General features: G+C 73.8%; 71 protein-coding genes, 1 tRNA gene and 3 pseudogenes. 29 read left to right on the forward strand and 46 right to left on the reverse strand.

Annotated elements, in window-relative coordinates; genetic code table 11:
* Positions 1–1147 (forward strand): PLL family lectin (locus ACZ4UX_RS19740; protein ID WP_465707573.1); only part of this gene is annotated, 1147 nt, incomplete at its 5' end.
* Positions 1148–1240: 93 nt separating this feature from the next.
* Here the strand turns inward: ACZ4UX_RS19740 and ACZ4UX_RS19745 are convergent.
* The 6 genes from ACZ4UX_RS19745 to ACZ4UX_RS19770 all read right to left on the reverse strand — a co-directional run bounded on the left by ACZ4UX_RS19745 (position 1241) and on the right by ACZ4UX_RS19770 (position 9585).
* Positions 1241–2086: a DeoR/GlpR family DNA-binding transcription regulator gene (locus tag ACZ4UX_RS19745; RefSeq protein ID WP_465707574.1), complete on the reverse strand. Its 846-nt coding sequence runs from the start codon at positions 2084–2086 to the stop codon at positions 1241–1243.
* Positions 2087–2212: 126 nt separating this feature from the next.
* The gene (locus ACZ4UX_RS19750) at positions 2213–4438 is read right to left on the reverse strand and encodes an RICIN domain-containing protein (protein WP_465707575.1); all 2226 of its coding nucleotides are present in this window, start codon (positions 4436–4438) and stop codon (positions 2213–2215) included.
* A gap of 127 nt (positions 4439–4565) precedes the next feature.
* Positions 4566–6455 carry a DUF5107 domain-containing protein gene (locus tag ACZ4UX_RS19755; RefSeq protein ID WP_465707576.1) on the reverse strand — a complete coding sequence of 630 codons (1890 nt, stop codon included), beginning with the start codon at positions 6453–6455 and terminating at the stop codon, positions 4566–4568.
* Positions 6452–7264, reverse strand: coding sequence for a carbohydrate ABC transporter permease (locus ACZ4UX_RS19760; protein ID WP_465707577.1), 813 nt, complete (start codon positions 7262–7264; stop codon positions 6452–6454). The genes ACZ4UX_RS19755 and ACZ4UX_RS19760 overlap by 4 nt, the downstream gene beginning before the upstream one ends.
* Before the next feature lie 55 nt (positions 7265–7319).
* Positions 7320–8279, reverse strand: coding sequence for a carbohydrate ABC transporter permease (locus ACZ4UX_RS19765; RefSeq protein WP_465707578.1), 960 nt, complete (start codon positions 8277–8279; stop codon positions 7320–7322).
* Positions 8280–8286: 7 nt separating this feature from the next.
* Entirely contained in the window at positions 8287–9585 is a 1299-nt protein-coding gene (locus tag ACZ4UX_RS19770) for an ABC transporter substrate-binding protein (RefSeq protein WP_465707579.1), read from the reverse strand.
* A gap of 190 nt (positions 9586–9775) precedes the next feature.
* Between ACZ4UX_RS19770 and ACZ4UX_RS19775 the strand changes: the two genes are divergently transcribed.
* Positions 9776–11050 (forward strand): ROK family protein, encoded by a 1275-nt coding sequence (locus ACZ4UX_RS19775; protein ID WP_465707580.1) that lies wholly within the window; start codon positions 9776–9778, stop codon positions 11048–11050.
* A gap of 147 nt (positions 11051–11197) precedes the next feature.
* Here ACZ4UX_RS19775 and ACZ4UX_RS19780 read toward each other — a convergent pair whose 3' ends face one another.
* The 7 genes from ACZ4UX_RS19780 to ACZ4UX_RS19810 all read right to left on the reverse strand — a co-directional run bounded on the left by ACZ4UX_RS19780 (position 11198) and on the right by ACZ4UX_RS19810 (position 18722).
* A complete protein-coding gene (locus ACZ4UX_RS19780) occupies positions 11198–12082 on the reverse strand; it encodes a class II fructose-bisphosphate aldolase (RefSeq protein ID WP_465707581.1) in 885 nt (294 codons plus the stop codon).
* A gap of 31 nt (positions 12083–12113) precedes the next feature.
* Positions 12114–13031, reverse strand: coding sequence for a 1-phosphofructokinase family hexose kinase (locus ACZ4UX_RS19785; RefSeq protein ID WP_465707582.1), 918 nt, complete (start codon positions 13029–13031; stop codon positions 12114–12116).
* Positions 13032–13089: 58 nt separating this feature from the next.
* Positions 13090–13974, reverse strand: a complete 885-nt coding sequence (locus ACZ4UX_RS19790; protein WP_465707583.1) for an SIS domain-containing protein — start codon at positions 13972–13974, stop codon at positions 13090–13092.
* A 415-nt stretch (positions 13975–14389) separates the two neighbouring features.
* Positions 14390–15355, reverse strand: a complete 966-nt coding sequence (locus tag ACZ4UX_RS19795; RefSeq protein ID WP_465707584.1) for an ROK family protein — start codon at positions 15353–15355, stop codon at positions 14390–14392.
* Positions 15356–15491: 136 nt separating this feature from the next.
* The gene (locus ACZ4UX_RS19800; RefSeq protein ID WP_396489374.1) at positions 15492–16391 is read right to left on the reverse strand and encodes a carbohydrate ABC transporter permease; all 900 of its coding nucleotides are present in this window, start codon (positions 16389–16391) and stop codon (positions 15492–15494) included.
* On the reverse strand, positions 16388–17326 hold the full coding sequence (locus ACZ4UX_RS19805) for a carbohydrate ABC transporter permease (RefSeq protein ID WP_465707585.1): 939 nt from the start codon (positions 17324–17326) through the stop codon (positions 16388–16390). The genes ACZ4UX_RS19800 and ACZ4UX_RS19805 overlap by 4 nt, the downstream gene beginning before the upstream one ends.
* 121 nt (positions 17327–17447) lie before the next feature.
* The gene (locus ACZ4UX_RS19810) at positions 17448–18722 is read right to left on the reverse strand and encodes an extracellular solute-binding protein (RefSeq protein WP_465707586.1); all 1275 of its coding nucleotides are present in this window, start codon (positions 18720–18722) and stop codon (positions 17448–17450) included.
* Positions 18723–19254: 532 nt separating this feature from the next.
* Here ACZ4UX_RS19810 and ACZ4UX_RS19815 point away from each other — a divergent pair.
* The 3 genes from ACZ4UX_RS19815 (at position 19255) to ACZ4UX_RS19825 (ending at position 20962) form a co-directional block, all read left to right on the forward strand.
* Positions 19255–20142, forward strand: a complete 888-nt coding sequence (locus ACZ4UX_RS19815) for a LysR family transcriptional regulator (RefSeq protein ID WP_465707587.1) — start codon at positions 19255–19257, stop codon at positions 20140–20142.
* A 206-nt stretch (positions 20143–20348) separates the two neighbouring features.
* Positions 20349–20765 (forward strand): VOC family protein, encoded by a 417-nt coding sequence (locus ACZ4UX_RS19820; protein WP_329485508.1) that lies wholly within the window; start codon positions 20349–20351, stop codon positions 20763–20765.
* On the forward strand, positions 20762–20962 hold the full coding sequence (locus ACZ4UX_RS19825) for a hypothetical protein (protein WP_359808834.1): 201 nt from the start codon (positions 20762–20764) through the stop codon (positions 20960–20962). Before ACZ4UX_RS19820 ends, ACZ4UX_RS19825 begins: the two co-directional genes overlap by 4 nt.
* Before the next feature lie 111 nt (positions 20963–21073).
* Here ACZ4UX_RS19825 and ACZ4UX_RS19830 read toward each other — a convergent pair whose 3' ends face one another.
* Positions 21074–23581 carry a SpoIIE family protein phosphatase gene (locus ACZ4UX_RS19830; RefSeq protein ID WP_465707728.1) on the reverse strand — a complete coding sequence of 836 codons (2508 nt, stop codon included), beginning with the start codon at positions 23579–23581 and terminating at the stop codon, positions 21074–21076.
* A gap of 503 nt (positions 23582–24084) precedes the next feature.
* Between ACZ4UX_RS19830 and nagA the strand changes: the two genes are divergently transcribed.
* Positions 24085–25257 (forward strand): N-acetylglucosamine-6-phosphate deacetylase, encoded by a 1173-nt coding sequence (nagA, locus tag ACZ4UX_RS19835; protein ID WP_465707588.1) that lies wholly within the window; start codon positions 24085–24087, stop codon positions 25255–25257.
* A 66-nt stretch (positions 25258–25323) separates the two neighbouring features.
* On the opposite strand, the gene ACZ4UX_RS19840 is transcribed toward nagA, so the two are convergent.
* A complete protein-coding gene (locus ACZ4UX_RS19840) occupies positions 25324–26109 on the reverse strand; it encodes a DeoR/GlpR family DNA-binding transcription regulator (RefSeq protein ID WP_352286541.1) in 786 nt (261 codons plus the stop codon).
* Between the two features lie 128 nt (positions 26110–26237).
* On the opposite strand from ACZ4UX_RS19840, the gene ACZ4UX_RS19845 reads away from it, so the two are divergent.
* Positions 26238–27218 (forward strand): ROK family protein, encoded by a 981-nt coding sequence (locus ACZ4UX_RS19845; protein WP_465707589.1) that lies wholly within the window; start codon positions 26238–26240, stop codon positions 27216–27218.
* A 410-nt stretch (positions 27219–27628) separates the two neighbouring features.
* Here ACZ4UX_RS19845 and ACZ4UX_RS19850 read toward each other — a convergent pair.
* A pseudogene (locus tag ACZ4UX_RS19850) lies at positions 27629–28971 on the reverse strand (tetratricopeptide repeat protein).
* A 204-nt stretch (positions 28972–29175) separates the two neighbouring features.
* Here ACZ4UX_RS19850 and ACZ4UX_RS19855 point away from each other — a divergent pair.
* The 4 genes from ACZ4UX_RS19855 (at position 29176) to ACZ4UX_RS19870 (ending at position 32202) form a co-directional block, all read left to right on the forward strand.
* Positions 29176–30306 carry a radical SAM protein gene (locus tag ACZ4UX_RS19855; RefSeq protein ID WP_465707590.1) on the forward strand — a complete coding sequence of 377 codons (1131 nt, stop codon included), beginning with the start codon at positions 29176–29178 and terminating at the stop codon, positions 30304–30306.
* Positions 30303–30437, forward strand: coding sequence for a hypothetical protein (locus ACZ4UX_RS19860; protein WP_465707591.1), 135 nt, complete (start codon positions 30303–30305; stop codon positions 30435–30437). The genes ACZ4UX_RS19855 and ACZ4UX_RS19860 overlap by 4 nt, the downstream gene beginning before the upstream one ends.
* Positions 30438–30521: 84 nt before the next feature.
* Entirely contained in the window at positions 30522–31394 is an 873-nt protein-coding gene (locus tag ACZ4UX_RS19865; RefSeq protein ID WP_465707592.1) for a GNAT family N-acetyltransferase, read from the forward strand.
* A 133-nt stretch (positions 31395–31527) separates the two neighbouring features.
* Positions 31528–32202 (forward strand): RDD family protein, encoded by a 675-nt coding sequence (locus tag ACZ4UX_RS19870; RefSeq protein ID WP_465707593.1) that lies wholly within the window; start codon positions 31528–31530, stop codon positions 32200–32202.
* Between the two features lie 120 nt (positions 32203–32322).
* Here the strand turns inward: ACZ4UX_RS19870 and glsA are convergent, their stop codons facing one another.
* On the reverse strand, positions 32323–33687 hold the full coding sequence (glsA, locus tag ACZ4UX_RS19875; protein ID WP_352286547.1) for a glutaminase A: 1365 nt from the start codon (positions 33685–33687) through the stop codon (positions 32323–32325).
* 424 nt (positions 33688–34111) lie between these two features.
* On the opposite strand from glsA, the gene ACZ4UX_RS19880 reads away from it, so the two are divergent.
* Positions 34112–35419, forward strand: coding sequence for a hypothetical protein (locus ACZ4UX_RS19880; protein ID WP_465707594.1), 1308 nt, complete (start codon positions 34112–34114; stop codon positions 35417–35419).
* An 88-nt stretch (positions 35420–35507) separates the two neighbouring features.
* Here ACZ4UX_RS19880 and ACZ4UX_RS19885 read toward each other — a convergent pair whose 3' ends face one another.
* Together ACZ4UX_RS19885 and ACZ4UX_RS19890 are read right to left on the reverse strand one after the other, a co-directional pair.
* The gene (locus ACZ4UX_RS19885; protein ID WP_465707595.1) at positions 35508–36404 is read right to left on the reverse strand and encodes a class I SAM-dependent methyltransferase; all 897 of its coding nucleotides are present in this window, start codon (positions 36402–36404) and stop codon (positions 35508–35510) included.
* A gap of 23 nt (positions 36405–36427) precedes the next feature.
* Positions 36428–37891, reverse strand: coding sequence for an FAD-dependent oxidoreductase (locus ACZ4UX_RS19890; protein ID WP_465707596.1), 1464 nt, complete (start codon positions 37889–37891; stop codon positions 36428–36430).
* A 426-nt stretch (positions 37892–38317) separates the two neighbouring features.
* Here ACZ4UX_RS19890 and ACZ4UX_RS19895 point away from each other — a divergent pair, with 426 nt between their 5' ends.
* The 3 genes from ACZ4UX_RS19895 (at position 38318) to ACZ4UX_RS19905 (ending at position 41269) form a co-directional block, all read left to right on the forward strand.
* The gene (locus tag ACZ4UX_RS19895) at positions 38318–39562 is read left to right on the forward strand and encodes a 2-isopropylmalate synthase (protein WP_465707597.1); all 1245 of its coding nucleotides are present in this window, start codon (positions 38318–38320) and stop codon (positions 39560–39562) included.
* Positions 39559–40323, forward strand: a complete 765-nt coding sequence (locus tag ACZ4UX_RS19900; RefSeq protein WP_465707598.1) for a hypothetical protein — start codon at positions 39559–39561, stop codon at positions 40321–40323. Before ACZ4UX_RS19895 ends, ACZ4UX_RS19900 begins: the two co-directional genes overlap by 4 nt.
* A 202-nt stretch (positions 40324–40525) precedes the next feature.
* Positions 40526–41269, forward strand: a complete 744-nt coding sequence (locus tag ACZ4UX_RS19905) for a class I SAM-dependent methyltransferase (protein WP_465707599.1) — start codon at positions 40526–40528, stop codon at positions 41267–41269.
* A gap of 86 nt (positions 41270–41355) precedes the next feature.
* Here ACZ4UX_RS19905 and ACZ4UX_RS19910 read toward each other — a convergent pair whose 3' ends face one another.
* Together ACZ4UX_RS19910 and ACZ4UX_RS19915 are read right to left on the reverse strand one after the other, a co-directional pair.
* Positions 41356–42153, reverse strand: coding sequence for a hypothetical protein (locus tag ACZ4UX_RS19910; RefSeq protein WP_465707600.1), 798 nt, complete (start codon positions 42151–42153; stop codon positions 41356–41358).
* 78 nt (positions 42154–42231) lie between these two features.
* Complete coding sequence (locus tag ACZ4UX_RS19915; RefSeq protein ID WP_465707601.1) at positions 42232–42792, reverse strand: TetR/AcrR family transcriptional regulator; 561 nt, start codon at positions 42790–42792, stop codon at positions 42232–42234.
* A gap of 85 nt (positions 42793–42877) precedes the next feature.
* Here ACZ4UX_RS19915 and ACZ4UX_RS19920 point away from each other — a divergent pair, with 85 nt between their 5' ends.
* Entirely contained in the window at positions 42878–43726 is an 849-nt protein-coding gene (locus tag ACZ4UX_RS19920) for a patatin-like phospholipase family protein (protein ID WP_465707602.1), read from the forward strand.
* A 145-nt stretch (positions 43727–43871) separates the two neighbouring features.
* Positions 43872–44327 carry an ATP-binding protein gene (locus ACZ4UX_RS19925; RefSeq protein ID WP_352286558.1) on the forward strand — a complete coding sequence of 152 codons (456 nt, stop codon included), beginning with the start codon at positions 43872–43874 and terminating at the stop codon, positions 44325–44327.
* Positions 44328–44394: 67 nt separating this feature from the next.
* On the opposite strand, the gene ACZ4UX_RS19930 is transcribed toward ACZ4UX_RS19925, so the two are convergent.
* The 3 genes from ACZ4UX_RS19930 to ACZ4UX_RS19940 form a co-directional block, all read right to left on the reverse strand.
* Complete coding sequence (locus ACZ4UX_RS19930; RefSeq protein WP_465707603.1) at positions 44395–46929, reverse strand: SpoIIE family protein phosphatase; 2535 nt, start codon at positions 46927–46929, stop codon at positions 44395–44397.
* Positions 46930–46978: 49 nt separating this feature from the next.
* Positions 46979–51574, reverse strand: coding sequence for a HAMP domain-containing protein (locus tag ACZ4UX_RS19935; RefSeq protein WP_465707604.1), 4596 nt, complete (start codon positions 51572–51574; stop codon positions 46979–46981).
* A 360-nt stretch (positions 51575–51934) separates the two neighbouring features.
* Positions 51935–52090 carry a DUF6131 family protein gene (locus tag ACZ4UX_RS19940; protein WP_329485492.1) on the reverse strand — a complete coding sequence of 52 codons (156 nt, stop codon included), beginning with the start codon at positions 52088–52090 and terminating at the stop codon, positions 51935–51937.
* A gap of 210 nt (positions 52091–52300) precedes the next feature.
* Here ACZ4UX_RS19940 and ACZ4UX_RS19945 point away from each other — a divergent pair.
* Positions 52301–52874, forward strand: a pseudogene (locus ACZ4UX_RS19945) (DoxX family protein).
* Here the strand turns inward: ACZ4UX_RS19945 and tkt are convergent.
* The gene (tkt, locus tag ACZ4UX_RS19950) at positions 52802–54946 is read right to left on the reverse strand and encodes a transketolase (RefSeq protein ID WP_465707605.1); all 2145 of its coding nucleotides are present in this window, start codon (positions 54944–54946) and stop codon (positions 52802–52804) included. The pseudogene ACZ4UX_RS19945 and the gene tkt overlap by 73 nt on opposite strands.
* A 225-nt stretch (positions 54947–55171) precedes the next feature.
* Here tkt and ACZ4UX_RS19955 point away from each other — a divergent pair, with 225 nt between their 5' ends.
* The 4 genes from ACZ4UX_RS19955 (at position 55172) to ACZ4UX_RS19970 (ending at position 60220) form a co-directional block, all read left to right on the forward strand.
* A complete protein-coding gene (locus tag ACZ4UX_RS19955) occupies positions 55172–56539 on the forward strand; it encodes a mycothione reductase (protein WP_465707606.1) in 1368 nt (455 codons plus the stop codon).
* 143 nt (positions 56540–56682) lie between these two features.
* On the forward strand, positions 56683–58371 hold the full coding sequence (locus ACZ4UX_RS19960; protein WP_465707607.1) for a bifunctional phosphatase PAP2/diacylglycerol kinase family protein: 1689 nt from the start codon (positions 56683–56685) through the stop codon (positions 58369–58371).
* A complete protein-coding gene (locus ACZ4UX_RS19965; RefSeq protein ID WP_465707608.1) occupies positions 58372–59343 on the forward strand; it encodes a YihY/virulence factor BrkB family protein in 972 nt (323 codons plus the stop codon).
* A gap of 10 nt (positions 59344–59353) precedes the next feature.
* Entirely contained in the window at positions 59354–60220 is an 867-nt protein-coding gene (locus ACZ4UX_RS19970; protein WP_465707609.1) for a phosphatase PAP2 family protein, read from the forward strand.
* Between the two features lie 123 nt (positions 60221–60343).
* Here the strand turns inward: ACZ4UX_RS19970 and ACZ4UX_RS19975 are convergent.
* The 4 genes from ACZ4UX_RS19975 to ACZ4UX_RS19990 form a co-directional block, all read right to left on the reverse strand.
* Positions 60344–60417, reverse strand: a tRNA-Met gene (locus ACZ4UX_RS19975).
* Positions 60418–60562: 145 nt separating this feature from the next.
* On the reverse strand, positions 60563–62197 hold the full coding sequence (locus ACZ4UX_RS19980; RefSeq protein WP_465707610.1) for an ABC-F family ATP-binding cassette domain-containing protein: 1635 nt from the start codon (positions 62195–62197) through the stop codon (positions 60563–60565).
* A 273-nt stretch (positions 62198–62470) separates the two neighbouring features.
* A complete protein-coding gene (locus tag ACZ4UX_RS19985; RefSeq protein WP_329491987.1) occupies positions 62471–62959 on the reverse strand; it encodes a TetR/AcrR family transcriptional regulator in 489 nt (162 codons plus the stop codon).
* Positions 62960–63125: 166 nt separating this feature from the next.
* Positions 63126–64187: an alpha/beta fold hydrolase gene (locus ACZ4UX_RS19990; RefSeq protein WP_465707611.1), complete on the reverse strand. Its 1062-nt coding sequence runs from the start codon at positions 64185–64187 to the stop codon at positions 63126–63128.
* A gap of 352 nt (positions 64188–64539) precedes the next feature.
* Here ACZ4UX_RS19990 and ACZ4UX_RS19995 point away from each other — a divergent pair, with 352 nt between their 5' ends.
* A complete protein-coding gene (locus ACZ4UX_RS19995; protein WP_465707612.1) occupies positions 64540–65982 on the forward strand; it encodes an aldehyde dehydrogenase in 1443 nt (480 codons plus the stop codon).
* An 84-nt stretch (positions 65983–66066) separates the two neighbouring features.
* Positions 66067–66498 (forward strand): GNAT family N-acetyltransferase, encoded by a 432-nt coding sequence (locus ACZ4UX_RS20000; protein ID WP_465707613.1) that lies wholly within the window; start codon positions 66067–66069, stop codon positions 66496–66498.
* A gap of 72 nt (positions 66499–66570) precedes the next feature.
* On the opposite strand, the gene ACZ4UX_RS20005 is transcribed toward ACZ4UX_RS20000, so the two are convergent.
* The 3 genes from ACZ4UX_RS20005 to ACZ4UX_RS20015 all read right to left on the reverse strand — a co-directional run bounded on the left by ACZ4UX_RS20005 (position 66571) and on the right by ACZ4UX_RS20015 (position 70690).
* Positions 66571–68184 (reverse strand): alpha/beta fold hydrolase, encoded by a 1614-nt coding sequence (locus ACZ4UX_RS20005; RefSeq protein ID WP_465707614.1) that lies wholly within the window; start codon positions 68182–68184, stop codon positions 66571–66573.
* Positions 68185–68356: 172 nt separating this feature from the next.
* Positions 68357–69280: a GNAT family N-acetyltransferase gene (locus ACZ4UX_RS20010; protein ID WP_465707615.1), complete on the reverse strand. Its 924-nt coding sequence runs from the start codon at positions 69278–69280 to the stop codon at positions 68357–68359.
* A gap of 426 nt (positions 69281–69706) precedes the next feature.
* Complete coding sequence (locus tag ACZ4UX_RS20015; RefSeq protein WP_465707616.1) at positions 69707–70690, reverse strand: hypothetical protein; 984 nt, start codon at positions 70688–70690, stop codon at positions 69707–69709.
* A gap of 589 nt (positions 70691–71279) precedes the next feature.
* Between ACZ4UX_RS20015 and ACZ4UX_RS20020 the strand changes: the two genes are divergently transcribed.
* Together ACZ4UX_RS20020 and ACZ4UX_RS20025 are read left to right on the forward strand one after the other, a co-directional pair.
* Positions 71280–71414: an SMP-30/gluconolactonase/LRE family protein gene (locus ACZ4UX_RS20020; RefSeq protein WP_465707729.1), complete on the forward strand. Its 135-nt coding sequence runs from the start codon at positions 71280–71282 to the stop codon at positions 71412–71414.
* Positions 71408–71944: pseudogene (locus ACZ4UX_RS20025) on the forward strand (transposase); the annotation flags it as partial. The gene ACZ4UX_RS20020 and the pseudogene ACZ4UX_RS20025, both read left to right, overlap by 7 nt.
* Positions 71945–71950: 6 nt before the next feature.
* Here the strand turns inward: ACZ4UX_RS20025 and ACZ4UX_RS20030 are convergent.
* Together ACZ4UX_RS20030 and ACZ4UX_RS20035 are read right to left on the reverse strand one after the other, a co-directional pair.
* Entirely contained in the window at positions 71951–72241 is a 291-nt protein-coding gene (locus ACZ4UX_RS20030; protein WP_465707617.1) for a DUF2695 domain-containing protein, read from the reverse strand.
* A gap of 207 nt (positions 72242–72448) precedes the next feature.
* On the reverse strand, positions 72449–72898 hold the full coding sequence (locus ACZ4UX_RS20035; protein WP_359811730.1) for a MarR family winged helix-turn-helix transcriptional regulator: 450 nt from the start codon (positions 72896–72898) through the stop codon (positions 72449–72451).
* Positions 72899–73002: 104 nt separating this feature from the next.
* Between ACZ4UX_RS20035 and ACZ4UX_RS20040 the strand changes: the two genes are divergently transcribed.
* Positions 73003–73404, forward strand: a complete 402-nt coding sequence (locus ACZ4UX_RS20040) for a nuclear transport factor 2 family protein (protein ID WP_329485470.1) — start codon at positions 73003–73005, stop codon at positions 73402–73404.
* A gap of 82 nt (positions 73405–73486) precedes the next feature.
* On the opposite strand, the gene ACZ4UX_RS20045 is transcribed toward ACZ4UX_RS20040, so the two are convergent.
* The 10 genes from ACZ4UX_RS20045 to ACZ4UX_RS20090 form a co-directional block, all read right to left on the reverse strand.
* Positions 73487–74161 (reverse strand): GntR family transcriptional regulator, encoded by a 675-nt coding sequence (locus tag ACZ4UX_RS20045; protein ID WP_465707618.1) that lies wholly within the window; start codon positions 74159–74161, stop codon positions 73487–73489.
* 226 nt (positions 74162–74387) lie between these two features.
* The gene (locus tag ACZ4UX_RS20050; RefSeq protein WP_465707619.1) at positions 74388–74810 is read right to left on the reverse strand and encodes a hypothetical protein; all 423 of its coding nucleotides are present in this window, start codon (positions 74808–74810) and stop codon (positions 74388–74390) included.
* The gene (locus tag ACZ4UX_RS20055) at positions 74807–75586 is read right to left on the reverse strand and encodes a class I SAM-dependent methyltransferase (protein WP_465707620.1); all 780 of its coding nucleotides are present in this window, start codon (positions 75584–75586) and stop codon (positions 74807–74809) included. Before ACZ4UX_RS20055 ends, ACZ4UX_RS20050 begins: the two co-directional genes overlap by 4 nt.
* Entirely contained in the window at positions 75583–76362 is a 780-nt protein-coding gene (locus ACZ4UX_RS20060) for a DUF2071 domain-containing protein (RefSeq protein ID WP_465707621.1), read from the reverse strand. Before ACZ4UX_RS20060 ends, ACZ4UX_RS20055 begins: the two co-directional genes overlap by 4 nt.
* A gap of 137 nt (positions 76363–76499) precedes the next feature.
* The gene (locus ACZ4UX_RS20065; RefSeq protein ID WP_465707622.1) at positions 76500–77411 is read right to left on the reverse strand and encodes a DUF3419 family protein; all 912 of its coding nucleotides are present in this window, start codon (positions 77409–77411) and stop codon (positions 76500–76502) included.
* A complete protein-coding gene (locus tag ACZ4UX_RS20070; RefSeq protein ID WP_465707623.1) occupies positions 77408–77812 on the reverse strand; it encodes a DoxX-like family protein in 405 nt (134 codons plus the stop codon). The genes ACZ4UX_RS20065 and ACZ4UX_RS20070 overlap by 4 nt, the downstream gene beginning before the upstream one ends.
* A 272-nt stretch (positions 77813–78084) precedes the next feature.
* Positions 78085–78996, reverse strand: coding sequence for an SDR family oxidoreductase (locus ACZ4UX_RS20075; RefSeq protein WP_465707624.1), 912 nt, complete (start codon positions 78994–78996; stop codon positions 78085–78087).
* Positions 78993–79610 carry a TetR/AcrR family transcriptional regulator gene (locus tag ACZ4UX_RS20080; protein ID WP_329485462.1) on the reverse strand — a complete coding sequence of 206 codons (618 nt, stop codon included), beginning with the start codon at positions 79608–79610 and terminating at the stop codon, positions 78993–78995. The genes ACZ4UX_RS20075 and ACZ4UX_RS20080 overlap by 4 nt, the downstream gene beginning before the upstream one ends.
* A gap of 170 nt (positions 79611–79780) precedes the next feature.
* Positions 79781–80992: a helix-turn-helix domain-containing protein gene (locus ACZ4UX_RS20085; protein WP_465707625.1), complete on the reverse strand. Its 1212-nt coding sequence runs from the start codon at positions 80990–80992 to the stop codon at positions 79781–79783.
* A gap of 113 nt (positions 80993–81105) precedes the next feature.
* The gene (locus tag ACZ4UX_RS20090) at positions 81106–81687 is read right to left on the reverse strand and encodes a helix-turn-helix domain-containing protein (protein ID WP_465707626.1); all 582 of its coding nucleotides are present in this window, start codon (positions 81685–81687) and stop codon (positions 81106–81108) included.
* Positions 81688–81768: 81 nt separating this feature from the next.
* On the opposite strand from ACZ4UX_RS20090, the gene def reads away from it, so the two are divergent.
* On the forward strand, positions 81769–82431 hold the full coding sequence (gene def / locus ACZ4UX_RS20095) for a peptide deformylase (protein WP_465707627.1): 663 nt from the start codon (positions 81769–81771) through the stop codon (positions 82429–82431).
* A 152-nt stretch (positions 82432–82583) separates the two neighbouring features.
* Here def and ACZ4UX_RS20100 read toward each other — a convergent pair whose 3' ends face one another.
* On the reverse strand, positions 82584–84671 hold the full coding sequence (locus tag ACZ4UX_RS20100) for a HelD family protein (protein WP_465707628.1): 2088 nt from the start codon (positions 84669–84671) through the stop codon (positions 82584–82586).
* Positions 84672–84859: 188 nt separating this feature from the next.
* Complete coding sequence (locus tag ACZ4UX_RS20105; protein WP_465707629.1) at positions 84860–85879, reverse strand: PLL family lectin; 1020 nt, start codon at positions 85877–85879, stop codon at positions 84860–84862.
* Positions 85880–86491: 612 nt separating this feature from the next.
* On the opposite strand from ACZ4UX_RS20105, the gene ACZ4UX_RS20110 reads away from it, so the two are divergent.
* Positions 86492–87475: an aldo/keto reductase gene (locus ACZ4UX_RS20110; protein WP_465707630.1), complete on the forward strand. Its 984-nt coding sequence runs from the start codon at positions 86492–86494 to the stop codon at positions 87473–87475.
* The last annotated feature ends 432 nt before the right edge of the window (positions 87476–87907 follow it).

Here is an 87907-nt window from a genome sequence, read left to right on the forward strand (position 1 = left end):
CAGCGCCGCCCCCACCGGCGGGATCGCGGCGGTGTCGCGGATCCCGGGCAGCATGGAGGTCTTCTTCGTCGGCGCCAACGGCTCCGTCCAGGACCGGTACTGGTACGAGGGCGCCGCCTGGCAGGGCTTCGAGCTGTCGGGCCCCGGCAGCGCCGCCCCCACCGGCGGGATCGCGGCGGTGTCGCGGATCCCGGGCAGCATGGAGGTCTTCTTCGTCGGCGCCAACGGCTCCGTCCAGGACCGCTACTGGTACGAGGGCGCCGCCTGGCAGGGCTTCGAACTCTCGGGCCCCGGCAGCGCCTCGATCACCAGTGGGGTCGCGGCGGTCTCCCGGATCCCCGGGAGCATGGAGGTGTGGTTCGTCGGGCCCAACGGCTCGGTGCAGGACCGGTACTGGTACGAGGGCGCCACCTGGCAGGGCTTCGAGCTGGCCCCGGCCGGCAGCGCCTCCACCCACACCGGCATCGCGGCGGTCTCGCGGATTCCCGGCAGCATGGAGGTGTGGTTCGTCGGCGCCAACGGGTCGGTGCAGGACCGGTACTGGTACGAGGGCGCCACCTGGCAGGGCTTCGAGCTGTCGGGCCCCGGCAGCGCCTCGATCACCAGTGGGGTCGCGGCCGTCTCCCGGATCCCCGGGAGCATGGAGCTGTGGTTCGTCGGCGGCGACGCCTCCGTCCGGGACCACTTCTGGTACGACACGTCGAGCAAGAACTTCGACCAGGACGTCACGACCGACATCGCCGTCGGAGGCTCGGCGCACGTCGTGATGCGGCAGGACGGGTTCTACTCGTTCACCACGCACGCCCACGACAGCGGCTTCGACAACATCGACTACACCATCTCGGCCGCCGTCATGACGCCGGACGGCACGGTGTTCACCTTCCAGCGCTCCGGCCACACCGAGGGGACCGTCGCCGGACTGCCCTTCGGCACCCCGGACCGCAACGACGACTTCACCTTCGTCGGCAACAACCCGCAGATCACCGCCAAGTGGGACGGCATCCTCAACGGCACCTTCAAGGCCACCCTGGACGGCACCGACACCCTCGCGGCCGGCGTCACGGGAGCCCTGGGCGACCTGGTGAAGGCGATCGTCTCCGCGGCGGGCAAGGCCGCGGCCGAGGCGGTGATCAAGCTCGTCGTCTGAGTGCCCCGACCGCCCCGACCCGGCGGCACCGGCCCGGCTCCCGAGGGGGGAGCCGGGCCGGTGCCCCGCGTTCCGCGCCCCGGTGCCTTCCGCTCAGCGCCGGACGGCGGACGCGCCTCCGGCGGCGTCGACCACGAGCAGCGTGCCCACCCGCCTGGCGGCGGCCGCCCGCTGGGCGGCGGGCAGGTCGGTGCCGGTGACCAGGACGTCGACCTGGTCCAGGGTGCCGAAGACGGCCAGCCCGCCGCTGCTCCACCTGGAGCGGTCGGCGACGAGCACCACCCGGCGGGCGGCGTGCAGGAAGGCCCGCTGGGTGGCCGCCTCGGTGAGGTCGGCGAGGGTCAGGTCGCCCCGGCGGGTGATCCCGCGGCAGTCGAGGAGGAGCAGGTCCAGCCGGGTCGAGCGGACGGCCTGGTCGGCGATCGGGCCCACCAGGGCGCCGGAGGCCGTCCGGAGGCCGCCGGTGAGCGTGACGGCGGCGGTCGGGGCCACCCCGGGCGGACCGACGGGGTGGGTGAAGACCCGGGCGATCCGGAGGGAGTTGGTGACGACCGCCAGGTGGTCCACGGCGGTCAGGTGCCGGGCGACGGCGTAGGTCGCCGGGCCGGCGCCGAGGCCGACGACGTCGCCCGGCCGGACCAGCGCGGCGGCGGCCCGGGCGATCACGTCGAGGTTCGGCAGCGGGCCGGTGTCCGTCGGAACCCGGCGTCCGCCCCCGCCCCGGGCGGCCTCGGAGCGGACGGCTCCACCGCGGGTCCGGTGCAGCAGGCCCTGCTCGGCGAGCGCGCACAGGTCACGCCGGACGGTGGCGGCGGAGACGCCGAACTCGTGGGCGAGCTGGTCGGTGACGGCGGTGCCGTGCTCCCGCACACTGGTGTGGATCAGCCGGCGGCGCTGTTCCGCCAGGAGGGTCGCCGGCGGCCGGGTGTCCTGGATCATGTCGTGGGCCTCCTGGTGCACGCGTGGGGGTGGGCACCGCCGTCGTCCTCGCCGGTGTGCGGACGCCGCTCCGGCTCCGGCCCCGCAGGCTGCCGCCCGCGGGGCCGGAGCCCCGGCGGACCAGCCCTAGTTGACGGACCAGATCTGCCGGGCGGACCCGGTGTCCGGCTGCTGGGTCACCAGGGCGCCGTTGGCGGTGCCGGCGGTGGTGAGGAGCAGGCCGCTCGCCTTCGAGGCGACGGTGTAGCCGCCGCTCACCGGGTTGAGGATCCAGCGCTGGTTGGTCGCGCCCGTGCAGGCCCACTGGATGATCGGGTTGCCGGCCGCGGTGGAGCCGCCGCTGTCGTCCAGGCAGAGCGCGGACTCGCGGTTGGTGAGCCGGTAGCTGCCGTCGGACTGCCGGGCGAAGGTCCAGCTCTGGTTGGTGCCGCCGTTGGCGGTCCAGGTGACGAGCTGGGTGCCCTGGATCTTGGAGTGGTCGGGGACGTCGAGCGCCTTGCCTCCGGTGGTGAGCGTGTGGATCCCGTCGAGCGAGCCGCCGGCGTCACCGGTGGCGGTCAGGGTCAGCACCTGGTCGGCCGCCGTGGCGCCGCCGCCGACGGGGTTGCCGGTGGTGTCGGTCCAGCTGCGGGTGGGCGTGGTGCCGGTCAGCGCGCCGGCGGCGGAGGTCATGCCGAGCACCAGCCCGCTGTAGCGGTTGACCAGCCGGAAGGCGCCGGTCGACGCGCCCGCGGCGGTCTTGCCGGGGATGACGAACCACTGCTGGCCGACGGCGGGCCCGCCCGGTCCGGCCGCGGTGACGGTCGGCGCCGTTCCCCAGGCGCGGCCGGCCTTGCCGGTGGAGCCGACGCCCAGCAGGCCGCCGGTGGCGGAGTTGACGACCCGGTAGGCGCCGTCGCCGGTGGGGGCGAAGCTCCACGACTCCAGGCCCGATCCGCCGGCGGCGGCCGTCGAGGTGGTCGCCTGGCTGCCGGAGACCTGGGCGAGCACCCGGCCGGTTCCGTTGGCGATCCGGTAGGTCTTGGCCGGGTCGACGGGCGCGGGCGCGGGGGCCGAGGAGGTGATGCCGAGGTTGACGTACTCGCCGGAGGCGCCCGCCGAGCAGCCGAACGCGCAGTAGGCACGGAAGTTCTTGCCGACGATCGTCGAGTTCGTCCGGTTCGCGCTGTCGACGAACCAGCGGTACCACGAGGCGGTGTGGTAGCTGCCGGTGTCGCCGATCGGGAACCACTTCTGGGTCGCGAGGTCGTCGGTCGCGTAGAGGTACTGCGGCGAGGTGCCGTCCTGGTTGACCGCCTGGGGCTCACCGATGTACAGGCCGAGGTAGGCGTTGTAGGTGATGTCCATGACGAAGAGCGGCGAGGTCGGCGGCATCTTCCCGGCGGCGATCTGCTGGGCCGCGGTGCCGGTGTTCGCCGGGTCGTACTCCTTGGCGACGGGGGTGTACCCCGTGCTGCTGGCCGCGTCGACCGGGACCATGTTGCTCTCCCGGCCGCCGACGCCGGGCTGCGACCAGGCGCCGTCGTACCACTTCTGCCAGGAGTCGGGCGCCATCTTGGCGGACATCGGCGCCCGGGCGACGTGTTCGTAGAACGCCTTCCAGCTGCCGCCCTTGTCGACGATCCGCGAGCCGTAGTAGACGTAGAAGTAGCCGGAGGCGGTGTCCACGAAGAGCCGCGGGTCGCCGTCGCCGTAGTCGTAGGTCTGGTTCGGGAAGGCGGCGGTGTCACCGCGTACGGTGCTGTACGGCGAGGTGATGACGTGGTTCCTGATGGTCCACGTCCGGCCCTGGTCGGTCGAGACCGTGTAGTCGATCGCGTCGAAGTGCAGGCCGTCCCCGAAGGGCTGCGGGGTGAACTCGTTGTGCACCAGGCCGTACCAGTCGCCGGTGTCCGGGTCGACCCAGACCCCGGTGAGGTCGCAGTAGTTCTTCTGGGCGTAGCCGGAGCCGCTCGGCGCGAAGCTCGACTCCCGGCCGGTGGGGCTGTTGTTGCAGCGCCAGGTCGTGTTGTTGTTCGCGTCCTGCGGGTTGGCGGGGTTCACCGCGTCGCTGATAGCGGCGGACCTGGTGGCGGAGTCGAAGTCCGCGCCGGTGAAGAACTCCCACTCACGCGGGTCGGTGGCACCGTACAGCGCCGCGGACTGCTGGAAGTAGAAGGTGCCGTCCTTGTCGGTGTACGGGGCCGCCGTGGTGTCGGTCGGAGTGGGGTAGCGGCCGGTCGAGCCGACGCTGACGGTGTAGCCGGTGACGGCGGGGGCCGCCGACGCGGGTGGGGCCGCGAGGGCGCCGCCGGCCAGGGTGAGGGTGGCGGCCGTGAGGGTGGCCACGAGGGTTCTGGGAAGGGATGGCACGAGCACTCCTTCGGGGGTGGGGGCGTACTGCGGTGCGCGGACCCGGGGTCGGTCCGCGGCCGCGGCGGCCACGGAGGGAGGGCCGCCGCGGCTCCGCCTCGCCGGGGCGGGGCGGAGGTCGGGGGGGTCAGGTCTGCGACATCCGGAAGTCGTAGACCGGCGGGACCGGCGTCCCGGGGTGGACGGCGAGCCACAGGGTGTCCAGCGAGTCCTCGCCCTCGCGCATGTTGTCGACCTGGATGCCCTCGGCGAGCAGCCGGCGCACCCGGTCCTGGTCGCCCAGGGCGTGCGCCGCCCTCGCCTCGGCGAGGCGGATCCGGCCGTGCCGGCGGGCGCTCCCGGTCAGGCCCTCGACGACGGCCAGGGCCTGCCGGTGGCGGCCGGCCGCGGCCAGGGCGTCGAGGAACTCGACGGTGAGCTCCAGGAGGTCCGGGCGCAGCCGGAACGCGTGGGCCAGCAGGTCGGCCGACTCCTCGGGGGAGTCGGTGAGGAACGCCAGGGCGCGCAGCGCCCACGGGGTCGGCCGTTCGGCGACGGAGCGCTTCCAGGCGGTGCGGGCGGCGTCGTCCTCGCCCTCGGACAGGTACACGAGAGCGAGCTGGTGGAGCACGTGCCAGTCCGGCTCGGCGGCCTCCAGCCGTTCGCGCCAGTGGCCTCCGGTGACCGGGGCGGCCGGCGGGTCGCAGAGCGGAAGCCGGCCGGTGGCCAGCAGCTCGGCCCACGGCCGCTGTTCGGCCCGCGCGTCACCGAACGGCCGGGCGGCCGAGGCGGGCAGTGCGCCGGCCGCGATCTCCAGCGCTCCCCAGCCGGACCCCTCGCCGAGCAGTTCCGTCGGTTCGCCGAACTCCGCCACCCGGGACAGCGCGTCCTCCAGGCGGCCGGGCGGGACGAGGGCGGCCAGCGCGGCCGCGGCGGCCGAGCGGGCCGTCCCCCAGTCGCCGTGCGCGGCGGCCGGGTCGACCTCCAGCAGCCCGTAGGCCTCGACCCAGGACCAGCTCTCGCCGGCCGGCATCGGCAGGTGCTCCAGCTGGGTCCTGGCCAGGCCGGCCTGGATCTCCAGGTAGGGCGCGTCGGGACCGGAGAGCCACTCCTGCCAGTGCGCGCCGCCGGTGGCGGTGCCCCAGTGGAAGAGCTTGCGGCCGCGCAGCCGGTCGGTCGAGGCCTGCACCAGGCCGGCGCCGGTCCCGTCCAGGGCGGTGATCCACCGGCGCTCGGCGTCGGGGATGTCCAGGAAGTAGTCCGCCGCGCGGGGCAGCCGGCCGGGGTAGCTGCGGTCGGCCCCGTCGTAGTCGGGGAACGGGACGTGCCGCAGGTCGGCGGTGTAGTCGAAGTGGAAGGCGTGGTCGGCGGGGCCGACCACCCTGGTCTGCCCGGTCTCGGGGACGGCGATGTTGGACCACCAGTAGACCGGGACCTCGGCGTCGTTCGGGTTCTGGACGGAGACGTGGACGTACAGCACCGGCGAGCCGGCCGGCAGCCAGGCGTCGATCTGCAGCACCAGCCGCCGCAGCCGTTCGAACTCGTACATCCGCAGCACCGGCGTGCCGTCCGCGGTGGTGGTCCGGACGGCGTGCAGCGGCTCGCAGGTGAGCGGCCAGTGCCCGGTGGTGCCGAGGTTCCACTCCACCCCGCCGGCGATCCAGGCGTCCCGCAGGGCGAGGTTGGCGGGCTGCAGGACGGGGTTGCGGTGCAGCAGTTCGCGGCCGGAGGGGCGGTGCACCAGGGACCAGAGCCGGCCGCCGTAGCCGGGCAGGAAGGTGGCGGTGAGGTGCTCGTTCTCCAGGACGACGGTGGGCAGTTCACGCGTGGTGCGGGAGCGGTCGTAGCGGTCCTGCCGGGTGTAGGGCAGCAGGGTGTGCGGGCGGCCGTAGCCGAGGTTGCGGCGCATCTCGGGGTCGGTGGCCCCGGCGTCGTCGGCGGTGCGGGCGGGCAGTCCGCGCAGGATCGGGAGGCAGCCGGCGGCCGGGTCGGCCGCGCCCTCGATCCGCAGCAGGCCGGTGCGCAGGGTGGAGGTCATTTGCCGATCCCCACCGTCATGCCCTGGATGATCCGGGTGCCCAGCCAGGAGAAGAGGGCGAGCATCGGTGCGAGGATGAGGCAGACGCCGGCGAACATGGTCCCCCAGTCCATTCCGTTGAGCTGCTCGGTGGCGACGAAGTTCGCCAGCGCGACCGGCAGCGTGATCTTGTCCTCGCCGTGGTTGAGCACCAGGGCGAAGAGGGTCTCGTTCCAGGCCCCGATGACCTGGAGCAGGAAGGCGGTGATGAGTCCGCCCCGGGCGACCGGGACGATCACCTGGAGGAAGGTCCGCAGCGGCCCGGCCCCGTCGAGGGTGGCGGCCTCCTCCAGGACGGCCGGGATCCCGCTGAAGAAGCCGGTCAGCAGGTAGACGGTGAACGGCATCGCCAGGCCCACGTAGACCAGGCCGAGGCCGAGCAGGCTGTCCGTCAGGTTCACCTGGGCCAGGCCGATGAAGAGCGGGACGACCAGGACCTGCCCGGGGACGCCGAGTCCCATGGCGAAGGTCATGGTCAGCGCCGAGGAGGTGCGGGTGCGGCGCCGCGCCAGCATGTAGGCGGCGGGTGCGGCCAGGGCGACGGCCGCCACCGAGGAGAGCGCGGCGACGAGCACGCTGTTGAGCGCGGCCCGGCCGAAGCCGCCGTCGTCCAGCGCGCGCCCGTAGTTGTCCGGGTGCGGGTCGGTGGGCAGGCCGAAGGGGTGGGCGAAGATGTCGGTGCTGCCGCGCAGCGAGGTCAGGAAGACCCACAGGATGAGCAGCAGGTCGACGGCGACGACGACCCACACCACGCCCCTGGCGATCCGCATCGCAGGCCCCGCGGCTCTGTGCTTGGTACGCACGGGAGTTGCCTTTCTGAGGGGGTCAGTATTCGACGGCGGCGCGGCGCATCAGCCGGCGCAGCGCCAGCGTGATCACCCCGACCATCACCAGGCTGACCAGGGCGGCGGCGGTGGCCATGCCGAGCTGCGGCGCCGAGGTCTGCGGGAACGCCTCGGCGTAGACGTACATCGCGGTGTTCCAGGTGTCGACCGGGGGCTGGCTGGAGTTGCTGCCGCCGTACATCAGGATCAGTTCGAAGATCTTCACCGAGCTGACCGTCCAGAGCACGGCGCAGACCGAGATCACGTCCCAGGCGAGCGGCAGGGTGATGTGCCGGAACCGGCGGAAGGCGCTGGCGCCGTCCAACTCAGCCGCCTCGTAGAGGTATTCGGGGATCTGGTCGACGGCCGCCATGATGATCGCGGTGTAGTAGCCGGTGGCCGTCCAGACCAGGGTGGCGACGATCATCGGGAAGAGGTTGTCGGTGGCGAGCCACTTGGGCGGGGTCGCGGTGCCGAGCCAGTGCAGCACGGTGTTGACCGGGCCGTCGGGGGAGAACAGGAAGCCGGCCGCGATGCCGAACACCATCGCGTTCACCAGGCAGGGGAAGAAGAGCACCGAGCGGGCGAACAGCCGGGCCCGCATCTCGCGCAGGACCAGGGTGAGCGCCAGGCTGATCGCGAAGGTGATCGCGCCGCCGACGAAGAGGATCTCCAGCGTGTTGACCAGGGAGGTCCGGAACGCCGCGTCCTCGAAGAGGATCCGGTAGTTCCGCAGGCCGCGCCAGTGCTTGGCGCCCATGCCGTCCCACTTGTAGAGGCTGGTCCAGGCGGCGTAGCCGATCGGGACCAGGAACAGCACGCCGTAGACGAGCAGCGCGGGGCCGACGAACGGCCAGAAGATGCGCCGGTGCTGGCGTTCCAGCGGTGAGGTGCCGGCGTTCGCCGGCTGCGCGCGCCCGCCGCCGCGCACGGCGGGCGGGTCCTGGAGTGCGGTGGCCATCGTCGCCTCAGCCCTGGCTCTTCCAGAAGGAGGCCTGGTCGGACTTCATCTTCGCGACGAACTGCTCGGCGGAGGTCTTGCCGTGCCAGAGGTCGAGGAAGTTCTGGTTGAAGACCTTGGTGGGGTAGTCGCCGGCCACGCCGTCGTAGGTGAGGCGGACGGGCGCGGCGTCCAGCGCCTTCTGGATGTCGGTGAGCGCGGTCGGGGCGGGGATGTCGGAGCGCGGCGTGATGTTCCCGGCCTCGGTGGAGATCCCGGCGAGGGTCTTCTTCTGCAGGAAGTAGGCGATGAACTTCTTGGCCGCGGCGGAGTGCTTGGCCTTCTTCGGTATCGCGAAGCCGAACATCATCGAGTCCGCGTTGACGGCGCCGGGCGGCAGCATCGCGCCCATCTTCCAGTCCGCGGGGAGCTGCTTGGCCACCTCGTCGGTGACCCAGCTGCCGTCCGGGTAGAACGCGGCCTTGCCGGCGGCCCAGTTGGTCTCCTGGGCGGGGAACTTGGTGGCGTCGTAGCCGCTGATCAGGTGGCCGCCCTTCACCAGTTGCTCGGTCTGCCTGGCGGCGGTGAGCACGGCCGGGGCGTCCCAGCTCGCGCCGGACGGGTCGGAGCTCAGCGCGCTGAAGCCGACCCCGCCGGCGGACAGCAGGTAGTCCAGGATCAGGCCGTTCTCCCAGGCGAGTTCGCCGTCGGAGGCCAGACAGGCCCGGCCCCTGGCCTTGAGCGCGTCGCAGACCTTGAGGAAGTCGGCCCAGCTCGCCGGCGGGCTCGGCATGGCGGCGGCGATGTCGGGGTCGGCCGTGTTGTAGAAGAGGGCGCCCGAGGAGATCTCGTACGGGATCACGTAGTGGTTCCTGCCGTCTGGGTCCTTGGGCAGGGCGTCCAGGTACTTCGCGGGGACGACGTCGGACACCTTCCTGCCCTCGCCGGGCACCTCCATGCCGAGGACGTCGGACAGGTCGAGCGCCTGGCCGGCCTGGGCGGTCGCCCCGTAGACGCCGTCGGCGCCCTGGTCCCACAGGTCGGGGGCCTGGTTGGTGGCGATCGCCGGGCCGATCTTCTTCTTGACGTCGCGTCCGGCCCAGGTGATGTCGACCTTGATGCCGGTGTCGGTCTGGAACTGGTCGATCGCCGCCTTGATCACCTTGGCCTGGGCCTCGTCGGCCCGCCACATCGACCAGTAGGCGAAGCTGCCGGACGAGCCGCCGGCCGTGCTCTCGGAGCCGCTGCCGCAGGCGGTGGCGGTCAGGGCCAGCACCGCCACGGTGGCGGTGCCGAGGACCCGGGTGGTGGTCGAGGTTCTGCCCATCGTGATTCCTCTCCAGGGGACAAGCGGTGGAGGGGGCCTGGGGGGAAGGCCGCACCCTCGGGCTTGTTAGTTCGGCTAGTGTCTGAACTAAGGTGGGTATTGTCAAGGTCCAGCGCCGGCAAGGCCGTTATTCCGATCGCCGCGATAACTACCATGGGCGCCGTCGGCACCCTCGGGAACAGGAGAGACAGTGCAGGAAGCACGGGGCAGTGGCACCACCGGGGCCGCCGGCATCATGGCGGGCTACCCCGACGCCGCCGACAAGGGGTCCATGCGCCGCAACAACCTGGGCCTGGTGCTGCGCCTGCTGAGGGAGAGCGGCGAGCAGTCGCGCACCCGGATCGCCGCCGTCGCCGGGCTGCCGAAGGCCACCGTCTCGGTGCTGGTCACCGAGCTGATCCAGCGCGGCCTGGTCCGCGAGGGCGAGCTGGACCGGGCGGGCGCGGTGGGCCGCCCGCACCGCATGGTCACGCTCGACGGGCGCTGGGTCTGCGGGGTCGGCGCCGAGCTGGGCGTCGATCACATCACCGTGCTGGCGGTGGATCTGAGCGGCACCGTCGTCCACGAGCGGCGGCGCGGGATCGACCTGCCGGAGCTGAGCCCGCAGGAGACGCTGCACGAGGTCGCGGAGATGGTCTGCGCCTGTCTGCGCGACATCGGCGCCCGGGGGATGAGCGCGGCGGGCGTCACCCTGGTCACCCAGGGCGAGGTCGACGCCGGGTCGGGTACCGTCCTGGTGGCCACCAACTTCGGCTGGCGCGACGTGCCGGCCGCCGCCGAACTGCGCGCGCGGCTCGGCCCGGCCGCCCCGCCCGTCCTGCTCGCGAACGACGCCGAGTCCGGGGCGCTGGCCGAGTACCTCCGCGCGGCCGCCGACGACGTCCGCGAACTGGTCTACGTCACCGGCGGGATCGGCGTCGGCGGCGCCAGCCTCTCCGGCGGCAAGCTGCTGCGCGGCTCCGAGATCGGGCACATGCATGTCGACCGCCGGGAGCGCCCCTGCGCCTGCGGCCGGACGGGCTGCTGGGAGACCGCGGTGGGCCTGCAGGCCTTCCTGGACGCGGCCGCCGACCGCACCGACCGGGTGCACGACCGGTCGGTCGACCTCGCGCAGCGCCTGGACGAGCTGCTGGCGCGGGCCGACCGGGGCGAGCAGCGGACGCTGGCTGCGCTGGCCCTGATCGCGGACGACCTGGCCCTCGGGCTGGGCATCCTGGTGGACGTGCTGAACCCGCCGAGGATCGTCCTCGGCGGGTACTTCGCGGTCTTCGGCCGCTATCTGGTCGACGCCGTGCAGCGGGTGCTCGACGAGCGCCGGATCAGGCCCACCGCCGAGCGCGTCGTGGTGGCCGCCTCCACCCTCGGGCTCTCCAACGCGGCCCAGGGCGGGGCGTATCTGACCCTGGAGGGCATCTTCCTCGACCCGACGAGCGCCCCGGAGCGCCGGGTGGACGCGGGCGCCTGAGGAGGCCGGGGCGGGGAAGCACGCCGAGGGGCCGCGACGGCCTGTCCGGCCGTCGCGGCCCTGTCCGGTGCGCCCTCCCGCGCCCTCCGCGCGGTCCCGCCGTCCACGGGGCCCGCGGGACCGGCGGGCCGGGCCGGCCGCCGTCCGTCAGCCGCTGGAGACCGGGACGCCGCCCCGGTCCGCCGCGCCGACGGTCGTCAGGAGCTGGGTGGTGGTGTCGGTGACGGCCTCGCGGCCGGCCGCGAGGTAGTGGCGCGGGTCCACGCCGTTGGGGTCGCCGCGCAGGTGGGACCGGATCGCGCCGGTCATGGCGATGCTCAGGGCGGTGCCGATGTTGACCTTGCTGATGCCGACCCGGATCGCGCGCTGGAGTTCCGGGTCGCTGACGCCGGAGGAGCCGTGCAGGACCAGGGGGAGGTCCAGGGCGTGGTGCAGCGCGGCGAGCAGGGTGTGGTCGATCGTCGCGTCGCGGGTGGTCATGGCGTGCGAGCTGCCGACGGCGACGGCGAGCGCGTCGATGCCGGTCTCGGCCACGAAGCGCCGGGCCTCGTCGGGATCGGTGCGGGCCCCGGGGGCGTGGGCGCTCAGCGGCCCGGTGCCGTCCTTGCCGCCCACCTCGCCGAGTTCGGCCTCCAGCCAGAGGCCGTTGGCGTGGGCCCAGTCGGCGGCCCGGCGGGTGGCGGCGACGTTCTCCCCGTAGGACAGGTGCGCGGCGTCGAACATGGCGGAGCTGAATCCGCAGTCCGCGGCCTCGCGGAGCAGCGCCTCGCTCTTCACGTGGTCGAGGTGCAGTGCCACCCGGGCGCCGCTGCGGCGCGCGGCGCTGACGGCGGCCGCGGCTATCGGGTGCGGGCGGCCGCCGTGGAACTTCACGGCGTTCTCGCTCACCTGGAGGATGACCGGCTCCCCGGTGGCCTCGGCGGCGGCGACGACGGCCTCGATGTGTTCCAGGGTGATGACGTTGAACGCGGCGACGGCGCCGCGCCGGGCGGCGGCTTCGGCGACCAGTTCGCCCGTGGTGCTGAGAGGCATGGCGGACCCTTCTCGGGGTGAGGGTGGGTGGTCAGGCCGGGACGACCCGGACCTGGGGGAGCAGGCGCCGGTAGCCGTCGCGGTCGAACATGCCGGCGTAGCGGGCCTGGACGGTGGCGGCCGACAGCGCGACGGCCCGGGTCAGCGCGACCGGCAGCGGGGCGTGCTCGGCGAGGCCGACGGCGAGGGCGGCCACCACGGAGTCCCCGGCTCCGGTGGGGTTGCCGCTGACGCCGGCGTCCGCCGGGAGGAAGGCCCGCCAGGCCCCGGCCGGGTCGACGGCCAGCAGCCCGTCCGGCCCGAGGGAGGCGACGACCGTTCCGGCGCCCGCCCGCACGAGCGCCCGGGCGGCCGTCGGCGGATCGTCCGTCCCGGTGGCCTCCCGCAGTTCGGCGGCGTTCGGTTTGATGATCGTCGGCCGGGCGTCGAGGGCTTCGGTGAGCGCCGGGCCGGCGGTGTCGAGGATCACCGGGACGCCCCGGTCGCGGGCGAGCCGCACCAACTCGGCGTAGCCGCCGGGCGGGACGCCCCGGGGCAGGCTGCCGGACAGGACCAGGGCCCGGGCGGCCGGCACCAGGCTCGCCACCCCCGCGCGGAGCGCGGTCCACTGGAGCGCGGACAGCTCCGGCCCGGGTTCGTTGAGCATCGTGGCGTCGCCGTCGTGCACGACGGCGATCGTCCGCCGGGTCGCCGCGCCGGTGAGCGGGATCGTCAGATGGACGATCCCCGACCGGTCGAGGTCGGCCTTGACGGCGCTGCCCGCGGCCCCGCCGAGCGGCAGGACCGCCGTGGTCCGCCGCCCCAGGGCGTGCAGCACCCGGGCCACGTTGACGCCCTTGCCGCCGGCCTGCTCGTGGACGGTCTCCACGCGGTGGCTCTCGTGCGGCCGCAGCGCGGCGAGGGTGTAGGTGATGTCGAGCGCCGGGTTGGGCGTGACGGTCACGATCACGACGGCTGCCTCGCTGCCGCTGCGGTACGCCCGGCCGCGGGGAGCTGGACGGTGGGGGTCACGCGTCGGCGAGGATCACGGAGCGCGTCAGGTTGCGCGGCTGGTCGGGGTCGAGGCCCCTGGCCGCCGCGACGGCGACGGCGAGGCGGTGCACGCGGACCAGCTCGGCCAGCGGGTCGAGCCGGCCCGCGATCCAGTGGGCACCGGTCGAGTCGACCTGCTCGGCGAGGCCGACCGGGGCGTCGCCGAGCATCCAGGTGGCGGTGGACGGCGCGGCGATGCTGATCGGGCCGTGGCGGTACTCCATGGCCGGGTACGACTCGGTCCAGGCGAGGGCCGCCTCGCGCATCTTCAGCGCGGCCTCGTTGGCCAGGCCGACCGTCCAGCCGCGCCCCAGGAAGGTGAACTGCCCGCACTCGACCAGGCCGGCCGGCAGGGGCTCCGCCAGGGCGCGGCGGGCGTCCTCCTCCACCGCCTCGGTGTGCAGGCCCAGGTGCGCGCGCAGGAACGTCAGCGCGGTGGTGGCGAAGCGCGTCTGCACGACGGACCGCTCGTCGGCGAAGTCCAGGACGACGACGTCGTCCGCGGCCGACATGACGGGCGTGTTCGGATCCGCCGTGATCGCACTGGTCCGGACCTTTCCGCGCAGGCCGTCGAGCAGTTCCAGTACCTCGGTCGTGGTGCCGGAGCGGGTGAGTGCGATCACGCGGTCGTAGGAGCGGCCGGTCGGGAACTCGGACGCGGCGAACGCGTCGGTCACGCCCTGGCCGCCGGACTCGCGCAGGGCGGCGTACGCCTGGCCCATGAAGTACGACGTCCCGCACCCGACGACGGCGACCCGCTCGCCCGCTCCGGGCAGGGCGGGGTGGCCGGCCGCGGCCAGGGCCGCCGCGCGCGCCCAGCACTGCGGCTGGTCGGCGATCTCTGCCTCTACGTGCGTCATTGCTGACCCCTTTCAAGATCATCTGATGAAAGCTGAGCTAGATGATGCACATTTAAGCATCTTCAAGCATGTGATACCAGGGTGGTGCGGCCCGATGCCGACTTTGAAGTGCGCATGCAGAAGTTCCCTCGCGATCCGCCCTCGACCGCCCGTCCATCGGATCAACCCCGTTGAATGGCGCGTGAGCTGGGGCGATCGCCCGTGCGTCGAGCGGGGATCGATCGCCGAACGATGCCGTTCGCCGCCTCGGAGGGCGTGATTGCCCATGAGTCAAGAGTGAGGTTTTGCGACAGTATTGATCGCAGATTCACCTGAGGTCCGGGCGCGCGCCCGCGGACCCCACGGGGCCGCGCCGGGTCTTGCCGGACGAGCGGCGCGGGCGGGGGCGGGGCGGGGTGCCGGTACGGCGGCCCGGTCAGTGACGGTCGGGAGCGCCCAGCGCTGTTCCCAGCCGGTCCACCGTGTCCCAGGCGTGCAGCCCGGCGCCGAGGCAGCCCGCCTCGTCGCCCAGCGCGGCGGCCACCAGGCGGGGGCGCCGGTGGAACGTCAGTCTCCGGTCGAGGCCGGCCCGCAGCGGGTCCAGCAGCAGGCCGTCCGACTCGGCGAGCCCGCCGCCGAGGACGACGACCTCGGGGGCGAGCAGCGTCACGGCGGTGGTGAGCGCGGTCGCCAGCCCGTGGACGGCGCGCTGCCAGACGGCCAGGGCGGCCTCGTCCCCCTCGGCGAGCAGGGCGGCGACCTCGGCGGCGCCGTGGACGGGCCGCCCGGTGCGGGCGCTGTAGGCCGCGGCGATGCCCGCCGCGGAGGCGATGGTCTCCAGGCAGCCCCGGGCGCCGCAGGGGCACGGCCGGCCGTCCGGTTCGACGACGAGGTGGCCGAGCTCGCCCGCGTAGCCGCCGGCGGTCAGCAGCCGGCCGTCGTGGACGACCGCGGCCGAGATGCCGGTGCCGATCGCGACGAACAGCGCGTCCCGGGCGCCCCGCGCGGCGCCCAGCCGGACCTCCGCCAGGCCGCCGGCCCGTACGTCGTGGCCCAGCGTGACCGGCAGTCCGGTGCGTTCTTCGAGCAGGGCGGCCAGCGGCAGGTCGCGCCAGCCGAGGTTGGCGGCGTAGACGGCCACGGCCCGCTCGGCGTCGACGATGCCGGGGACGACCACCCCGGCCTGGCGGACGGTGAGGCCGAGGTCCGCGGCCTGGCCGGCGAGGGACCGCAGGGCCGCCGTGACGGCGTCGACGACGGCCTCGGGCCCGGCCGCCCGGGGCGTGCGGCGCCGCTCGGTGAGCAGGACGCCCGACCGCCGGTCGACCAGCGCCCCCTTCATCCCGGTGCCGCCCACGTCCAGGGCGATGACGCACTCGTCGGGCCGGGCGTGCTCAGCCATCGCGCGCCTCCGATGCGACGGGGTGACGGGCTCTCGTACTGCTCTCGGGCACGGTGGGCTCCCTGGTGCTCGGGGGGTGGTCACAGCGGCCTGCCGACCGCCGGTCCTCGACGGTCGGCGGGTGCGGGCCGGCGGGTTACTTCACGGATCCGGCGGTCAGTCCGGAGACGACCTGGCGCTCGATGAAGGCGAAGAGCACCACGACCGGGAGGATGGCGACGATCGACCCGGCGAACAGGAAGTTCCACTGCACGGTGTAGTTGCCGACGAAGCTGTTGATGCCGACGGTGAGCGGCTGGCTGTCGGGCACGGTGGACAGGGTCAGGCCCATGACGAACTCGTTCCAGGCCGCGATGAAGGTGAAGATCACGGCGGTGACGACCCCGGGCAGCGCGAGCGGGAGCGTGACGCGCAGGAGCGCCCTGAACCGGCTCAGACCGTCGATCATGGCCGCCTCCTCCAGCGCCACCGGGATCGAGCCGATGTAGGCGCTGAGGATCCAGATCGCGAACGCCAGGTTGAAGGCGGCGTTGCAGAGGATCAGCGTCCAGACCGAGTTGAGCATGTCCAGCTGGTAGAACTCCCGGTAGAGGCCCACCAGGAGCGACGTCGGCTGGAACATCTGGGTGACCAGCACGAGCAGCAGGAAGAGCTTGCGTCCGCGGAAGGTCATCCGGGCCGTGTAGTACGCGGCGGGCAGCGCCACCAGCAGGACCAGCACGGTGGACCCGCCGGCCACCAGCAGGGTGACGCGCAGGTTCGAGCCGAGGTTGGACTCGCGCCAGACGTCGACGAAGTTGGACCAGGCGAAGTGCTCCGGGAGGTAGGTGTTGTCGCGCAGCTCGTCGGCCGGGCGCAGCGCGGTGATCACCATCTGCGCGTAGGGCAGCAGGAAGACGGCGGCCAGCAGCCAGGCGGTGGCCGCGACGACCACGGTCCGGGGGCGCAGGCGCCGGCCGGCCGGCGGCGCGGCCGGGGCGGCGGGCCGGCGCCGGCGCTGCGCGGTACGGGGCTCGGTGAGGGTCTGCTGGGTCATCGGTTCTCCTCCTCGTTCCAGCGGCTGACCTTGAGGAAGAGCAGCACCATGACGACGACCAGGGCGAAGTTGACGACGGACATGGCCGCGCTCTCGCCGATGTCGGTGTTCTTCAGCTGGTACATGAAGACGGTGGTGGTGGCGGTGTCGCTGCTCGGCCCGCCCTGCGTCATGCCCCAGATGATGGGGAAGGAGTTGAAGACGTTGATCAGGTTGATGACGACGCCGACGAGGAAGGCCGGGCGCAGCAGCGGCAGGGTGATCAGGCGGTAGGTGCGCCAGGTGCCGGCGCCGTCGACCTCCGCCGCCTCGTAGAGCTCCGCGGGCACGGTCTGCAGACCGGCGAGCAGGGTGTAGGTGGTGAAGGGGAGCGAGACGAAGATCGCCACGAACATCATCCACGGCCAGGCGGTGGACGGGTCGCCGAGCCAGTCCTTGGGGCCGTCGATGATCCCGAGGTCGACCATCGCGGTGTTGAGGACGCCGGCGGTCTGGTTGAGCATCCACTTGAAGCCGATGGCGGTCATCAGGACGGACGCCGCCCAGGGGGCGATCAGCGCCCAGCGGGTGAGGCGGCGGCCGGGGAACTGCTGGTTGAACAGCTGGGCGAGGGCCAGTGAGGCGACCATGGTGATGCTGACGACGACCACGGTCCAGACGACGGTGGCGGTCAGGACGTGTCCGAGGTCGGTCTCGTCGAAGAGCTTGCGGTACTTGTCGAAGCCGGCCGAGCCGCGGACGAAGCCGCTGGTGCTGATCCGCTGGAACGAGGTGTGGACCATCTCGTAGACGGGCCACAGGACGACGGCGATGATCAGCAGGACGGCGGGGCCGATCCAGGGGAGCGGGCCGAGGCGGTCGAGGCCGCGTCGGCGGGAGGCCTTCGGGCCGGGGGCCGGCCCGGCCGCCTTGGAGCGGGAGGGGTTGAGGGACACCGGAGGCGCCTTCCGTGCGCGTGCGGCCTGGGTGCCGCACGGAGCGGGACGGTGGTGGTGGGGGGGCGGCGGCGCTGAGTCAGGGCGGTCCGCCGCCCCCGCGGTCGGGGGGCCGGGGCGCCTACTTGGTGTCGGCGGCCGCGGCTTCGGCCTTCTTCTGCAGGTCGCCCAGCACCTTGGCCGGGTCCTCCTTGACGGCGGTGCCGATGGTCTTCTTCATCTCGGCGGAGACGGTGTCCCAGCTGGTCTTGCCGAGCGGGTAGAACTTGGCCTGCGGGAGCAGCGCGAAGAACGGCTCCAGGTCCTTGTGCTTGCCGCTGGCCGTCATCTCGGTCAGGGTGTCCTGGGTGACGGGCATGAGGTTGTAGAGCTCGTCGAACTTCAGCGTGTTCTCCTTGGAGTACGCGAAGTCCAGGAACTGCTTGATCTGCTCCTTGTGGCCGTTCTTCTTGAAGGCCATCGTCCAGTCGGCCACGCCGAGGGTGGACTTGAGCGCGCCGTCCTTGCCGGGGATCGGTGCGACGCCGTAGTCGACCTTGCCGTCGGCGGCCATCTGGATCAGGGACGGGTGGCCGTTGAGCATGGCGGCCTTGCCCGCGGCGAAGTCCGCGAAGGCGGTCTTGCGGTCCGTGGTGGCCGGGTTGGCGTAGGTCAGGCCGGGGTCGACCAGGTTGGTCTTCAGCCACTTGAAGGTGTCGACGTTGGCCGCGCTGTTGAGCGTGTAGTTGCCCGAATCGTCGGTGATGGCACCGCCGTTGCCGAACTCCCAGATCGCGCTCTCGCCCTGGGCCTCCTCCGGGCCGAGGGGGAGCGCGTACGGGGTGACGCCGGGGACCTTGGCCTTGATCAGCTCGGCGTCCTTCTTGACGTCGTCCCAGCTCTTGGGGGCCTCGGTGATGCCGGCCTGGGTGAACAGGGCCTTGTTGTAGAAGAACGCGCGGGCCGAGGAGACGAACGGTATGCCGTACTGGACGCCGTTGACCTCGCCGGCCGAGGCGAAGGTGGAGATGAGGTTGGCCTTGGTGGCCATCGAGATGACGTCGTCGGCCTTGTAGAGCAGGTCGTCCGTGACCTTGTCGGCGTACCCGCCGGTCTGCAGGATGTCGGGCTCGTTGCCGCTCTGGATCATCGTCTTGACCTGCTTGTCGATGTCGTTCCAGTTCACGACCTGGACATCGACCTTGATCTTGGGGTTGGCGGCCTGGAAGCGCTGGGCGACGTCGTCCCAGTAGGCCTTGGAGCTGTTGCTCGCCTTGTCCCCGTAGTCGGCCGCCACCAGCTTGAGGGTGACCGTGCCGTCCGCGGACGCGCTGTCGCCGCCGCTGCTGCCGCAGGCGGTGAGGGCGAGCGCGCCGACCGTACAGGCGGACAGGAGCGTGAGCGCGCGGTTCTTCATGGGAGACCTCCTCTGGCCCCGGGGGCGATGCCGGGTGCCGGACGTGTTCTTCGAGCCACGGAACGTCGCATCCGGGCTGCTGGGAGGACCGTCGTCAGACCTGCTCGACCGACGGAGAGACTGCGACTTGCTGCGCGAATATGCGCAAATCTAGCAGGAATGAATCATCTTGTGGCGTCTTCTGATGGCTCAGTGTTCATCAGCCGTTCGAGCCGGTCCAGCCCTGTTGCCAGACCGTTGTCAATGCGACACCCACTATCGACCCTTGACGTGTCATTGCGATACACCCCGTGACGAGTCAGCTGCACTGCGCGCCCATGCTCGGAAATCGGTCTGACGAATCACAATCAATCACGCCAAGCGGCCCCGCGTCGTGGTCGCCGGGAGGGGCCTCGACGGCGCGTCCGCCCGGTGCCGGAACCGTCGGTCCGAGGCCCCTCGGCGGCGGCCGCCCGTCATACCGGCCAGGGGGCGGGCGCCGTAGACTTCGCGGCGATCGGAAGATCGGCACGGGGAACATCGGGGGACGCTGGTGGAGCTGCGGGACATCGAGATCTTTCTGGCGCTGGCCGAGGAGCTGCACTTCGGCCGGACCGCCGAGCGGCTGCACATCTCCCCGGCCCGGGTCAGCCAGGCGATCAGGAAGCAGGAGCGCAGCGTCGGGGCGATGCTGTTCGAGCGCACCAGCCGGACGGTGCGGCTGACCGAGGTCGGCCGGCAGCTGCGGGACGACCTGCGGCCGTGCTACCAGGGCCTCCAGGACTCGCTGGAGCGCGCCCGGATGGCCGCCCAGGGGGTGAGCGGGCGGCTGCGGGTCCTGATGATGCCGTTCAACGTCGGCGACCTGCACGTCTACTGGAAGACGTTCCGCAAGCGCCACCCCCAGTGGGAGCTGCAGGTCCGGCTGTCGGTCCTGGACGACCCGTTCGGCAAGCTGCGCGACGGCGAATGCGACGTCTTCATCGCCTGGCTCCCCGTCGAGGAGCCCGATCTGACCGTCGGCCCCACCCTGTTCACCGACCCGCGCATTCTCGCCGTGGCGGCGGACCACCCGCTCGGCGGCCGGTCGTCGGTCCGGCTCGAGAACCTCGCCGACTTCCCGCAGGGCAGCGGCCGGATCGGACTGGACTACTGGGAGGAGGGGTACCTGCCCTTCACCACCCCCAAGGGCCGCCCGATCGAGCGCGCGTACCAGGTGACGCACTCCTCCGAACTGATCGACCTGGTCGCCATGGGCGACATCGTCCAGCCCTTCCCGAGCCACGTCACCCGGTACTGGGGCATGCCCGACGTCCGCTGGCTGCCGATCACCGACCTCGCCCCGCTCTCCTTCGCCCTCGTGTGGCGGACGGAGGCGGAGGACGACGCCATCCGCGCCCTCGCCGCCACCGTCCGCGACCTCGGCGTGTTCGCCTTCTAGGGTCCGCCCGGCGGACCGGTCGTGCGGGGGATCCGCCGGACGCCTTCCGCGTCACGCCGTCCGCGGCGCGCCGTCCCCTCACGCCGTCCGCCTCACACCTTCCGCGGCGGGGCCGCTCGGCCCGACCGGATCGTGAAGCCGGGGGTTAACGATCGTTGCGAGAATCGCCGTTGTTCGCTCCCGGCCCGGCGACCAGGCTGGACGGCATGAACATCACGTCCACCACCGTGGCGCTGGTGGTCGGTGACCCGGCCGCCTCCAGCCGTTTCTTCACCGAGCACCTCGGATTCCGTGAAGTCCTGCGCACGGACGGCTTCGTCCAGCTCGAACGGGACGACGCCGCCACCGACATCACCTTGGTCCTGTCGGACTTCGCGGTGGCACCGAACCCGCCGCTCGACGGCTACGTGTCGTTCACCGTCACCGGCATCGCGGAGGAGGCGGCCCGCCTGGTCGCGGCAGGGGTGAAGGTGACCGCGCCGCTGACCCTGCAGCCGTGGGGCGCGTGGACGTTCGGGGTGCTCGACCCCAACGGCATCGACGTCCAGCTCGCGGAGTGGAGCGAGCCCGGGGGAGCGGCCCGGTCCTCCGGCGTCCGCACGGGCGAGGGGGGCCGGCCGTGACCGACGTCCATCCGTCGCCGGTCGTCGAAGGGCCCGCCCCCGCCCTGCTGGATCCCGCCGTCGGTCCGCGGGCGCCCGGCGGCGACCGGAAGGCCCTGGGGGGAGGCGACTTCGGGGTGGTCGCCGACACGGTGTTCGGCCTGTTCGTCCCCGCCCCGCGGACGGAGCCGCCCCGGTGCGGATCCTGCCGGCCCTGACCGCCGGACGCTGCGCGCCCCCGTCGGCCCCGTCGCCCTCGGGGCCCCCGTCGCTCCCGCGGCGGCGGGGTGTGGTCCGTGGGCCCGCCGCCGTCGGGCGCGCGGGCGGCGTCAGCCCGCCGCCGGGGAGCCGTCGCCGGGGAGCGGCTGCTCGGACCAGATGACCTTGCCGCTCGGCGTGTACCGGGTGCCCCAGCGGTGGGCGAGCTGGGCGATCAGGAAGATGCCCCGGCCGCCCTCGTCGGTGGCGGCGGCCCAGCGGAGGTGCGGCGCGGTGCTGCTCCCGTCGGACACCTCGCAGACCAGGCTGGTGTCGAGGAGCAGCCGGACCCGGACGGGCGGCGCGCCGTACCGGATCGCGTTGGTGATCAGCTCGCTGAGGATCAGCTCGGTGGTGAAGGCGATCTCGTCGAGCCCCCACTCGGTCAGGCGGCGGACGCAGGCGGCGCGGACGGGTGCCACCGCCGAGGGGTCCACGGGGACGTCCCACTCGGCCACCCGGTCCGGTGCCAGCCGACCCGTCCGCGCGACGACCAGGGCCACGTCGTCGGTGGGGTGCGGCACGGGCAGGGCCCGCATCGCGGCCCGGCAGGTCTCGTCGGGGGTGCGCCGCCCGTCGCCGGCGAGCGCCGCGCGGAGCCGGTCCAGGCCCCGGTCGATGTCCTCGGTGCGGGCCTCCACCAGGCCGTCGGTGAACAGGACGAGCTGGGAGCCGGCGTCGAGGGGGAGTTCCGCGGTCTCGAAGGGGTGGCCGCCCACGCCGAGCGGCGGCGAGAGCGGCGTCTCCGGGAAGGCCACGGTGCCGTCGGGAGCGACGACGGCGGGCCCGAGGTGACCGGCGCGGGCGAGCGTGCAGACGCCGGAGACCGGGTCGTAGACCGCGTAGACGCAGGTCGAGCCGGTGATCTCGAAGCCGTCCGCCTCCTCGTCGAGCTGGGAGACGAGTTCGTCCAGCCGCCCGAGCAGCTCGTCGGCCGGCAGGTCCAGTGCCGCGAAGGTACGGATGGCGGTCCGCAGCCGGCCCATGGCGGCGGCGGCGTTGATGCCGTGGCCGACCACGTCCCCCACCACCAGGGCGGTCCGGAAGCCGGGCAGGGCGATCACGTCGAACCAGTCGCCGCCCACCCCGGCGTGGGCCGGCAGGTAGCGGTGCGCCACCGCGAGCCCGGTCGGTTCGGGCACGCTGCGCGGCAGCAGGCTGCGCTGCAGGGCCACGGCGGTGCCGTGCTCGCGGGTGAAGCGGCGGGCGTTGTCCAGCGAGACCGCCGCACGGGCGGTCAGCTCCTCGGCCAGGATCAGGTCGTCCGGCTCGAAGGGCGTTCCGTCGGGCGCCCGGCGGAACTCGACCAGGCCGAGGACGCCGCCCGGCACCTGCAGCGGCGCCACGATCACGGAGCGGGTCGGGAGGGCGGCGTCCAGCACGGCGCGGCCGCTGTCCAGGCTGCGGGCCTGCGGGGTCGGCGCGGTCACGGTGATCGCCGCGCCCTCGGGGAGCGGCGCCGCGTCCCCGGCCGAGCCGCGCAGGGCCATCCGCCGTAGGCGCAGTCCGCCCGGCTCGGGCTCCTCGCCGCGGGTGACCGCGTCGATCAGGTCGACGGCGATGCGGTCGGCGAAGCGGCCGACCGCCACCTCGGCGAGCTCCTCGCAGGTGCGGGCCATGTCCAGGGTCCGTCCGATCCGCATGCCCGCCTCGTAGAGCAGCTGCCGGCGCTGCCCGGCGGCCTCGACCCGGCTGGTGAGCTCGTGCAGCTCGGTCGAGTCCCGGAGTGTCACGACGCTGCCGGGCAGTCCGCCATAGCGGGGCGTCGGCCGCTTGTTCACCGCGAGCAGCCGCGTCCCGGCCCGGTGGATGCCGTCCGTCACCTCCTCGGGGGAGGAGAGCAGCGCGGTGGTCGCCGGGTCCAGGCCGAGCTCGGCCACCGGCCGCTGGTCGGCGGCGTCGGCCGGCAGGTCCAGCAGGCGCCGGGCCTCGTCGTTGGCCAGCATCAGCCGGCCGTCCCCGCTGATGATCAGCACCCCCTCGCGGACGGCGTGCAGGACGGCGTCGTGGTGTTCGTACATCCGGGCCAGCTCGGCGGGGCCGAGGCCCCTGGTCTGGCGCACCAGCCAGCGTGACGCCAGGGCCGTGCCGAGCGCGGCCAGGGCCACCGCGGCCGCCGCGCCGCCCAGCAGGACGGGCAGGTGCGCGCCGACGACCGAGTTGACCCTCCCGGCCGTGATGTTCACGCTGACGACGCCTTTGGGGACCCCGCCGGGGCCGAACACCGGGACGACGGTCGTGATCCCGTGGAACCCGCCCTGGTCGATGTCGAAGGTGACCGTGTGCCCGGCCAGCAACTGCGGGATGACGTACTGCGCCACGTACGGTGGCGGGTCGTACGGCCGGTTGACGTAGTCCGGGTAGGGCGAGGTGAGCTGGACGAAGCCGGCGCTGTAGATCGCCATGGAGTCCACCCCGGTCGCCAGCCGCACCGCCTCGGCCTGCGGCTGCAGGATCGCCGACGGATCGGGGCTGTCGAGCGCCTGGACCAGTCCCGGCGCGTGGGCGAACGACTCCGCGACGCCCCGGGTGAGCCGCCGCGCGCTGTCCTCGGTGCTGGAGCGCGCCTGCAGCACCATCGCCGTCACCGCGGCGGCGACCAGCAGCAGCACGATCACGATCTCGGTCAGGAACACCCGGCCGGCCAGGCTCCGGACGGTCAGCAGCGCCCGCACGCCGCCGCGCCCGCGCTCGGAGGGTGCGCCGCGGCCGCGACGCGTCGAGGACCAGCGGTGGCGTCTGATCACCCCCCATCCATAGCGTTCGCCGATATGTCCCGCAACTCCCGGTCCGTCCCGGACGGGAGTGCCACCCGGGACCTGCGGACGCCTCCGGGTGGACCGCCGACGACTGCGCTGCCCGTCGGCGGTCCACCCGTCCCGGCCCCCGGGAGCCCTTGCGTGCAACTTTCGGCTCATCCACAATGATGTGATCTGATCGCAGAGCCCGCGAGTGCTGCACAAGAGTGCAGATCTGCCGCGCCCAGCGCCCTCCCGGGGCCGCCCTGCTCCTCGCCGCACGATCGCCGCAAGAGAGGCTCCATGGACCACGCGAACGCTGCCCACGGCCCGGCGGGCACCGCATGACCGCCACCCGCACCTCCCTGTCCGGGGCTCGACTGGTGACCGCCACCGGCACCGTCGACGGCGGACGCCTCACGGTCGAAGGAGCCCTGATCACCGGGTTCGGGGGCACTCCCGAACCCGGTGACGTGGATCTGACCGGCCACCTGGTCGTGCCCGGCTTCGTCGACCTGCACGTCCACGGCGGCGGCGGCGCCTCGTACACCTCCGCCGACGGCGAGGAGGTGATGGCCGCCGCGCGGTTCCACCGCCTGCACGGGACCACCACCACCGTCGCCAGCACCGTCACCGCCGAGCTGGACGAGCTCTGCCACCAGGCCGCCGTACTCGCCGAACTCACCCAGGACGGCGTACTGGCCGGGGTCCACTTCGAGGGTCCGTTCATCGCCCGCGGCCGGTGCGGCGCCCACGCGCCCGCCCTGCTGCGCGACCCCGCCCCCGAACCGCTGCGCCGGCTGCTGGACGCCGCCAAGGGCCACGCCCGCATGGTCACCCTCGCGCCGGAGCTGCCCGGGGGGCTCGACGCCGTCCGGACCCTGGTGGACGCGGGGGTCGTCGCGGCGGTCGGCCACTCGGCCGCGGACTACCGCACGGTCCGCGCCGCCATCGACGCCGGGGCCACCGTGGCCACCCACCTCTTCAACGGCATGCCCGCCCTCGGCCACCGGGACCCCGGGCCGGTCGGCGCGCTGCTGGAGGACGACCGGGTCACCGTCGAGCTCATCAACGACGGCGTGCACGTGCACCCCGCGGTGGTCGGCCTCGTCCACCGCGCGGTCGGTGCCGGGCGGATCGCGCTGGTCACCGACGCGATGAGCGCCGCGGGCATGGGCGACGGCGCCTACCGGCTGGGTCCGCTGGACATCCGGGTCCGTGCCGGCGTCGCGGAACTCGCCGACGGCAGTTCCATCGCCGGCTCCACGCTGACCCTCGACCGGGCGTTCAAGCGGGCGGTGACGGTCGACGGGTTCACTCCCGAGCAGGCCTCGCGGTCGCTCTCCGCGGTGCCCGCCCGACTGCTGGGGCTGGGTGACTCCGTCGGCTCGCTGGAGACCGGCAAGCAGGCCGACCTGGTGGTGCTGGACGCCGCCCACGACGTCGTCGCCGTGATGCAGAAGGGCGTCTGGGTCGCCGGGGCGGGCCATCTGCCGACGCTCCGCGCGAAGTCCTGAGGCGGTCGCACGCGAAGGGGCCCGGCAGCTGCCGGGCCCCTTCGAACGTCGCGGTGCCGGGGGCGGTCAGACGGAGTGCACGTCCACGCCCTGGGCGATCAGCTGCTCGACGATCTCCTCCGGGGCGTCCTTGTCGGTGATCAGCACCGTGAACTCGTTGACCGCGCAGACCTGTGCGAAGGCGCGGCGGCCGATCTTGGTGGCGTCCGCGACGATGATCACCTTGTCCGCCCGCTCGGCCATGGCGCGGTTGGCGCTTGCCTCGCCCTCGTCGTGGGTGGCGGCGCCGTTCTTGGCGTCCACGGCGTTGACGCCGAGGATGGCGTAGTCGAGCGCGAGGCCCTGGAGCACCATGGTGGCAAGCGGACCGGTCAGCTCGTAGGAGTTCGGGCGGGCCACTCCGCCGGTGACCACCGTCTTCACGTACGGGCGCACGGCCAGCTCGTTGGCGATGTTGATCGCGTTGGTCACGACGGTCAGCGCGGTTCCGTTGCTGTGTTCGGCGAAGTCGGGCCGGGTCGCGAGCTCCCGGGCGACCTCCGACGTGGTGGTGCCGCCGTTGAGGCCGACCACCGCCCCCGGCGGGATGAGCGCGGCCGCGGCCTTGGCGATCCTGAGCTTCTCGTTCGCCTGCCGCGCGGTCTTGTAGCGCAGCGGCAGGTCGTACGCGACACCGCTCAGCACCGCGCCGCCGCGGGTGCGCACCAGCAGCTGCTGGTTCGCGAGCTCGTCCATGTCACGACGCACGGTCGCCGCGGAGACGCTCAGCAGCTCGACGGCCTCGCCGACCTCCAGCCGGCCCCGGTCACCCAGGATCTCCAGCAGACGCGTCCACCTCTCGTGCGTCCCCATGGTCTCTCCCTTACATGTCGTGTCGGCAGGTGAAGCCTATCGCGGGCGCAGTGACCGAACCGCCAGAGATCGTGCATCTCTGTGATTGGATTGGCTAGACAGTCATCATATTCGATCACGGAGGGCAGGTGGAGATCACGGCTGCGGAGAACCCCCCGACCCACCGCGCCGAGGTCCGGAGCGCCGTGGTGATCGGGCTGGAGGTCGGCGTCGCACAGATCCGGGCCGTCGCGATGGCGCCGGACGGCTCGCTCGTGCACAGCGGCCGGCGGCCGACCCGCGCCGACCGCGGACCGGACGCCGTGCTGGAGACCGTCCTGGAGTACGCCGCCGACCTCGCCCGGCACCACGCGCCGTCGGCGGCCGGCATCGCGGTGCCCGGCCTGGTCGGTGAGGCGACCGGCACCGCCGTCTTCGCCGCCCACCTCGGCTGGCGCGAGATCCCCGTCCGGCGCTGGCTGGCCGAGGAACTCGACGTTCCGGTGGCCTTCGGCCACGACGTCCGCGCCGGCGGATTGGCCGAGGCCCGGCTCGGCGCCGGCCGCTCGTGCCGCTCCTTCCTCTACGTTCCGGTCGGCACCGGCATCGCCGCCTCGATGGTGCTCGACGGGCACGCGCCGGGCGGCGACGGCGAACTCGGCCACGTCGTGGTCCGCCCGGGCGGCGACCCCTGCCCCTGCGGCGGGAGCGGCTGCCTGGAGACGATCGCCTCGGCTGCCGCGATCGCCCGCCGCTACCGCCTCGCCACCGGCGAGGCGCGCGTGACCGCCAGGGACGTCCAGGCCCGGGCCGCGGCGGGCGACGGGACGGCCGCCGCCATCTGGCAGGAGGCCGTCGAAGGCCTCGCCGAGGTCCTGGCCGCCGCGGTCGGCGACACCGCCCCCGAACGGATCGTCATCGGCGGCCCCCTGTCCCTCGCCGGGCGGACCTACCTCGACCCGCTCCGGGAAGCCCTGTCCGAGCGCCTGACCTCCCCGAATCCACCCCGCATCGTCGCTTCCGCCCTCGGCCGCCGGGCCGCGGCCCTGGGCGCGGCCCTACTCGCCCAGGACCTGCGCCCACCCCGTCACCCGGCCGACGCGGAGGCCGCCGGGCACCACTCCGCGTAGCCGGGGGCGCACACGAGCCCTCTGTCATAGCTGCGGTGACGGGGCCTGCAGGCAGGTTCGTCGGCGCGGGTGGCTTCGGAGTTGCCATTTGGCACTGCTTCCGTGCCGGCACCGGCCGGAATGGCCTGATCGAGCCGCTGGTTGGCAGGCAGTGCCACACCGCCCCCGGCTCCCCTACTGCACCGCCGGGCCGAACAGGCCCTGGCCGCCGAGGACGCCTTCCCGGGCCCCGAATCATCGCAGGTGGTGCTTGTGGTGCCGCGCCGGTTGGCTGATCCGCACTCGCCCAACTCGGCCCGCCATGGTCAGGTTGACGACTGTGTCCCGGATGATCCCCAGTGGCGGGCCCAGCTCGTGAGCGGGGCGGCCGGTCACGGGCCGACGGCCTACGGATGCAGCGCATCGCCAGGTCACACCGGGCGGGCGGCGGCCATCGGTCGGGCGCGTTCGTACAACTCTCGGACGTGTGGGTTCCTGGCGTGAGGTTGGAGGGCGGAGAGCATCGCACGGAAGCGGTCGTCGGCCCGGCCCGACTGGATGTGAGGGAAGTCGTCGAGCGCACGGTGCCACTCGCCGACGGCCTCCTCCAGTCGGCCGGCCTGAAGTCGCCACTCGGCGAGCATTGAACGGTGTCGGACCCTGGCCCGCCGGTACACCAGAGGTCGGACCTTCTCGGAACGCTCAAGTGCGCGGATTGCCGTCTCCCTGTCGCCGAGCTCGTAGTTGACCTGCGCGACGTGGTAGTTGAGGGACGCCTGGTCGTAGGACCCGTGGGCGGTGGCCTTGGACTCCGCCCTCTCCATCGCGATCTCGGCCTCGCGCAGCATCGCCAGCGCGCCGGTGCGGTCTCCGGTCTGGGCGAGGGCATGGGCCTGCTGCCCGGCGAGGAAGGCACGCATCCGGGGACCGGCCTCGGGGGATGCGGCTGACGCCGCGTCCGCATAGCGCAGGGCGGCGGCGCCGTGGCCGAGTTCGGCGGCCTGGACGCTCATTCCCCGAAGGGTGGTGCAGTACGTCAGTGATCGCCGGCCGCACCGGCCAGCTCCAGAGCCTTCCTGTAGTAGCTCTGGCCGAGCTTGTCCAGGCGCTCGTCAACAGCCATGTAGCCGGTCAGGTAGAGGTGATCGGCGGCGGCGGACAGCATGGCCCGTCGGACGGTGTCCGAGGCGTCGGCCTGCAAGTACGGGGCGATGTTGTTGACCATGAACGCGGCGGCCATCGGCCGGGTGGTGCGGCCCCCGAACTGGTCGTCGAGCTCACTGATCCGCTCGGTCACGGCTCTCACCATCTCGACCTCGGCCATGCCGATCCGCGTGTGCGGGTTGGTCCTGATCCGGTCGAGCCGTCCCACGATGTCCGGCCAGTCGGGGATGGTCAGGGCGACCGAGTACAGGCCCGCCCCGAGCACGCCCCTTCGCGATGGGTCCATGTCCATGCTCCCGAGATCGATCAGTCCCGCCACGGTATCCGTGGGCCGGGGCCGAACGTCGGGTAGGTCGGCGAATCCGGCCTCGAAGACGGTGACAGGCCGTCCGAGTCTGCGCGTGAGGGCCTCCAGTACGACGGCCTGGTACTTGGTCATCGGCCGAGTGCCCGACAGCCAGTGGGAGACGGCGGACTCGTCGTTCTTCAGTCGGAGCTTGGCCTCGGTGCCGGCTCGGTTCACCGCACGGGCGAACTCGCCGTTGCTCCAGCGCGTCTCCGTAACCAGGGCGGCGAGCTTGCGGTTCGGTGTTCGTTCGCGTGTTGCCATGGGTGCCCCCCGTGCCAGGTTTCAAGGGTTTCAAGGTTCCGGGGTGTCTCTACCGTGCTTACTGCAGGCACACACCTGTTGACTGGCTGTCAGGTCGATTGGGGGCGCGAGGAAGCGCCCCGGGCGAATCTTCGCGGGCCCCGGCGGACTGCAAGGAAACGACGTCCACCAGAGACCGCGCGACACCTTCGAGGAGGCACCGCCGTGCATCAACTCATCGCCAGCCGGTTCCTGGACGATTACCTCGTCCTCCGCCCCGGTAGCACAGCTGGGATCAAGGTCCCGGCCCGACAGTTCGTCGAACTGGAGCAGAGCACGGAGGCCGGTGAACCGGCCCCGGCGTGGCTGGTCGAAGGTGCCCGCCGGCGCTGGGCGCTCGACCTCGCGCCGGATAGTCCGGCGCGGGACTACCTGCTGGTCCGCACCAAGGCCGACCCGCGGTACAGCCGGGTGTCGTGGGAGATCAACCTCGGTTGCAACTACGACTGCGAGCACTGCTACCTCGGATTGAAGCGGTTCGAGGGACTGTCCATGGATGGCAAGGCGAAGCTCCTGCACACCATGCGCGACGCCGGTGTCCTCTGGCTCCAGATCACTGGTGGTGAGCCGACCGTCGACCGGGACTTCACCGCCTCGTACGCGCTCGCAGCCGAGCTCGGCATGATGATCACAATCTCCACGAACGGCTCCCGGCTGTGGCAGCCGAAGATCCTGGAGGTCCTCACCACGCTGCCCGCCTACCGGGTCGTCGTCAGCGTCTACGGTGCGACGGCCGCCAGTTACGACGGCCTGACACGCCGCAAGGGCTCCTTCGCCATGTTCCGGAAGGGCATGTCCGCCGCGTTGGAGGCCGGCATCCCGGTGCGGCTCAACCTCGTCGTCACCGAGCACAGCGCCGACGAGGAAGCCGCGATGGTCGCCATGGCCGAGAACTGGGGCCTTGAGCACAACTCCTACGTCAACATGTCGCCGACGATCTACGGTGGCGACGAGTCGCTGCCGTCGCAGTCCGCCCGGCACCTGCGGCGGCGGAAGGTGTTCTCCGGCTGCAACGCGGGCCACACCTTCTTCCACTCCGACCCGCACGGCATCGCGTCGATCTGCAAGGTCGGCCGCGACCCGAGCGTGGACCTGATGACCGAAGGCGTCGACGGTCTCCGCAGGCTTGGCGCCATCGCCGACTCCCTCATGCTTCGCACCGGTGGATGCTCCGGCTGCCGGCTCTCCGGCTCCTGCGGGGTCTGTCGGCCGCTGGCCAAGCTCTACCAGGAGGCGAAGGCACCACTCGCAAGTTACTGCCGGCACGGACGGAAGAGGGAGGAGGTGTCAGCATGAATCCGGTGGCCCTGGTCCAGCTCGGCAGGTCGGGCGTCGGCCCGGTCGAGATCGAGATGGTCGATGACATGGACGACCTCGCCGAGTCGACGAAGTGCTCCTGCAACGCAGGCGACGACAACCCGTTCTAGATCCTGACCGGTCCGGTCATCGCAGGCTCCGGCTCATTCGCGCCGGAGCCTGCGACATACGGTGCCCGTGAGTAGGGTGCCGCCATGCGATTCGAATGGGACCGGCTGAGCCCCCTGGTGACCGTCCCGTATGTGCCCACCCTCGGTCCGGTCCACCCCGACGCTCTCACCCCCGAGTTGTTCGCCGACGTCCTGGCCGTGGCCGGTACAGGCCGCTTTCTGCCGCACGACAAGGACCAGCGCTGGTCCACCACGAAGGACGAGACCGTCCTGGTCGAGGCAATCACCCAGTACGGCGGCCACACCCTCATTCCCACCCTCACCCGGCGAGGCCGGGGCGCGATCAAACTCCATTCCTACAGCCGTGCCGCGCCCGATCTGCCCCGCCTTCTCGACGCAGCCGCCGAATTGCAGGCCGAGTACGGCGCCGGGGCGGCCCGCGTCCTCTGGTTCCAGCCGGCCGACGCCGTCCCGCCCGCCGGGGCCACCTGCACCCGGGTCCAACTCAAGACGTTCGGCCCCTTCGAGCAGCCCGGACCGAGCGTGGACGAACTCCAGAACCTCCCGGTGGCCGTAGCCGCCACCTTCGCCGAGTTCGCCGATGTGATGGCCGCTGATGGCTTCGCCTTCCTGTGGAACACATTCCAGGCCGGCGCCCTGGATGGACCGATCCTCGCCGTCGTCGTCGACGACAAGGTGGCCGGGGCGATCGGCCCGATGGAGATCATGAAGGACTCAGGCGGCGACCCGCGGTTGCTGCCCCAGTACTTCGGCGTCCTGCCGGACCACCGCAGCCGCGGCATCGGCCGTCGGCTGTGGCGTGCGGCCATGCAGTGGGGACAGGACCACGGCGCCTCCTACCAACTTCTGCAGACCGAGCTCGACGGCGCCTCCGATGCTCTGTGTCAGGCCGAAGGGCTCGCCACCCTCGGGTTCGTCCACACCGCAAGCTCCTGACGAACCCGCCGGTCGGCGGGTGACGAGGGGGCAGGTCCGGGGTATTCACGTAACGGTTGGCCCCAGGGTCTTCCTAAACGATCGTCGGAGCCACTAGACCCGAGGGACAAGCCGCGACGAAACGAGCAGGACGATGACGAACCCACCCCCCGGCTACGGCTACCCGTCGGACGAGAGCCCGTACGGCAAGCAGCCGCCGCCGGCGCAGCCGGGCTACGGGGCCCCGCAGGGCCCCTACGACCCGCAGCCCGGCGCCGCCTACCCGCCGCCCGGCTACGCCCAGGGCGCTCCCGGCTACCCGCCGCCCGCGCAGGGCTACCCGCAGGGCGGCGGCCAGCTCCCGCCGTGGGCCACCCCGGCGGGCCCCTACGGACCGCCGCCGCCCGGGAGCCGGACCCTGGCCACCCCGGCCGACCGCTTCCTGGCCCGTCTGATCGACCTGGGCGTGCTGCTGATCCCGTTGATCGTGCTCCAGCTGGCCCTCACGACCGTGGCGGGTTCGATCCTGGCCGCCGTCATCGGCGCGCTGATCGTCTTCGCCTACGAGGCGGCGATGATGCTCAGCCAGGGCCAGCAGACGGTCGGCAAGAAGGCGATGAAGCTGCGGGTGGTCTCGGCGACGCACGGCGGCCGCCCGAGCGACAACGAGCTGTGGACCCGCAGTGCGGTCTACGGCCTGCCCCAGGCGGTCTACTGCGTCGGCTCGGTGTTCTCGCTGGTGAACGTGTTGTCGCTGCTCTGGGACAAGCCGCTCCAGCAGTGCTTCCACGACAAAGCGGCCAAGACCGTGGTGGTCAAGGAGTCCTGACCGCGGGCCGGTCCGCCCGGCGGGCCCGATGGAGCCCGGTCGCCCCGATCGTCGTCGGCGGTGACCGGGCTCCGTGCGTTCTGGTGGCACCGGGCAGCCCGGCAGCACGCCCCGACGAGGTCAGCTCGGGGCGGACGGGGCGAGGGGCGCTTCGCCGGCCAGGAGCCGGTCCTCGCACCAGGCCACCGCGTCGTCGCGGCTGGTGAAGGCCTGCCAGTCGGGGTGCCCGTCGGCCGCGGCCAGGAACGGCTCCTGGGCGGCGACGACGATCCGGTGGCCCCGCTGGGCGATGTCCGCCAGACCGGCGGCGAGCATCGCGGCGGAGCCGGGGCGGATGCCGGTGACGGCCATCAGGTCCAGCACCAGCCAGCCGGGGGTCGCGGGGACGGCCCCCTCGACGGCGCCCAGCAGCTGCTCGGTCTCGGTGAACTCCAGCTCGCCCTGGGCGCCGACGGCGATGATGCGCTGCCGGCTGCGGTTGAGCAGCGCGGTCTGCTCCGGGCTGCGGGTGCGGGAGGAGCGCGCGCCGTGCCCGGTGTCGGTGACGGTGGCCGTCAGGTGCACCGGTGCGTGCATGAGGTGGAGGGTGAGCCGCTCGGACATCGCGGTGAGCGCGGCCACGCCCCGCACGGAGTTGCCCTCCCGGTCCAGCGGCGGGCTGTAGACCGCGACCCCGAACCGGCCCGGGCTGGCCGCGATCAGCCCGCCGGCGACCCCGCTCTTGGCCGGCAGCCCGACGTTCAGCAGCCACTCCCCGGCGCCGTCGTACATCCCGCAGGTGGCCATGACCGCCAGGGTCCGCACCGCCACGCTCCGCTCCACGACCCGCTCGCCGGTGACCGGGTTGCGGCCGCCGTTGGCCAGGGTCGCGGCCATCACCGCGAGGTCGGCCGCGGTGACCAGGACGGAGCACTGGCGGAAGTAGGTGGCCGTCACGGCGTACGGGTCGTCGGTCAACGAGCCGGCCGAGCGCATCAGGTAGGCCAGCGCGCGGTTGCGGTCGCCGCTGGCGGCCTCGGAGGCGTACACCTCCTCGTCGTAGCCCAGTCGGCGGCCGGCGAACGCGGACAGGCAGTCCAGGATCCGGGCGGACCGCGCCTCGGGGTCGGCCGCCGCGACCAGGGCGGTGGTGGCGATCGCGCCGGCGTTGACCATCGGGTTGGCCGGGCGCCCGGTGACCGGCTCCAGGCTGATGGCGTTGAAGGCCTCGCCGCTGGGCTCGGCGCCGACCCGTCGGAGCATCTCGTCGGGCCCGAGGTCGGTGAGGGCCAGTGCGTAGACGAAGGGCTTGGAGACCGACTGGATGGTGAACTCGGTGTCGGCCTTGCCCGCCTGGTAGCGGCGGCCGCCCATGCTGGTGAGGGCGATCCCGAAGTCGTCGGGGTCGGCCTGGGCGAGTTTCGGGATGTAGGAGGCGACTTCGCCGTCCGTCAACCCGCTGATCCGCCGGTGCAGTTCGTTGAGCGCCTTCGTCACCGGGTCCACGCGCGCACCCCTTCCGTTCCCGCTCCGCCGTTCCGGGCTCCCGGGCCCCAGGGCGCCCGCTGCCGCTGCCCACCGGGAGGCCCACCCGCCGGCCCACCGGTCGGGAGGCCGGTCGGGAGGCCCGGTCGGGTGGGGCCGGACGAAGCCGCGCTCAGCAGCATGCCAGGGGCGCGGCCCGCTCCCGCCCGCGACGCACCGGCGGCGGTCGCCGCCCCGCCGACCCGGCGGGTCGCCGGTGCCCGGGCGCCCGGTGCACGGGGCCCGCTCGGGCGCGGCAGCCGTTCAGCGGGTGCCGGGAACGGACGCTGACCGGCCTTGGTGTGATGAGCCCTCTATTCGGGACATCTCGCGGAAGGCTGTCCGGATCCCCCCGGAGGCCCGATCCTGGACGGACGAGTGGTCACCCACCCCGGGGGAGTGCCGAGTGTGGTCCGCAGCTGTCTCCTGGCCCCTGTCCGACGGCGCCCCGGGCCCGTGGCAGGACGTGCTCTTCCGGGCCCTGCTCACCGTCGTCGTCCTGTCGGCCGCCCAGGAGCCGCTGCGCGGGCTGGGAGTCGGTGCGACCTGGCGGCCGGGCACGCTCGGCGCGCGGGTGGGCGACCGCCTCGTCGGGCCCGCGGTCCGGACCGTCCTCGCCGCCGTGCTGGTGCTCGCCGGGTGCGCGTTCACGGCCGGTCTCCTCCCGGTGACGGCGACGGTGGTCATGGCCGCGGTCTTCGTGCCGGTCACCACCGTCCACCTGTCGCAGGAGTTCGCCGGGTACGTCACCGAGGACGACGACGGCACCCGCCACTTCAAGGTGCACCACCACCTCCACCTGACCGGGATGGCGCTGCTCGCCATGGCGGGTGCCGGGCTCGCCGCCGCTCCCGGCGCCGATCCGCACCGGGTGACCGCGTCGATGGCCGGAGGGCTGTGGGGGGCGGTGGCGGCCCACTACGTCGTCTCGGCCGTCTCCAAGGTGCGCAAGCGCGGGCTGCGCTGGCCGGACCGCCGGCTCTTCCCCTTCTACCTCACCCTGTTCGACCGGTTCCGGACCGGGGACGGCGAGCGCGTCCGGGACGCCGGCCCGGTCCGCCTCCTGGTCCGCCGGCCGGGCGCGGGCGTGCCGCTCCTGTGGGCGACGCTGCTGCTGGAGGCCGGCACCCCGCTGATGCTCGCCGGGTTCTGGCCGCGCGCGGCGATCGGTCTGGGCCTGGTGCTCTTCCACCTGGGCTCGCGGTGGCTGCTCGCGGTCGACTTCCGGGAGAACGCCATGCTGGCGGGGCTGGCCGCCCTGCCGCTGCCGGCCGGTGCGGGGCCGGGCCTCGCCCCGGACTGGACGGGCCCGGTGGCGTTCGCGGTGTGCGCGGTGCTCTCGTTCGCCCTGGACGACCGGGTCTACCCCTTCTCGAACCTGCCCATGTTCGCGGACGCCTACCGCCCCTCGCCCGTGGTCACGCTCCGCTGCTCCAACGGTGCGGACATCCTGCCGGCCCCCGCGACGGCGGGCTGCTCCACGGCCGGACTGTCGCGCGAGTACGCCGCCGCGGACGGCGATCCGGACGCCTTCTGCGCACGGGTGCGCGAGCGGGTGGCCGCCACCGGAGCCGTCCTCCCCGCGGACACCGCGCTGTGGGTCGAGACCGTCGACGTCACACCCGGCGGTACGGTCGCCGCGGCGCTGCGCCGGCTCCGGCCGCTCGCGCCGGCCGACGAGGAGCGGAAGCCGGGCCCGGGCCCGGGCGCGTGACCCGCCGTCGGGCCGGGCGCTCGGGTCCGGTGCTCCGGTCCGAGCACCGGACCGGAGCACCGGCGCGGTGCTCCGGCCCGACGGCAGGTCAGCGCCGGGGCTTGTGCGCGAACACCCAGCGGTTGCCCGCCAGCGCGTCGTTCGGCTCGGGCAGCGGGCCGCGGCCGTGCCGGTGGGTGAACTCGAAGGGGGTGCTGACGGAGGTGGTCCACCCCCGGTCCGCCAGGGCGCCCGCCGAGTCGGGCCGGGGTTCGAGGTTGAACAGGGTGAGCAGGTCGATCCCGATCTGCTCCCTCGTCGCGGTGTAGAGCGGGCTGTCGCGGTACCGCAGCAGGTCCGGTTCGAGCTTGGCCTCGTACGCCAGGGCGCTGCCGCCGGTGCTCAACCGGTCCACCGCGCCGACGAGGCGCGATTCGACGGCGCTGGGCAGGTAGAAGAGCAGCCCCTCGGCCAGCCAGACGCTCGGGGCGGCCGGGTCGAAGCCCGCGCCGGTCAGCGCCCCGACCCAGTCGGCGCGCAGATCGGCCGGGACGGGTACGCGCGCCGCCCTCGGGACGGCGGACAGCCCGTCGAGGACCCGGTGCTTGAACGCCAGCACCCCGGGCCGGTCGATCTCGAAGACCACGCAGCCGGGCGGCCAGTCCAGCCGGAACGCCCGCGCGTCCAACCCGGCTCCGAGCAGCACCACTTGGCGGGCGTCGGCGCGGACCGAGCGGAGCAGGAAGTCGTCGAGGACCCTCGTTCGCAGACCGAAGTAGCGGGCGAACCGCCCCCAGAGCGGGTTCGCGTCCCCGCCCGGGGCCTCCCGCCCCCGGACCGGCCAGCCCGCGGAGGCCGGGGCGGCGCGCACGAAGTGCTCCGCGAAGGCGTCCTGGGCCAGGCTGTCCCGGCGGTGGGTCTCGATCGCCCGTGCGGCGGCGACCAGCAGCGCGGTGACCCCGACGCCCCCTCCCACGCCGCTGTTCCGATCCGTGGTGTCGGTCATGCGTCCCTCCCTGGGGTGAAGCCCTACCGCGACGGCGTGGTCGAGGACGGCGCTTCCGCCGCCGGCCCGGGCACCGGGTGGCCGGCGGTGCGGGGCGTCGTCGTGGCGCGGGCCGGCCGCGCGGCACGGCGGCGACGCAGCGCCGCGCCGACGACCTTCCGCAGGACGGAGGGCTGGAAGAGCAGGGTGGGCGGCGCGACCATGTTGGCGACCCGGACGAACCGGGACCACACCTCCGGGTCGTGCACCGACACCGTGAAGACCTGGGAGTTGTACCAGTGGGCCACCCGGGCCGGCAGCGGCCGCCCGTCCGGGTTCCACATCAGGTCCGAGTTGCTCGACAGCGTCCAGGGCACCAGCAGCACGCGGGCCAGCCGGCGCTGGAACCGGCGGCCCAGTCCGTCCAGTCCCTCGCCCCCGGCCCGGCGGGCGGCCAGCATCCGCTGCAGGAGCCGGGCCTCCAGCGCCGCCACGGTGAGCCCCTGCCCGTACACCGGGTTGAACACGCAGACCGAGTCGCCGACGGCGAGCAGGCGCTCGGGCCAGTCCCTGACCCGGTGGTACTGGCTCCACTGGTTGTTGGGATTGACGTACCGGCGGGTCGGCTCCGGACGGGTGCGGCGCTCGATCAGCTCGGCCAGCAGGGGGTTCGCCAGGCTCCGGGCGAAGTCGAGGTACCCCTGGTCGTCGGTCGGCGGCACCTGGTCGTCGAAGCCGAACAGCGAGCACGTCCAGCGGTTCCGCTCGACGGCCAGGATGACGCCGCCGCGCGGGATGCCCGGCGCGAAGGTCATCTGGTAGGCGGCGTCGAAGTCCGGGCGGTCCCGCTCCGGCCGGGCGAAGACCATCGAGGTGTAGGTGATCTTCGCCTTCACCACACGCGGCGCGGGCACCCGCACGCCCAGGGCGTCGAGCCGGCCGTCCAGCCCGCCGGCGCGCCCCGAGGCGTCGACCACCAGGTCCGCCGCCAGGGTGGCCGGCTCCTCGGCGCCGGCCACCCGGTACACCACCCCGGTCACGGCCCCGGGACGCTCCGCGAGCAGGCCCTCGCAGCGTGCCGGGGCCAGCAGCCGCACACCGGGCAGGGCCAGCACCCGGCGCCGCAGCCGGCGTTCCAGCTCGTCCCGGGTGAACGACTGGATCAGCACGCCCGTCGGGTGCCGCGGGGCGAAGCCGGCCGGCTGCAGGAAGCTCATCCGCTCCCCGTAGTCGTAGACCGGGGCGCCGAGCTCGCGCAGTTCCTCGCGCAGGCCCGGGAAGAGCGTCTCCAGCACCTCCGCGCCCCTGGCCAGCATGGCGTGCGCGTGGTGGCCCTGCGGGGCGTGCGGGTGGACGCCGGTGTGCTCGTCCACCTCGTCCCGCTCCAGGAGGACGACCTCGCGGAAGCAGTCGGTCAGCACCCGCGCCGTGACGAGACCGGCGTACCCGCCGCCGATGACCACGGCCCTCTCCCAGCGACGGTCCGACTCGTGCGCCCGCGTTCCCATGGACCCCTCCTCCGACGGCCCGGTGCCCGTCTCCCGCACCAGGGTGCAGGCGCGTCGGGACCGCTGACCAGAGCGCCGCCCGCCCACTGCTTCCACGCGCCCCCACCGTGCCCCGTCGCACTCCGTCGGTCGTACCGCGGCCGCCGGGGGTCCGTCCGGGCGGGGCGGCGGGGGTCGGAGAGCCGTCCCGCGTCGTCCTGACTGAGGACCCGGTCCTCGGTCTCCGGAGGTACCCGCGTCCGCCGCGCGAAGGAGACTGTGCTGCAGGGGAGTTGGGAGAGTCGATGCGGGCCGGGGGCGGAACCCCGATCGCCTCGGTCGGCCCCTCGCCGCCCGACCGGCTCGCTAGAGTGGGTCGCCGGCTGCTCCCAGCCGACGAGGGTGCGAACGCCGCGCGGTCCGGCCGGGCGGGGATCGGGGTGCGCGGTGGGCGTGGACGTGGTCCGGGAGTCCGCTCTGGCGGGGCGGGTGGTGCTGTGGGAGGAGTCGGCCCGGGACGGCGCGCAGGCCAAGACGCTGATGGGCGCCGACCTCCGGGTGCGCCTGGCGCGGGAGCAGGGGCGGATCTTCGGGGCGGACGGGCCGCGCCACGTGGTGTTCGCGGCGGGCTTCCCGGCGGTCTGCGGCGAGGAGTTCGAGGCGGTACGGCGGGTCGCAGTGGAGGCCGAAGGCGCGGTCAGCGTCGCCGCCGTGTGCCGGGGGACGGCGAAGGACGTGCGCCAGGCGATCGCCTCCGTCCGGGGCACCGCGCACGCCCGGATCATGGTCGTGGTACCGGCCTCCGAGGCGATGGCCCAGGTGATGACCCACCGCGGCGCGCGCGAGGCGCTGGCCGCCGGCGTCGCCCTGGTCAAGGAGGCCCGGGGCGTGGACGCCGAGGTCGCGGTGGACGTCTGCCTGGCGGACGCCGCCCGCGCCGACCACGGCCTGCTGGGCACCTACGCGGCGGCGGCGACCGGGGCCGGCGCCGGAACGGTCGTCCTCGCCGACACCGTCGGGGGCCAACTTCCGGGCGAGACCGGAGAGATGTTCACCCGGGTGCGGGCGGCGGCAGGCGACGGAGTGGTCCTCGCCTCGCATCTCCACAACGACCTCGGCCTGGGCCTGGCCAACACCCTGGAGGCCCTGCGGGCGGGAGTGCGCGTCGCGGCCTCCTCCTGGCTGGGCATCGCCGAGCGCAGCGGCATGGTGGCGACCGAACAACTGCTGTTCCTGCTCGCCCACCGGCCCGACCGCACGGCCCGACTCCTCGGCGGGGACGGCGAACCCTGGTGGACGGCACCCGACCTCACCCGGCTGCCCGGCATCGCCCGGATGGTCGCCGAGGCGACGGGCGTACCGCTGAGCGTGACGACACCCGTCGTGGGCACCGGGGTCGGCACCATCTCCACCGGCACCCCGTTCGTCCACCCGCAGCTCTTCCAGCCCTTCGACCCGCAGGAGTTGCTCGGCATCACCCCGAGCATCGTGCTCACCCACCTGGCGAGCGCCCGGGTGGTCAAGGCGGTGGCGGCCGGGCTCGGCCACGGGCTGGACGACGCCGAGGCGCACGCCGCGACGGCCTGGGTGAAGACCCAGGCCTACCGCACCGGCCGGGCCGTCGTCGACGAGCCGGCCTTCGCCGGCTACCTCGACGGACTGCGCACCACCGTGACAGGAGAGCGGCGATGAACCCGGACCTGGGCAAGGTGAACCCGGACCTGGGCAAGGCGGACCCGGACCTCGGCACCGTGCACCCGGACCTCGGCACCGTGGACCTGGAGGGCGCACGCCACGCCCTGCGCCGGGGCAGGGCGGTCGTCCTGCCCAATCCCGCGCCGCTGACCTACACCGTCGCCGCCACCGACCCGAGGGCCGTCAACCTCGCCAAGGGCAGGCCGGCCGAGCAGGCCGTCGCCGTGTGGGCCCACGACCCCGGCACCTGCGCCGCACTCGACGGCCTCCTCGCTCTCGACACGGCCCTCGCCGCCACGGCCCGCCGCCTGCTCACCGAGGAACGCGTCACCCTGCTCGTGCCGCTCCGCTCCGGCGCCACGCTCCCCGACTGGCTGTCCCCGGCCAGTCGGGACGGCTGGACCCTGCTGTTCGGCGCCCGCTGGACACCCCTGCTGCCCGTCCTGGAGGACCACCCGATCCTCTACGTCAGCAGTGCCAACCGCACCGGCCACCCACCCGCCGCCTCGGCCGCCGATGCCACCGCGATGTTCCCCGACGCCGTGCCCGTGCTCGGCGCCACCTCCCTCACCGGCGCCGGCCGCGACCCGGCCGAGCCACCCCGCCGGGCGACCACCACGCTGCGCCTGCACGCCGACGGTCGGATCGACCTGCACCGCCACGGCGCCCAGGACTACCCCCACGGGAGCGCCGACCGGTACCTCGAACGGGTCCGGGCCGGCTACGGGGGCACGGCGGCCCCGAACGGCCGCCCCTGAACGAGCTGTGACGTCGTGTCGGGACGCCGACGCCCGCGCGTCACCCGGCCGACTTCTTTGTGTCATCCGCCAGTACGGCCGTCGCACCGCGCGGAGGAGACTCGTCGCCACGGCCCCGGCGGGCCTCCACCCGCCGCATCCGGCGAGCCGGAGTGGCCGCGTACCGGACGAAGCACGGGCGAAGGACAGAAGGGGGCGGCACGTGAGCGTGCAGCAGTACGACGGGATCGGCGAGGCGTTCGAGGGTTTCAAGTCCCTGCCGCTGATGCGTTACGGGGAGGTGCCGAGCTTCCTCGGCATGGTCGGGGACGTGAAGGGCAGGTCGGTCCTCGACCTGGCGTGCGGCACCGGCTTCTACAGCAGGGAGTTCAAGCGGCGCGGCGCCTCCGAGGTGTTCGGCGTCGACATCTCCGTCGAGATGATCGCCGCCGCGCGGGACATGGAACGGCGTGAGCCGCTGGACGTGCGCTACGAGGTCGGCGATGTCGCCGAGCTGGCGCCGCTGGACCGGCGGTTCGACCTCGCGCTGGCCGTGCAGTGTCTCAACTACGCGGAATCCGTGGAGCAGTTGGAGCGGATGTGCCGCAACATCCACCGGAACCTGGTGCCCGGCGGCGAGTTCTTCGTGTTCGCCCAACGGCCCGACTACGCGTTCGACTGTCCGTCCCTGGAGCGGTACGGGTTCCGCTGCGAGCCGACCGGTGAGGAGGCCGGGACCGGTCCGCGGGTGCGGGTCACGGCACTCCTCGACCCGCGGCCGATCAGCATCGTCAGCACCGTTCCGCGCCGCGAGGTCTACGAGGAGTGCCTGCGGGCGGCCGGATTCCGTGACCTGGAGTGGGTGCCGATCCAGGTGTCCGAAGCCGGCCTCCGCGAGTTCGGCGCGGAGTTCTGGGCGGACCTCCTGGCCAAGCCGCCGCTGGTGATGCTGCGCTGCCGTGCCTGAGGTGCTTGCCTGAGGTGCGTGCCTGAGGTTCCTCACGGGTCCGGTGCCGAAGAAGCTTCGGTGCCGGACCCCGGGCACTCCGGCCCTCAGAGCGTGAGGACGGGACGGGTCGAGAAGTCCTCGCAGAGACCGTCCCCGTCCGGGCCGTGGACGAACTCGGCCATGAAGGGGTTCCGGTTGGCCGTGGCCAGCGGGAGCCACCCCAGCAGGAAGCCGTACCCGCCGCACACCGACTCGCCGCCGTCCCCGCCGTGGACGGACGCGGTGTCGCTGCTCACCTCGGTGCGGTAGGTGTCGTAGGCGATGCGCAGCCCGAAAGCGTTCGGCCGGCTCTGCGGCCCGTCCGGCTCTCCGTAGGGGATGCGGTCGAGCGGGCAGTCGTCGCCCCAGCGGAAGAGGGTGGTGGCGCCGGCCCCGCAGGCGTGCTCCCACTCGTCCGGGCTCGGCATCCGCAGCCCGCGGGCCGCGAGGACGGCCGGCATGTCGCAGAAGGCCTCGGTCAGCTCCTCGTCCTCCACGGCCATCAGCACGGTGGCCAGGGTGACGGTCCGACGCGGGCTGAGCACCTGGGCGAGGTGTTCCCGGAGGTCGGCGCCGTAGCCGAAGCCCTGCTCCAGGCTCGCCGCGTAGTCGGCGGTCTGCTCGGGCCTCGGCCGCCAGGCGTCCAGGTCGAACCCGAGCGTCACCCGGCCGCCGGGGATCAGCGCGAACTCCTGGTCATCCCGTTTGATCCGGACGCGGTGCAGCGGGGCGCCGAGGTGCTCGACGGTCTCCAGCGCGGTCACCCGGCCGCCCACCAGCTCCGCCGCCCCGTGGGCGACGCGGCGTGCGGTCGGCAGGTCGAACGACCGCCACTGGTCGAGGCTGAGGGCGCTGAGAGACATGTGCCGCAGTGTGCCACGGCCCTCCGACAGGGAGGCACGCCCCGACACCGGCCAGGACCGAAGGCCCGCCAGGGCCGTTCAGCTGTCCAGCAGTTCCGCGAAGCGGTCCAGCGCGCGATTCGTACGGTCGCGGTCGCCGGTGGTGGTGAGGTCGAACAGCAGGCCCCGGACGACGGCCATGATCAACGTGGGCGTCACGGTGTCGTCGGGGCCGCTGGAGACGTCGCGGAAGGTGGCGCCGAGCGTGTCGAACCAGTCCGTGATCGCCTCGCCCTGCTCGGGGTAGGCCTCGGGGTGAACCAGCCCGTCGGCGTGCACCTCGAAGAACAGCCGGACGAACGGGGCACGCTCCTCCGCGCTGATCCACGCCCAGATGCCGCGCAGCCGCTCCTGGGCGGTGCCCGTGGTCGGCGGAACGTGCCCGGTCAGGCGCGCGGCACCTCGGCGCCGAGCCTCGGCGAGGACCGCCGCGACCAACTCCTGTTTGCTGCCGAAGTCGTAGAGCAGCATCCGCGGGCTGGTGTCGAGGGCCGCGGCCATCGGTCGCAGGCTGAGTCCGGTCAGGCCGTGCGCCAGCACGTAGTCGGTCGCCCGTGCCAGCGTGCGCTCCCGACGGGCGGGGTCGGCGGGTCGCCCCACGGTGGATCTCCGCTCGGTTGACGAAAGTTGAGACAGCGTCAGTGAGTTTATGGTACGACTGTTTCACTAATGAGGGGAGATCACCTTGCACACCTTCGACCGAGCACTCGTCCTGGGTCCCGGGGGCCACGTCGGCACCGCCTGGATGGCAGGGCTGGCCCACGGGTTGCGCCTGCGCGGTGTGGAACTGGGCGGAGCCGACGTGATCGTCGGGACCTCGTCCGGTGCGATCGTCGCGGCGCTGCTCGCCACCGGCCAGGACCTGGAGCGGCTCGCGACGGCGGCCCGCCGGCCGGAGCACCGGGTCACGGCGGACCCCGGGCGGACGGGCGAGGTGTTCGCCGTGCTCGGCGACCGCGGCCTGGAGCCCGACGAGGCCCGCCGCCGCGTCGGCCGCCTCGCGCTCGACGGCGCCGACCCCCGTGCCGAGGAGGCGCTGATAGCGGGCCGCGCCGCGCTGATCGGCGCGGACACCTGGCCCGAGCGCCGACTGCTGATCACCGCCGTTGACACGACCTCCGGTGAGCCCGTGGTGTGGGACCGCGACAGCGGTGTGCCGCTGGTGCACGCGGTGGCGGCGAGCAGCGCCTTCCCCGGGGTCGCGCCGCCCGTCGCCGTCGACGGCCGGCGGTACATGGACGGTGCGCTGCGCGCGGGGCCCAACGCCGACCTCGCCGTGGGAGCCCGCACGCTGGTCGTGGTCGAGCCGATGGCCCACCTGTTCCCCCGGGAACTGCTCGACCAGCAGCTGGCGGCCGTGGGAGCGGCGCGCGTCGTGACCATCGGTCCCGATCCGGCCTCGGTCAGCGCTTTCGGCCCGGACCTGGGCGACCTGGCGGCCTGGGAGCCGGCCTACCAGGCGGGCCTTCGCCAGGCGGGCGACGTCGACGAGGAACTCCGCGCCACGTCGACGCCGGAGCCCGAAGCGCACTGACCCCCGACCACGTCGGCGCGCCGCCGGCGCCGGCCGACGACGGGCAGGATCACCGCCCGGCATCGGGTCCGTGCCTCGGGTGCGTGGGGGCGGGTTTTGGGGGCAGGCGCTGGATACGGACTGAAGAGGGACGGAGGATCGGGCCATGGGCGACGCGTCGGTGAGGGCCACGGGATGGGCCCGCTCATTCCCCATAGCGGGCGGTGTCCGGGCGGGGCGGCGGTGGACTCGGAACCACCTACGCTCGCTCGCGTGGACACGGGACGCGCCCGAGACCGTGGACGCCGTCCTGCTCACCGTCTCCGAGCTGCTGACCAACGCCCACATCCATGCCCACAGCAGCGCCGAGCTGGTGCTGGTGTGGGACGGCCGGTGCCTGCACGTGTCCGTCCACGACGGGAGCACCGCGGTGCCGGAGCCGCGCAGCGCGGGCACCGACGCGCTCAACGGGCGGGGGATGGCGATCGTGGACGCCCTCGCCGACGAGTGGGAGATCCGCCGCCAGCAGGAGGGGAAGACGGTGATCGCCTGCTTCCACCCGCCGGGCGAGCGGGACCCGCACCCGCGCGACACCGCCGGGCGGCTGTGCGGCCCGGCCTGAGGGCCCGCTGGGGCCCGCTGGGGCCCGCCCGCCGATGTCGCGGTCGGCCTACGTCACGGACCGCCGCTCAGCGGACCTTGATGCCGATCAGGCAGGTGTCGTCGTCGGTGTCCGCGTTGCTGTACCGCAGCAGGTGGTCGAGCCGCCGCTCCAGCTCGGCCGGGTCGTCCGAGCGCTCCGGCGCCTCGGCGCCGGTGAGCAGGTCGTCGAGGGAGTCCTGGAGCGAGCGGTCCCGCCGTTCGATCAGGCCGTCGGTGTACAGCATGAGGGTGTCGCCGGTCTTCAGCTGGATCTCGCCCTCCTCGTACTCGGCCTGGTCGATCGCGCCGAGCAGGATGCCGGCGACCGCGGGCAGTTTGCGGGCCTGGCCGTCGCGCAGCAGGAGCGGCGGCAGGTGGCCCGCCCTCGCCCAGCGCAGCACGTGGGTGCGCGGCTCGTAGAGCGCGCAGACGGCGGTGGCGGTCACGTTGTCGGTCAGGTGGTGCGTCACGCTGTTCAGCCAGGCGAGGAGCTGGGCGGGGCCGGCGCCGGTGGCGGCCAGGCCGCGCAGCGCGTTGCGCAGGGCGACCATGCCGGTGGCGGCGTCGATCCCGTGGCCGGCGACGTCGCCGACGCACAGGAGGACCTGGCCGGTCGGCAGTCCGACGGCGTCGTACCAGTCGCCGCCGACCAGGTGGTCCTTTTCCGCCGGGCGGTAGCGGACGGCGACCTGCAGGTCGTGCAGTTCCAGGGGGCCCCGGCTGGGCGGCATGATGGCGTGCTGCAGTTGCAGGGCGAGCCGGTTGCGCTCGGCGGACTGCTGCTCGGTGTGGGCGAGTTGGTCGCGGGTGGCGGCGAGGGCGACCTCGGTCCAGTGCTGGGCGGAGACGTCCTGGTAGGCGCCGCGGACGGCGATGATCCGGGCGTCCGCGCCGATGACGGGCTCGGCGACCACCCGGATGTGGCGGGCGATCCCGTCGGCCCGTTTCAGCCGGAAGGCGGTGGAGGCGGACCGCCGGTGGTGCAGCAGGGTGCGCAGGAACCGGCCGATGGTGTGCCCGTCGTCCGGGTGGGCGTGTGCGGCCAGGTTCTCGATCGAGAGGGGGTCGGCGGTGAGCGGCAGCCCGTGGAGGTCGAAGAGCGTGTCGTTCCAGGCGATCTCGCCGGTCCGCAGGTTCTCCTCGAAGCCCCCGATCCGGCCGAGCCGCTGGGCGTGCTGGAGGAGGTTCGCGACCTTGGCCGTCGCGTCCTGCGTCCGCCAGAGGACCACCACGTGGGAGCCGTGCCGGCTGATGTCGACGGCGGCCTCGGTGGTCAGCGGTACGCCGCCGACCAGCGCGGAGAGGCTCATCGCGGGGGAGCGGAACGACTCGCCGGTCGCCAGGACGTGCTCGATCTTCTCGAAGAGGCCGCCCGGCTCGGCGGCCAGCGGGTAGGCCTCCAGCAGGCGGGCGCCGGCGATGCAGCTGCGGGGCCGGCCGGCGAAGTCGACGAAGCCGGGGTTGACGTGCTTGATCAGGTAGTCGGTCGGCAGGTCGGCGGCGCCGAACACCGGCTGCAGTACCAGGCAGGGGTGGGGCATGCCGTGGACCAGCTCCAGGAGCTCGGCCGTGCGCGGCGCCTGGGCGTCCGCGTCACCGGCCGGGCAGGACTCCAGGGCGGTCGCGCAGAGTTCGGCGAGCGTCTCGAACTGCCGCTGGAGCGACTGGGACTGCGGCGGGAGCGTGCCCGGCCAGCAGATCTCCAGCACGCCGGTGATCCGGCCGCCCGCCCCGGCGGGCACGGCCAGCCGGCCGCCGGTCAGCTCGCGCTGCCCGATGGACGGGAGGCCGGCCGCCGCCAGTGACTCGTACGCGGTGGCGGCCCGCGCGACGAGCGCCTGGCGGGCCGGGGTCTGCACGCCGGGGGGGACGTGCCGCCACAGCGGCGCCTCCTGGGCGCCGAAGCCGGCGCTGCCCGCCAGCGTCATGGACTGGTCCGGATTGGCCGACCAGATCGCCACCGCCTGCGCCCCGAGCGGCCGCAGCGCGTGCTCCAGGGCCGACTCGGCGACCGCCTGCACATCGCCGGCGCCGAGGATGCCCGTCTCCGCGCTGCGCAGCCGCAGGCCGACCGGTGGCTCGCCCGCGGCCGCCACGAACTCGCGCGCGACGTCGGCGATCCGGTCCCGGGAGGCCTGGTTGACCACGTCGGCCGCCAGCTCCAGGACGGACACCTTCGACCGGCCCGCGAGCCCTTCGAGCTGCCGGTACGCGTCGGTGGGGCCGCAGCCGAGGCGCTCGACCAGGACGCCCTTCGCCAGCTCGACCAGGGCCCGGCCGTCGGCCTCGGACCGGGCCAGGGCGAGTTCGGCGCGCAGCCGCTCGACGGTGGACATGAGGTGGCCGACGACGCCTATCTCGGCCGCCGTCGCGGGCGCCCGGGTGGCCGCGTTCCGCTGGGTGACGGGCCAGGAGTGGCCGCCGGCCTCCCGCTCGGAGCGGCCCTCCCGCTCGGGGCGGCCCTCCCGCTCGGGGCGACCCTCCCAGTCGGAGCGGCCCTCCCACTCCGGGCGGTCCTCCTGGTCCGGCACGGCGAGGTACGGTCGGCTTCCGGCGCCCCGAAGCGGCTCGCGGTCGCGCATCGTTCCCTCCTCGGATTGTGTGGTCTCGGCCGGCCTGGGCGGATCGCGACTACGGGCGCAGCCAGCGCTCGATGCACGCGATGAGGTCACGCGCGTCGACGGGCTTGGTCACGTGGTCGCTGGCCCCGGACGCGAGGCTCTTCTCCCGGTCGCCCATCATCGCCTTGGCGGTGACGGCGATGATCGGCAGGTCGGAGTGGTCCGGCATCGCGCGGATGGCGGTGGTGGCGGCGTAGCCGTCCATCTCCGGCATCATCACGTCCATCAGGATCAGGTCGATGCCCGCGGTCCGGTTGAGGGTGTCGATCGCGGCGCGGCCGTTCTCGGCCTGGAGGACCCGCATGCCGTGCAGCTCCAGGATCCCCGTGAGGGCGTACAGGTTGCGGTCGTCGTCGTCGACCACGAGCACCGTCCGCCCGGCGAGCGAGCCGTCGACGTGCTGGGCGAGCGGGGTCGCGGTGTCCTCGGCGCGCACCAGGGGCAGGACGTCGCCCGGCTGTTCGGCGCTGAGGTGCAGGGCGATGCGCTCGCGAAGCTCGTCGAGGCTGGACAGCAGCTCCAGGGGCTGCGCGGCGGCGCGTTCCTGGAGCAGCCGTTCCTGTCCGGCGCCGAGCCGGCGGTTGTTGTGGGCCAGGACGGGCACGCTGTGCAGCGCGGCGTCCGCCGCCATCTCCTCCAGCAGGTCCAGTGCCGCGCCGTTCGGCAGGTCCAGTTCCAGGACGACGCAGTGGCAGGGCATCGCCGCGAGCGTCTCCGCGGCCTCCCGAGCGCCGACGGTGGTGATGATCTCGACGCCCTCGCGGGGGTCGCCGAGGTCCGCGTGGCGGGTCAGGTCGGCGATGGCGCTCTCCGCGACGAGGGACAGCAGCCCGCGCGGGCGCTCCTCGATGACCAGCAGCCGCTTGGGCTGGGCGGCCGGCGGCGGCGTCGGGTGGGCGGCCGGCTCGTCCTGGTGGGGCGCCGCCGCGTCGGCCGGCCCGGCCTCCGCGGTGGACTCGGGCTGCCGGCCGCTCAGTTCGACGTAGTCCGCCCGGGCGGCGGGCAGGTAGAGCGTGAAGACGCTGCCCTGACCGGGGGTGCTCCGCGCGGTGATGGCGCCGCCGAGCAGGAAGGCGATCTCCCGGCTGATCGACAGGCCGAGCCCGGTGCCCCCGTACTTGCGGCTGGTCGTCCCGTCGGCCTGCTGGAACGCGCCGAAGACGCTCTCCAGGTGGTCGGGTTCGATACCGATGCCGGTGTCCACCACGTGGAAGGCGATGACCGGCCCGTCGTCGCGGCGGGCCACCTCCGGCACGTCGGCCGGGTTCGCCACCTCGATCCGCAGCCGGACGCTGCCCCGCTGGGTGAACTTGACCGCGTTGGAGAGCAGGTTGCGCAGCACCTGGCGCAGCCGGTAGTCGTCGGTGAGCAGCTCGGCCGGTACGTCGGCGGCGGTGGTGACCTCGAAGGTCAGGCTCTTCTGGGTGGTGAGCGGGCGGAAGGTCACCTCGACGTAGTCCAGCAGCTTGCGCAGCGGAAGGCACTCGGGGGCGACGTCCATCTTGCCGGCCTCGACCTTCGACAGGTCGAGGATGTCGTTGATCAGCTGGAGCAGGTCCGAGCCCGCGGAGTGGATGATGCCGGCGTACTCGACCTGCTTGGCGGTCAGGTTGCGGGTCGGGTTCTGGGCGAGCAGCTGGGCGAGGATCAGCAGGCTGTTCAGCGGGGTGCGCAGCTCGTGGCTCATGTTGGCGAGGAACTCGGACTTGTAGGTGGAGGCGACCGAGAGCTGGTGGGCGCGGTCCTCCAGCTCCTGGCGGGCCTGCTCGATCTCCAGGTTCTTCGTCTCGATGTCCCGGTTCTGCGCGGCGAGCAGTGCCGCCTTCTCCTCCAGTTCCGCGTTGGAGGACTGCAACTCCTCCTGACGGGCCTGGAGTTCCTCGGAGCGGGCCTGCAGTTCGGAGGTGAGGCGCTGGGACTCGCCGAGGAGCTCGTCCGTCCTGGCGTTGGCGACGATGGTGTTGACGTTGACGCCGATGGTCTCCATCAGCTGTTCCAGGAAGGCCCGGTGGACGGGGGTGAACGCGCGGACGGAGGCGAGTTCGATGACGCCCAGCACCTGCTCCTCGACGACGATCGGCAGCACGATCAGCGAGGCGGCCTCGGCCCGGCCCAGGCCGGAGGAGATGCTGACGTAGCCGGCGGGCAGCGAGTCGACCGCGATGGTGCGCCGGCTGCGGGCGGCCTGGCCGACGAAGGACTCGCCGAGCCGGAAGCGGGTGGGGGTCGCGCCCGGCGGGAACGCGTAGGACCCGATCAGCTGGAGGAAGGTGGTGGAGGCGCCCTCGGCGGTCGTGGCGGTCTCCTCGGCGAGGTAGAACGCCCCGTACTGGGCCGAGACGAGCGGGGTGAGCTCGTCCATGATGAGTTCGGCGACGACGGGGAGGTCGCGCCTGCCCTGCATCAGGCCGGAGATCCGGGCGAGGTTGGACTTCAGCCAGTCCTGCTCCTCGTTGGCCCGGGTGGTCTCGCGCAGGGACTCCACCATGAAGTTGATGTTGTCCTTGAGGTCGGCGACCTCGCCGGAGGCGTCCACGGTGATCGAGCGGGTCAGGTCGCCTTCGGCGACGGCGCTGGTCACCTCGGCGATGGCCCGGACCTGGCGGGTCAGGTTGCCGGCCAGTTCGTTGACGTTCTCAGTGAGCCGCTTCCAGGTGCCGGAGACGCCCTCGACCTCGGCCTGGCCGCCGAGCCGTCCCTCGCTGCCGACCTCGCGGGCCACCCGGGTGACCTCGGCGGCGAAGGCCGAGAGCTGGTCGACCATGGTGTTGATGGTGGTCTTGAGTTCCAGGATCTCGCCGCGGGCGTCCACGTCGATCTTGCGGGTGAGGTCGCCGTTGGCCACGGCGGTGGTCACCTGGGCGATGTTGCGGACCTGACTGGTGAGGTTGTGGGCCATGAAGTTGACGTTGTCGGTGAGGTCCTTCCACGTCCCGGCGACGTTGGGCACCCGCGCCTGGCCGCCGAGGGTGCCCTCGGTGCCGACCTCGCGGGCCACCCGGGTCACCTCGTCGGCGAACGCCGAGAGGGTGTCGACCATGGTGTTGATGACGCCGGCCAGCGCGGCGACCTCGCCCTTGGCCTCGACGGTGATCTTCTGCGAGAGGTCGCCCTTGGCGACGGCGGTGGCCACCTGGGCGATCGAGCGGACCTGCCCGGTCAGGTTGGAGGCCATCACGTTGACGTTGTCGGTGAGGTCCTTCCAGGTGCCGGACGCACCCCGGACGGTCGCCTGGCCGCCCAGGTTGCCCTCGGTGCCGACCTCGCGGGCCACCCTGGTCACCTCGTCGGCGAACGCGGACAGCTGGTCGACCATCGTGTTGATGGTCTCCTTGAGTTCCAGGATCTCGCCGCGGGCGTCGACCCGGATCTTCTGCGAGAGGTCGCCCAGCGCGACCGCCGTCGTCACCTGGGCGATCGAGCGGACCTGGGCGGTCAGGTTGTCCGCCATCACGTTGACCGACTCGGTCAGGTCACGCCACGTCCCCGAGACGTCCCGGACGTCGGCCTGGCCGCCGAGCCGCCCCTCGGTGCCGACCTCGCGGGCCACCCTGGTCACCTCACCGGCGAAGGAACTCAGCTGGTCGACCATCGTGTTGATGGTCTCCTTGAGTTCCAGGATCTCGCCGCGGGCGTCGACCCGGATCTTCTGCGAGAGGTCGCCCTTGGCGACGGCGGTGGCGACCTGGGCGATCGAGCGGACCTGCGCCGTCAGGTTGCCGGCCATGAAGTTGACCGAGTCGGTGAGGTCGCGCCAGGTACCGGCCACTCCGGGGACCTGGGCCTGGCCGCCGAGCCGGCCCTCGGTGCCGACCTCGCGGGCCACCCTGGTCACCTCGCCCGCGAACGCGGACAGTTGGTCGACCATCGTGTTGACGGTGTTCTTCAGCTCCAGGATCTCGCCGCGGGCGTCGACGGTGATCTTCTGCGAGAGGTCGCCCTTGGCGACCGCCGTGGTGACCTGGGCGATGTTGCGGACCTGGTCGGTGAGGTTGCCGGCCATGAAGTTGACCGAGTCGGTGAGGTCGCGCCAGGTGCCGGCGACCCCGGGGACCTGGGCCTGGCCGCCGAGCCGGCCCTCGCTGCCGACCTCGCGGGCCACCCTGGTCACCTCGGCGGCGAAGGAGGACAGTTGGTCGACCATGGTGTTGACGGTGTTCTTCAGTTCGAGGATCTCGCCCCGCGCCGCCACGTCGATCTTCTGCGAGAGGTCGCCCTTGGCGACCGCGGTGGCGACCTGGGCGATGTCCCGCACCTGCGAGGTGAGGTTGCCCGCCATCGCGTTGACCGAGTCGGTGAGGTCCTTCCACGTCCCGGAGACTCCGGGGACCTCCGCCTGCCCGCCGAGCCGGCCCTCGGTGCCCACCTCGCGGGCGACCCGCGTCACCTCGGAGGTGAACCGGGAGAGCTGGTCGACCATGCCGTTGAAGACGGTGGCGATCTCACCGAGCAGCCCGTCCGCGTCGTCCGGCAGCCGGGTGCCGAAGTCGCCGTCGCGGACGGCGGTCAGGCCGCCGAGCAGCCGCCGGAGATCGGGTTCGTCGACCTGCGCGGTGCCGTCGCCACCGCCGGTGTGTGCGGTCTGGGACCTCGTCGCGCCAGCCATCGGACGCCGCCTTCCTGATTGAGCACCCGGCCGCGGATCAGGCCCGGTCCCCGGGTGCCACACGGTCGGAAGCCGTATGAACCCCGGGGACCGGGCCTCGGAACATGCTGTCGGGGACGCTACCGTACGTGTTCTGTCGAGGGCGAACTCCCCTTATCCCTGCCCGGAACGGATCGGCCCCACCCGCCGTTCGCCGTCCTGGCGGGGTTGCCTCGGGGGCAACGGCGGGGCGGACGGTGTCGAGGACGGGGCGGGCAGGGTGCTCGGCTGCCCGCCCGTGAGGGCCCTGGGGCCGGGGAGGCGGCCGGCACCTCCGGCGGCCCCGGGACGGCGCTGTGACCGGTCGGTCGACGGGCTCCGTCACCAGTAGTGCTTGCGTCCGCCGACGGCGTGCCCGACCGCTCCCAGGATCCACAGGATCAGTCCCACGACGACGAGGACCGCTCCGATCGTCCACAGGATGCCGAGGCCGGTGAGGAGACCGATGACGAGAAGGATGATTCCGAGGACGATCATGCCGCGCTCCTTGGGCTCTGTGAGCTCTTCCCCCGCGCCGTGCGTCTGCCCGATTGCCGACGGGTCAACCGGCCCTCGCCGGTTTGTTGTCGCCCGGACGGGCCGGCCCACCCGAACGAGCCCGAGATGCCCCCGCCGAGCCCCGGGCGCCCGTCGGGAACGCCCCGCGCGACGGGGATTGGCCGCCGGGGGACCGGAAAGACGCCGGGTATGTCCATCTTGCGAGCCTGTGCACGACCGATGCTGGCGTCGATGTTCCTCTACGGAGGCGCCGACGCCCTACTGAACCCCGCCCGGCTGGAGGCCGCCGCCGAACCGGTGGTCGACCCGCTCGCCGAGCACGTCCCGGCCGTTCCGCGCCGGCCCGAAGCGGCGATCCGGCTCAACGCCGGGGTCCAGGTGGTGGCCGGCGCGCTGCTGGCGTCCGGCCGTCTCACCCGGCCCGCCGCGCTCGCGCTGGCGGCGACCCTCGTCCCGGTCACCCTGGCCGGCCACCGGTTCTGGGAGGTCAAGGACGAGGAGGAGCGCGCCCGGCAGCGCATCCACTTCCTGAAGAACCTGTCGATGTGCGGCGGGCTGCTGATCGCGGCGGCGGACACCGGAGCGGGGCCGTCGCTGGCCTGGCGCGCCCGGCACCGGCGGTGGACCGGCTGACGCCCGCTCCCGGTGCGGCCGCCCACGACGGGCGGCCGCACCGGGGCGGACCCGGCGTCAGCCGGCCGCCGCGAGGCTCTCCCGCGCGGCCCCGGCCACGGCCTCGGCGGTGAGTCCGAACTCGCTGTAGAGGCGCCGGTAGTCGGCGGAGGCGCCGAAGTGGTCGAGGCTGACGATCCGGCCGTGCGGGCCGACCAGCTCGCGCCAGCCGAGCGCCACGCCCGCCTCCACGCTCACCCGCGCCGCCACCGCGGGCGGCAGGACATCGTCGCGGTACTCGCGCGGCTGCGCGGCGAACCACTCCAGGCACGGCAGCGACACCACCCGGCTCGCCACGCCCTCACCGGCCAGCTGCTCCTGCGCCTCCAGCGCGAGGTGCACCTCGGAGCCGGTGGCCAGCAGCAGGACCCGGGGCGGGGCGCCGTCGGCCGGGTCGCGCAGCACGTAGCCGCCGCGGGCGGCGCCGTCCGCCGGTGCGCACCCGCCGGTCCCGCGGTCGAGGACGGGCACCTTCTGCCGGGTGAGGACGAGGCCGGTCGGCCGGTCGTGGTGCTCCAGCAGCGCGTGCCAGCAGGCGGCCGTCTCGTTGGCGTCGCAGGGGCGCACCACGTCGAGGCCGGGGATCGCGCGCAGCGCCGCGAGGTGCTCCACCGGCTGGTGGGTGGGGCCGTCCTCGCCGAGGCCGATCGAGTCGTGCGTCCAGACGTAGACGGTCGGGAGCTCCATCAGCGCGGCCAGTCGCACCGCGGGCCGCATGTAGTCGCTGAAGGTCAGGAAGGTGCCGCCGTACGGGCGGGTCAGGCTCTGCAGGGCGATCCCGTTGAGGATGGCCCCCATGGCGTGCTCCCGGATCCCGAAGTGCAGGGTGCGGCCGTACGGGCCGCCCTTCCACTCCGCGGTCTCCACGCCCTCGGGCAGGAAGGAGGGCTCACCGTCCATGGTGGTGTTGTTGCTCCCGGCCAGGTCGGCCGAGCCGCCCCACAGCTCGGGCAGGACCGGTGCGAGCGCGGTGAGCACCCGGCCCGAGGCGGCGCGGGTGGCCAGCCCCTCCCGGTCCGCGGGGAAGGCCGGCAGGTGGTCGGCCCAGCCGTCCGGCAGCCGGCGCTCCGTCAGCCGGTCCAGCAGTGCCGCGCGCTCGGGGTGCTCGCCGCGCCAGCGCTCGTAGCGCGGGGTCCAGGCCTCGTGGAGTTCACGGCCGCGCTCGCGTGCCCGGCGGGTGCGGGTGAGGACCTCGTCCTCGACGGTGAAGCTGCGCGCGGGGTCGAAGCCGAGCAGTTCCTTGGTGGCGGCGACCTCCTCGTCGCCGAGCGCGGAGCCGTGGGCCTTGCCGGAGTTCTGGAGGTTGGGGGCGGGCCAGCCGATGACCGTCCGCAGCACCAGCAGCGAGGGCCGGGTGGTCTCCGCGCGGGCGGCCCGGAGCGCGTCGAGGACGGCGTCGACGTCCTCGACGTAGCGGCCGGTGCGGGTCCAGTCGACGGTCTGCACGTGCCAGCCGTAGGCGCGGTAGCGGGCGGCGACGTCCTCGCTGAACGACACGTCGGTGTCGTCCTCGATCGAGATGTGGTTCTGGTCGTACACCATGGTCAGGTTGCCCAGCCGCTGGTGGCCGGCCAGCGAGCTCGCCTCCGCGGTGACGCCCTCCATGAGGTCGCCGTCCGAGGCGAGGACGTAGACGTGGTGGTCGAAGGGGCTCTCGCCGTCCGGGGCGTCCGGGTCGAGCAGGCCGCGTTCCCGGCGGGCGGCCATCGCCATGCCGACGGCCGCGCCCAGCCCCTGGCCGAGCGGGCCGGTGGTGATCTCCACGCCCCGGGTGTGCCGGTACTCGGGGTGGCCGGGGGTGGCGGAACCCCAGGTCCGCAGGGCTTCCAGGTCGGAGAGCTCCAGGCCGTAGCCGGTGAGGTACAGCTGGACGTAGAGGGTGAGGCTGGTGTGTCCGCAGGACAGGACGAAGCGGTCGCGGCCCAGCCACTGGTCGTCACCGGGGTCGTGGCGCAGGACGTTCTGGAACAGCAGGTGGGCCAGTGGCGCCAGGCTCATCGCCGTCCCGGGGTGGCCGTTCCCGGTGCGCTGCACGGCGTCGGCCGCGAGCAGCCGGGCGGTGTCCACGGCCCGGACGTCCACGGCGTCCCAGCCCGCCCGTGCGGCGACGGGGTCGGCCAGTGACTGGTGGCGGGTCGCGGGGTGCTTGTCGGGGGGTGTCACGGGTGTCCTCCCAGGGGGCCGGTCGGGGTCGGTGAGGTCGCCGGGGACGGTTCGGCGCGTCCGCTCGGCCTCCAGCGCCTACCCGGTGACCGGACCCGCATGGCCCGATCCGGTCCGGGATTCACCCGCCCGGTCCGGCCGGCGCGCGGCTGCCCCGTCCGCGACCCGAAGGGCGGTCCCTCCGCACTCCGGTGTCGGGGCGGCGCGCGGGGGTAGCCTCCGGACATGCCACACCACGATCTTGTCGTCCTGGGCGCGGGCTCCGGCAACACGGTGATCGACGACCGCTTCGGCGGCCTCGACGTCGCCGTCGTCGAGGAGGGGCCGTTCGGCGGGACCTGTCTGAACCGGGGCTGCATCCCCAGCAAGATGCTCGCCCACACGGCCGACGTCGCGGACACCGTGCGGGAGGCCGGCCGCTTCGACGTGGACGCCGCACCGGGCGTCCTGCGGTGGCCACGGGTACGCGACCGCGTCTTCGGGCGCCTCGACGGGCAGGCCGCCGAGGGGGAGCAGGGCCGGCGCGGCTCGGACTTCGTCACCGTCCACCGCGGCCGGGCGCGCTTCACCGGCGAACGGACGCTGGTGGTGGAGGGCGACGGGAGAGAGGTGCACATCACCGCGGACCGGGTCGTGGTGGCGGTCGGCAGCCGCCCGGTGGTCCCGCCGCCGGTACGCGACAGCGGGCTGCCCTACGAGACCTCCGACACGATCATGCGGCGCCCGACGCCGCCGCGGCACCTGGCCGTCCTCGGCGGCGGCTACATCGCCGCCGAGCTGGCGCACGTCTTCCACGCGGCCGGCAGCCGGATCACGATCATCGAGAAGCAGGAGACCCTGCTCGCCCCGCAGGACGAGTCGGTGTCCCGCGCCTACACCCGACTGGCCCGCTCCGCGTTCGACGTGCGCACCGGCGTCGAGCTGACCGGACTGGAGGGGGAACCGGGCCGGCTGCGGCTGCGCCTGGACGACGGCTCCGCGGTCGAGGCCGACGCCCTGCTGGTGGCGGTCGGCCGGACCCCCAACAGCGACACCATCGACGCCGACCGGGCCGGCATCGCCCTGCGGGAGGACGGCCGCGTGGTGGTGGACGCCCACCAGCGGACCACCGCGCCGGGTGTCTTCGCCCTCGGTGACGTGTGCACCCCCGTGCCGCTCAAGCACGTCGCCAACCGGGAGGCGCAGGTGGTCGCGCACAATCTGCTGCACCCCGACGACCTGATCGCCACCAGCTACGACGCCGTCCCCGCCGCGGTCTTCACCCGCCCCCAGATCGCCCAGGTGGGCCGGACCGAGCAGGAGTGCCGGGATGCCGGCCTCGACTACACGACCGCCACCCGCCGGTACGCGGACGTCGCCTACGGATGGGCGCTGGAGGACACCGCCGGCTTCTGCAAGGTGATCGCGGACCCGGGGACCGGCCGCCTGCTGGGCGCCCACATCCTCGGCCCGCAGGCGTCCACCCTGATCCAGCCCCTGGTCGTCGCGATGAGCCTCGGCATCGATGTCCCCACCCTGGCCGGCACCCCGTACTGGATCCACCCCGCCCTCACCGAGGTCGTCGCCAACGCCCTGCTCGACCTCGACCTCTGACGGCGGCGCCGGGACGGGCGGACGGTGCTCGGCCTCTGACGGCGGGCCGGACCGGCAGGCGGCGCGGGCGTCCGGAGGGCGCCGTCCCGGACGGGATGCGCCGGCCCGGCCATGAAACGGCGGTGTCCGGGCAGACGAGGGACGTGACCACAGGGGTAAGGCGTCCGCTCCGAACGATCGCACCGGCACTGCTCGCCCAGACGGTGCTCATGGTGCTGGCCGGTCTCACGATCACCCACCCGCCGCTGCACCTCTGGCGGCCGGGGGAGAACGCGCTGACCGACCGGCTCGCCGCCGACCGGGTACCCGTCCTCGACACCGTCACCGCGTGGCTCTCGGTCCTCGCGAGCACCGGGGCCGTGATCGCCGTGGCGGGCGTCGCCGTGCTCGCGCTGCTACTGGGCGCCCGGCGGTGGCGCGAGGCCGCCTTCCTCGGCGGCGCCGTCGCCGCCCAGTCCGCGGTCTTCCTGCTGGTCACCCTGTGCGTGGACCGGCCCCGGCCGACCGCGCCCCGGCTCGACGGCGCACCGCCGACCTCCAGCTTCCCGTCCGGCCACGTGGGCGCGGCGGTCGCGCTGTACGGCGCACTGGCCGTCCTCGCCGTCCTGCGCCTGCGGGGGCCGCTCCGGCTGCCGCTGGGCGCCCTGGCCGCGCTGCTGCCGGTGCTGGTCGGGTTCAGCCGGCTGTACCGCGGCATGCACCACCCGACCGACGTGCTGGCCGGGCTGGTGAACGGCGGCGCCGTGCTCTGGATCATGTGGCGGGCTTTCCTCTCCGACCCCAGGGAGACCACCGTGGCAGCCGTACCCGATCACCCGTCCGCCGGCCGGGCGGTGGTGGTCTTCAACCCCGTCCTGGTCGACGAGGACACCCTCGACCGGATCGACCGCGTCCTCGCGGGCCACGGCTGGGCGGCGACCAGAACCGCCACCAGCGAGGGCGACCCCGGCCGGGGCGCCGCGGCGGCCGCGGTCGCCGCCGGGGCCGACCTGGTGGTGGCCTGCGGCGGCGACGGCACCGTGACGGCGTGCTCGCACGCCCTCGCCGGTACGGGCGTCGCGCTGGCCATCGTCCCCTGCGGCACCGGGAACCTGCTCGCCCGCAACCTCGGCCTGCCGGCGGACCCGGCGCGGGCGCTGGCGGACGCCCTCGCCGGCGGGCCCCGCCGGATCGACCTCGCCCTGGCCGACGGCGACGGCATCACCGCCACGGTGGTCAGCGCCATGGCGGGCATCGGCCTGGACGCCGCGGCGATGGCCGGCACCAGCCGCCGCGCGAAGAGCCGCTGGGGCTGGCCCGCCTACCTTCCCCCGCTGCTCCGCCACCTCGGCGACCGCCGGATGCGGCTCACCGTCACCCTGGACGACGCGCGCCCGCTCCACCGGCGGGCCGCGATGGCCGTGATCGGCAACGTCGGCGCGCTCCAGGGCGGGATCCGGCTGCTGCCGGGCGCCCGGCCGGACGACGGCCTGCTCGACCTCGTCCTGGTCCACCCGCGCGGCCTCGCCGGCTGGCCGGCGGCGGCAGCGCGGCTGCTCACCGGACGGACCGGCGCGGGGGGCGGGTCGGCGCCGTTCGAACACTTCCAGGCGCGCCGGATCCACCTCACCGCCGACCGGGACCAGCCGCGGGAGCTCGACGGCGAGTGCCTGCCGGCCGGCCGCACCCTGCGGCTGGCCGTCCGGCCCGGCGCCCTGCTGGTCCACACGCCGACGGCCGGCGGGCCCCCGGTCGGCGGAGCCGCGGGCGACGGGGCTGTGGTCGACGGGACTGCGGGCGACGGGTCCCACCCGGTCGGAGCCGATCCCGTCCCGGCCGAACGGAGCAGCTGAGTGGGAACCGCCACCCGCGTCGGCCACCGCGGCCGCGAGCCCGAGGAGCTCTCCGCCGACGAGGCCGTCACGACCCTGCGCGCGTACGGCCGGTGGCAGCTGCTCAGGGACGCCTTCCTGCGCTTCCGCTACGCCGACGGCTTCAGCCACGCCCGGGCCCTCGCCTTCCAGACCGTGCTCGCCCTCGTCCCGTTCGCGATCGCGGTGGTCGGCCTCTCGTCCGTCCTGCACACCCAGTGGCTCGGCCGGGTGACCGAGCTGACCATCGCCCGGCTCACCGCGGGCCCGAGTTCCGACCTGGTCGACCAGGTCCTGCGGAGCGGCCGCGAGCGCGCGGGGGACGGCGGGAGCGTCGCCCTGTGGGGCGGCGCCGTGTTCTCCCTCGTCAACGTCGCCACCGCGATGTGCCAGATCGAGCGCGGGGCCAACCGGATCTACGGCATCGAACGCGACCGGCCCTTCCACCGCAAGTACGCGCGCGGTCTGCTGATGGCTGTGCTGGCCGGTCTGCCGCTCGGCCTCGGCTTCGTCCTGCTGGTGGCGGGCCGGGAGATCGCCGCGGCGGTCGTCGAGGCGGGCGGGCCGGGGACCCATCGGGAGGCCCTCGTCTGGGCGTTCCTGCGGTGGCCGGCCGGCATCGTGCTCGCCCTGCTGTCCGCGAGCGTCATCTTCCACCGGGCACCGCGCCGCCGACAGCCCGGCCACACCTGGCTCGCCTTCGGCGCCGCCGTGTACCTGGTGCTGTGGGTCGGCCTGACCGCGCTGCTCGGCCTGTACCTGCGGCTGAGCAACTCGATCGACGCGGTGTACGGGCCGCTGAGCGTGATCATCTCGCTCCTGATGTGGGCCTACCTGACCGCGATCGCGCTCTTCCTCGGGATCGCCTTCGCCGCGCAGCTGGAGGCCGACCGGGCGGGCGTCGAGGAGCCGGTGCTGCCCGACCCCGAGGATGATTCCGCAGGTCGTGGGTAGACGAGCCGTGATGACAGCTGACCGGAGGCCGCACCGAAGCTCCGCCCGTACCCGGGTCCCCGCGCTGCGCCGGCTCTCCCGGCGCTGGCTCACCCGGCGCCGCTTCTCCCAGCGCCGGGCCGACCGGCGCTTCGGGGAGCGCCTGCTCGGGGCCGTCCTGGCGTTCGCCGTGGCGGCGGTGCCGGCCGCCGTCCTGCTGGTGCTGATCGAGGCCGGCTGGGAGCCGCTGCGCGAGCTGGACGCCGGCGCGGCGGTGCACCTGAACGAAGCCGTCCGGCACCACCCGCTCCTGCTGGAGACCACGCGGGTGCTGAGCAACCGGGTCTGGGACCCGGTCACGATGCGCCTGCTGGTGGCGGCCACCGTCGGCTGGCTGCTGTGGCGGCGGGCCTGGCGGCTGGCCCTGTGGGCGGCCCTCACCGAGCTGGCCGCCGGTCTGACCGGCCTGCTGGTCAAGGTCACGGTGGCCCGGGTCCGGCCCCGGCTGCCCGATCCCGTCGCCCACGCGCCGGGTTTCTCCTTCCCGTCGGGGCACGCCATGACCGCCATGGCCTCGTGCGCGATCCTGCTGCTGGTGCTCCTGCCGGTCGTGCCCCGGCGGGCCCGCCCGGTGGCCTGGGCGATCGCCGCGGTGACCGTGCTCGGGACGGGTCTGACCAGGATCGCCCTCGGCGTGCATTGGGTGAGCGACGTCCTCGGCGGCTGGCTGCTCGGGTTGGCGCTGGTCGCTTCGACCGCCTGGGCGTTCGAGGCCTGGCGGCGGGAGAGCGGCCTCCGCACGCCGAGGCTCCCGGAGGGCCTGGAACCCGAACTCGCCACGGACGACGACCCCGGCCCGCGGCCGGCCGGCAGCCGCCCGCACCGACCGGTGGGCTGAGGCGCCGCCCGGCCGCCGGGGGCGGCCGGGAAGCCGGAGCCCCGCCGGTCGGACCGGCAGGCCGGGTGAACGAACAAGGCCCGGGGTCGGCGCACACTGTGCGCCGACCCCGGGCCTTCGTCGTAGCGGGGACAGGATTTGAACCTGCGACCTCTGGGTTATGAGCCCAGCGAGCTACCGAGCTGCTCCACCCCGCGTCGGTGAACCCGACTGTACGCCATCACGGGGGCGAGGGCGAAATCAGGGGCAGCGACCGGGCGGGCGCGGCGCGGCCGTGCGGCCCGTGGGCCTCGCGGGTCCGGCCGGCGCCGTCCCTCCGCGCCGGCCGGACCTGAACGGGGCTCACGCCTCGGGCGCGGCCACCTCCTCCAGCGTGCCGCCGGCCAGCCGCAGCCACCGGTCCACCCCGATGCCGGCCAGGAAGCGCTCGTCGTGGCTGACCACGACGAAGGCGCCCTGGTAGGAGGTGAGGGCGCTTTCGAGCTGTCCGACGCTCACCAGGTCGAGGTTGTTGGTCGGCTCGTCGAGGAGGAGCAACTGGGGCGCGGGGTCGCCGCACAGCACACAGGCCAGGGTGGCGCGCAGCCGCTCGCCGCCCGAGAGCACGCCGACCGGGAGGTGGGCGCGGGCGCCGCGGAAGAGGAAGCGGGCGAGCACGTTCATCCGCTCGGGCGCCGGCAGCTCCGGCGCGGCCGCCGCGAAGTTCTCCGCCACGCTGCGGTCCGGGTCCAACAGGTCCAGCCGCTGGGAGAGATAGGCGACCCGGCCGTCCGAGCGCCTGAGCCGTCCGCCGTCGGGGGCGAGGTCCCCGACCAGCAGGCGCAGGAGGGTGGTCTTGCCGGTTCCGTTCTGTCCGAGCAGGGCGATCCGCTCGGGCCCGCGGACGGTCAGATCGACGCCGTCACCAGCGAACAGGGGCGTGTCGCCGCGCAGCACCTGGAGGTTCTCGCCGACGAAGAGGTCGCGCCCGCTCGGCACCCGGGTGCCGGACAGGTCCAGGGTCAGGCGCTGGTCGTCGCGCAGGGCGCGCTCGGCCTCGTCGAGCCGGGCCCTGGCCTCGCCGAGGCGCGCCGCGTGGACCTGGCCGGCGCGTCCTGCGGACTCCTGGGCGCCGCGCTTCATGGTCCCGGCGAAGATGCGGGGCAGACCGGCGTTCTTGAGGTTGCGGCCGGCGTTGCTCGCCCGGCGGTCGGCGCGCTCCCGGGCCTGCTGCAACTCCCGCTTCTCCCGCTTGAGTTCCTGTTCGGCGTTGCGGATGTTCTTGGCCGCGACCTCGCGCCCGGCCTCCGCGGCCTGCTCGTAGGCGGTGAAGTTGCCGCCGAACAGCCGCAGTTCGCCGGAGTCGAGCTCGGCGATCCGGTCCATCCGGTCGAGCAGCGCACGGTCGTGGCTGACCAGCAGCAGGCAGCCGGAGAAGTCCTCCAGGACGCCGTGGAGCCGGTGGCGGGCGGCGAGGTCGAGGTTGTTGGTGGGTTCGTCGAGCAGCAGCACGTCGGGCCGCTTGAGCAGTTGCGCCGCGAGGCCGAGCTGGACGATCTGGCCGCCGCTGAGGGTGCCCAGCCGTCGGTCCAGGCCGACGCCGGCCAGGCCGAGACGTTCGAGCTGGGCGAGGCTGCGCTCCTCGACGTCCCAGTCGTCGCCGATGGCGGTGAAGTGCTCCTCGGCCACGTCACCGGACTCCACCGCGTCGATGGCGCGGATCACCCCGGCGACGCCGAGGACGTCGGCGACCGCGAGGTCCGCCGTCAGCGGGAGGTCCTGCGGCAGGTAGCCGGGCGCGCCGCTGACGGTCAACGATCCTGCGGCGGGCGTCAGCTGACCGGCGATGAGCTTGAGCAGCGTGCTCTTGCCCGCGCCGTTGGGAGCGACCAGACCGGTGCGGCCGGTGCCGAGGGCGAAGGAGAGGTCCTGGAAGACGGGGGTGTCGTCGGGCCAGGAGAAGGAGAGCTGGGAGCAGACGATGGACGCATCGGACATGAGGACAACCCGGAGGATGGGCAGGCGGAGACACCTCGGCCTGCGAGCAGACAGGGGGAAGGGGAACGACGAACGAAGCCGTTGGCCCGGGGCACCGATGCCCGCCGACGGCTTCAGGACCGGGTCTCACCCGGAGATGTCGTCGTCACCCGCCATGTCTGCTTCTCCACGCTTTCCGTCAGATGGGTTTTCCGCCGTCGAGCATAGCACCGTGTGTGGGCGATCGGTCGGGGCCGGCCGCGGGGGGCGGGCCGCCGCGCCGGGCCGGGCGCGTCACGGCGCGCCGGCCCCCCGCAGCAGGGTGTCGACCACCAGGTCGGCCGCCGGTCCGGCGGCCAGGTCGGGCGCCTGACGTGTCACCAGGTGCACGAGCTGGGGCAGCAGGGCGGCGACCCAGCCCTCGGGGAGGCCGGGGCGCAGCAGCCCTTCGGTGACGGCGCGTCGGAGGAAGTCCCCGACCTCGGCGACGGAGCTGTCGCGGCGCCTGCGGGTCTCCTCGTCGGCGAGCATCCGGGCCAGGTCCACCGGCCAGGCGCGGTTGACCTCGATGACGTTCTCCACGTAGCGGTGCAGGGCCACGGCGACGGGGGCCTCGCGCAGACGGGCGTCGGCGATGGCCCGCTCGACGGCGTCCAGGCGGGCGGAGTGGATCGCGGTGAGGAGTTCCTCGCGGGAGCTGAAGCGCCGGTAGACGGTCCGCCGGTCCACCCCCGCCTCGGCGGCGATGCTCGCGATGCTCGCGCCCGGGTCGGCGGCCAGCATCCGCGCTCCCGTCGTCAGGACGGCTTCGATGTTCCGCGCGGCGTCAGCTCTCACGGGGGGAGTCTAGCGGCGGTGTGCAGCTTCGGGTCGCAACCACCTCGTCGCTGTGTCAGTAGCGCGGGGACCTGCGCCGGGAGGGGGCCGGTCCCCTCCCGGCGGCGCGCCGTCAGAAGTGGTCCACGTCCACGACGGCCTGGGCGAACGCGGTCGGCGCCTCCTGGGGCAGGTTGTGGCCGATGCCGCCGAGCGTCCGGTGCTCGTACTTCCCGGTGAACATGGCCCGGTACGAGGCGCCGTCGCCGGGAGCGGTGAACGGGTCCAGCGCGGGGTCGAGGGTGATCGTCGGCACCCCGATGGTCGGCTTCAGGGCCAGCCGGTCCTCGTAGCGGTCGTAGCGGCGCTCGCCGTCGGCGACGCTGAGCCGCCAGCGGTAGTTGTGGATCACGACCGCGGCGTAGTCGGGGTTCTCGAAGGCGGCCTCCGTGCGCTCGAAGGTCGCGTCGTCGAACTTCCAGGTGGGGGAGACCTGCTGCCAGACGAAGCGGGTCAGATCGTGGCGCAGGCGCTTGTCCTCCATGGCCTTCCTGCCGCGTTCGGTGGCGAAGTAGTACTGGTACCACCAGGTGTGCTCGCCGGCCGGCGCGATCGGGTCCAGCTGCGCCTGGCGGTTGGTGATGAGGTAGCCGCTCACCGACACCAGGGCCTTGACCCGTTCGGGCCACAGGGCCGCGAGGACGTCCCCGGTCCGGGACCCCCAGTCGAACCCGGCCACCACGGCGCGGTCGATCCGGAGGGTGTCCAGCAGGGCGATGACGTCCATCGCGATGGCGGCCTGCTGGCCGTTGCGGAAGGTCCGGGGCGACAGGAACCGGGTGGTGCCGTGTCCGCGCAGGTAGGGGACGATCACGCGGTACCCGAGGCCGGCCAGGAGCGGCGCGACGTCGACGTAGCTGTGGATGTCGTACGGCCAGCCGTGCAGGCAGAGCACGACCGGTCCGTGCGCCGGGCCGAGTTCGGCGTATCCCACGTTCAGCAGCCCGGCCTCGACCTGCTTCAGCCGCGGGAAGGACGTGTGCGTGCCCGGGGTGATCGTGGGCACGACCGGGGCCGCGCCGGGGCCGCCGGGGACGGGCGCGGCGTCGGCCGTGCCCGGCAGGGTGGCCATCGAGACCGCGGCCGCACCGGCACCCAGTCCCAGGGCCCTGTTGAAGCTACGCCTGTCGATCATGTTGAGCCTTCCGTGTGACGCGGATGTGTCCCCGGCCGGGGCGGGTGTCCGTCCTGCCCGGCGCACCGCACTCTTCCGTTCCCGGCGGGCCGGCACATCAGTCAGTTGACGGTCGGGGCGGCGGCCGCGCCGCGCCCCTCCGGGCGTCTCCGGGCCCGCAGTCGAATGACTGATGCCGCGCGCCGACGCCGTGCGGAACCGTCGTGACGGGGCGAGGCCCCCGGTCCGCGCGGCATCGGACCTCGGCGGTCGGACGGACCGCGGCACCACGCCACCATCAAATGTCGCGCCAGCGAGTGGTATTAGCGAGTAAGTGCTACAGTCAAGTGACAGATAGCGAAGGAGTGGAAGCGTGATCGTCTATGACCGGCTCTTCATCGCAGGCGCCTGGACCGAGCCGAGTGAGGCCGCCCTGCTCGACATCCGGTCCCCGCACGACCGGACGGTGATCGGCCGCGCCGCGCAGGCCCGGCGGGCGGACGTCGACCGTGCGGTGGCGGCGGCCCGGGCCGCGTTCGTCGAGGGCACCTGGCGCGACACCCCGCCGCTGGAGCGCGTGGCGGTGCTGCGGCGCTTCAACGCGCTGCGCGAGCGGCAGGCGGAGCGGATCGCTGCCCTGATCGCCGCCGAGAACGGCTCCGCGGGCTGGTTCACCCGGGCCGGCCAGCCGGGCCTGACCCGCCAGGCCAACGCCTACCTGAAGGCGGCGGAGGAGTTCGGGTGGGAGGAGACCCTGCCGCCCTCCGACCCGGCCTCGCCGGTGCGGAGCGTGGTCCGTCGTGAGGCCGTCGGCGTGGTGGCCGCCGTGATCCCGTGGAACTCGCCCTTCTCCTCCGCGACCACGAAGATCATCCCGGCGCTGCTCGCCGGCAACTCGGTGGTCCTGAAGGTCTCGCCGGAGAACTCGCTCAGCATGGGCCTCCTCGCCGACCTGCTGGCACAGGTGGGGCTGCCCGCCGGGGTGATCAGCGTGCTGCCCGCCGACCGCGAGACCAGCGAGTACCTGGTCTCCCACCCCGAGGTCGACAAGATCGCCTTCACCGGCTCGACCCCGGCCGGCCGGCGCATCGCCGCGATCGCGGGGGAGCAGCTCAAGCGGGTCAGCCTGGAGCTGGGCGGCAAGTCCGCGGCCGTCATCCTGGCCGACGCCGACATCCACCGGGCGGTGCAGGGGCTGAAGTTCTCCTCCCTGCTCAACAACGGCGAGTCCTGCATCGCCCAGACCCGCGTCCTGGCCCCGCGCAGCCGCTACGAGGAGGTGGTCGCGGAACTCAAGGCGCTCGTCGAGTCCCTGAAGGTCGGTGACCCGGCGGACCCGGACACCTTCATCGGACCGATGATCCGCCCCGACCAGCAGGAGCGCGTCCGCCGGTACATCGCGATCGGCATCGAGGAGGGCGCCCGCCTCGTCACCGGCGGCCCCGAGGTCCCCGCGGGGCTGGAGGGCGGCAACTACGTGACCCCCACCCTCTTCGCCGAGGTGGACAACGCCATGCGCATCGCCCAGGAGGAGATCTTCGGCCCCGTCCTGGTGGTCATCCCCTACGAGGACGAGGACGACGCCGTCCGCATCGCCAACGACTCCGAGTACGGCCTGTCGGGCGGCGTCTGGTCCGCCGACGAGGAGCACGCCCTGGCGGTCGCCCGCCGGATCCGGACCGGCACGGTGACCGTGAACGGGGCCGGTGTCGGCTTCGACGGCCCCTTCGGCGGCTTCAAGGCCAGCGGCATCGGCCGCGAGTTCGGCGCCGTCGGCCTCGGCACCTACACCGAGTACAAGACCATCACCCTCTGACGCGCGCCCGCGCGGCGGTGGCCGGACGCCCGGCCCTGGGCCCGCACCTGGAACGGTGGGGGCCCGGCCTGGTTGGATTCCGGTATGACGAATGACCTCTCCGACGGCTACGAGATCTCGACGGACCCGGCGCGCCTCGATGCCGAACTGATCCACCGGTGGCTGTCCCAGGACGCCTACTGGGCACGCGGCCGCCCCCGGGAGAAGCAGGACTCCGCGATCGCCGCCTCCCTCAACTTCGGCGTCTACGACCGGGCTGCGGGTACCCAGCTCGGCTACGCGCGGGTGGTCACCGACCGGACCACCTTCGCCTGGCTCTGCGACGTGTACATCGAGCCCTCGGCCCGTGGCAGGGGGCTCGGCACGGCCCTGGCCGCCGCCGTCCGCGAGCACCTCGCCCCCTACGGGCTGCGCCGCGTCATGCTGGCCACGGCGGACGCCCACGAGGTCTACGCCAAGGCCGGGTTCGTGCCGATGGAGAAGCCGGAGAAGTGGATGGTCCTCGGCGAGGAGTGAGGGCGCCGCGGGGCGGGGGCCACCCGCGCAACGCTCCGGCCGTCCCGGGGCGGGGACGGCCGGAGCGGAGCGCTACTTCACGCAGGTCCGGTCGCCCTTCGGCAGCCGGCCCCCGGCCAGGTAGGCGTTGACCGTGTCGTCCACGCAGGCGTTGCCGTACATGCCGTACAGCGCGTGCCGGTTGGCGCCCTCCAGGGTCAGCAGCCGGGAGGCGGGCAGCAGGCCGTGCAGCGCGACGCTGTCCCGGTAGGTGGTGCGCGGGTCGCCGGTGGCGGCGACTATCAGCACCTCGGCGTCGCGCCGCACCTCGGTGCGGGCCTCGCGCGGGCGGTCCCAGAAGGCACACGGGTTGATGTTGTTGACCAGCGGGCCGAACAGCGGGTGCTCGGCCCGGCTGCGCTCGATCTCCCGCCAGTACGCCTCGGGGTCGCGCGGTGCCGGGGCGTCCGCGCACAGGATCGCCTGCTGGGAGCTGCCGGTGGGCGACGCCGCTTCGCTGAACGCGAACCGGAGGATGGCGGTGAAGGCCGCCGACGGCAGGGCCGGCCGCCCCGCCGCCGCCTCGCCGAGCACCGCGACCTGCTCGGCCAGGTTCGCGCGTGCGGCGTCGGTGTCGTCCGCGAGTCCGGCGAAGACCAGGAGCGGCACCCGGGTGTCGTCCAGTCGGAAGGTGTCGGCGCCGCTGCCGACGGTCAGCGGGGCGCGCGCCGACGCCTCGACGAGCTGCCGGATGCCCGCCGTCACCTCCTCGGCGGTCCGGCCGAGCCGGTAGGTGTCGTGGCGGCCCGCCGCCCAGGCCGCCCAGTCGGCGAGCGCCTGCTCGTTCTCCGCCAGCAGGCGGGGGAGCATCACCGGCCCGTAGGAGCGCGGGTCGAGCGCCCCGTCGAGGACCACCCGGTCGTAGCGGCCGGGGAACATCTGGGTGTAGACCGTGCCCAGGTACGTCCCGTACGAGACCCCCAGGTAGGAGATCCTCCGCTCGCCGAGCGCGCCGCGGATGACGTCCATGTCGCGGGCCGTGTTGCGCGTGCTGGCGTGCGGCAGCAGCGGTCCGGCCGCCGCCCGGCACTTGGCGGCGAGGTCCTTCTGGAGAACGACCTGCTGGTCGAAGCTCGCCCGGCCGAGCCCGGCCGAGACGAGGTTGGTGCCGACCGGCCAGCCGCAGTCCAGCGGGGTGCTGCGGCCGACGAAGCGCGGGTCCATGCCGATGATGTCGTAGCGGCCGGCGGTCTCCTTGAGCGCCGTGTGGACGCGCGGCGGGCTCCCGAGGGTCTCACCGCCCGGGCCGCCGTCGTTGAGCAGCAGCGGACCGATCCGGTGGCGGGTGTCGGTGGCCTTGATCCGGGAGATCGCGACGGTGATCGTACGGCCCCGGGGGTCGCCGTAGTCGAGCGGCACGGTGACGTCGGCGCAGGTCGCGCCCGCCTCCTCCAGGCCCGCGCCGACCTGGTCGTCCGGGCCCTGGACGCAGCTGCGCCAGTCGAGGGGCTGGTGGTAGTAGCGCTCCAGGCCCCGGGGGGTGGAGGCGGCGCTGTCGGCGGAGGCGGACGCCGCCCCGGCGGCGGGGGCGGTCACGGCGGACGCCACCGTCAGGCAGGCGGCGAGGGCGAGGCCCGCCGCCGTGGCCCGGCGGGCGACCGGCGGTGCCACGGCGGCCGGACCGAAGGGAGGGTGATGAGCTGTCATGTGACCAACGCTAGGAACCTGGCGGCCGAAGATCACGACAGCACACCCCCGGACCCGCCCGGGGGACAGCCCCCTCCGCCGCCTTCCCTTTCGGGCAGGAGCACCGGCCGACGGCCGGGACTCCCGGCCGTCCGGCCCGCCTCCGGTGCCCCGGCGGCCGTCGGCCGCCCGGTCAGGAGTCCCGGCGGAGGCGGGTGACCATGGTCAGCGCGTCTTCGCCCGCGCGCGGGTCGTGCACGCGGAAGCCCTCGCGCTCGTACAGCCGGAGGGCGGGGTTGTCCCGCTCGACGCTCAGCGAGACGCGTTCGACGCCGGCCTCGGCGGCGGTCCGCAGCAGACGCCTGATCAGCAGGGTTCCGATGCCCCGGCCACGCTGGGCGGCGGTGATGCCGATGCTCAGCTCCGGCACGGCCGGGTCGACGAAGCCGTAGCCGGGGTCCTCCGCCGGGAGGTGCCGCAGCCACGCGGCGCCGACCGGGAGCGGCTGCCACCCGGTGGCCTCCCCGGTGGAGAGGGCCACGATGCCCAGGTCCCCCCGACCGGGCCAGCCGTCCACGTAGTGGGCGTTGCGCGGGTCGGAGAGCACCGCCTCGCGCGAGACATCCCGGCCGGGTGCCCAGTTGACGGCGGCGACCACCAGATCGCGGAGGAACTCGGCGTCGTCGGCGAGCGCGAACCGCGTGTGGATGTCGGACGGGCCCCCGTCGGGATAGATCTCGTCCTCCCTGCCTTCGGGGGCGATCTGCCGCAGCCTCGGGCCGTGGAACATCCACACCCGGAAGTAGGACTGCTCCTGGTCCATCACGAACAGCTGCACCAGCTCCGGGTGGACCCACGGGACGCGCTCGACATGGGCGACCAGTCCGGCGAGGTCCGCGTGGTTGAGCGCACCGGCGAAGACCTCGCACTCCGGGTACTTGCCGCCGCCCCAGCGCGTGTCACTCCCGGTCGTCTCGTTCAGCGACCCGACCCACCCGACGGCGCCCGGTTCGTAGCCGCGTCGCGGGGCGGACGTCCGCAACCACTGGCTCAGCGCTTCGACGGCCGGCCGGTCGGTGAACTCGACGGAGATCATGATGTTGGCCACGTGACTCACGCCGGAAGTCAACACGACCACTGATCGACCTGCCACCGAGTTCCCGCGCGGTGGGGCACCGCCGACGGTCGGGCGGTCTCCGACCCCGTCGCGGCGGCAGCGGTCTCGGCGGGATGCTCCGCACATGCGGGTGCTGCTCGACGGTGCCACGCCCGTCTCCCGGATGCTGCCGCACTCCGACTTCCATGCTCCGACTTCCATACTCCGACTTCCGGGGCGCACCGGACCGGCCGGTGTTGGTCGCGGCGGGCGATCGGCTCTCGTACGAAGAGGGCGATGTCGTGGTGACCCGTCCCGGCGGTGGGCGGCAGCGGCCCCGGGCGGGCGACGGCTACGGGATCTGCCGCTGAACCGTTCGCGGCCCCGCTCCGGGAGGACCGGCTCCGCCGGGTGCCCGCCTGCGGGGCGCAGGGTGACCGGCGGTGCTCAGCCCGGCTGTCGGTCGTCGTCGCTCTGCGACACCCGCAGACGCTCGGCCGCCTCCTGGACGGCTTCGTGGGCCTTGGCGGCCCGGTCGTCGGCGGTGCGCGCCGCGTCCTCGGCGGATCGCGCCTGCTTCTCGGCGCTCGTGAGGCGCTCCTGGGCGAGGGCTTCGCGGTCCTGCGCCTCGGCGAGTGCGGCCCTGGCCTGCTCGGCTTCGGTCTCCGCCCGTCGGCGGGCCGAATCCGCCTCGTCGAGGGCCCGAGCGGCGTCCACGGCCCGGGTGTCGGCCTTGTCCGCGGCCCGTTCCGTGCCGGCCAAGGCCTTGCGGGCCTGTTCCTGTTCGCGCCGGCGCCGCCGTTCGGCCGCGGCCTGTGCCTTCGTGGGGCGCGAGTCGCGTGCCGACACGGGGGACGTTTCGGCGGCCTTCTTCGTCGTGGTCCCGGTCCCCGGCTTCCGGCTCCCCGGCTTCCCGGCGTCCGGCTTCCCGCTGTCCGGCTTCCCGGCGCCCGGCCACAGCACCGGGTCCAGCGGAGCCGTCAGCCGCCCCGCCGCGAGGGCGCGGGCGGCGTCCGGGTCCGCCAGCGCGGCGCCCAGCGTCCGGTCCACCTCGGCGACGGCGTCGGCGCCGAGCGGGTGTCCGGCCTCCGCCGCGTCGCGCTCGGCCTGCCCCGTCAGCGCCCGCACCAGCTGCCGCCGCTGCTCGGTGAGCGTGCGCAACTGCTCCCCGGCGAGGTGCTCCTGGGCGTCGCGCAGCGCCTGCCCGAGGTCCAGCAGCTGCCCGACCAGGTCGCCGTGCCGGTGGGCGAGGAGGTTGGCGGCCCAGGCGGCCTGGGTGGGGCGGCGCAGCGCACGGACCTGCTGTGCGAGCTGCGGGTCGGTCTTCTTCAGGGCGTCCGCGTGCCGGTTCCGGGCCGCCGTGAAGTCCTGCGGGGCGAGGGTGTGGAGCTCGTCCGCGATCGCGTCGAAGTCGGGTTCGTTGCCGGCCATCGTTCGGGACCCTACGGGCGCGGGTCGCTCCGGCCCGGTACGACTCGCCCGGTCGGGCACGGTCGACGCCGCCGGTCCCCGGCCGGGTCGTCGGGAGTGGCCCCGGGCGCGGCGGTCCTCCTCGCCCGGGTCCGCTCCCTCCCAGGACCATCCCGTGCCGCCATGCCGGTCGACGGGCTCAGAGCTCCGGGTGGTCGGCCGCCCTCGGCGCGGTGGGCGAGGCGGGGCCGAGCGGGGGGGAGTCCCATGCGTGCGCGATGCACCGCCCTGCGATGACCCCGCCCCACCCCACCGCCCGGCGCCACACGACTGGTAACCCACCCCCCCACCGCCACCAACTCGCCGAAGCCGCACGCTGGCACGACGACCGGCTCCACTACGTCGACCTCCTCCGAGGCACCCTCTACAACTGCCATCCCGACTACCCCGCCCCAGGCTGGAGCAGGACCTCCACCTGCCGATGGCGGCGGCCGCCCCCTCACCGGCCGCCCCGGCCAGTGGATCGCCGCCGCCGGCACCGGCATCGCCCTGCTGCGCCCCGGCAGGCAGCTGACACGGCTGGCCAAGGTGGCGGCGGGCCGAACGCCGGCTGCGCAGGAACGACGGGGCTTGCGACCCGGCGGGCCGCTTCTGGGCGACCAGCTTGGCCGTGGACGCCGCGCCCGGCGCCGGCGCGCTCCACCGGATCGACCGGACGGCTCGGCCCACCGGGTGCAGAAGGTGAGCGTCGAGCACCTCTACGCGATCGCCGACGGCGAGGTCATACCCGAGGAAGGCGAGCCCGAAGTCATCTTCTGCATGGACGAGTTCGGGCCGCTCAACCTCCAGCCCCACCCCGGCAGGCAGTGGGCCGAGCGCGGCGGCCGGCACAAGGACCCGCCTCATCAAGAAGACCAAGAACCGCACCAGGTTCCTGGGGTTCTGCCGCTTCCTGCGCTCACTGCATCCGGCGGACGTGCGGATCGCGATCGTCTGTGACAACTCCTCGCCGCACCTGACAACGAGGCGGTGTCAGCGGGTCGGGACATGGGCGGCCGCGACCAACGGGGAGATCGCCTACACCCCGACCAACAGCTCCTGGCTGAACCGGATCGAGGCCCAGTTCACCGCCCTGCGCTACTTCGCCCTCGACGGCACCGACCCCCCAGCCACAAGGCCCAGGGCAGCATGATCCGCCGCTGCATCATCCGGCGGAACAAGCACGCCACCGACGAACGCCTACGCGAGGTCGTCACCAGGGCGAACGTCGCCTGAGCGGCATCAGACCCGTTCGTCTGGATCCACGTTCGCGAGCACCTCGCAGTCGCAACCGCCGCCATCGGCCAGCAGGCCCGCTTCCAGCTCGGACCACGCCACTGAACTGGAGTCGGCCCAGGACCGGGAGTGCCTCAGCGTGTGATCACATCCGGTCTCCGCGAGACGCTCTTCGACGTGATCGAGGAGGCCGTCGAGCTGTTCACGGTCGATGCCGAGCAGGTTCCACTCGTCACGCTTGCGCTCTGCCTTGTAGGCGTCGCGAAGGATCCGCCGTCGTTCCCTCTCCGAAGACATCTGCGCAACTCGCTTCTCATCAGACCAGCTGGAGCCCCAACCCTAAGGCCGTCGACACCAGAGCCCGTAGCCGGGACGAAATCACGATGTCGTCCTCTGAACAGGGCGAAGGTTGTCTGATGCGGCACTATCCGTACCCCGGCCCGTGCCCCGGCCGGTCGGCGGACTCCCGCCGGCCGGCCGGGGCACGTCGTCGGCGCGGCCGCGTCACTCCGGTCGGAGCAGGCTGCCCGTGACGAAGCGGTGGAAGCCGCGGGCGAAGGCCCGGGCCTCGTCGGCGGGCCAGTCGGCCAGCGAGGCCTCGATGTGGGCGGCGAGGCGCTCGCGCGTGGTCCGGATGACGCGCTCTCCGGCGTCGGTGAGGGTCAGCAGCGTCGCGCGCCCGTCGTCGGGGTCGGGGACGCGGCGCAGCAGGCCGGCCTCTTCGAGGCGGCTGGCGCGGCGGGTGACGCCCGAGCGGTCGAGGCCGATCTCCTCGGCGAGTCTGGCGGCGCTGCACGGCCCGGTGCGGGCGAGCGCGCTGAGGACGGGGTAGGTGACGGCGTCCAGCGCCCCGTCCAGGCCGCTGGTCAGGAGCTCGTAGAGGTGTGTGCGAGAGCTGCGTCGGAGGACGACGGCAAGTGCGTCGGCGATCTCGTGTCCCACGTCGTTCGGCATGCGTCCAAGAATAGCGTGCGCAACGCACGCACCATGGGGTACTGTTCAGATGCGTGCTCGACGCACGCAAAGCCTCGTCACTCCGACGCCCAAGGGGACCCGTCATGACCACCGCCACGCGAACCGACATCGCCACCGCGCTCACCGACCTGCTCTTCACCCCCGGGCTCGACCTGGCCGAGGCCGTCGACCGGCACTTCGCCCCGGACTACCGCCAGCGCACCGACGGCAGCTGGGCGGACCGGGCGGAGTTCACCGCCCACATCGCCCACCTGCGCGAGGTCGTCGCGAGCGGCCGCGTCGAGGTCCTCGACGAGCTGGTCCAGGGGGACCGCTACGCCGACCGCCACGTGGTCGACGTCACCAAGACCGACGGCTCCACCGTGCGCATGGAGGTGTACGTGTTCGCCGAGTTCGCCCCCGACGGCCGGTTCCGCCGCCTGGAGGAGACCACCCTGATGCTCCGGGGCGGCGAGGAGGACCGCGACCTCGGCAGCGCCCGCTGACCGACGACGACCCGGCCCCGCCCTTCCACCCCGCCGAGCGCGGCGGAATGGAAGGGCGGGGCCGCCGTCCGTCCGGGGCCGTTCAGTCCTCCTTGGCCACCTCGTGGTCGGCCTGCGAGCCGATGTGGGCCCGCGCGGCCCGCTCGGCCGCCTCCGGGTCCCCGCTGCGCAGCGCGGCGATGATCGTGTCGTGCTCCTCGATGACGGCCTTCCAGTTGTGGAGGTCCATCGGGGCGGTGATCCGGTGCCGGCGGATGGTCAGCAGGAGCTGCTCGGTGAGCTCGCCGAGGACGCGGTAGCCACCTGCCCGGGCCAGTGCGCGGTGGAACTCCGCGTTGTGCTCGGGCAGCCGGTCGACCGCCCCGGTGGCCAGGGCGGCGCGCATGTCGTGCTGGGCCGCGTCGAGGTCGGCCAGCAGGGCGTCGGTGACCCGCTCGGCCGCCAGCCGGGCGACCAGCCCCTCGATCGCCTCCCGGGCGAGGAAGACCCCGCGCATCTCGGTCTTGTCGATCTCGGCGACGGTGACACCGGCGTGCACGCGGGAGACGACCAGGCCGTCGGCCTCCAGGCGCTTGACGGCCTCGCGGATGGGGATCTTGCTCACGCCGAGGTTGCGGGCCAGCTCGTCCATGTTGATGCGCTGGCCCGGACGCAGGTCGCCCCGGGCGATGGCGTCGTGCAGGCTGCCGTAGACGAGGTCGGCCTTGCTCTTCACGGGCGGTATCGGCTCAGCCCAGCTCTTCTGACTCATCCTCATTCGTTCATCGTATGCGATATCTCTCCGGCGACGAACGGCCCGGTGGCACTGTCGCGGGTGGCGTCCGAAGGCTCCGTGGGGTGATTTCGTATATCAAATACCTTCGTGCTCTGCCCCGCGAGCCGGCACCGCCGGACCGGCCACCACCGGCTCGACGGTCCCGTCACAGGGCGGTTCCGTCGGCCGGTCGTCGGCGGAACCGCCCGCCGGGGCTTCGGCACGGACCCTAGAGGACCCGCCAGAGGGCGAGCGCGAAGACCGCGGCGACCCAGGCCCAGAGGACCGAGAGGCCGATGTGCGCGGCGGTCCGCAGGGGGTCGCCGCGCCAGAGCCTGGGGGAGAAGACGGCGAACTCGAACAGCCAGCGCAGGCCCCAGAAGAGCGTCTGGCCGGCCAGCAGGGCGGTGCCCAGGCGGGTGCCGGCGAGGAGGTCGGGGGCCAGGCAGAGCGGCATCAGACCGAGCAGCGCGCAGGTCAGCGCGATGAAGAAGAGGTGGACGTAGGAGACCTGGCGGGTCAGCAGGCTGGCGCCGGACAGGTCGGCCGGCCACTGGACGATGCGCGGCAGGACGGCGTGGAACAGGCCCATGCCGACCAAGGCCGCGCCGACCAGCCTCAACTGGGCTTCCAGGGTGAACAGTTCGGTCATGCGGCGGGGCTCCGGAAGGCGAAGGCGGTGATCAGCGTGGCGATCCGGCGTTCGGCGGCCGGGTGCAGTCCGGCCTCGGCGGCGTGCCGGAGCCAGGTGGCGCGCGGCTGGAAGTGCCAGGCGCCCGGGCCGTAGGCGGCGGTGTTGGCGAGGTCGCGCAGGTGCTCCACCAGCAGCAGGGTGCCGCCGGGCCGCAGGGTGCGGACGGCCTCGGTGAACAGCGCCGTGCGGTCGGCGGGCCGACGCAGTTCGTGGGCGGCGAGGACGGTGAGCACGGTGTCGAGGGAGCCGGTTGCGGCGGGCAGGGCGTCGGGGCGGGCGGAGACGGTGCCGGGGGCGGGCGGGGCGTGGCGACGGGCGCGCCGGATCGAGCCCTCGGTGGTCAGGGCCGGGTCGTAGAGGTCGGCGACGAGCTGGCGGGCGGTGGGGTACCGGGCGGCGACCGGGCGGCTGGCCTCGTCGAGTCCGGTGCAGACGACCAGGTGGTCGCCCGGGCCGTCGGGGAGCACGTCGGACAGCCAGTCGTAGGAGTGGAGTTCGGAGCGGTCGTAGACGTGCCAGGTGGCCAGGGTGCTGGTGGTGAGGAGCGCGGCGGCGCCGGCCGAGGCGGCGCGGGCGAGGGCGGCGGGCCGGGCGGGGAGGTGACGGGCCAGCGCCCAGCCGGTGGCGGCGGTGACGGCGCCGGCGGCGTACATCGGCCAGTTGTAGCGGATCACCTCGCGGACACCCGAGGGGCGCCGCGCGGGCCCGGCGGGCCGGGCGGGCCGGGCGTTCATCGGCGGGCTCCGTCGAGGGCACGGCGGTGGCCGGCCTCCCAGCCGTAGTCGACGTCGGCGACGTGGAAGGCGTTGGCGAGGACGGGGCGGCTGCCGGTGAAGGGGCCGTGGTCGAAGAAGGTCAGCCGGGGGACCTCGACCGCCACCGGGACGGGGTCCCAGTGGGTGCGGGTGGCCTTGACGACGATCATGGAGCGGGTTTCCGGCTCGTACTCGAAGGTGTAGGGCAGTGGTCCGGCGAACCGGCGGGCGGCCCGGGCGTCGGCGAACGGACTGCCGGGCGGTAGGGGCGCGGGGCTGCTCGCGAGGTCGGCGCGCACGTGCAGGTCGGCGCGGCCGTCGGTGCTGAGCACCTTGAACTCCAGGGTGTCGCCGAGTACCCGGGTGCCGATCCTGGTGGGGTGGTAGTGGTAGCGGGAGAAGAGGTTGCCGCCGGCGGCCATCAGCCGGTTGTCGGTGTCGGAGCGCAGGATCCGCAGTCCGCGCATGGTGCGCCCGCCCGGGGTGGGGAACCGGGTGAAGATCCGGTAGCCGGTGAGGATGAAGTCGCGGCCGAGGCGGGCGGGCAGGGCGGCCGGGCGCAGTGCGCGGGTGTCGACGACGGCGGCGGCGACGAAGCCGTGTTCGGTGCCGGTGGGGTCGGTGTAGGTGTCGAGGGCGAGGCCGGGCGGCACGAGGGGCGCGAGGAGGTGCGGCGGGAGGGCGTAGGTGAGGACGAGGGAGTGCGCGAAGTGGGTGCGCATCGGGAAGGGGTGGCGTTGGAGCAGGTGTCGCACGGTCGACTCCGGTGGTGGGCGCGAAGCGGTGGGTGCTCTTCGGAACCGGGGGCCTTGAGGGCCGGGGGCTTTCAGAGTTGGGGCCTTGAGAGCCGGTGGGCCTTCGGAGCCGAGTGGTCTTCGGAACCGGGGGGCCCTCAGAGCCGGAGCACCCGGATGACGCCCCAGAGCAGGGAGCGGTCCTCGGCGGCGGCGCCCGGGCCGGCGGGGCCCGGTTCGCGGATGCTGCGCAGGACGGCGGTTCCGCCGGGGCGGACGGCGTGCTGGACGGCGGCGCGCAGGCACTGGGCGAAGGCCGGGCCGGGGCCGTCCAGGACGTTGGAGAGGGTGACGGCGTCGTAGTGGCCGGCGGGGGAGCGTTCGAGGTGGTCGAGGACGTCGCCGGCGAGCAGCCGGACGGGGGCCGCGGCCGGCTCGGCGGGGGTGACGGGCGGCCCGGGCAGTTCGCGGCCGAGGAGCAGGCGCCAGGCGTAGGGGTTGTCGGCGTTGGGGTGGCGGGCGACCCCGCGGGCCAGCCGGGCCCGCAGGGCAATGTCGAAGCGGTGGGGCAGGACGTCCCGGAAGGCGGGCCGCACGGCGGTCGCGAGCGTACCGGCGGGGCGCAGGGCGGCGGCGAGCAGCAGGCGCAGGCCGGGCCCGTCGAGTCGGTGGCGCCAGTGGCGGGCCTGGGCGGCGGGGTCGTCCAGGCGCAGGAAGCGTTCCAGGGCGGCGGGTCGCCAGGCCGGGAGGACGGCGGCGGCCGCCGCCCGGCCCGCGGCGAGCAGGTGTTCCGCGGAGCCGGTGGCCGCGGGCGCGCCGGTGGTGAGCCGGCCGCGGGCGTAGGCGAGCTGGGCGGGGTTGAGGTCGATGGCGGTGACCTCGTACCCGGCGGCGGCCAGTGCGGCGGCGGTGTCGCCGGCCGAGGCGATGCAGAGCACGCGGGCGCCCGGTGGCGGGAACGCGCCGAGCTCGACGGCCGGGTCCTCGTACATCCGGCCGAACAGGACGCGCGGGCGGCGGGTCTGGAGGCTGAGCAGTCGGCCTTCGGTCCAGGGCGTGGCGGTGCTCATGCGGCGACCGCGATCGGGCGGGTGCGGTCGCGCCGGGCGGCGGGGAGGGTCCAGACGAGGGCCAGGAAGGCGATGTCCTGGACGACGAGGCGGCCCGGTTCGGGGATGCGGTCGGCGCCGAACAGCAGTCCGCCGGTGTTGAACCCGACGACCAGCACGCTCTGGACGATCGCGGCGAGCCTGGCCCGGCGTCCGCTGAGCACCCAGGCGCCGAGGGCCAGCTCGGCCAGGCCGATGGTGATCAGCAGCGGCGTCACGGCGCTCCCGGGCAGGAGCGGCAGGCCCTCCACGATGGCGCGCTGGTCGGCGCGGCCGGGGAAGATCTTGCACCAGAGGCCCTCGTAGCCCCACATCAGGGCGACCGCGGAGGCGGTCAGCCGGGTCTGCCAAGGAGTCGGCACGGTGGACGGTCCTTTCTTCCGCTGCCGGCGAGCGCGGTGCGCCGGGGCAGGGCGGGGCACGGCGGGGTGGCCCGAACCCCTGGGCGGGGGCGGGGACTCCCGTTCGGGATCATCATGGCGCACTGGTTTGAACATGTTCAACTTGGGGGCGTGCCGTGGTGCCAGGCAGGCGCGCGGGCGCCGTGTCCGCCCCGGGGACGCCGAAGGGCGCCCGCTCGGATCGAGCGGGCGCCCAGCGGTGGGTCGGGACGGCGGGCCCGTCGGAGCGACGGTCAGAGCGGATCTCCCAGCGGCCCGAACTCCGCCTCCAGGGAGTCGGCCCAGTGGGCGGCGAAGTCCGGTCGCGTGCCGTCGGCGTCGGTGAACCCGTACTCCCGGTAGAGGCCCCAGGTGGCGAGCGCCCGGCCGGTCTTGGCCATGACGGCGGGGTCGGCGGCCAGCGCGGCGACCGCCCGCCCCAGGTAGGCGGGGGTTTCCGAGTGGGCGAAGTTCGGGTCCTGGGCGACGCCGTCGCGCCAGTTGGCCTCGGTCACCCCGAAGTGCTCCAGCACGGCCTCCGAGCGCAGGAAGCCCGGCGTGATCGCGACGGCCGCGACGTCGTGCGCCTTCAGCTCGGCGGCCTGCGCGACGGCGAGGCGGATCACCGCAGACTTCGCGAGGTCGTAGAAGAACGAGCCGCGGTAGCGGGCGGTGTTGCCGTCGGTGACCTCCACGACCAGACCGCTCCGGCGCGCGACCATCAGCGGCAGCGCGAAGCGGCTGGTGATCACATGGGTCTCCACCGCCCGCCGCAGCAGCCGGAGGCCGGTGTCGAGGTCCTGCTCCCACAGCGGGTGCGTCCAGTCCGTCAGCTGGTCCCCGCCCCACACGGAGTTGACCAGGACGTCGAGCCGGCCGTCCTGTTCGGCCGCGATCCGGTCGACCAGGGCGCGGACCTCCTCCGGGCGGCTGTGGTCGGTGCGGACGGGGACGCCGACGCCGCCGGCGGCGGTGATCCGCTCGGCGGTCTCCTCGACGGTCTCCGGGCGGTCCAGGTCGGAGCGCCCGGCCGTGCTGCTGCGGCCGGTGACGTACACCGTCGCGCCGGCCGCCCCGAGCTCGACGGCGATGCCCCGCCCGCCGCCCCTGGTCCCGCCGGCGACCAGCGCCACCTTTCCCGCCAGCGGCGGGGTGTCGTTCGTCATGCTTCCTCCAGGTCGTGGCGGTGCCGGGGTGGGTGGTGCGGGGCCAGGAGGGCGTCGAGCTCCCGGCGCAGCCGCTGCGCGAGGGTGCCCCGGCGGTCGAGCGCCCAGACGAGGCCCACGCCGGCGGTGACCGCCTGGACGGACCCGGCCACCGCCGCGACGTCCGTCCCGGCCCGGAGTTCGCCGGCGGCGACGGCCTCCGCCAGCAGTGCCCGGATCACCCGTTCCTGGGCCCGGTGGGCGGCCAGGGCGGGCTCGTAGAGCTGCGGGTCCGTGAGATCCGTGCACAGGAAAGCCAGGTGGTTGGCGAAGCTCTCCGGCGTGGCCATCGGAGCCATCGACTCGACGACCAGCGCGGCCAGCGCCCCGAGGACCGATGGGTGCGCCTCCCGCACCCGGCCGTGCAACGCGTCCGCGTCCTTGACGGACTGTTCGGCGAGCGCCACCAGCAGGCCGTGCTTGGAACCGAACCGCTGCACGAGGGTGCCGGGCACCAGCCCGACCTCGCGGGCCACGGCGGCCAGCGTCAGCCCGGCGGGGCCCACCCGGCCGATCACCTCGGCCGTCGCGCGCAGGATCACCACGTCGTCCACGCCTCGGGGACGTCCGGCCATCGCTACCCCCTCATTAATAAATGCCTGTTCATTTATTAAAGCCCGCGATCGCCCGCAGGGCAAGCGGGGGCCGCGGGCCGCTGCGACGGCCCGTCTCACCGCCAACGGAACCGGGCCCCTGGATCACGCGGCCACGAGGTCACGAGGTCACGGGGTCGCGGGTCACGGGGTCACGCGGGGCCGTTCAGGAGCGTCTCCCGGTGCAGCCAGGCGAGGTGGAGCAGTTCCGCGCCCGCCGGCTGCATCGGCTCGCCGGTGGTGAGGCGCTCGACCTGTTCGGCGGTGAACGGGATCCCCACCGCGTGCCCGGTGCCGTCGTCCAGCCGTACGCGGTGCCCCTCGTCGTTGGTGGAGACGATCCGCGCGAACACCGTGTCGAACAGCTCGGCGTCGAACACCGCGACGGTCAGCAGGTCGGTGACGAAGGTGAGCGGGTCCATGCCCAGGCCCAGCCAGGACACCCGGAGCGTGCCGGCCGCGCGGGCCTCGGTCAGGGTCCGGTTGAACGGCCAGCCGTCGTAGTCGATCGGGGCCGCGCCGCTGCCGTAGTCCTCGCTGCCGCCGAGCAGTTCCTCGCTGAGCTCGCGCACGACCGCGCGCCACAGGTCGAAGTCGTTGGCCTCGTTCCACGGCGCGTCGTGGGAGGCCTGGAACATGCCCACGGGCATGACCTGGAAGAGGCCGCCCCCACTGGCGACCTTGGCCGGGTCGCGCCAGTGCAGGACGAACTCGGCCGCGCCGGTCCGCCGGTCGTGGCGGATGACCAGCGTGCTCACGGCGGTCATGACCGGCCGCCGGTCGAGATCGGTGGGATCACCGAGGGCGGCCCGCAGCGGCGTGGCGCCGCCGGCCGGCACGGGCCGGCCGGGCGCGGCCGGCGCGGCGGCGGCGTACTCGTGAGCGGCGGCCTCGCAGACGTTGATGACGTCGAAGTAGGTGCCGCGGCCGAAGGTCAGCGTGGGCGCGGCCGCGTCCGGCGCCACCGCCAGGAGCCGGTAGCAACTCCGGTCCTCGAACAGCTTCGGCCTGGCCAGGTCGCGGACGGCGTCGGCGTAGCAGGGGTACGGGGTGCCGTCGTCGCGCCGGGCGCGGGTGGCGTCCAGCGCCGGGCCGCGGCCGTCGACGGGGGCGGCCGGGGTCCGCTCCTGCCACCGGAGCCGCACCCGCTCCAGGGGTACGGGCACATTGGGAATCCAGTGCTCGCGCGCCAGCAGCCGCCCGCCCGGCGCGAACTGCCGGGCGGCGTGCTCGGCCGCGGCCGCCCGGGTCAGCTCGAAGCGGTGGCGGTTCAGGTGGTCGCGCACCTGCCGCCAGCGGGCCCGGCTCGCGGCCGGGGTCACCTCCGGCGTGCCGTCCGGCGCCGGCTGCGGGGTGGTGGACACGGCTCTCCTCGAGGGTCGGCGATCCGCACCGGCGGCCCCCACGCACCGAGGGGGAGGGAGCGGGTGCTTCCGGGGTCCGGCCAAGTATGCCGAGCCCGGCGGTTGCCGGCCGCTCAGCCCCGCCGGCCCTCGTCGCCCGGCTGATCGGGGAGCAGGGGGAACAGTCGGGTGATGAGGGCCACCGGCCGGGCGCCCTCGGGCCGGGCCAAGGGGCGCTGTTCGCGGTGCTGGTAGGGGGCGAGCGCCTGCCGGACCGCGGCCGCGACCCCGCTCATCTCCTCGGGCGTCAGGTAGGCGACGGCACTGAACGCCTCGTCGTGCCGCCATGCGGCGGGCGCCAGCTCGCGGTGGCCGAGCCATCGTCGCCAGCTCTCGTCCTCCAGCCCCCGGGCCAGGTCGCCGAATTCCTCCGCCGAGGGAGCACCGGCGTCCGGCGCCTCCTGCCGCAGACGCCAGGGCCGTGCGCGGCCCCCGGTGTGCGGCGCTTCCTCGATGAGTCCGTGCCGGGCGAGCTGCCGCAGGTGGAACGAGCAGAGCCCGGAGCTGTGCCCCAGCCGCGTCGCCGCCTCGGTCGCCGTGACGGTGCCGACTTCGGCGAGCAGTTCCAGCAGCGCCGTGCGGACCTCGTGCGCGGGCAGCCGGTCCTCGGCCTGCCGGGACCGACCGGGCGGGGTGTTGACGTCTTCCTCAGTCACTTTGCAAAGTCTGCTACTTTGCAAAGCGACTGGCAAGCGGTCCACCGCAGGGTGGGCCAGAGGGTGAGTGGGGGAGACAGCATGTCCGTTCGTCACGAGCGGCCCGGTCCCGTCGACCGGCGGGTCCGGGTCCAGGGCACACCGGTGGACTCCTACCCGGCGCTGTCACCCGAGGCGGAACGCGGCTCGGTCCGCCGGGTCACGGAGGCGGGCGAGGAGATCCTGCACCGCCCGTGCCGGGAGGTCACCGAGTTCGGCACGCCCGAACTGTCGGCGCTGATCGACGACATGTTCCTCACCATGCACGTGGCCGAAGGCGCCGGCCTGGCCGCCAACCAGGTCGACGTCGACCTGCGGCTCTTCGTCTACGACTGCCCGGACGACGACGGGATCCGGCACGTCGGCCACATCCTCAACCCGGTCCTGGAGCTGCCGGAGCCGGGCGACCGCCGACTGGTCGACGACATGGAGGGCTGCCTCTCCGTGCCCGGTGCCGCCATGGCCGTCCCCCGCACCGACCACGCCGTCGTGCGCGGGTTCGACCAGGACGGCAAGCCGCTCGTGATCGAGGGGACCGGCTACTTCGCCCGGTGCCTGCAGCACGAGAGCGACCACCTCGACGGCCACACGTACCTGGACCGGCTGTCGAAGCGGGACCGCAAGGACGCACTCCGGCAGACGGCGGACCGCCGCGAGGCCGTCTTCGCCCAACGCGCCGCCAGGGCCGCCCCCTTCGCCCGCTGACGGATCCGAGGGCAGGGACCACCGGGGGCCCGTGTTCCCGGCCCGGACCTGCCCCGGCCTGGCTCGACGCTCCCGGTCGGGTGGTCTGACGGGTGGTCTGACGGCTGCGGTGGCGGCCCCCGCCGTCGGGTGACGGCCGGGGCCGGGCCGTGTCAGCCGGTGGCCTCCGCGGTGAGGGTGCACAGGCGCTTGGTGGCGCGGGTGAGGGCGACGTACAGGTCGCGTTCGCCGCCGGGGCGGGCGGCGGTGATGCCGTCCGGGTCGAACACGACGGCGGTGTCGAACTCCAGCCCGCGCGCCTGTGAGGCCGGCACCAGCCGGGCGTGCCGTTCGACGCCCGCGGCCGCGAGCTGCGCCGTCCGGTCGTCGGCGCAGATCACCCCGATCAACTCGCCGGGGTGCGCGGCGCCTTGCTCGCGCAGCTCCCGCAGGAGGGCGGTGACGAGCGACGCCGGGTCCGCGGCGAGGGTGCGCGGCACCTCGCCGTGCCGGATCGAGCGGATCGGTGTGCGGTCCGGGGCGATCCGGGCGAGCAGGTCCTCGGTAACGGCGAGGATCTCCTGGGTGGTCCGGTAGCTGACGGTCAGGGTGCGCAGGTCGTAGCGCCGTCCGAGGTCCGAGCCGAGCGCCTCCTTCCAGTCCCGGGCCACCGTCGCCGGGCCCGCCTGGGCGAAGTCCCCGACCAGGGTCATCGACCGGCCCGGGCAGCGGCGCACGATCATCCGCCACTGCATGGCGGTGAGTTCCTGCGCCTCGTCGACGACGACGTGCCCGAACGTCTGCTCCGGCGGGCCGTCGACCAGGCCGGCCGCCTCGTCGAGGAGCGGCACGTCGCCGTCCGTCCAGGGCGCCTCCGGCGTTCGCCGCAGCAGGGCCCGCTGCTCGTCGGTGAACCGCTGCAGGTGCCCGGCCGGATCGTCGCCCTCCGCCAGCAGGGTGTGGACCACCTGGCCCGGCGTGAGCCGGGGCCACAGGTCTTCGACGGCCCGGTCGAGCCAGGCGTCGTCCAGCAGGTCGGCGCGGACGGCGTCGGCGTCGAACTCGTCGGCCCCGGTGGCCGGCGCGTCGTCGAGACCGAGGCGGCGCAGGTCCGCCGCGGCGGCCCGGTCGAGGTCGAGTCCGGTCAGCTCGGCGACCTGGGCGTCGATCTCCTCCAGCACCTCGGCGCCGCTGCGGGCCAGCTCGTCGACGAGGGCGTCGACCAGCAGCTCCTTGAACAGCCGGCGCGCCGGGTTGTGCGCGAGAGCGTTGCTCCGCGCCGACTCCCGGGCCCGGACGACCTCCGCCTCCGGGAGCCGGATCCACTCCCGGCCGACCCGGACCTCGAAGTCGCCGCCCGGGGCCTGCCGGGACCGGACCACGGCGGCCAGCGCGTCGGCGAGTACGGAACTCCCCTTGAGGCGCGCCACCTCGAAGGGGTCCGCCGCGCCCGGTGCGACGCCGGCCAGTTCCTCGCACGTCGCCAGGACGACGTCGTTCTCGCCGAGCGAGGGCAGCACCTGGGAGATGTAGTCGAGGAACCGCGCGTTCGGCCCCAGCACGAGCACGCCGCGCTCGGCCGCCCTCGGGAACGCGTACAGCACGTACGCGGCCCGGTGCAGCGCCACCACCGTCTTCCCGGTGCCCGGACCGCCCTGCACCACCGTCACCCCGCGGTGCGGCGACCGGACGATCGCGTCCTGCTCGACCTGGAGCGTGGCGACCGCCGCCCCCATCCGGCCGGTCCGCCTGGCCTGGAGCGCCGCCGCCAACGGACCGTCACCGACCACGTCCTGCTCGGTCGGTGCGGAGCCGTCGAGCAGTTCGTCGCTCACCCCCACCACCGTCCGGCCCGTCAGCCGCAGATGGCGCCGTCGCCGCAGCCCCATCGGGTGCACCGGCGTCGCCTCGTAGAACGGCCGTGCGGCCTCGGCCCGCCAGTCCACCAGCACCGGCAGCTCGTCGGCGTCCCGTTGCAGCCCCAGCCGCCCGATCCGCAGGACGGTCCCGTCCGCCAGGTCGATCCGGCCGAAGGCCAGCCCGTCCTCGGCCCCTTCCAACCGTCGCACCTCGCGCGCCAGTTGACCGGCCGCCAAGTCCCTCTCGTACACCTCGCCCGCGCCGTCGGACGGCGCCGCGAGGACGCGCGCCAGCTGCTCCCGCACCCCGGCCAGCCGCCGGTCGAACAGGTCGCCCAGGGCGGAGACGTGAACCCGCTCAAGCTCCACCTCGCGGGCGGCAACCTCGTTGATCTGAGACAAGAAAGCCCTCTCGGCTCGATCCACCACTGTTTCGAGGCGCCACTATGCAGAGGGAATCCGGGAAAGTAAATATTGACCGAACCGGGTGGAATATGACCTCTGGTGCACACCACCGGGCCGACCTGCCGTTCCGGGGCCGGATGCCGCTCGCCCCGTCGCCGGGTCGCGTGTTCGGCCGGGCCGGCCTGTCAGGGATTGCCGAGTGACTGCCAGTCCGACCAGGCGGTCGAGCCGGCGGTGACCTGCCGGATGTGCCGGATGCTGCCGCCGGTGAAGGGGGCGAAGACCTCCAGGCGGCCGTCGGTGTTCTGGGCGACCACCGGGTCGCCCCGCAGGCTGCCGCCGAGCGACTCCCACCTGGTCCAGCCGTCGCCGGGGCGGGTCATCCAGCAGTGCTGGAGCGTGCCGTCGGACCCGGAGCCGAAGACCTCCAGGCGGCCGTCGGTGTTCTGGGCCACGGCCAGGTCGCCCGTCAGGCTGCCGCCGCGCGACTCCCACTTCGACCAGCCGTTGTTGGGCGCGGTCTGCCAGATGTGCTGGGCCGTCCCGTCGGGGCCGAGGGCGAAGACCTCCAGCCGGCCGTCCGGGTTCCAGCCGACCGCCGGGTCGCCCGCCGTCAGGCCGCCGAGTTCGCGGCCGATCACCCAGCCGGCGATGTGCGGGCGCTGCCAGGCGTGTACGAGGTGGTCGCTGGCTTCGCGGGCGAAGACCTCCAGGTGGCCGTCGGCGTTCCGGGCGGCCGCGGTCCGACCGGCGGGGTGGACGTCGATCGTGCCCCAGCCCGACCAGCCGTTGTTCGGTTTGGTCTGCCAGATGTGCTGGATCCTGGTCGTGCCGACGTCGGTCGCGTGGTGGACGAACACCTCCAGCCGGCCGTCGGAGTTCTGGGTGACCGCCGGGTCGCCCGCCATGCTGCCGCCGAGCGACTCCCACGCAGACCACCCGCTGCCGGGGCTGGTCTGCCAGCTGTGCCGCAGCGTCCCGTCGTCGTGGGCGCCGAAGACCTCCAGGCGGCCGTCGGCGTTCGGGGCGACGACCGGGGTTCCGGTCACGCCGCCGGCGAGCGGCCGCCAGTCCGACCAGCTCCCGTCGTCACCGGCGGTGTACTGCCAGCTGTGCCAGAGCGGCCCGCTCGCGCCGGCGTGGACGAAGACCTCCAGGCGGCCGTCCGCATTGCGCCCGGCCCAGGAGAATTGGGCACCGTACATGGTGCTGACCGTCGTGACCATGAGACTTCCCGGCTTTCCGGTTTCGGCTTCGGTGACTTCGACGGGTGACTTCGGTGACTTCGGTGACTTCGGGCGGCCTCGGCGACTTCGACGGGGTGGAAGGTGAGCCGGCCGGGGACCCGTGGATCCGTGGGGCGGGGCCCGGGCACGACCTGCCACGGGTGCGCCCGCCCGTCGTCGACGGTGCTCCGGCAACGGTCGTCGGACGCCGGTCGTGGACTCCGCGGGCGGAGGACTCCGGAGGGCCGCGCACCGATCCCGGCTGCCCACCCGTCGGTTCGTCTCCGACGATATGCCTGGGGCGTGCCTCCCGCATGTCCTGCACGGACAGTAGCGACCCGGATCGACGCGGCAGCGCGGGTTTCTGACTAAAAATCAGGAGACCGGGAAGGCGACTGCCCAAGGCTCCGGCCGAGGCGCTCCCGGCCTCGCGCGCTCCCCGTGCCCGAGGGCGCGCCGGAGAGGCGTCCGAGGGCGTCACGGCCGGTGCGCGCGTAACGTACAGGTGTCAACTACCTGCCGCCGGCCCGCACCGGGCCGGCCGGTCACCGGTCACCGGTCACCGGTCACCGGTCACGTAAGGGGAAGATCATGGAAGACCGAGCACTGGGCAGCCAGGGCCTGACCGTAGGCGTACAGGGTCTCGGCTGCATGGGGATGAGCGCCTTCTACGGGGCCACCGACGAGACCGAGTCCCTGGCGACCATCGACCGGGCGCTGGAGCTCGGCGTCACCCTGCTGGACACCGCCGAGAGCTACGGACCGTTCCGCAACGAGCAGCTGCTGGCCAAAGCGCTGCACGGGCGCCGGGCGGACGCGGTGGTGGCCACCAAGACCGGAGTGGAGCTCGCGGACGACGGTCGGGCGTCCGGGCTCAACGGCCACCCGGAGTACGTGCGGCGGGCGCTCGACCGGTCGCTGCGGCACCTGGGCACGGACTACGTCGACCTGTACTACCTGCACCGCATCGATCCCGGGGTGCCGATCGAGGAGACCGTCGGCGCGCTGGCCGAGCTGGTGGCCGCCGGCAAGATCCGCTACATCGGCGTCTGCGAGGCGTCCGCGCGGACCATCCGGCGTGCCCACGCCGTCCACCCGCTCACCGCCGTGCAGACCGAGTACTCGCTCTTCGAGCGCGGCATCGAGCACGACGGGGTGCGGGAGACGCTGCGGGAGCTGGGCATCGGTCTGGTCGCCTACTCCCCGCTGGGCCGCGGCTTCCTCTCCGGCGCGATCACCAGCCCCGACGACTTCGCCGCGGACGACTGGCGCCGGACGGATCCGCGCTTCCAGGGGAAGAACTTCGACCGCAACCTGGAGGTCGTGCGCGAGGTCCGCCGGATCGCCGCCGCCAAGGGCGTGACGCCCTCCCAGCTGGCGCTCGCCTGGGTCCGGCACCAGGGCGCCGTCGCCATCCCCGGCACCAAGCGCCGCAGCTACCTGGAGGAGAACGCCGCCGCGACCGAGGTGGCCCTCACTCCCGAGGACATCGCCGCGATCGAGGCGGTCGCACCCCACGGCGCGGTCACCGGCGACCGGTACCCGCCGGAGTACATGAAGACGCTCAACGGCTGACCGCCGGCCGACGGAGCCCGCGCTCCGGGGGTGTCAGCGCCGACCAGGAGGGTGCGGCGGCCACCGCGGCGTCGACCACGTCCGCCTTGGTCACGGTGGCGTCGCCGAGCCGGGCCGCGACGGCACCGGCGAAGCCGTGCGCCAGAAAGGCGGCGACGACGGGCCGGCCGGCGACCGGGACGTCCGGGACCAGGGGCGGGGTTGCCTGGGTGCGGCAGGGCCAGGCTCACCGGCCGCCGACAGGGTAGGAATGACCTCGTGCCGCCGGGCACCGCGGACCGCGGCCCGGCGATCCGATCCGCGTCGGATCGGCCCCGGGGGGGGGGGGGGGGGGGGGGGGGGGTCCCCCCCCCCCCCCCCCCAAAAAGCAGCCCCCCCTCCCCCCCCGGGGGGGGGGAGAAAAAAAAAAAGCCTTTTGGGGGGGGGCCCTCA

This window comes from Kitasatospora sp. NPDC028961 (assembly GCF_055564815.1).

Excerpts from the sequence above, each read along its gene's own strand:
- ACZ4UX_RS20030 (WP_465707617.1), bottom strand. The coding sequence starts at position 72,241 with ATGTCTTCGGAGAGGGAACGACGGCGGATCCTTCGCGACGCCTACAAG.
- ACZ4UX_RS19935 (WP_465707604.1), bottom strand. The coding sequence starts at position 51,574 with ATGGCTGGCGCGACGAGGTCCCAGACCGCACACACCGGCGGTGGCGAC.
- ACZ4UX_RS19970 (WP_465707609.1), top strand. The coding sequence starts at position 59,354 with ATGACAGCTGACCGGAGGCCGCACCGAAGCTCCGCCCGTACCCGGGTC.
- ACZ4UX_RS19890 (WP_465707596.1), bottom strand. The coding sequence starts at position 37,891 with ATGGGAACGCGGGCGCACGAGTCGGACCGTCGCTGGGAGAGGGCCGTG.
- ACZ4UX_RS20080 (WP_329485462.1), bottom strand. The coding sequence starts at position 79,610 with ATGGCCGGACGTCCCCGAGGCGTGGACGACGTGGTGATCCTGCGCGCG.
- ACZ4UX_RS20005 (WP_465707614.1), bottom strand. The coding sequence starts at position 68,184 with ATGACAGCTCATCACCCTCCCTTCGGTCCGGCCGCCGTGGCACCGCCG.
- ACZ4UX_RS19795 (WP_465707584.1), bottom strand. The coding sequence starts at position 15,355 with ATGGCTGAGCACGCCCGGCCCGACGAGTGCGTCATCGCCCTGGACGTG.
- ACZ4UX_RS19930 (WP_465707603.1), bottom strand. The coding sequence starts at position 46,929 with ATGCGCGACCGCGAGCCGCTTCGGGGCGCCGGAAGCCGACCGTACCTC.
- ACZ4UX_RS19810 (WP_465707586.1), bottom strand. The coding sequence starts at position 18,722 with ATGAAGAACCGCGCGCTCACGCTCCTGTCCGCCTGTACGGTCGGCGCG.
- ACZ4UX_RS19955 (WP_465707606.1), top strand. The coding sequence starts at position 55,172 with ATGCCACACCACGATCTTGTCGTCCTGGGCGCGGGCTCCGGCAACACG.
- nagA (WP_465707588.1), top strand. The coding sequence starts at position 24,085 with ATGACCGCCACCCGCACCTCCCTGTCCGGGGCTCGACTGGTGACCGCC.
- ACZ4UX_RS19800 (WP_396489374.1), bottom strand. The coding sequence starts at position 16,391 with ATGACCCAGCAGACCCTCACCGAGCCCCGTACCGCGCAGCGCCGGCGC.
- ACZ4UX_RS19755 (WP_465707576.1), bottom strand. The coding sequence starts at position 6,455 with ATGACCTCCACCCTGCGCACCGGCCTGCTGCGGATCGAGGGCGCGGCC.
- ACZ4UX_RS20105 (WP_465707629.1), bottom strand. The coding sequence starts at position 85,879 with ATGTACGGTGCCCAATTCTCCTGGGCCGGGCGCAATGCGGACGGCCGC.
- ACZ4UX_RS19820 (WP_329485508.1), top strand. The coding sequence starts at position 20,349 with ATGAACATCACGTCCACCACCGTGGCGCTGGTGGTCGGTGACCCGGCC.
- ACZ4UX_RS19765 (WP_465707578.1), bottom strand. The coding sequence starts at position 8,279 with ATGGCCACCGCACTCCAGGACCCGCCCGCCGTGCGCGGCGGCGGGCGC.
- ACZ4UX_RS19940 (WP_329485492.1), bottom strand. The coding sequence starts at position 52,090 with ATGATCGTCCTCGGAATCATCCTTCTCGTCATCGGTCTCCTCACCGGC.
- ACZ4UX_RS19980 (WP_465707610.1), bottom strand. The coding sequence starts at position 62,197 with ATGTCCGATGCGTCCATCGTCTGCTCCCAGCTCTCCTTCTCCTGGCCC.
- ACZ4UX_RS20055 (WP_465707620.1), bottom strand. The coding sequence starts at position 75,586 with ATGAACGCCCGGCCCGCCCGGCCCGCCGGGCCCGCGCGGCGCCCCTCG.
- ACZ4UX_RS19870 (WP_465707593.1), top strand. The coding sequence starts at position 31,528 with ATGACGAACCCACCCCCCGGCTACGGCTACCCGTCGGACGAGAGCCCG.
- ACZ4UX_RS19780 (WP_465707581.1), bottom strand. The coding sequence starts at position 12,082 with ATGCCTCTCAGCACCACGGGCGAACTGGTCGCCGAAGCCGCCGCCCGG.
- ACZ4UX_RS19865 (WP_465707592.1), top strand. The coding sequence starts at position 30,522 with ATGCGATTCGAATGGGACCGGCTGAGCCCCCTGGTGACCGTCCCGTAT.
- ACZ4UX_RS19745 (WP_465707574.1), bottom strand. The coding sequence starts at position 2,086 with ATGATCCAGGACACCCGGCCGCCGGCGACCCTCCTGGCGGAACAGCGC.
- ACZ4UX_RS19790 (WP_465707583.1), bottom strand. The coding sequence starts at position 13,974 with ATGACGCACGTAGAGGCAGAGATCGCCGACCAGCCGCAGTGCTGGGCG.
- ACZ4UX_RS19760 (WP_465707577.1), bottom strand. The coding sequence starts at position 7,264 with ATGCGGATCGCCAGGGGCGTGGTGTGGGTCGTCGTCGCCGTCGACCTG.
- ACZ4UX_RS20045 (WP_465707618.1), bottom strand. The coding sequence starts at position 74,161 with ATGAGGATGAGTCAGAAGAGCTGGGCTGAGCCGATACCGCCCGTGAAG.
- ACZ4UX_RS19885 (WP_465707595.1), bottom strand. The coding sequence starts at position 36,404 with ATGACCGACACCACGGATCGGAACAGCGGCGTGGGAGGGGGCGTCGGG.
- ACZ4UX_RS20075 (WP_465707624.1), bottom strand. The coding sequence starts at position 78,996 with ATGACGAACGACACCCCGCCGCTGGCGGGAAAGGTGGCGCTGGTCGCC.
- ACZ4UX_RS20110 (WP_465707630.1), top strand. The coding sequence starts at position 86,492 with ATGGAAGACCGAGCACTGGGCAGCCAGGGCCTGACCGTAGGCGTACAG.
- ACZ4UX_RS19925 (WP_352286558.1), top strand. The coding sequence starts at position 43,872 with ATGGGCGACGCGTCGGTGAGGGCCACGGGATGGGCCCGCTCATTCCCC.
- ACZ4UX_RS20040 (WP_329485470.1), top strand. The coding sequence starts at position 73,003 with ATGACCACCGCCACGCGAACCGACATCGCCACCGCGCTCACCGACCTG.
- ACZ4UX_RS19910 (WP_465707600.1), bottom strand. The coding sequence starts at position 42,153 with ATGTCTCTCAGCGCCCTCAGCCTCGACCAGTGGCGGTCGTTCGACCTG.
- ACZ4UX_RS20065 (WP_465707622.1), bottom strand. The coding sequence starts at position 77,411 with ATGAGCACCGCCACGCCCTGGACCGAAGGCCGACTGCTCAGCCTCCAG.
- def (WP_465707627.1), top strand. The coding sequence starts at position 81,769 with ATGTCCGTTCGTCACGAGCGGCCCGGTCCCGTCGACCGGCGGGTCCGG.
- ACZ4UX_RS19985 (WP_329491987.1), bottom strand. The coding sequence starts at position 62,959 with ATGCTGGCCGCCGACCCGGGCGCGAGCATCGCGAGCATCGCCGCCGAG.
- ACZ4UX_RS19860 (WP_465707591.1), top strand. The coding sequence starts at position 30,303 with ATGAATCCGGTGGCCCTGGTCCAGCTCGGCAGGTCGGGCGTCGGCCCG.
- ACZ4UX_RS20035 (WP_359811730.1), bottom strand. The coding sequence starts at position 72,898 with ATGCCGAACGACGTGGGACACGAGATCGCCGACGCACTTGCCGTCGTC.
- ACZ4UX_RS20000 (WP_465707613.1), top strand. The coding sequence starts at position 66,067 with ATGACGAATGACCTCTCCGACGGCTACGAGATCTCGACGGACCCGGCG.
- ACZ4UX_RS19900 (WP_465707598.1), top strand. The coding sequence starts at position 39,559 with ATGAACCCGGACCTGGGCAAGGTGAACCCGGACCTGGGCAAGGCGGAC.
- ACZ4UX_RS20015 (WP_465707616.1), bottom strand. The coding sequence starts at position 70,690 with ATGGCCGGCAACGAACCCGACTTCGACGCGATCGCGGACGAGCTCCAC.
- ACZ4UX_RS19830 (WP_465707728.1), bottom strand. The coding sequence starts at position 23,581 with ATGGTGCTGCAGGCGCGCTCCAGCACCGAGGACAGCGCGCGGCGGCTC.
- ACZ4UX_RS20050 (WP_465707619.1), bottom strand. The coding sequence starts at position 74,810 with ATGACCGAACTGTTCACCCTGGAAGCCCAGTTGAGGCTGGTCGGCGCG.
- ACZ4UX_RS19770 (WP_465707579.1), bottom strand. The coding sequence starts at position 9,585 with ATGGGCAGAACCTCGACCACCACCCGGGTCCTCGGCACCGCCACCGTG.
- ACZ4UX_RS19990 (WP_465707611.1), bottom strand. The coding sequence starts at position 64,187 with ATGATCGACAGGCGTAGCTTCAACAGGGCCCTGGGACTGGGTGCCGGT.
- ACZ4UX_RS19840 (WP_352286541.1), bottom strand. The coding sequence starts at position 26,109 with ATGGGGACGCACGAGAGGTGGACGCGTCTGCTGGAGATCCTGGGTGAC.